This window comes from Dehalococcoidia bacterium (assembly GCA_025054935.1).
Lineage (GTDB): Bacteria > Chloroflexota > Dehalococcoidia > SpSt-223 > SpSt-223 > JANWZD01.
In genome coordinates, this window is record JANWZD010000006.1 from 1 (window position 1) to 115,343 (window position 115,343).

Annotated in this window: 92 protein-coding genes, 1 tRNA gene and 1 pseudogene; 42 read left to right on the plus strand and 52 right to left on the minus strand. The window is 67.0% G+C overall.

Annotated features, from left to right (window positions below):
- Window positions 1-522 (minus strand): hypothetical protein (locus NZ773_08250; GenBank protein ID MCS6801915.1); only part of this gene is annotated, 522 nt, incomplete at its 3' end.
- 88 nt (window positions 523-610) lie between these two features.
- Between NZ773_08250 and NZ773_08255 the strand changes: the two genes are divergently transcribed.
- The 3 genes from NZ773_08255 to NZ773_08265 all read left to right on the plus strand — a co-directional run bounded on the left by NZ773_08255 (window position 611) and on the right by NZ773_08265 (window position 5,238).
- Window positions 611-2,722 carry a UvrD-helicase domain-containing protein gene (locus NZ773_08255; protein MCS6801916.1) on the plus strand — a complete coding sequence of 704 codons (2,112 nt, stop codon included), beginning with the start codon at window positions 611-613 and terminating at the stop codon, window positions 2,720-2,722.
- A 114-nt stretch (window positions 2,723-2,836) separates the two neighbouring features.
- The gene (locus NZ773_08260) at window positions 2,837-3,514 is read left to right on the plus strand and encodes an enoyl-CoA hydratase/isomerase family protein (protein ID MCS6801917.1); all 678 of its coding nucleotides are present in this window, start codon (window positions 2,837-2,839) and stop codon (window positions 3,512-3,514) included.
- Between the two features lie 29 nt (window positions 3,515-3,543).
- Window positions 3,544-5,238 carry a cation:proton antiporter gene (locus NZ773_08265; GenBank protein ID MCS6801918.1) on the plus strand — a complete coding sequence of 565 codons (1,695 nt, stop codon included), beginning with the start codon at window positions 3,544-3,546 and terminating at the stop codon, window positions 5,236-5,238.
- A 7-nt stretch (window positions 5,239-5,245) separates the two neighbouring features.
- On the opposite strand, the gene NZ773_08270 is transcribed toward NZ773_08265, so the two are convergent.
- Together NZ773_08270 and NZ773_08275 are read right to left on the minus strand one after the other, a co-directional pair.
- Window positions 5,246-6,442 (minus strand): beta-galactosidase, encoded by a 1,197-nt coding sequence (locus tag NZ773_08270; protein MCS6801919.1) that lies wholly within the window; start codon window positions 6,440-6,442, stop codon window positions 5,246-5,248.
- On the minus strand, window positions 6,439-7,557 hold the full coding sequence (locus NZ773_08275) for a hypothetical protein (protein ID MCS6801920.1): 1,119 nt from the start codon (window positions 7,555-7,557) through the stop codon (window positions 6,439-6,441). Before NZ773_08275 ends, NZ773_08270 begins: the two co-directional genes overlap by 4 nt.
- A gap of 89 nt (window positions 7,558-7,646) precedes the next feature.
- On the opposite strand from NZ773_08275, the gene NZ773_08280 reads away from it, so the two are divergent.
- From NZ773_08280 to NZ773_08290, 3 genes are read left to right on the plus strand one after another with little or no spacing between them, the layout of a single operon-like run.
- Window positions 7,647-8,411, plus strand: a complete 765-nt coding sequence (locus NZ773_08280; protein ID MCS6801921.1) for an rRNA pseudouridine synthase — start codon at window positions 7,647-7,649, stop codon at window positions 8,409-8,411.
- Complete coding sequence (cmk, locus tag NZ773_08285; protein ID MCS6801922.1) at window positions 8,408-9,109, plus strand: (d)CMP kinase; 702 nt, start codon at window positions 8,408-8,410, stop codon at window positions 9,107-9,109. The genes NZ773_08280 and cmk overlap by 4 nt, the downstream gene beginning before the upstream one ends.
- A gap of 26 nt (window positions 9,110-9,135) precedes the next feature.
- Window positions 9,136-9,747 carry a 1-acyl-sn-glycerol-3-phosphate acyltransferase gene (locus NZ773_08290; protein MCS6801923.1) on the plus strand — a complete coding sequence of 204 codons (612 nt, stop codon included), beginning with the start codon at window positions 9,136-9,138 and terminating at the stop codon, window positions 9,745-9,747.
- On the opposite strand, the gene NZ773_08295 is transcribed toward NZ773_08290, so the two are convergent.
- Window positions 9,693-10,055 (minus strand): hypothetical protein, encoded by a 363-nt coding sequence (locus tag NZ773_08295; GenBank protein ID MCS6801924.1) that lies wholly within the window; start codon window positions 10,053-10,055, stop codon window positions 9,693-9,695. The genes NZ773_08290 and NZ773_08295 overlap by 55 nt on opposite strands.
- Window positions 10,052-10,642, minus strand: a complete 591-nt coding sequence (locus NZ773_08300) for a TetR/AcrR family transcriptional regulator (GenBank protein MCS6801925.1) — start codon at window positions 10,640-10,642, stop codon at window positions 10,052-10,054. The genes NZ773_08295 and NZ773_08300 overlap by 4 nt, the downstream gene beginning before the upstream one ends.
- 358 nt (window positions 10,643-11,000) lie before the next feature.
- Here NZ773_08300 and NZ773_08305 point away from each other — a divergent pair, with 358 nt between their 5' ends.
- The 7 genes from NZ773_08305 (at window position 11,001) to NZ773_08335 (ending at window position 19,320) form a co-directional block, all read left to right on the plus strand.
- Window positions 11,001-12,608, plus strand: a complete 1,608-nt coding sequence (locus NZ773_08305) for an ABC transporter substrate-binding protein (protein MCS6801926.1) — start codon at window positions 11,001-11,003, stop codon at window positions 12,606-12,608.
- A 403-nt stretch (window positions 12,609-13,011) separates the two neighbouring features.
- Window positions 13,012-14,034, plus strand: coding sequence for a putative sulfate exporter family transporter (locus tag NZ773_08310; GenBank protein MCS6801927.1), 1,023 nt, complete (start codon window positions 13,012-13,014; stop codon window positions 14,032-14,034).
- A 1,744-nt stretch (window positions 14,035-15,778) separates the two neighbouring features.
- Window positions 15,779-16,105 carry a 50S ribosomal protein L21 gene (rplU, locus tag NZ773_08315; protein ID MCS6801928.1) on the plus strand — a complete coding sequence of 109 codons (327 nt, stop codon included), beginning with the start codon at window positions 15,779-15,781 and terminating at the stop codon, window positions 16,103-16,105.
- On the plus strand, window positions 16,095-16,358 hold the full coding sequence (rpmA, locus tag NZ773_08320) for a 50S ribosomal protein L27 (GenBank protein ID MCS6801929.1): 264 nt from the start codon (window positions 16,095-16,097) through the stop codon (window positions 16,356-16,358). The genes rplU and rpmA overlap by 11 nt, the downstream gene beginning before the upstream one ends.
- A complete protein-coding gene (gene rpmE, locus NZ773_08325; protein MCS6801930.1) occupies window positions 16,355-16,558 on the plus strand; it encodes a 50S ribosomal protein L31 in 204 nt (67 codons plus the stop codon). Before rpmA ends, rpmE begins: the two co-directional genes overlap by 4 nt.
- Window positions 16,559-17,035: 477 nt before the next feature.
- Complete coding sequence (locus NZ773_08330; protein MCS6801931.1) at window positions 17,036-18,202, plus strand: acyl-CoA dehydrogenase family protein; 1,167 nt, start codon at window positions 17,036-17,038, stop codon at window positions 18,200-18,202.
- Window positions 18,199-19,320 (plus strand): acyl-CoA/acyl-ACP dehydrogenase, encoded by a 1,122-nt coding sequence (locus NZ773_08335; GenBank protein MCS6801932.1) that lies wholly within the window; start codon window positions 18,199-18,201, stop codon window positions 19,318-19,320. The genes NZ773_08330 and NZ773_08335 overlap by 4 nt, the downstream gene beginning before the upstream one ends.
- 141 nt (window positions 19,321-19,461) lie before the next feature.
- On the opposite strand, the gene NZ773_08340 is transcribed toward NZ773_08335, so the two are convergent.
- From NZ773_08340 to NZ773_08350, 3 genes are all read right to left on the minus strand, one after another.
- Window positions 19,462-20,232, minus strand: a complete 771-nt coding sequence (locus NZ773_08340; GenBank protein MCS6801933.1) for a hypothetical protein — start codon at window positions 20,230-20,232, stop codon at window positions 19,462-19,464.
- A gap of 988 nt (window positions 20,233-21,220) precedes the next feature.
- Entirely contained in the window at window positions 21,221-22,420 is a 1,200-nt protein-coding gene (locus NZ773_08345) for an FAD-dependent monooxygenase (protein MCS6801934.1), read from the minus strand.
- Window positions 22,421-22,857: 437 nt separating this feature from the next.
- The gene (locus tag NZ773_08350) at window positions 22,858-23,478 is read right to left on the minus strand and encodes a response regulator (protein MCS6801935.1); all 621 of its coding nucleotides are present in this window, start codon (window positions 23,476-23,478) and stop codon (window positions 22,858-22,860) included.
- Window positions 23,479-24,023: 545 nt separating this feature from the next.
- On the opposite strand from NZ773_08350, the gene fabF reads away from it, so the two are divergent.
- From fabF to ligD, 3 genes are all read left to right on the plus strand, one after another.
- On the plus strand, window positions 24,024-25,256 hold the full coding sequence (gene fabF, locus NZ773_08355) for a beta-ketoacyl-ACP synthase II (GenBank protein MCS6801936.1): 1,233 nt from the start codon (window positions 24,024-24,026) through the stop codon (window positions 25,254-25,256).
- Window positions 25,257-25,320: 64 nt separating this feature from the next.
- Window positions 25,321-26,391 (plus strand): glycosyl hydrolase, encoded by a 1,071-nt coding sequence (locus tag NZ773_08360; protein MCS6801937.1) that lies wholly within the window; start codon window positions 25,321-25,323, stop codon window positions 26,389-26,391.
- The gene (ligD, locus tag NZ773_08365; GenBank protein ID MCS6801938.1) at window positions 26,351-27,301 is read left to right on the plus strand and encodes a non-homologous end-joining DNA ligase; all 951 of its coding nucleotides are present in this window, start codon (window positions 26,351-26,353) and stop codon (window positions 27,299-27,301) included. The genes NZ773_08360 and ligD overlap by 41 nt, the downstream gene beginning before the upstream one ends.
- Here ligD and NZ773_08370 read toward each other — a convergent pair.
- Complete coding sequence (locus NZ773_08370) at window positions 27,258-29,273, minus strand: FAD-dependent oxidoreductase (protein ID MCS6801939.1); 2,016 nt, start codon at window positions 29,271-29,273, stop codon at window positions 27,258-27,260. The two genes, ligD and NZ773_08370, sit on opposite strands and share 44 nt — an antisense overlap.
- A 74-nt stretch (window positions 29,274-29,347) precedes the next feature.
- Here NZ773_08370 and NZ773_08375 point away from each other — a divergent pair, with 74 nt between their 5' ends.
- Both NZ773_08375 and NZ773_08380 read left to right on the plus strand, forming a co-directional pair.
- Complete coding sequence (locus tag NZ773_08375; protein MCS6801940.1) at window positions 29,348-30,370, plus strand: LLM class flavin-dependent oxidoreductase; 1,023 nt, start codon at window positions 29,348-29,350, stop codon at window positions 30,368-30,370.
- Between the two features lie 57 nt (window positions 30,371-30,427).
- Window positions 30,428-32,089: an aldehyde dehydrogenase family protein gene (locus tag NZ773_08380; protein MCS6801941.1), complete on the plus strand. Its 1,662-nt coding sequence runs from the start codon at window positions 30,428-30,430 to the stop codon at window positions 32,087-32,089.
- A 34-nt stretch (window positions 32,090-32,123) separates the two neighbouring features.
- Here NZ773_08380 and NZ773_08385 read toward each other — a convergent pair whose 3' ends face one another.
- Together NZ773_08385 and NZ773_08390 are read right to left on the minus strand one after the other, a co-directional pair.
- Window positions 32,124-33,512: an MmgE/PrpD family protein gene (locus NZ773_08385; protein MCS6801942.1), complete on the minus strand. Its 1,389-nt coding sequence runs from the start codon at window positions 33,510-33,512 to the stop codon at window positions 32,124-32,126.
- A 35-nt stretch (window positions 33,513-33,547) separates the two neighbouring features.
- Window positions 33,548-33,802, minus strand: coding sequence for a hypothetical protein (locus NZ773_08390; protein MCS6801943.1), 255 nt, complete (start codon window positions 33,800-33,802; stop codon window positions 33,548-33,550).
- 325 nt (window positions 33,803-34,127) lie between these two features.
- Between NZ773_08390 and NZ773_08395 the strand changes: the two genes are divergently transcribed.
- The gene (locus NZ773_08395; protein MCS6801944.1) at window positions 34,128-34,640 is read left to right on the plus strand and encodes a MaoC family dehydratase; all 513 of its coding nucleotides are present in this window, start codon (window positions 34,128-34,130) and stop codon (window positions 34,638-34,640) included.
- Window positions 34,637-35,677: an LLM class flavin-dependent oxidoreductase gene (locus NZ773_08400; protein ID MCS6801945.1), complete on the plus strand. Its 1,041-nt coding sequence runs from the start codon at window positions 34,637-34,639 to the stop codon at window positions 35,675-35,677. Before NZ773_08395 ends, NZ773_08400 begins: the two co-directional genes overlap by 4 nt.
- Before the next feature lie 118 nt (window positions 35,678-35,795).
- On the opposite strand, the gene NZ773_08405 is transcribed toward NZ773_08400, so the two are convergent.
- From NZ773_08405 to miaA, 11 genes are all read right to left on the minus strand, one after another.
- Window positions 35,796-37,475, minus strand: coding sequence for a CTP synthase (locus NZ773_08405; protein ID MCS6801946.1), 1,680 nt, complete (start codon window positions 37,473-37,475; stop codon window positions 35,796-35,798).
- Between the two features lie 191 nt (window positions 37,476-37,666).
- Entirely contained in the window at window positions 37,667-38,608 is a 942-nt protein-coding gene (locus tag NZ773_08410; GenBank protein ID MCS6801947.1) for a glycosyltransferase family 2 protein, read from the minus strand.
- A complete protein-coding gene (locus tag NZ773_08415) occupies window positions 38,605-40,767 on the minus strand; it encodes a hypothetical protein (protein ID MCS6801948.1) in 2,163 nt (720 codons plus the stop codon). Before NZ773_08415 ends, NZ773_08410 begins: the two co-directional genes overlap by 4 nt.
- Complete coding sequence (locus NZ773_08420) at window positions 40,764-42,587, minus strand: hypothetical protein (protein ID MCS6801949.1); 1,824 nt, start codon at window positions 42,585-42,587, stop codon at window positions 40,764-40,766. Before NZ773_08420 ends, NZ773_08415 begins: the two co-directional genes overlap by 4 nt.
- Complete coding sequence (locus tag NZ773_08425; protein ID MCS6801950.1) at window positions 42,584-43,600, minus strand: LLM class flavin-dependent oxidoreductase; 1,017 nt, start codon at window positions 43,598-43,600, stop codon at window positions 42,584-42,586. The genes NZ773_08420 and NZ773_08425 overlap by 4 nt, the downstream gene beginning before the upstream one ends.
- Before the next feature lie 29 nt (window positions 43,601-43,629).
- Window positions 43,630-45,762 (minus strand): hypothetical protein, encoded by a 2,133-nt coding sequence (locus tag NZ773_08430; GenBank protein MCS6801951.1) that lies wholly within the window; start codon window positions 45,760-45,762, stop codon window positions 43,630-43,632.
- Window positions 45,763-46,597: 835 nt separating this feature from the next.
- Window positions 46,598-48,610 carry a hypothetical protein gene (locus NZ773_08435; protein ID MCS6801952.1) on the minus strand — a complete coding sequence of 671 codons (2,013 nt, stop codon included), beginning with the start codon at window positions 48,608-48,610 and terminating at the stop codon, window positions 46,598-46,600.
- 140 nt (window positions 48,611-48,750) lie between these two features.
- The gene (hflX, locus tag NZ773_08440; GenBank protein ID MCS6801953.1) at window positions 48,751-50,040 is read right to left on the minus strand and encodes a GTPase HflX; all 1,290 of its coding nucleotides are present in this window, start codon (window positions 50,038-50,040) and stop codon (window positions 48,751-48,753) included.
- 21 nt (window positions 50,041-50,061) lie between these two features.
- Window positions 50,062-51,243, minus strand: coding sequence for an LL-diaminopimelate aminotransferase (locus NZ773_08445; GenBank protein ID MCS6801954.1), 1,182 nt, complete (start codon window positions 51,241-51,243; stop codon window positions 50,062-50,064).
- A 42-nt stretch (window positions 51,244-51,285) separates the two neighbouring features.
- Window positions 51,286-52,131, minus strand: coding sequence for a diaminopimelate epimerase (gene dapF / locus NZ773_08450; GenBank protein MCS6801955.1), 846 nt, complete (start codon window positions 52,129-52,131; stop codon window positions 51,286-51,288).
- On the minus strand, window positions 52,089-53,063 hold the full coding sequence (gene miaA / locus NZ773_08455) for a tRNA (adenosine(37)-N6)-dimethylallyltransferase MiaA (GenBank protein ID MCS6801956.1): 975 nt from the start codon (window positions 53,061-53,063) through the stop codon (window positions 52,089-52,091). Before miaA ends, dapF begins: the two co-directional genes overlap by 43 nt.
- 41 nt (window positions 53,064-53,104) lie before the next feature.
- Here miaA and NZ773_08460 point away from each other — a divergent pair, with 41 nt between their 5' ends.
- A complete protein-coding gene (locus NZ773_08460) occupies window positions 53,105-53,968 on the plus strand; it encodes a sulfurtransferase (GenBank protein ID MCS6801957.1) in 864 nt (287 codons plus the stop codon).
- 94 nt (window positions 53,969-54,062) lie between these two features.
- On the opposite strand, the gene NZ773_08465 is transcribed toward NZ773_08460, so the two are convergent.
- On the minus strand, window positions 54,063-55,133 hold the full coding sequence (locus NZ773_08465; protein MCS6801958.1) for a class I SAM-dependent methyltransferase: 1,071 nt from the start codon (window positions 55,131-55,133) through the stop codon (window positions 54,063-54,065).
- A 183-nt stretch (window positions 55,134-55,316) separates the two neighbouring features.
- Here NZ773_08465 and NZ773_08470 point away from each other — a divergent pair, with 183 nt between their 5' ends.
- Entirely contained in the window at window positions 55,317-57,704 is a 2,388-nt protein-coding gene (locus tag NZ773_08470; protein ID MCS6801959.1) for a CoA transferase, read from the plus strand.
- 15 nt (window positions 57,705-57,719) lie between these two features.
- Here the strand turns inward: NZ773_08470 and NZ773_08475 are convergent, their stop codons facing one another.
- Window positions 57,720-59,495 (minus strand): hypothetical protein, encoded by a 1,776-nt coding sequence (locus NZ773_08475; protein MCS6801960.1) that lies wholly within the window; start codon window positions 59,493-59,495, stop codon window positions 57,720-57,722.
- 84 nt (window positions 59,496-59,579) lie between these two features.
- Between NZ773_08475 and NZ773_08480 the strand changes: the two genes are divergently transcribed.
- The 4 genes from NZ773_08480 (at window position 59,580) to NZ773_08495 (ending at window position 62,092) form a co-directional block, all read left to right on the plus strand.
- Window positions 59,580-60,347, plus strand: a complete 768-nt coding sequence (locus tag NZ773_08480) for a DUF4437 domain-containing protein (GenBank protein MCS6801961.1) — start codon at window positions 59,580-59,582, stop codon at window positions 60,345-60,347.
- Complete coding sequence (locus NZ773_08485; GenBank protein MCS6801962.1) at window positions 60,347-61,291, plus strand: LLM class flavin-dependent oxidoreductase; 945 nt, start codon at window positions 60,347-60,349, stop codon at window positions 61,289-61,291. Before NZ773_08480 ends, NZ773_08485 begins: the two co-directional genes overlap by 1 nt.
- 71 nt (window positions 61,292-61,362) lie before the next feature.
- Entirely contained in the window at window positions 61,363-61,767 is a 405-nt protein-coding gene (locus NZ773_08490; GenBank protein ID MCS6801963.1) for a hypothetical protein, read from the plus strand.
- 97 nt (window positions 61,768-61,864) lie between these two features.
- Window positions 61,865-62,092 carry a hypothetical protein gene (locus NZ773_08495; protein ID MCS6801964.1) on the plus strand — a complete coding sequence of 76 codons (228 nt, stop codon included), beginning with the start codon at window positions 61,865-61,867 and terminating at the stop codon, window positions 62,090-62,092.
- Window positions 62,093-62,155: 63 nt separating this feature from the next.
- On the opposite strand, the gene NZ773_08500 is transcribed toward NZ773_08495, so the two are convergent.
- Both NZ773_08500 and NZ773_08505 read right to left on the minus strand, forming a co-directional pair.
- Window positions 62,156-63,415, minus strand: a complete 1,260-nt coding sequence (locus tag NZ773_08500) for an exonuclease SbcCD subunit D (protein MCS6801965.1) — start codon at window positions 63,413-63,415, stop codon at window positions 62,156-62,158.
- Window positions 63,403-64,764, minus strand: a complete 1,362-nt coding sequence (locus NZ773_08505; protein MCS6801966.1) for a glycine--tRNA ligase — start codon at window positions 64,762-64,764, stop codon at window positions 63,403-63,405. The genes NZ773_08500 and NZ773_08505 overlap by 13 nt, the downstream gene beginning before the upstream one ends.
- 375 nt (window positions 64,765-65,139) lie before the next feature.
- Here NZ773_08505 and NZ773_08510 point away from each other — a divergent pair, with 375 nt between their 5' ends.
- Complete coding sequence (locus NZ773_08510) at window positions 65,140-66,600, plus strand: ABC transporter substrate-binding protein (GenBank protein MCS6801967.1); 1,461 nt, start codon at window positions 65,140-65,142, stop codon at window positions 66,598-66,600.
- On the opposite strand, the gene NZ773_08515 is transcribed toward NZ773_08510, so the two are convergent.
- Window positions 66,601-67,212, minus strand: coding sequence for a hypothetical protein (locus NZ773_08515; GenBank protein ID MCS6801968.1), 612 nt, complete (start codon window positions 67,210-67,212; stop codon window positions 66,601-66,603).
- A 284-nt stretch (window positions 67,213-67,496) separates the two neighbouring features.
- Between NZ773_08515 and NZ773_08520 the strand changes: the two genes are divergently transcribed.
- Window positions 67,497-68,180, plus strand: coding sequence for a rhomboid family intramembrane serine protease (locus NZ773_08520; protein ID MCS6801969.1), 684 nt, complete (start codon window positions 67,497-67,499; stop codon window positions 68,178-68,180).
- A gap of 293 nt (window positions 68,181-68,473) precedes the next feature.
- Here NZ773_08520 and NZ773_08525 read toward each other — a convergent pair whose 3' ends face one another.
- Window positions 68,474-68,917, minus strand: coding sequence for a DUF2269 family protein (locus NZ773_08525; protein MCS6801970.1), 444 nt, complete (start codon window positions 68,915-68,917; stop codon window positions 68,474-68,476).
- A 1,505-nt stretch (window positions 68,918-70,422) separates the two neighbouring features.
- On the opposite strand from NZ773_08525, the gene NZ773_08530 reads away from it, so the two are divergent.
- Entirely contained in the window at window positions 70,423-71,943 is a 1,521-nt protein-coding gene (locus NZ773_08530) for a GTP-binding protein (GenBank protein ID MCS6801971.1), read from the plus strand.
- Window positions 71,944-73,076: 1,133 nt separating this feature from the next.
- Here the strand turns inward: NZ773_08530 and NZ773_08535 are convergent.
- The 4 genes and pseudogenes from NZ773_08535 to NZ773_08550 all read right to left on the minus strand — a co-directional run bounded on the left by NZ773_08535 (window position 73,077) and on the right by NZ773_08550 (window position 78,295).
- Window positions 73,077-74,648 (minus strand): annotated as a pseudogene (locus NZ773_08535) (S8 family serine peptidase).
- A 266-nt stretch (window positions 74,649-74,914) separates the two neighbouring features.
- Entirely contained in the window at window positions 74,915-75,625 is a 711-nt protein-coding gene (locus NZ773_08540; protein MCS6801972.1) for a PIG-L family deacetylase, read from the minus strand.
- A gap of 72 nt (window positions 75,626-75,697) precedes the next feature.
- Window positions 75,698-76,168, minus strand: a complete 471-nt coding sequence (locus tag NZ773_08545) for a MaoC/PaaZ C-terminal domain-containing protein (protein ID MCS6801973.1) — start codon at window positions 76,166-76,168, stop codon at window positions 75,698-75,700.
- Between the two features lie 33 nt (window positions 76,169-76,201).
- Entirely contained in the window at window positions 76,202-78,295 is a 2,094-nt protein-coding gene (locus NZ773_08550) for a hypothetical protein (protein ID MCS6801974.1), read from the minus strand.
- 443 nt (window positions 78,296-78,738) lie between these two features.
- Here NZ773_08550 and dnaA point away from each other — a divergent pair, with 443 nt between their 5' ends.
- Entirely contained in the window at window positions 78,739-80,133 is a 1,395-nt protein-coding gene (gene dnaA / locus NZ773_08555; protein MCS6801975.1) for a chromosomal replication initiator protein DnaA, read from the plus strand.
- On the opposite strand, the gene NZ773_08560 is transcribed toward dnaA, so the two are convergent.
- From NZ773_08560 to NZ773_08590, 7 genes are all read right to left on the minus strand, one after another.
- Window positions 80,126-81,538: an MmgE/PrpD family protein gene (locus NZ773_08560; protein ID MCS6801976.1), complete on the minus strand. Its 1,413-nt coding sequence runs from the start codon at window positions 81,536-81,538 to the stop codon at window positions 80,126-80,128. The two genes, dnaA and NZ773_08560, sit on opposite strands and share 8 nt — an antisense overlap.
- The gene (locus NZ773_08565) at window positions 81,535-82,347 is read right to left on the minus strand and encodes a cyclase family protein (GenBank protein MCS6801977.1); all 813 of its coding nucleotides are present in this window, start codon (window positions 82,345-82,347) and stop codon (window positions 81,535-81,537) included. Before NZ773_08565 ends, NZ773_08560 begins: the two co-directional genes overlap by 4 nt.
- Window positions 82,348-82,457: 110 nt before the next feature.
- The gene (locus tag NZ773_08570; protein MCS6801978.1) at window positions 82,458-83,354 is read right to left on the minus strand and encodes a CoA ester lyase; all 897 of its coding nucleotides are present in this window, start codon (window positions 83,352-83,354) and stop codon (window positions 82,458-82,460) included.
- Window positions 83,354-84,556 (minus strand): CoA transferase, encoded by a 1,203-nt coding sequence (locus tag NZ773_08575; GenBank protein ID MCS6801979.1) that lies wholly within the window; start codon window positions 84,554-84,556, stop codon window positions 83,354-83,356. Before NZ773_08575 ends, NZ773_08570 begins: the two co-directional genes overlap by 1 nt.
- A gap of 91 nt (window positions 84,557-84,647) precedes the next feature.
- The gene (locus NZ773_08580) at window positions 84,648-85,424 is read right to left on the minus strand and encodes a MerR family transcriptional regulator (GenBank protein ID MCS6801980.1); all 777 of its coding nucleotides are present in this window, start codon (window positions 85,422-85,424) and stop codon (window positions 84,648-84,650) included.
- Window positions 85,425-85,634: 210 nt separating this feature from the next.
- Window positions 85,635-86,246: a hypothetical protein gene (locus tag NZ773_08585; GenBank protein ID MCS6801981.1), complete on the minus strand. Its 612-nt coding sequence runs from the start codon at window positions 86,244-86,246 to the stop codon at window positions 85,635-85,637.
- 113 nt (window positions 86,247-86,359) lie between these two features.
- Window positions 86,360-86,863 carry a DUF3090 domain-containing protein gene (locus tag NZ773_08590; protein MCS6801982.1) on the minus strand — a complete coding sequence of 168 codons (504 nt, stop codon included), beginning with the start codon at window positions 86,861-86,863 and terminating at the stop codon, window positions 86,360-86,362.
- Between the two features lie 107 nt (window positions 86,864-86,970).
- Between NZ773_08590 and NZ773_08595 the strand changes: the two genes are divergently transcribed.
- On the plus strand, window positions 86,971-87,729 hold the full coding sequence (locus NZ773_08595) for an alpha/beta fold hydrolase (GenBank protein MCS6801983.1): 759 nt from the start codon (window positions 86,971-86,973) through the stop codon (window positions 87,727-87,729).
- Between the two features lie 26 nt (window positions 87,730-87,755).
- Complete coding sequence (locus NZ773_08600; GenBank protein ID MCS6801984.1) at window positions 87,756-88,040, plus strand: ester cyclase; 285 nt, start codon at window positions 87,756-87,758, stop codon at window positions 88,038-88,040.
- 119 nt (window positions 88,041-88,159) lie between these two features.
- Here NZ773_08600 and NZ773_08605 read toward each other — a convergent pair whose 3' ends face one another.
- Genes NZ773_08605 through NZ773_08615 form a run of 3 tightly spaced genes read right to left on the minus strand, consistent with a single transcriptional unit; the run spans window position 88,160 to window position 91,529 of the window.
- Window positions 88,160-88,951, minus strand: a complete 792-nt coding sequence (locus NZ773_08605) for a hypothetical protein (protein ID MCS6801985.1) — start codon at window positions 88,949-88,951, stop codon at window positions 88,160-88,162.
- Between the two features lie 11 nt (window positions 88,952-88,962).
- Complete coding sequence (locus NZ773_08610; protein ID MCS6801986.1) at window positions 88,963-90,171, minus strand: HAMP domain-containing protein; 1,209 nt, start codon at window positions 90,169-90,171, stop codon at window positions 88,963-88,965.
- Between the two features lie 35 nt (window positions 90,172-90,206).
- A complete protein-coding gene (locus tag NZ773_08615; protein MCS6801987.1) occupies window positions 90,207-91,529 on the minus strand; it encodes a hypothetical protein in 1,323 nt (440 codons plus the stop codon).
- A gap of 105 nt (window positions 91,530-91,634) precedes the next feature.
- On the opposite strand from NZ773_08615, the gene NZ773_08620 reads away from it, so the two are divergent.
- A complete protein-coding gene (locus NZ773_08620; protein ID MCS6801988.1) occupies window positions 91,635-92,189 on the plus strand; it encodes a GNAT family N-acetyltransferase in 555 nt (184 codons plus the stop codon).
- Window positions 92,190-92,227: 38 nt separating this feature from the next.
- Window positions 92,228-92,302, plus strand: a tRNA-Met gene (locus NZ773_08625).
- Between the two features lie 221 nt (window positions 92,303-92,523).
- On the opposite strand, the gene NZ773_08630 is transcribed toward NZ773_08625, so the two are convergent.
- A complete protein-coding gene (locus NZ773_08630) occupies window positions 92,524-92,826 on the minus strand; it encodes a hypothetical protein (protein MCS6801989.1) in 303 nt (100 codons plus the stop codon).
- 251 nt (window positions 92,827-93,077) lie between these two features.
- Here NZ773_08630 and NZ773_08635 point away from each other — a divergent pair, with 251 nt between their 5' ends.
- The 5 genes from NZ773_08635 to NZ773_08655 all read left to right on the plus strand — a co-directional run bounded on the left by NZ773_08635 (window position 93,078) and on the right by NZ773_08655 (window position 98,785).
- Window positions 93,078-93,614: an NAD(P)H-dependent oxidoreductase subunit E gene (locus NZ773_08635; GenBank protein ID MCS6801990.1), complete on the plus strand. Its 537-nt coding sequence runs from the start codon at window positions 93,078-93,080 to the stop codon at window positions 93,612-93,614.
- Window positions 93,611-95,254: an NADH-quinone oxidoreductase subunit F gene (locus NZ773_08640; protein ID MCS6801991.1), complete on the plus strand. Its 1,644-nt coding sequence runs from the start codon at window positions 93,611-93,613 to the stop codon at window positions 95,252-95,254. The genes NZ773_08635 and NZ773_08640 overlap by 4 nt, the downstream gene beginning before the upstream one ends.
- Before the next feature lie 27 nt (window positions 95,255-95,281).
- A complete protein-coding gene (locus NZ773_08645; GenBank protein ID MCS6801992.1) occupies window positions 95,282-98,104 on the plus strand; it encodes a molybdopterin-dependent oxidoreductase in 2,823 nt (940 codons plus the stop codon).
- 119 nt (window positions 98,105-98,223) lie between these two features.
- Entirely contained in the window at window positions 98,224-98,595 is a 372-nt protein-coding gene (gene rsfS, locus NZ773_08650) for a ribosome silencing factor (GenBank protein MCS6801993.1), read from the plus strand.
- Window positions 98,596-98,608: 13 nt separating this feature from the next.
- On the plus strand, window positions 98,609-98,785 hold the full coding sequence (locus tag NZ773_08655) for a hypothetical protein (protein MCS6801994.1): 177 nt from the start codon (window positions 98,609-98,611) through the stop codon (window positions 98,783-98,785).
- Between the two features lie 3 nt (window positions 98,786-98,788).
- Here NZ773_08655 and ndk read toward each other — a convergent pair whose 3' ends face one another.
- Window positions 98,789-99,265 (minus strand): nucleoside-diphosphate kinase, encoded by a 477-nt coding sequence (gene ndk / locus NZ773_08660; GenBank protein MCS6801995.1) that lies wholly within the window; start codon window positions 99,263-99,265, stop codon window positions 98,789-98,791.
- A gap of 214 nt (window positions 99,266-99,479) precedes the next feature.
- Between ndk and NZ773_08665 the strand changes: the two genes are divergently transcribed.
- From NZ773_08665 to NZ773_08675, 3 genes are all read left to right on the plus strand, one after another.
- Complete coding sequence (locus NZ773_08665) at window positions 99,480-100,313, plus strand: PIG-L family deacetylase (GenBank protein ID MCS6801996.1); 834 nt, start codon at window positions 99,480-99,482, stop codon at window positions 100,311-100,313.
- A 25-nt stretch (window positions 100,314-100,338) separates the two neighbouring features.
- Window positions 100,339-102,714 carry a hypothetical protein gene (locus NZ773_08670; GenBank protein MCS6801997.1) on the plus strand — a complete coding sequence of 792 codons (2,376 nt, stop codon included), beginning with the start codon at window positions 100,339-100,341 and terminating at the stop codon, window positions 102,712-102,714.
- A 64-nt stretch (window positions 102,715-102,778) separates the two neighbouring features.
- Window positions 102,779-103,807 (plus strand): amidohydrolase family protein, encoded by a 1,029-nt coding sequence (locus NZ773_08675; protein ID MCS6801998.1) that lies wholly within the window; start codon window positions 102,779-102,781, stop codon window positions 103,805-103,807.
- On the opposite strand, the gene NZ773_08680 is transcribed toward NZ773_08675, so the two are convergent.
- From NZ773_08680 to NZ773_08715, 8 genes are all read right to left on the minus strand, one after another.
- The gene (locus tag NZ773_08680) at window positions 103,781-105,688 is read right to left on the minus strand and encodes a DUF2079 domain-containing protein (GenBank protein ID MCS6801999.1); all 1,908 of its coding nucleotides are present in this window, start codon (window positions 105,686-105,688) and stop codon (window positions 103,781-103,783) included. The genes NZ773_08675 and NZ773_08680 overlap by 27 nt on opposite strands.
- Complete coding sequence (locus NZ773_08685) at window positions 105,685-107,841, minus strand: glycosyltransferase family 39 protein (GenBank protein ID MCS6802000.1); 2,157 nt, start codon at window positions 107,839-107,841, stop codon at window positions 105,685-105,687. Before NZ773_08685 ends, NZ773_08680 begins: the two co-directional genes overlap by 4 nt.
- Window positions 107,838-109,133 carry a 3-phosphoshikimate 1-carboxyvinyltransferase gene (gene aroA / locus NZ773_08690; GenBank protein MCS6802001.1) on the minus strand — a complete coding sequence of 432 codons (1,296 nt, stop codon included), beginning with the start codon at window positions 109,131-109,133 and terminating at the stop codon, window positions 107,838-107,840. The genes NZ773_08685 and aroA overlap by 4 nt, the downstream gene beginning before the upstream one ends.
- 35 nt (window positions 109,134-109,168) lie before the next feature.
- Window positions 109,169-111,493 (minus strand): glycosyltransferase family 39 protein, encoded by a 2,325-nt coding sequence (locus NZ773_08695; protein ID MCS6802002.1) that lies wholly within the window; start codon window positions 111,491-111,493, stop codon window positions 109,169-109,171.
- 142 nt (window positions 111,494-111,635) lie between these two features.
- Window positions 111,636-112,145, minus strand: a complete 510-nt coding sequence (locus tag NZ773_08700) for a hypothetical protein (protein MCS6802003.1) — start codon at window positions 112,143-112,145, stop codon at window positions 111,636-111,638.
- A complete protein-coding gene (locus NZ773_08705; GenBank protein ID MCS6802004.1) occupies window positions 112,142-112,939 on the minus strand; it encodes an enoyl-CoA hydratase in 798 nt (265 codons plus the stop codon). The genes NZ773_08700 and NZ773_08705 overlap by 4 nt, the downstream gene beginning before the upstream one ends.
- Window positions 112,936-114,312 (minus strand): glycosyltransferase 87 family protein, encoded by a 1,377-nt coding sequence (locus tag NZ773_08710; GenBank protein ID MCS6802005.1) that lies wholly within the window; start codon window positions 114,310-114,312, stop codon window positions 112,936-112,938. Before NZ773_08710 ends, NZ773_08705 begins: the two co-directional genes overlap by 4 nt.
- A 106-nt stretch (window positions 114,313-114,418) precedes the next feature.
- Complete coding sequence (locus tag NZ773_08715) at window positions 114,419-115,246, minus strand: alpha/beta hydrolase (GenBank protein ID MCS6802006.1); 828 nt, start codon at window positions 115,244-115,246, stop codon at window positions 114,419-114,421.
- Window positions 115,247-115,343: the final 97 nt, after the last annotated feature.

Genomic DNA, 115,343 nt, shown 5'->3' on the forward strand with positions numbered 1-115,343 from the left:
CATCCGCGGCAACTGCAAGCACGTGCGCGCCGTCGCGAACCGCCTGGCCGCCTGAGCCTGCGCGCGCCGGGCGGCCGGTCCGTTCGAAGAGCCTCGCTGAATGCGCTCCGGCGCGACTGCGTCATCAGGAGCGCGACTGCCGCCGCGCTCATCCACAAGAACGAAGCCGAGGCGCGAGCTGTCCTCCAGCGCCTCGTCGAGCGCGGCCTTGCTGAGGCGCGCGGTGAGCGGAAAGGTCGGTCGTACCACCTTTCCGCGGCTCTCTACCCGCGGTTGGGGCACCCTGCCGGCTATGTCCGTCAGCGCGGCTTTGCGCCGATCCAGCAGGAGCAGATGCTGATGCAGGACGTCGAACGATACGGACAGATTACCCGCGGGCAGGCGGCAGAGTTGTGCCGGATCAGCCCAGACCAGGCGTCGCGTCTGCTTGCCCGTCTCGTTAGGAAGGGAGTCTTGCTGCGCCACGGTACCCGAAAGGGCGCGTTCTATACGCGACGCGTATAAATAGACGCGCGCGTTCATGGGGGATCGCGCTCGCGTATATACTGCGCATAACGCGCGTCTCTCCGGCCGTCTCGCGGCGCCGCAGCGGAGGTGAGGAGCCGAGCGTATGCCGGTCAAGTTCGACGCCAAGCCCGCCTTTCTTCGCGACCTCCTCACCCTCCCGAAGAAGGTGCAGCAGCGCGCCCTCCGCGCCATCGAGGTGATCGAACAGGACCCGCTCTTCGGCAACGGGCACGCCAAGAAGATCTTCAGCCACCGCTACACGAACGTCTACCGCTACCGCCTCGGCGACTACCGCTTGATCTACTGCCTCGGCGAGGGCTGCGCCGCCGGCCTCGCGATCGGCCACCGCGCCGACATCTACGACCGCTTCTCCGTCTTGCCGGGCGACCTCGCCGCTGGCGCAGTGCCGGACGCCCAGCCGATCGCGATCGCCCCCGCGCCCGGCATCCCGCCGGCCGTCGCCGAGGAGCCGGAGCAGCCGGCGCTCCCATTGGATGACCCGGAGGATGACCAGCTGCCCCCGCCCGACCGCACGCCGGGGTTTTTCCGTGAACTGCTCGCCGAATGGGGGGTGCCCGCAGAGCACCACGACCGCATCCTCGCCTGCCAGCGGCTCGAGGACCTGCTCGACCTCGGCCTCGACGACGAGATCGTCGAGCGCATCCTCCACTGGCAGCGCCCGCCAACGCCCCAGCAGATCGCCGAGCAGCCGACCCTCGACGTGCCGAGCCTCGCCGACCTCGAGCGCTACCTCGAAGGAACGCTGCGCGGCTTCCTCCTCAAGCTCGACCCTGAGCAGGAGAAGGTCGCCTATCGCATCCAGAAGGGCGCCCAGCTCGTGAAGGGCGGTCCCGGCTCGGGCAAATCGCTCGTCGCCCTCTATCACATCCGCCACCGCATCGCTTCGGCGCCGACGACCCCGCCCCGCATTCTCTTCGTCACCTTCACTCGAGCGCTCACCCGGGCCAGCAGCCAGCTGCTAGACAGCCTCCTTGGCGAGCAGCGGAGGCACGTCACCGTCAGCACGCTCGACGCCGTCGTCCGCGAGGTCCTCGCCAACGCCGGCGCGCCGTTCGCGGTCGCCGACGAGGGCCAGCAGGAGGCAGCGCTCAAGGCCGCGCGGCAAGCCGTTCGCCCCACGCTTGATGAGCTGACCGGCAGGGCGCTCGACGCCGTCCCCGACAGCTACCTGCGCGAAGAAATCGAGTGGGTGATCGAGGGCCGCGCCGTGCCGGACCTCGCCGCCTACCTTGCGGAGCCGCGCGCCGGCCGCCGGGTCCGCTTCGACGGCCGGCTCCGCCGCGCCGTCTGGGAGATCGCCCGCCGCTTCCGCGACCGGCTTGCCAGCCAAGGCGTCGCCACCTACAACACGCTCCGCGCCCGCGCTGCCGACGCGCTCCGGGACGGCCGCTGCAGCCTCCAATACGATGTCGTGGTCGTCGACGAGGGCCAAGACCTGCCGCCAGTCGCCCTCGCCGTCTGCGCCGAACTGTGCGCCTCGCCGGACGGACTGTATGTCACCGCCGACGCCAACCAGTCGATCTACGGGCGAGGCTACAGCTGGCTGCGCGCGCACAGCAGCCTCAACTTTCAGGGCCGGACAACCATCCTCCGCCGCAACTACCGCAGCACGCGCGCTATCGCCGCCGCCGCCGCGAGCCTCATGGGCGGCTCGGACGCCGACGCCGACAGCCTCGCCGCAACCGCCGTCCGCGAGGGACCGCCGCCCGTTCTCGCCGCCGTTCGCAATGAGAATGAGGAGGCGCGCCTCATCGCCGACTATCTGACTGCCTCGGCCGATGAGCTCCGCCTGCCGCTCAGCAGCGCCGCCATCCTCGTCCGCTTCGAGCGCATCGGGCAGGATATCGCGAAGCGGCTCCGGGAGCTCAACGTCGACGCGCGCGTCGTTCACGGCGACCAGCTCGACCTCGACGCGCCTTTCGTCAAGGTGCTGACGATGCATTCGGCGAAGGGGCTCGAATTCCCAATCGTCGTTGTTCCCCGCATCGACCGCGGCGTCATGCCCTTCCTCCAAGGGGCGGTCGGGCCCGACGCGCGAGCCGAGCGCGCTGCCGACGAGCGGCGCCTCCTGTTCGTTGCGCTCACCCGCGCCATGCGCCGCCTGCTCGTCACGCATACGCAGAACGCGCCATCCCCCTTCCTCAACGACCTTGACCGCGCGCTCTGGACGTCAGTCGCCGCCGGTTCCCGCTAGAGCGCTCCGCAGCCAGCGCTTGCCGATGGGAAGAGTATGCGTTTCGGCCGCTCCCGGGGACGCCGGCACGGCGGAGCGTCTATCATGGCACGTCGAACGTCACCTGGAGGATGCATGAGCGACGAGCCTGTTCTGGTCGAACGACGCGGTCCGAAGCTGTATCTCACTCTCAACCGGCCGCAGGTCATCAACGCCCTGACCCTCGACATGCTGCGCATCATCGACCGCGCTCTCGATGAGGCGGAGCGGGATGAGGAGATCCGGGTCGTTCTCCTGCGCGGCGCCGGCGAACGGGGCTTCTGCTCAGGGCTTGACACGAAGGTGCTCGCCGAGCTGCGCGAACGGGGCGCCGAGGAGGGGCCGCTCACCTTTGTCCGCCTCTACGCCGTCGCCAAGCGCCTCGATTCGTTTCCCAAGCCGGTGATCACGCTTGTCCACGGCCACTGCATCGCCGCCGGCGCTCAGCTGGCGACCGCAGGCGACATCGTCATCGCCGGCGAGAGCCTGAAAATGCTCGAGAACGAAATGCGATCGAGCGGCTTCAACGACGAAAGCTGGGCGATCCGGCTCGGGCGCAATCTCGGCAAGCTGCGCGCTCATCGGTTCTTGCTGCTGATGGAGCGTCTCGACGCGCTGACCGCTCAACAGCTTGGCCTCGTCACCCTCGTCGTGCCCGACGACCAGCTCGCCGCAAAGGGCGACGAGATCGCCGACCAAGTCGCTACCTATCTGCCGCAGGTGGTCTCGCGTACCCTCGAACTCGTCGAGCGAGGCGCCTACGGACGCGACTAAACGCGCCCAAAACCGGCGATACTGACGCCGTGGATCACGCGAGCGAAGGGTCGGCGCTCCTCGTCAACCTCGCCATTGCCTTAGCGTTCGCCTGGCTTGGCGCCGTGGTGAGCGCACGGCTGCGCATCTCGCCGATCCTCGGCTATATCCTCGCCGGCATCGCCCTCGGGCCGTATACGCCGGGCTTCCGGGGCGATCTCGAGACGGTGAGCGCCATCGCCGACCTCGGGGTCATCCTGCTGATGTTCACTGTCGGCGTCGACGTCTCGCTCCGCCGCTTGGTCGAACTCGGCTGGACAGCCTTTCTCGCCGGCGGCGTGCAGGTCGCAGCGACACTCGCGGTCGCCTTCGGCGTGGGCGCGCTTTTCGGCTGGCCCTTCGCCGAGGCGTTCTGCTTCGGCACCGCCATCGCGATCTCCTCGAGCGTTGTCACCGGCAAGCTGCTGAACGAGCGCGGCGAGACCGGCTCAACCCACGGCCAGATCGCCTTTGCCATCTCTACCGTCCAAGATCTCGCCACGATCGGGCTGGTGATCGTCCTCCGCTCGCTCAGCGGCGACCATGGAACCACGCCGGGCGACGTCGCGCTCGCTATCGGCAAGGCGTTTCTCTTTTTTATCATTCTCGTTCCGATCGGCGTGCGGCTCTTTCCTTGGCTGTTCGAGCGCGTCGCGCGGCTGCGCAACCGCGAAGTGTTCGCGCTCACCGTCGCCGCGGTAGCGCTCGCGGTCGCTTCGAGCGCCACGCTCTTTGGCCTGTCGCTCGCGCTCGGCGCCTTTATCGCCGGCATCGTCGTCAGCGAGTCGGAGCTGTCGCACCGCATCCTCGCTACCGCCGGCCCCTTGCGCGACATCTTCGCCGGCATCTTCTTCGTCTCGGTCGGCATGCTGCTCAACCCGTCGGCTGTTGTGGCGGACTGGCGCCTCGCGCTGACCGTTCTTCTCCTCATCATGGTTGTCAAGCCCGCAATCATCGCGGCGATCGTGCGCGCCATCGGCCACCCCTGGCGAACCGGCGCGCTCGTGGCCGGCGTGATGGCGCACTCGGGGGAGTTTTCGTTCTTGCTCGCCTCCACCGGACTGACGCTCGGCATCCTCTCGTCCGACGTCTTCGCGCTCATCCTCTCCGGCTCGCTCGTCTCGATGATCGCCGCGCCCGGCTCCTACCGCCTCGCCCGCGCTGTCGGCGAACGCCTGCGCCGTCCTCTTCCGCCGACCGAGATCGCCTCCTTGATCGAGGCGTCGCCGCGTCCTCCAGCCGTGATCCTCGGCTACGGCCGCGTCGGCCAAGTGATCGGCAGCGCGCTCGCCCGGCGGGGCCTCTCGTTTGTCGCCGTTGATGAAGACCCAGAGGTTGTCCGGCGGCTGTGGGCGCAGGGACGGCCGGCCATCCTCGGCGAGGCCGACAATCCCTTCCTGCTTGACCAGCTTGGACTCGAGCATGCCCGATTGCTGATCATCGCCCTGCCCGACGCGCTCGCGACGCGGATCGTCGTCGAGCATGTCCGCTCCACCTATCCCCGCCTCCCGATCATCGCGCGCTGTCATTCCCTCGCCGAGCAGGAGCATCTCCTCAAACTCGGCGTCCAGGAAGCCGTCGTCGGCGAGATCGAACTGGCGATCGAGATGACCCGCTTTGCCCTCCGCCGCTTCGGGATCAGTGCCGCCGAGATCCAAGGAATGCTGCAGCGGCTTCGCTCACACCACGAGCCCTCAGAGTGGTGACCGCCGCTCACCGGACCGAGCGGTCGGGATCCGATCCGGCCGCTGCCGGCAGTTCGCGCCGCTCGAGGAGACGCTGCCCCTCGCGCCACCACCTCGGGTCGCCATGGTCACGATGCCACAGCCAATGCTCAACGCCCCAGAGCGCGATATCGGAGAAGCCGAAACTCGCAAGCCTCGCGACGAGCGGAGCAATATCGTGCGGCCGAAAGCTGGGCGTCTCGAAATGACGATACACCTTGTCTCCCGGCTCCCACGGCTTGGCCTGACATTCGGCGATCATCACGCGCTTGCCCGCCGCGAGGACAGCATCGCGCCAGGCAAGAAGCGCGCCGTAATCGTCGGGGTCGATCGCCCGCAAGTAGGACGGCAGCCCGAAAAACTTCCACCCGATGTTCGGGTAGACATCGAGACCGACGATATCCGCAAGCGCGATCAGCGCCCGCTCTGACCGCATGCCGAAGAGCGGCACCGTGACCGGCTGGGCGGCGAGCCGCCACTGCAGGCTCTGCAGGCCGGTCACAAGGCGGTGCGTCCCCACATAGGCAGTCAGCAGAATCGGCCGCCCGAGCCGATCCGCGCTCCGCACAATCGCCACCTGCTGGCGAAGATACGGCTCATCAAGCGTCCAGCCGTGCTCCGTCAGCACCGGCTCGAACGGCTCATTCTCAACTTGCAGCACCGTGATCTCCGGCGCTGCGGCATAGCGCTCGGCCACAGCGCGCGTAAACGCGTGCGCAAGCGCAGCAAGGCGCGGGTCGCGCGTGATCAGGCCAGTCGGCGGCAGCCAGACCGACTCGTGCACCCACCACGGCAGGTGGTATTCCGGCCACACTGGCGCTTTCATGCCGAGAGTCAGGATGACGGGAATGCCGCGCCGCGCCGCCTTTTCGAGATAGCGCTCAAGACGTCCCCAGTCGAATTTCCCTTCCCGCTGCTCGAGTTCGTTCCAGTAGGCGCCCAGCCGGATGAAATCAAGATTGAGCGAGAGGATCTCGTCGAACGCCGCGGGCGCGTCGAGGTCCATATAGCTGGCCTCAAGCGGGCTGAAATTCGCGCCGAGACGGAGCGTTTCGGTCGGCGCCGGCAGCGCGGGGGCGGCCGAGGCTGGCTGCCAGATGAACGGCGCGGCGAGGTCGAGCGCTGCCACGCCGCCGACGACGGCCCCAATCCGCGCAAGCAGCGTTCGGCGGGTCAGCCGGCTCATCCTCGCCGCTCCGCTAGGATCACCTCGGCAGCCCGGCGAGCAGCATCCGGCCGCCCCAGCCGGCGCGCGCCCTCGGTCAGCCGAGCCAGCTCGGCCGGCTGCTGCGTCAGCTTGCGCAGTGCCTGCACCACCTGCGCCGGGGTGCGCGTGCGGTAGCCGGCGCCGTGGCGCTCCACCCATTCGTCGTTGCCCTCCTCCTGCCCGGGCAGGACGTGGGTGATGAGAAGCGGCCGCCCCGCCGCGAGGCACTCGACGATCGACTGCGGGCCGCCTTTCGAGACGACGATATCGCTTGCCTTGATCAGGTCGGGCATATTGTGCGCGAAGCCGAACACTTTGGCGGGGGTGAACAGCGGCAAAGAGTCGATCGCCGCCTTGGCACGCTGATTGCGACCAGTGACGACAAGCAGCTGGATCGGCAGCCCTGCTTGGTCGATGACATTGACGAGCGCCGGCAAATTGCCTGTCCCCTCTCCGCCGCCGATGACCAGAACTGTCAGCCGCGTGGGGTCGAGCCCGAGCGCGACCCGCAATTGCCGGGGGTCGCTCGGGGTAGCGAACGCTCGCCCCACCGGGATCCCCGTCAGCACAATCCGGTCGCGAGGAACGCCGTACGTGACGAGCAGGTCGGCGCCCTCTGGGGTCGGCGCGGTATAGCGCTCGACCTCCCCGCGCACCCAGCTGCAATGGAAGCGGACAAGGTCTGGAATGACGACGACCATCGGCGTCGCTACCCCTTCCGCCTGCGCCGCTTTCACCATCGGCCGGATGACGAGGGCATGGACCGAAACTATGACATCGGGCTGGTAGCGGCGAAGCAGTACCCGCCCTCGCCGAACGAGAACGGCCTCGTTCGCTGTCGCAATCCTCTCGAAGAGAGCTGGCCGGTTGGTCAGGTGATAGGCAAGCCCGTACAGCCAAGGCGCGGCGCGGATGACGGTGCCGTAGCTATGGATGAGCCGGTCGACGAAACGGCGGCGCTTGCCGAGGGCGAAGAGGTCGACAATCGGGGCGTCGATCGCCGGGTCGATCGCCTCAAACGCTTCGACGAGAGCGCGACAGACCGCGCGGTGGCCGCCACCCGTGTCCGACATCATCAGGAGGATGGTGGTCATCTGACAGGGGTGGAGTATACCGCGCCTTTCGCGCCGCGCTCAGATATGCTACGGTCAAGAAGCGATCGCGCACATCGGGAGATGTCCGCATGACCGGAGAACGGCTGCACAAAGTTCTCGCCGCCGCAGGCGTCGCCTCTCGACGCCGCGCCGAGCGGATGATCCTCGAAGGGCGGGTCTCGGTCAATGGGCGGGTGGTCCGCTCGCTCGGCAACAAGGTCGAGCCGACCCGCGACCGCATCGTCGTCGATGGGAAGGTGATCCGGCTGCCCGAGACTCATCGGTATCTGCTCGTCAATAAGCCTGCCGGTGTCCTGACCACGGTCTCCGACCCCTTCAACCGTCCGACGGTGATCGACCTCGTTCGCCATTCGGTCACCGACGCCGAGGGCAACCGCCAGCGGCTCTACCCAATCGGCCGCCTCGATCTCGACAGCGAGGGGCTGCTGCTCCTGACCAACGATGGCCAACTTGCGCATCGGGTCAGCCATCCGAGCACCGGTCTGGAGAAAGAGTACCGCGTTCGCGTGCGCGGCACGGTGACGGAGGAGAAGCTGGAACGGCTGCGCACCGGTATCATGCTCGACGGGAGGCCGACCGCCCCCGCAGTGGTCGAGCTGGAGCGGCAGGAGGGGCCAAGCGGCGCGGTCCTGCGGTTCGTGCTCCATGAAGGACGGAAGCGTCAAGTCCGGCGGATGTGCGAGGCGGTTGAGCTGCGCGTTGTGCGGCTCGTCCGCACGCGCATCGGTCCCATCGAACTTGGCAGCCTGCGGCCCGGCCAGTGCCGCGACCTGACCGAGCGGGAAGTTGCGCTCCTGCGCCAAGCCGTCGGTCTTGGAGATGCCGCCGCGTGAAGGCACTGACGATCGCCATCGACGGCCCGAGCGGCGCCGGCAAGAGCGCTCTCGCCGAGGCGCTTGCGCGCCGGCTGGGATACCGCTACCTCGACACGGGGGTGTGGTATCGGGCAGTCGCGCTCGCCGCGCTCCGCGCCGGGATCGCCGTCGACGATACGGCGGCGCTGACCGCGCTCGCGCAACGGCTCGATATCCGCATTGAGCCGACTGGCCCCGCCGATGGCCGGCAATACACCGCCCTGCTGAACGGCGAGGATGTCACCTGGGCAATCCGAGAGCGGCCGGTCGAGCAGATCGTCTCGGAAGTTGCCGCGGTTCCCGGCGTTCGCACGGCGGTCGTCGCCCAGCAGCAGCGGCAGGCGGGGGCAGGCGGCGCAATCCTCGCCGGCAGAGATATCGGCACCGTGGTCCTTCCCAACGCTGACCTGAAAATCTATCTCAACGCCTCGCCGGAAGTGCGCGCGCGGCGCCGGCTGGAGCAGCTGCGCGCCCGCGGAGTTGCGGCTGACTACGACACGGTGCTCGCCGATATCTATCACCGCGATCAGATCGACTCATCGCGCGAGATGTCGCCGTTGCGCCGCGCCCCGGACGCGATCGAAGTGCGCAATGACGAGGTGTCGCTCGACGAACTGGTCGATCAGGTGTTTCAGCTTGTGGAGGAGAGAAGACGTCACGTCTGCAGCGCCCGATAGACCTCGGGCTTCGCCTGATTGTTGCGCTGGTCGCTCGCGCGCAGGTCGAAGGGCGGGAACGCGTGCCGCGCGAGGGAGCGCTGCTGCTTGTCGCAAACCATCTCAGCTGGGCTGACCCGCCGCTGCTTGTCGCGACCTCGCCGCGGCTCCTGAACTTCATGGCCAAGGCAGAGCTGTGGGAAAATCCGATCCTCGCCTTTCTCGGCCGGCACCACGGCGAACTGCGCGTCCGGCGCGGCGAGGCCGATCGCCACGCGATCCGCGATGCAGAAGCGCTGCTCCGGCGCGGGGGTTTCCTCGGGCTGATGCCGGAAGGAACGCGCAGCAAAACAGGGGGGCTGCAGCCGGGAAAGCCCGGAGCGGCGTACCTCGCCCTGCGCTGCAATGTGCCGATCCTTCCCGCCGCTGTCTGGGGCACTGAGGCAATCAAGAAGCCGACGGACCTGCTTCGGCGCCCGCGCGTCCATGTCGTCTTCGGCGAGCCGTTCACGCTCGACCCGAGCTTGCGCAAGCATCTCGAGGTCGCCACCGACCAGATCATGCGCGCCATCGCCGCGCTGCTGCCCGAGCGCTACCGGGGCGTTTATCGGGACCCCTCGCCGAGGTCGGCGGCGCCATCTCCCGCCGGAAGCAGCTGACCGCGCAGCGCCGCCTGCACTCGGCGCAGCGCCTCGACCAGCGGCCGCGGTTCGTCGCCGTCGATAGCCCAGCGTCCTGGCAGGTCGGGCAGACTGTCCCACGCCTCAAACGAGAGAAAGCCCGCCACCTCGATGCCCGCCAGCTCCTCGGTCGGCAGTTCGCGCTCATCGAGGGCGCGGAGCAGCGCGACCCGCCCGTGCTGGTCAACGGGCTCGATCGACCAGAACTCCGGCAGCGGATCGATTAGCAGCCAGAGGACATCCTCGGCCGGGCCGTCCCACAGCGCGCTCGCACGGCGAATGCTCATCGGCTGGAGCTCGGAAAGAGGGTGGAGACGAGGAATTCGGCAACCTCGTGCTCCGCGCACTGGGGCGACAGGCCCTGCTCCTCAACGAGGGTCTGCCAGGCAGAGAATGAGGTCAAGCTGTACGTTATGGTGATTGCGCGGGCGAGGGGGAGACAGAGCGCGCCGCGGCTTTCTGCGTTGCGCAAAATCTCCGCAATGATCGCTCGTCGGCGGGCGCGGACCCGAGCGACAGCTTCCTCGAGATCGCGCGAGCCGCGGAGGCGAAGAATGACGCGGAGCAGCGGCGCATTTTGCGCGTAATCCCTGAAACAGGAGCGAATGAGGCTCCGGAGCTGCGCGGCCGGCGCTGTCTCCGTCGTCTCCCACTGTTTCTGTTCTTCCCACTCAAGCCGCAGCATATCGTACGCAGCGGCAAACAGCTGGTCACGCGAGTTGAAGTGGTAATAAATCGTTCCCGGCGCGACATCGGCGCGCTCGGCAACTGCCTGCAAGGTGACCGCATCGGGACCGACCTCGACGATCAGGTCAAGCGCAGCGCGCAGCACGCGTTCGCGCGTCGCAGCCGTCAATTGGGCCCGTCGGGCCATAGAATATGGTCGTGGCACTGTCCTCTCCGCACTCGCTCCCGCGCACCAATCGGCAGGACGAGCGATGGCAGATATACGATGCGCCTAGCGCCGCCTTATGGGGCGCGCACCGGATAGTAGCGGAATGGCGCCACGCGGAGAGGCCCATCACCCCGGCGCCAGCACCAGCAAGCAGATGCTGCTGTTCGTCGTGACACCGGCGAGCGAGACGACGTGCGCCGCTCTCTCAACCGACGACGGCACAGTTCGGCACGCGGTTCACGGAAAGAGCCGATACAAAACATCCCCTTCTTTGCACTTTAATTGTATGATGCACTTTGGTCAAATCGGCTAGTCCCATCGATCGGAGAGGTTCGTTATGGCCCGACACTCCTCGCGCCTCAGCCGACGCCGTTTCCTCGGCTACACCGCAGTCTTCAGCGGCGCGACCCTCCTCGCGGCGTGCGCGCCGGCGCAAGCGCCGCAGACGACAACCCAAGCGCCGACCGGCGGCGTCGCTCCCGGCACTCCGGCTGCGCCGACGCCGCGCGGCTCAATCACCTACGCTGCCGCCGGCCTCGCAATTGCGACCCTCGACCCTCACCACCTGACCCCTCCTGCCGACTTTGCCGTTCGGCTCGCCTTCGACTCGCTTCTCGCGCCCGATGAACGCGGCCAGATCAAGGAAGTGCTCGCGACGTCTTACCGAGCGCTTGACCAAACGACGTGGGAATTCAAGCTCCGGCCGAACGTCCGCTTCGCGTCCGGCAACCCCCTCACCGCCCAGGCGGTGAAGTGGAACTACGACCGGGTGAGCAATCCGGAGAACAAGCTCGGTCTCGCCGCTCGCATCCCCACCTATGACTCGTCGGAAGTGGTCGACGAACTGACCATCCGCTTCCGGACCAAAACGCCAGACCCGATCTGGCCGCGGCGCACCTTCTCAATCCTGATCGCCGACCCCGCGGAAGGGCAGAAGCCCGGCTTCGCCAGCAACCCCGGACCGAACGCCGGCAGCGGCTTGTTCCGGATCACCGCTTTCGACCCCGGCCGTTCGGCAACGCTCGAAGCCGTCACTAACAGCTGGCGGGGCGCGCCGCGGCTCGCCAAAATCGAGATCCGTTCGGTGCCAGAGCTCGGCACCGTGATCGCTGGCCTCCGCACCGGCGATATCGACCTAACGCTGCTCGCCGCCGACCGGGTCGAAGACATGGTTCGCGCCGGCCTGCGCAACGCCCAAATCGCCCAGGCGAACATCTACCAGCTCTGGTTCACGACAAACCGCGGCGGACCGATCGCCGACCGGCGCGTTCGCCAAGCGATCGCCTATGCCATCGACAAGGAGGCGATCATCAAGGAGCTGTACGCTGGAGCGGGCAGGGTCGCCTCGCAATGGGTCGGCGAGGACGGCTTCGGCTACAACCCCAATCTGCGGCCCTACCCCTACGACCCCAACCGAGCGAGGCAGCTGCTCGCCGAAGCAGGCTATGCCGGCGGCCTGACCCTCAACGCCGACTTCCTCGGCACCTCGCTTGTCTTCGCCGGCTTCCAGAACGCCACCGAAGGCTATCTGAACGAGGTCGGGATCAAGCTGAACATCAACCCGCTGGAGACGAATGTCTTTGTCCAGCGCGTGTTCAGCGGCCCGCGCGCGCCGATCATGTCGAACGGCGTCCAATATGGCCCTGCCTTCGACGCCGACTTCTCGCTCAACTGGTTCAGCAATAAGATCCAGCCGCCCGACGCCGTCATGTTCGACAACCCGCGCTTCCAGCAGCTGTTCGACCAGAGCCGGGCCGAGTTCGACATGAACAAGCGCCGAGAGCTGCTGCAGCAGGCCCAAGCGATTCTCCACGAAGAATTCGCCGGCGTCCCCATCATGCAGCCACTCGATAACTGGGTGCACAACCCCCGTCTCGAGAACTTCCGGCCGCACCCCGTCGGCCTCGGCTATATCGACTGGCAAAATATCTCCGTCTCGCGCTGAGAATATCCCGCCGTTCCGAGAGGGAGCGGCCCGCACGAACGGCCTCGACAGGGCGGTCGTGCACGGGCCGCTTCCTCGTCGTTGCCGAAAAGTGTTCTCTCAGCTGCTCGACACCCCTCCCTTTTCCGTCCCGCATCCGCGGAGACCGGCACCGTACCGCTGAGCGCCGCTGGAGCAGCCGTTTTCGCCCGAGCAACGGCCGTACACGCAGCCTACAATTCCTTGCGATGCACGGGACGGCAGCCCGGCCAGAGCTGAGCGCAGGCCGAGCCGCATTCCCAAAGGCAGCTTCGCCCGCATTCCGCCTCGCGGCCGCTCCTCCAAGCAGCAGCACGCTCGTCACCGCGAGCGCTGAACAGGGCTGGCAGCCCACGTTCCCCTCGACAAGGAGAGGGCAGGGCAGATGACTGTGTGGCATCCGGCGATGAAGAACGCGGCGTCGTGGCTGCACGGCGTCGCGCCGGGATTGGCGGTCGTCTTAGCAGTGGCGATCACCGCTCGCCTCATCGGCCGCTTCGTGCCGGCCACGATCAGCGAGGTGCTGGTCGCCGTCGTGCTCGGCCTGCTCATCGCCAACACCCTCCGTCTTCCCGCTGCTGCTGCCCTCGGCATTCGGCTTGCCGTCCAACGGGTGCTTCGCCTCGGCATCATCCTGCTCGGAGCGCGGCTGTCGCTCGGCGACGTGGTCGCGATCGGCAGTCAAGCGATCCTCCTGATCGCCGTCTTAATGGCGGTCGCCCTCGTCTTCGCCTACAGCGTCGGCCGGCTGCTCGGACTGCCGCGGCGGCTGGCACTGCTGATCGGTGTCGGCACGGCCGTCTGCGGCAACTCGGCGATCATCGCTACCGCTCCGGTCGTCGAAGCGAAGGAGAGCGAGGTCAGCTTCGCCGTCGCGACGATCACCCTATTCGGCACCCTCGCCGTCTTCGTCTACCCGCTCATCGGAGCCGCCCTTCAACTTTCCCAGACGGTCTTCGGGCTGTGGTCCGGCACGGCGATCAATGACACCAGCCAGGTGGTAGCCGCCGCCGCCGCCTACGGGACGGCGGCGCTCGGCACAGCCACAGTGGTGAAGCTGACGCGCAACGCGCTGATGGCGCCGCTTCTGCTCGGCATTGCCTGGTGGTGGGGACGGGGCGCAGCGGCAGCGCGCCGCGGCGCAGCGGGCGCAGTCCCCCTGTTTGTGCTCGGCTTTCTTGCCGTCGTCGCGCTGCGGACAGTCGGGCTGATCCAGCCGCCGCTGACGCTCTGGCTCGACGAAGGAGCGCGCTTCTGCATCCTGCTCGCGCTCGCCGGCGTCGGCCTGAACACCTCGCTCGCTACGCTGCGCGCGATTGGGCTCGCTCCCTTCCTGCTCGGGCTCGGCGCAGCGCTGATCGTCGCCGCCCTCAGCCTGAGCCTAATCACCGCCTTCGGCCTCGGCTGAGCACGGTGCTTCCTCGCTGGACGAAGCAGCCGCCGACTGCGTACGAGGGCAAGGCACAGCGCGCCGGCGGGGTCTCGGCGAACGGCGGTCGGCACGCGCCGCCCTTCTGGGCCGGACTGCCCGTCTCCCTCCTGCTCGGCCTCATGCCGGCGGCCGACGAGGAGAGGCCGAACGCGTGCCCGCCGGCCGCGGTGCGGTCGACTATCCTCCTGAACCGCACCGTCCTCCTCCGGCGCATTTCAAGCACGAGCGAGGGTGGAGGAGAGCGATGCTGAGGCAACGACAGTTCCTCGGGCTGACAGACGCCCCGCTGAGGGCGGAGGCGTTGCGAGCAGCGCTCCTTGCGCGATCGAGGCGGCGGGCAGACCTATCCTCTTCGGGATCGGTATTTCCATCGAGCCGTTCCGCTCGTCGGACCGGCGACGCCGTCGGCGCGCAGCGGCCTCAGCGCCTTCAACGCCCGGCTGCAGCAGCGCCATCGCGACGATCGCTGGCTGCTCGCCGCAATCGCGGAACGCCCCGGCGGCCGGCTGACGGTCCAGACACACCACCCCATTCACTGCCGTTGCCCTCTCGCGCGGCGAAACCGTCTTCACCGACCTTGAAGCGCGGGGACATGGGATCGCGCTGCACTTCCACAAGGATGCCCCCTCGGGCGCGATCCGGAGCGACTGCCGGTCGACCTCTGGGCAGCGGCGAAGGCCGCCCAGATCGCCGTCATCCGGGCGCTCGGCGCGCGGTCGATCCGCTCTTGGAGCGGTGGCAATCTCTATCCCGGCCTCCTCGAGGCAGCTGCGCGCGCCGAGCGCAAGGTGTTCGGCGACTATACGCCCCGACGACGCCGGCTCGCGCCGCTTGCCGATGCCGGACAGCGCGAGTGCCTATTTCGCGGTCCTCCGCCGAAGCGTCGCCGCCTCAATCGCGGCCGCGGGCGCCGACCAGGTCAACGCCCTCGCAAGGCATCCCGTGAATTCCGGCGCGGTCCGGCCGACCGCACGCCGTGCTGCAGCAGCTCCTGAGGGCATGATCGCCCCGCCGTCCGCGGGGAAGCAGTGCAGTAGGCAACGTTCTCCGAGATGGCCGATGCTGACCGTGCGTGGGAAGCCGCGAAGTCCAGCCAAGCGCTGCACGCCGGCGACGGGACCGCCGGCCAGCTCGTTTTCCCCACCATCCCGCGAGGGGCGCCGATTGGCGGCCGCCTTAGAAGACGGTGACACCTCCCGTCACCCGAGCCCGCTGCTTGCCGCTCGGCGGCGGCACGATGCGCCGCCTCTCCCGCCGCTCTGCTGTCCCCGCTGCGCCCTTCACCTTCGCGATCACCGCGCACGACTGCCGCAAAGCTGGATGCACGCGCCGGAACAGGGAGGAGCATCCAGCATCCGCTGACGCCGCGCGGTTACGCTGCGTCGGAGCGAGTGCCCGCCCTCGGGAGAGAAGAGCGGCACTCGACCACCCTTCGCGCAAGACGAAGGACTTTCCTCCCGCCGCGGGGGACCGCGTCTCGGCGGTCCGCGCGCTGCGGGCCGACAGGCGATCGGGCCGGCAGCATGCCGCCGCAGCAGTGGGTCACCCGGCCGCCCGAGCGAGAACGCGGCGACGCTCGCCGCCGCCGCAGTTCGGCTGTCGACTGCCGTTGACGCCGAGGCGCTGCCGTTGCTACACTAGTAAGGCGCGGCGCTCCGCCCGGAGCGCCCTTTTCGTGTGTCGATCGTCGCCGGCGCGAGGCCGGCCGAGGTGTGTAAAGGTGTACGCGATCGTCGACGCCGGCGGGCATCAGCTGAAGGTGCGCGCAGGACAGGTTCTGGATATTGACCGGCGCGAGCTTGCGCCGGGAGCAGCCATCGAGTTCGACCGGGTGCTGCTCCTCGCAGACGGCGCGTCGGTCACCGTTGGCCAGCCGACAATCCCTGGCGCGAAAGTGCGGGCAACTGTGCTTCGTGAGGTGAAAGGCGAAAAGATCGTCGTCTTCAAGTACCGAGCGAAGGTGCGGTATCGCCGCCGCCTCGGTCATCGCCAGCGCTACACTCGGGTGCGGATCGACAGCATCGAGGGAGGCAGTCATGGCGCATAAGAAAGGGGTCGGCAGCTCACGCAACGGCCGCGACAGCAACTCCAAGCGGCTTGGCGTAAAGCTGTATGACGGGCAGTTCGTGCGCGCTGGCGGCATTATTGTCCGCCAACGCGGCACGCCGATCAAGCCCGGCCGGAACGTTGGCGTCGGCCGCGACCACACCCTGTTCGCTCTGGTCGACGGCATCGTCAAGTTTGAACGCGCTGGGCAAGAGCACCGCAAGGCGTCCGTCATTCCGGTGGCGGCAGAATGAAACCGAAGATCCATCCTCCTTACACTAAGGCGGTGATCACCTGCTCCTGCGGCGAGACGTTTGAGACCGGCTCGGTGAAGGCAGTCATGCGGGTCGATGTCTGCAGCAAGTGTCACCCCTACTTCACGGGCGAGCAGCGCATTGTCGACACAGCCGGCCGCGTCGAGCGGTTCAAGCGCCGCTTCGGCATCACCGACTAGCGCCCGCTCTCCCCGGTCGCTTGCCGCCTCCGTTCGCCTCTCATCCCGCCGCGGTAACTAGGCGATCGGTGTTCTCTGCCGCAGGCGCGCCGCGGCAAGCAGCCGCGGCCTGAGCCTGCCCCGCGAGAGGAAGGCCGGGCGGGAGCGGAGACTTCCTTCGACGCGATTCGCTGGCGCGTCGGGGCGCGGAGACGACACCGCCCCGCTGCCGCCTGCCCTCTGCCAGCCGCGCTGCCGTCCCCGCGCAACGGCCGCCGGAGCGACCTACCGCTGCAACTCGCTCGCTGGCGATGCGGCGCTCCTCACCGGCGCTGCAGGACCGTGCCCTCTCCGCCCTGGCCGCCGGTTGTGCGCTTGCGGGACTGTGGATACAATAGCCCGGCGCGGGCGAAGGGGCCTGCAGAAGCAGCGAAAACGCAGCAAGCGAACGCAGTCGCCTGCTCGCGCTGGTGATTGTGCCGAGGCGGAGGAGCGGCCATGAATTTTGAGCTCACTCCCGAACAGCGTGCCTTCCAGCGCGAGGTCGCGGAATTCCTCGCCGCCGAGCTCCCTCCCGGCCGATTTTACGAGGAGAGCCGTCAGTCCCCAGAGCAGAAACGCGAACTCGACCGCTTTCTCAAGGCCCTCGCTCAGAAGCGGTGGCTGGCGATCAGCTGGCCCGTCGAATACGGCGGCGCCGGACTCAGCATTGTCCATCACGCCATCTTCAACGAGCAGATGGGCTATCACAAAGCGCCGAACGAGGCGCTGGTCCCGGTCACTATCATCGGACCGGCCATTCTGCAGTTCGGCACTGAGGAACAGAAGCGGGAGCATCTCCCTCGGATCACGAGCGGTGAAGGCGTCTATTGGCAGCTGTTCACCGAGCCCGAGGCAGGGTCCGACCTTGCATCGCTTCAGACGCGGGCGATCCGGGATGGGGATGAGTTCGTCGTCAACGGGCAGAAGATCTTTGTGGGAGACGGACGCGAGCCCGACTACTTCTATCTCGCCGCCCGGACCGACCCAGAGGCGCCGAAGCATCGAGGGATCAGCATCTTCCTCGTCGACGCGCGAACGCCCGGCATCACCGTCCACAAACTGGATCCGGTCGCCGGCTGGGCAAAAAACCAAGTCTTCTTTGATGACGTGCGCATTCCCGCCAGCGCGCTGATGGGACAGCTGAACAACGGCTGGAGCCACATGCGCGACACCCTCTCGGTGGAGCGCTCGGGGATCGCCTCCAATGGTGAACTGCGCCGCTCGCTCGAAGACCTGATCGAGGCCTGCCGGCGGCTGCGGCGCGACGGCCGGCCGGTGCTTGAGTACGAATGGGCCCAGGACATGCTCGCCGACCTGCTCATCGAACTCGAGGCGTGGCGGCTGCTCTGCTGGCGCATCGTCCACCTCCAATCGATCGGCGCGCCGATTAACGCCGAGGCGTCGATTGTCGCCATCCACCGCAAGGCGTTCTTCCCGCTCTTTCAGAACGCTGTCTACCGCCTCACCGGGAGCTATGCGCTCTTCCACCGCACCTCTCCGCTCGCACTCGCGGGGGGCGATTTTGAGATGTGGCAGCGCGAAGCGATCCACACTCACAGCGCCGGCACGCCGGAAATCCAGCGCAACATCGTCGCTCTTCGCGGCCTCGGGTTGCCGCGATGAACTTGAGCTTCACCGAGGAGCAAGAGCTCCTCCGCCGCGCAGCGCGCGAGTTTCTTGAGGCGCACTCCCCTCCCGCTGTCGCGCGCGAGGTGGAAGACCGCCGCGAAGCGATGTCGTCCCTCCTCTGGCGCTCACTCGCCGAGCTTGGCTGGCTTGGGCTCGGCCTGCCGGAGGAGGTGGGCGGCAGCGGGGGCGGAGCGCTCGAGGTCGCGCTCTTCGCCGAAGAACTGGGGCGGGCGATCGCGCCAGTCCCGTGGATCCCGTCGGTCGTCTGGAGCGGCGCCCTGCTCGCCGCTTTTCGCTCGCCGCCGCTCGACGACCTCCTGCGCCGCATCATCGCCGGCAGCGCTATCGTCGTTCCCGCTCTTCGCGAGCACGATCTTGGCTACGGTCCGGAGCAGCTGCGCTGCCGCGCCGAGCGGCGGGAGGACGGCTGGCGGCTGACCGGCGAAAAGCGCTTCGTCGTCGACGGCGCGGCCGCTTCGCATTTTGTCGTCCTTGCCCGCGACGGCGCCGGGAGACTGACCGCCTTTCTGGTCGAGGCAGGGGGCGAGGGCGTCACGGTAACTGCGCATCCGACGACGGCCGGCGACGGCTTGGCGAGCGTGCAGCTGGCGGAGGTCCGGCCGCTCGACGTGATCGGACCAGTCGGCAACGGCTGGGCCGCCATCCAAAACGCCGAGCAGCGCGCAACGAACGCGCTGACAGCGTGGATGCTGGGCGGCACCGAGAAACAGCTCGAGGCTGCGGTCGACTACGCGAAGGTTCGGATACAGTTCGGCCGCCCCATCGGCTCGTTCCAAGCGATCCAGCATAAGCTGGCCGAAGTGCGGTGGCGGCTGGATGCGCTCCGGCTGCTGACCTATAAAGCCGCCTCCTCCCTCGCCGCCGGCCGCGACGCCGCGATCGAGGTGTCGGAGGCGAAAGCGTACGCCAACCGCTGGATCAGCTGGTCGATGCACCGCATCCACGAAGTCTTTGCCGGCATCGGCTTCATGCGCGTCCACGACACCCAGCTGTACTACCGCCGGCTGAAAGTTGCCGAGTCGATCTGGGGCGATGAGCAGCATCACCGCCGGGAGGTCGTCCGCGGCCGGCTGCTCCAGCCGCCCCCCTAAGCTCCTCCCGAAACGAGACAGCCATCGCTCGGCGCTGCTCGGCGCGCCCCCGGAAGGCAGACCGTTCCCGCAAGATGCCGGCAGCGCGCCAGCCAGAGGATGCCCCTCTCTCCGCAGCGCTCCCTGCTGCGCCCGCCGCTACTAGATTCGGATCGGCGGCAGGCGCCACGTTTCACCGCGCGTCCAGCGAATGGCCGTGAAGCCGCGCTCGCTCACGCTATCATCGCGCAGCACCTCGGGCTCGTAGTAGTAGCCGCGCTCGACGAGGCGGACGCCATCGATCGTGAGATCTCCCTCCAGGAGATACAGTTCGTCGCCGCCCGGCCGAACCGCGCCGCTGCCGCGCCAGCCAGCCGGCGCGCGCATCAGCCATGTCGTCCACCCCGTCTCGACATCGTCCCAGAGATGCTTCGCCTCGAACCCGGCGGGCCGGCCATTCTCGAGCAGGACAGGCTCCCAGGGCACGGCGTTCAGATTGGCATTGGAGACCGCGCGGTTCCTGCACCAGTGAGGCGCATGCGGCGCGATCCATTCGCGGCCGTCCCAGTTGGGCGGGATCTCGGTGAAGGTGAAGTCGGCCGGCGCATCGATCTTGATCAGGATTTCTGCCCCCGAGGGGAACCGGTAGCCCGCGGGATGCCACCAATAGGGCGGGTGCATCAGGTAGCCGAGGCTGTGCCAGTCGTACCAGCCGGCGAAGTCGCACGTCCCCGTCAGCAGAAAATTCTCTTCATGACAGGTGTGGTATTCGAGCAGGTGCCCGCGGTCGTTGCGGCGCGCGCTGTCAATAAAAATGACGAATGTCTCGGCGCCGCTCTGCGGGTCATAGGCGAGCCGCTCGCGCCAGCCGCCGTCGCGCTCGACCACCTCGCGATCGGCGCGGTTCGACGGCGCAACCCGGATACGCTTCATCAGCGACCTCCGCGAGAAGGAGTTCCGCTAGGGGGGTTGGGACAAGCCGCCTCGCCGCCAGGCACGGGAACGCCGGCTCGTTGAGGAGAGCCGTCCACCACCGAAGAGCGGGCACGCTCGCCCAGCGGTCCAGTGAGGAGAAGCGCACTGCCCGCCGCTTCCAGCAGCGCGTTGTCCGCTGGCGTCACGTTTCCCGGCCTGAGCGCCTCTCGGGACTGCAGCCGGCCCGCCCCGACGCTGGCGCGGCAGCGGGCACCGCGCGTCGCCGCCGGGCCGCAGCCGACTCTGAGTGCGAGGGAGACAGCGGCACGCTTCTCACCCTGCCGGCCCACCCAGCGAGCCTCCGCGAGCACAGCGGGCATCAGCCGGCCAGCAGCAGAGCGGACGCGAGGCTGGGAGAGCGCGCCGTCTGCCCCCTGGCCGGCAGCGGGCCCGTTCAGCGGCGCTGGGACGCCGAGCAGGGTCGGCAGCCCCTGAGTCGCGGGAAGGCGCGAAGACCGGCGCCGCTGCGGCAGGAAAGCACGCCCTCGAAGATAGCCGGCCGGCCCGGACCACCGAGCAGCGCAGAAACCTTGAACGTCTTCGGCCATCCGCGCCGCTGGGTTCGAGGCCGTGCCGAGCGCGGTTCCAGCCGTCTGAGCCGACGCCGAGCCTGAGAAGGATGCGGCTGTCCGACGACGAGCAGGGGTGAACCGTTCGCGGCAGCGTGCAGAGCAGCACGGTGACGCAGCTGCCGGCGGGTGCCCGCCGCGCCACCGCCGGGCAGGCCGTTGCCGAGACAATGGCTCATCGCCCTCGACCACTGCTTCCAGCAGCGCAGGGCCGAGTTTCTCGCGCTGCCGGATGCGGTTTCGTGTCATCCGACCCCTCAAGAATGCGCGCCCCGCTCCGCTCTTCCGGCCGCCGCTGCCGCCTCCGCGAGCCACCGACCAAGGCGGGCGCGTCGGCAGAAGCTGGCCGCCGCGCCGAGAGCAGGAGGAGCAACGCCTCACAGGTCGACCGTCGCCGCGTCATAGTAGCGGAGCGCTTGTTCCTGCTCCGCGGCGCGCTGCGCTGAGCCGTCAGCATAACGCCGCTCGGGGTCGGGCTCGAAGAAGCGGTCGCCGTTCGCCCGCGATTCGAGCTGGACGAAATGGCAGCGCGGCATCCGCGCCCGCTCGTACCGCCGGAGGGCGGTCGGAACATCCTCTTCCATCGTCAGGCAGCGCGCCAGCACCATGCCGTCCTCGATCGCCATCCCCGCCCCTTGGCCGAGAAACGGCAGCGCAGGATGCGCCGCGTCGCCAAGCAAGGTCACGCGGCCGCGCCCCCATTCGGGCAGCGGGTCGCGGTCGAAGAGCGCCCACTTGAAGCACAGCTCCGGCGGGGTGGCGCGAATGACGTCGAGCACCGCCGGGTCCCAGCCGGCGAATTCATCCAGCACCTCCGCGACAGGGGTGTGCAGCTTCCAGCTTTCCTCGGCCCACGCGCCCTGCGCCGAGTGAGCGACATAGTTCATCAGCGATCCGCCGCGCACGGGATACCGGAGGAAGGCATGGTCCGGCCCCGTCCAAAGGCACGAGGTCGGAAAGCGATGCTCCGCGCCGAGCCGCTCCATTGGCACGAGACCGCGCCACGCGACTTTCCCCGTGAAGCGCGGCGCGTCCGGACCGAACAGGCAGGCGCGCACTTGCGATCGGATGCCATCTGCGCCAATAAGCGCCGACCCCAGCGCGCGGACGCCGTTCTCGAACTCGGCGACAACCCCTTCGGCCGTCTCCTCGAAGCGACGAACGGTGTGGCCAAGCTGGATGACCACGCCTGCCGCGCGCGCGGCGTCGACAAGGATCGCATGGAGATCAGCGCGGTGGATGAAGTACTGCGGCGCGCCGTAGCGTTCCCGGCTCGCAGCGCCGTTCGGCGTCAGCCGAAGCAGTTCGCCGGTCTTCCAATGGCGCGCTCCCGCCGACTCAGGGAGCACTCCTTTCGCTTCAAGCGCTGCGCCGAGGCCAAGGTGCTCGAGGACCCGGGTCGCGTTGGGATACATCGTAATGCCGGCGCCGACATCGCCCAGTTCGGCAGCCTGCTCGAACAGCATGACCGCGTGTCCCCGACGAGCGAGGGCAAGCGCCGCCGTCAGGCCTCCCAGCCCTGCTCCGATAACTATCACCGGCAAGCGTCCCCACGGCATGGTCTCATCGTCTGACACCTGCCGCGCCCTGTCAAGTAAGGGGCCGCCAAGGAGGCAGCGCGCCGGCGGCGGAGGGCCAAAATGATGAGCGCCGCGGCGGCGCGAAAGCGTGGGGAACTAGAGGGAGCCCTTCAGCGCCGCGCCGGCGAGCTGAGCAGCGTGCGGACCGCTCGTACGGCTAGCCGCCGCGCGAGCGGTGGAGCACCCGAACAAGCCCAGGTCGACATGCAGAGCGCCGCGGCGAGAGAGAGGGCCGTCTTCGCGGCAATGAACGCCGGCGCTCCCCGCCGCCTCGCTATCGATCGGCGCGACGAGACAGCTCGGCTGCTGCCGGATCACTCGGCCAGACCGCGGGAGGGGAGGCTGGCCTCTGCGTGAACGAACTCGCCGACGCTCTGCGCGAAGCCGTCTGCTGCGCCGGATGGCCGCGGGGTCGGCGCGCCCCGCCTCCCGCGCTACAGCATCTTATCCGCCATGATGATGGCGCGAGCGATATCAACGAGCTTGCGGTTTTCGTTCTGGCTTTGGATCTGCATCCGACGAAACGCTTCCTGCTCGGTCAGGTTGCGCCGGTTCATCAGGATGCCCTTGGCCTGTTCGATCAGCTTGCGCGCCTCGAGCGCTTCGCGCAGATCGTCGATATCCTTGCGCAGCTCGCGAAACTCCTCAAAGCGCGAGGTGGCAAGGATGATCGCGGGCAGGAGGTCCGCCTCCGAAACCGGCTTCATCAGATAGGCGAAGATGCCGGCGTCGGCAGCCCGTTCGGCAAGCGATTTCTCGCTGTACGCTGTCACCAGCACGATCGGCACCGGGCGCTCGGCGGTGATCTGCTTCGCCGCGTCGATACCGTCCATGCCCGGCATCCGGATGTCCATGATCAGCAAGTCCGGCTTCAGTTCGCGGGCGAGGGCGACCGCCTCTTCTCCCGTCGTTGCCTCGCCGACAACCTGATGCCCCATTCCCTCCAGCTGCTGGCGGAGCGACAAGAGACGCAGCGCCTCATCGTCAGCGATCAGCACGCGCAGGCTACGGCGCTGGAGCGTGGCGCTTGCATCGCGGCGTTGGCGTGTGGTCATGGCGCACCTCGATGGCGTAGGCGTTGTGATTGAGAAGCGCGCAGTTCGCGGGCGTGGTCGTGCGGCGCCGGAGCGACCGGGCGCGAAGCAGGGAGGTGCCGCTGGCAGAGCGGAACTGTCTCCGCTCAAAGCGGCGCCCGACGAAGCCAGGCTCCCAGCACTCGGGTCGGCCTCGCGGTCCGCAGGCAGGCCGCTGCGGCGATGCCGCGCGATCGGTGCTGCCGCGCTCCCCAGCCGGACGCATCACGAGCGCTGGCTTCGGCTGCTGCCGCGCTGGGACCAGCCCGGGCGCGGCTGCGCAAGGGCACGGCTGGAGCGGGAGCGCTGTCAGCGAGGATGGGGAGAGCACCATCGCCGGCGCAGGGCCGCCAAGGAGAGCGAGGCGCGCTCGCACGATGCGGTCATCATTGACCCATCTCCGTCACAACCGTCTATGAAATTGTACCGTCTTTCACAAACCTCCTCGCGCGCAAGGAGGAGCGGATAGAATCCGCCCGCCTGCCGCGCGAGCGGAGGGAACGCCGGCGTGAGGAGGGAGCGTGACGATGCAGCGTGTTGTGGTCACCGGCCTCGGCGCGGTGACGCCGGTTGGGCTGTCGGTTGAAGAGAGCTGGCGCAATCTGCTCGCCGGCTGCTCGGGCGTAGGGCGGATTACCGCCTTTGACACCACAGGGTTCGAAGTGCAGATCGCGGCTGAGGTGCGCGGGTTCGACCCGCTCGCCTATCTCGACCGGAAAGAGGTTCGCCGGACGGACCGCTTCGTTCAACTTGCAATTGCGGCGGCGCGCCAAGCCGTCGACGATGCTGGCATCGAGGTGCGCGACCAGCCCGACATCGGCGCAATCGTCGGCAGCGGCATCGGCGGAATCGCTACCCTCGCTGAGCAGATCCGCGTCCTCCACGAGCGCGGGCCAAGCCGCGTCAGTCCCTTCCTCGTACCGATGATGATCGTCGATATGGCGTCGGGGCAGGTCTCGATCCAGCTGGGATGCAAAGGCCCGAACTATGCCGTTGTTTCCGCCTGCGCAACGGGCGCGGATGCAATCGGCGCCGCCTTTGAGACAATCCGGCGGGGCGATGCGCGGGCGATGATCGCCGGCGGCACCGAAGCGGCCATAACCCCTATCGGCATTGCGGGGTTCGCGGCCGCCCGGGCACTGTCGACGCGCAACGACGACCCTCCCCGCGCCTCGCGCCCCTTCGACGCCGAACGTGACGGCTTCGTCATGGGAGAAGGAGCGGCCGTGCTCGTCCTCGAGTCGCTCGAGTCTGCGCTGGCACGGGGGGCGAAGATCTACTGCGAACTCGCAGGCTACGCCGCAACTGCCGATGCCTACCATATCACCCAGCCCTCCGAAGGAGGCGAGGGCGGCGTGCGAGCGATGCGCCAAGCTCTCCGTTCAGCTGGGCTGACCGCCGATGAGGTCGATTACATCAACGCCCACGGCACCTCCACCGAACTGAACGACAAGCTGGAGACCGTGGCGATTAAGACCGTGTTTGGGGAACGCGCCTACCAGATCCCCATCAGTTCCACGAAGTCGATGACTGGACATCTGCTGGGGGCTGCGGGGGCGTTTGAGGCCGTCGTCTGTGCCAAGACGATCGAGACCGGGTGGATCCATCCGACCATCAACCGGACAACGCCTGACCCGGAGTGCGACCTCGATTATGTCGTGGAAGGAGCGCGTCAGGCGCGGGTGCGGGTGGCGCTCTCAAACTCGCTCGGTTTCGGCGGCCACAACGCAACGCTTGTTTTCCGGGCGTTCGAGCAATAGCGCCGAGGGGTGGTACAATCGCCGCGCCGACCTGCAAGTAATCATCGGCGGAGGGTAGGACCGTATGACGACCGAACCAACCGTGAGCCAACCCGGACTGGTGCTCGGTCCCGGCCCTGAAGGGTGGTGGGATTCGGAGCGCGTCTCCTCCCCTCAAGTGCTGCGCGATGACGACGGCCTCTGGAAGATGTGGTACTACGGCCGCGACCCCGCTTTTGACCGGATGATCAATCTTCCTACCGGACGATGCGGCCTTGCGGTCTCCCGTGACGGCGTCCACTGGGAGCGGGTCAAGGGCCCCCTGACGATGGGCGCAGTCTTCGAGCCGACCTCCGACCCGAACCGGTTCGACAACGCGCATGTGGGCGTCTCCGATATCCGCCGCGAGAACGGTCTCTACTGGATGTGGTACTTCGGCGGCGACCAGAGCACGATCGAACTGAAAATGGGGGAGCAGACGATCAAGGCGAAAGGGGTGCAGATGCGTCCCGGCTGCGCGATCTCGCGCGACGGGATCCATTGGGTGCGCCTCGACGGCCCTTACCGCGGCGCCTTCCTTGAGCCGGGCGCGCCTGGTGAGTTCGACGCGATGTTCTGCGCGTGGCCGCGCGTCATTCAGGTCGAGGATGGCAGCTACCTGATGTACTACCACACTCTCGACCGCGAGAAGGGATTTGTCGTCTGCCTCGCTTCGTCGCCCGACGGCTTCCGGTGGGAGAAGCGCGGTCCTATCCTTGGTCCCGGCGCACCCGGCTCGTTCGACGAGCGCGGCATCTCTTGCCGTCACGTTATCAAGCACGACGGCCAATACCTGATGTTCTACGAAGGCACCAACAACAGCAGCTATTACTGCATCGGCCTCGCCCTTTCTGACGACGGAATTCATTGGAGAAAGGACACCGAGGGCGAGCAGCCGGGCGGACCGGTCTTCTGCCATGCGCCGAAGGGCTCAGGGCGCTGGGATGCGCGCGCCGTCGGCACGCCCTGCGTCGTGAAGATGGACGACGGCAGTTTCCGGATGTACTACATCGGCGCGAATGAAGGCGGCTACGACGAGCTGTCCACCCAGCACCAGATCGGGCTTGCCGTGAGCGATGGGCCGAACTACCGCCGCTGGCGACGCTGGGGGGAGTAACCACGCTGCTGGCGATGGGCCGGCGACAGCACCGCCCACCGTGACGATCACTCACGCCGACCGGCTGCTCTGGCCAGCAGAGGCGATTACCAAGGGTGACCTCGCCGACTACTACCGCGAGGTGGCGCCGCTCCTGCTCCGCTATGCCGCCGGCCGCCCGGCAACGTTGGTCGTCTTTCCGCGCGGCCGGGACGGCCCTTCCTACTACCGACGGGATCGCCCGAGCGACGCCCCAGCGTGGATCGGCAGTGTCTCCTATTCCCGGCGCTCTGCGCCGACCTCATCCACCCTCATCCTCCTCGCGCACCCCAATGACCTCCTCTGGTTCGTCAATCGGGGCGCGATCGAGGTGCATCTTTGGATGGCGCGGCTTCCTGACCTTGAGCATCCGGATCAGCTGGTGTTCGACCTTGACCCTGGAGACGATGCGCCCTGGGAAGCCGTGCTCGAATGCGGACGGCTGCTTCACGCCCTGCTCTCAGCGGCTGGCATCGAAAGCGTCGCAAAGACCAGCGGCGGCCGCGGCCTGCACGTCTATGTGCCGATTGCGCCGGGCCCCTCGTTCGAGGAGGTTCGCCAGTGGGCGAAGGCAGTCGCCGATCATCTCGCCGCGGCGCGGCCCGACCTTGTCTCCGTCAGCGGAGGCGCGACCCACCGCGGGCAGCGTGTCACCATCGATTATGCGCAGAACAGCATCGGCAAGAATATGGCCGCGCCCTACACCGTACGCGCTCGGCCGGGGGCGCCGGTCTCAACCCCCCTTACTTGGGAGGAGGTGCACGCCGGAGCGGTGCACCCCAGCCAATTTACCGTGCGGACGATCCGCGACCGACTTGCGCAGGTCGGCGACGTGTTCGCCGCTGCGCTCAGCGCGCACCAGCGCCTGCCGGCGCCACCGCCTCCACCGTGAAGCCCGCCATATATCCCTCGTAGATTGCAAGCTGCAAGCGGCGCGGCGCCACGCAATCGCCGGCGGCGAGAACGGGCAGACCATCGGCAGCGAGGGCACGCGCGAGAGAGTCGTTCGCCCGGTAGCCCGTGTTCAGCACCACGGTATCGACACCCGTCAGCACCCTCGTGCGTTTGCCAGACACCGACTCGAGGCGGACGGTGGTGCCCTCGATCGCGGTGACGAGCGTGAGCGGCATCAGCTCGACGCCGGCCTCTTCCAAGTCGGCAATGACATAGGGAAACTCGGCGGTGAAGAGCAGGTCAGGCACGCCAATGTGAGGCGCAGAAGTGACAAGGGTCACGGCGCGATTGAGGCGGGCGAGGAAGAGCGCGATGCTTGCGCCGGGAGCATAGGCTTCTTCGTCATAGACTAGGACCCGCTGCCCGATTTGCTGGGGAAAGAGCAAGGCGTCCCAGCTTGTCAGCACGTTCGGCTGGTCGACACCCGGGATCGCGCCGCCGTGGGGACGGAGGGGACTGACACCGTTCCTGAGCGGGAACGATCCCGTTGCGACGACAATCGCATCTGCCTCGCGCAGAACCGGGTCGCGCGGCACAATCGTCCGGTTGAGCCGCACCGTGACCCCGCATTGCCGCAGCTGCCGCTCCTGCCATGCCGTGAACGCGGCGAGCCGTTCCCGATGAGGCGCGAGGGCAGCGATTGCAACTTGGCCGCCCAGCCGGTCGGTCGCTTCGTAGAGCGTCACGTCATGGCCGCGCAGCGCTGCCACGCGCGCCGCCTCCATGCCCGCAGGCCCGCCCCCGACCACAACGACGCGGCGCCGCTGGCCGTGGGGAACGAGCTGCTCGACCCCAATCGCTGCTTCGTACCCGAACGCAGGATTGACAACGCACTGCGTCTCTTTCCGCTGGTTCAGCCGCGCAACGCAGTGATTGCAGAAGATGCATGGCCGAATGTCGTCGGCGCGGCCTTCGCGCGCTTTCCGCGTCCATTCGCCATCCGCGAGATGCTCGCGAGCAAGCGCCACGAGGTCGGCTTTTCCCTCGCGCACGATCCGCTCCGCGAGCGCGGGCGTGTCGATCTTGCCGGAGACATAGACGGGAAGGTCCACCGCCGCTTTGATCCGCGCTGCGGCCGCAATCGCGTTGCCATCCGGAACGCGCATCCCCGGGATAACCTGCATCAAGTCGTAGTAGGAGCCGACCATCACGCCGAGATAGTCGATGAGGCGGCTGCCGGCGACAAGCTGGCAGAACTCGACCGCTTCGTCAAGCGAGAACCCGTGCGGCATCTTGTGATCGGCGCTTGTCCGGATCCCGACCGTGAAGTCGGGGCCGACTTCGCGGCGGATCGCCGCCAAAATTTCCAAGATAATGCGGGCGCGATTCGTGAGTGGTCCGCCGTACTCATCCTCGCGGATATTGAGGGCCGGCGAGAGGAACGAGCCGAGGAGGTAGTCAACCGAGGTCTGGATGTCGACTGCGTCGAGCCCCGCCGCCTTGATATTGGCCGCCGTCCGCGCATAGTGCTCGACAAGGTCATCGATCTGCGCTTTGGTGATCGCGATCGGCATCTCGCGATAGCTGCTCTGGATCGCCGACGGCGCCCACGACGGCTTGTAGGTCTCGGTCGACCAGGCGTTGTGGCCGATGTGGAGGATGATCGCCGAGATCACGCCGCCGTGACGGTGGACCACCTCAGCCTGCTGCGCCAGCCACTCGTTCGCCGAGCCGTCCCAGCCCCGGCGGCCGATCGGCGCGCGGGGCGAAGTGGAGGGATGGACCGGGGGAGCGTTCGTCATGATCCAGCCGACGCCCGCCCGCGCCCGCTCCGCAAGGTAGTCGAGCATCCGTTTGCCCGGCTCCTCCCAATCGACCAGCCCGACAAAGCCGTGAGGGGTCATCATAATCCGGTTAGGGACACGCATCCGGCCCACCGTGATCGGCGTGAACAGCCGTTCGTAGAGCATTGTTCCCTCTCCCCTCTTTGCGAACGCCAGGCTCTGCTGCGCGATCGCGTGACGCCAGTCTACACTGTCCCCTGATGGAGAGCGCTCGGCTTGGTTTCATGGTGAACGGGCAGCAGCCGATGGCACTCCGGATCGCGGCGGCGCGCGATGCGGAAGCCGCAGGGTTCGGCAGCGTCTGGACCGCCGACGGCGCGGGCGACGTCCTGATCACCCTGACGGCGTTCGCGCTCGCCACCCGCCGCATTCGCCTCGGCTCGGGCGTCTTAGTCTGGAACCGGCCTCCGGTCATCACTGCAATCGCAGCGGGGCAGCTGGCAGAGCTGACGGAGGGGCGCTTCATTCTCGGCCTCGGCGCCGGGCCGCGGGAATGGAACGAACAGTGGTGGGGCATCCCCTTCGATCGGCCAATCGGGCGAATGCGCGAATACGTCGAGGTAATCCGAGGCGCGCTTGCTGCCAGCCCAAACGAGCCCTACAGCTACCACGGGCGTCATTTTCAAATCGAGGGCCTCGTTCGCGCCTTCCAGCGCACGGGGCGGAGCCTTCCGGCGGTGCCGCCGATCTGGCTGGGGACAACCGGGCCCCAGATGACGCGACTGGCCGGCCAGATCGCCGATGGCGTCCTTCTCAATCCAGCGCTCTCGGCGCGCTACCTCGCGACGGTCGCGGTGCCCGCCCTCCTCGCCGGCGCTCAGCGGGCTGGCCGCGATCGCCGCGCGCTGACCATCGGCGCTCTTGTTTCCTGCGTCGTTGACCCTGACGAGCGGACAGCGCTGCGGCGCGTCAAGGCGACCATTCTCGCCCAGATCACACGCGACTATTTCCTGCGCGCCTGGCAAGACGACGGCTTCGGCGCTGACATTGCCCGTGCCCAAGCGAGCTGGCACCGCGGCGATATCGCCGGCGCCTTCGACGCGATCTCGGATGAGTTCGCCGCAACGGTCTGCGTCGCCGGGACAGCCGACCGCTGCCGGCAGCGCGTGGCCGCGCTGCTGGAGATTGTTGACTGGGTCGTCCTCGTCGTCCCCACATTCCTCACCGACGAAGCGACGTGGCAAGCGAACTGCCGGGCGCTCTTTGAGACGTTTGGCAGCTAAAATAGAGCTCATCGTGCGTTCGGCCTGCGATCAATCGAAACCGCCCGGGAGAGTGCAATGGCAGTGCGGCGGCTAGCAGAGATCACCGATCTACCGGCAATCGAGACACGGATGTTCATTGGGCACGGACCGGCTGATTCGGCGTCGGGGCGGCGCTTCGAGACCATCTACCCGGCGACCAATGAGGTGATCGCCCGATTACCCGACGCGAGCCCCGAAGATGTCGACCGCGCGGTCACGGCGGCGCGGCAGGCCTTCGACCGCGGGCCGTGGCGCCAGATGCCCGTTGAAGCGCGGGTCGGGATCCTCAACCGGTTTGCCGGGATGCTGATGGCGGCCGCCGACGAAATCGGGCGCATCCATTGTCTCGACACCGGCAAGACCCTGCGCGAAGCGACGAGCGAAGTGCGGGCCGCCGCTTTCCGTCTGCTCGATTTCGCCAGCCTCGCCAACATGCTTCGCGGCGAGACAATGCCTGACCACCCCGATCTCGAGCGATCGAGCCGGCGCGAGCCGATCGGCGTGGTTGCCGGTCTGCTGCCCTTCAATGTGCCGATGATCTTTGCCGGCGGCAAGGCCGGCGCGGCGCTCGCTGCTGGCAACTGCATCATCCTCAAGCCCTCCCCCCTCGCCTCCCTCGCTGCCATCAAGTTTGTCGAGATCGGCAATCGGGCAGGGCTGCCGCCCGGCGTCCTCCAAGTGGTGACGGGAGGAAACGAGACCGCCGCCGCGCTTGCTCGCCACCCCGGCGTCGACCTGATCTCGCTCACCGGTTCCGTGGCCGCCGGGACAGCGATGATGCAGTACGCGGCGCCGACGATCAAAAAAGTGATCCTCGAACTCGGAGGAAAAGGGGCGAATATTGTCTTCGCCGACGCCGACCTCGACCTCGCTGTCCGAGGCGCCCTCGCGGCCATCTTCCCCGACGCCGGCCAGCGCTGCTTCGCCGGCTCCCGGCTGCTGATTGAGCGCTCCATCTTCGACCAGTTTCTCGAGAAGATGAGCGTGCGCGCCAAGCGGATCCGTCTCGGCGATCCTTTCGCGCCGGAAACGCAGATGGGCCCCCTGATCACCGAGGCAGCGTTCCAGCGGGTGGCGCGGCGGGTAGAAGACGCCTGCAGCGCCGGCGGGCACGTCGTGATCGGCGGCCGCCGCCCAGCGCATCTCGAGATCGGCAACTATTACGAGCCCACCATCCTTATCAATGTCCCGACCACCCACGAGGTGATGCGCGAGGAGATCTTCGGGCCGGTCGTCTGCGCTCTTCCCTTCGACAGCGAAGAGGAAGCGATCGCCATCGCCAACGACACCCCGTACGGATTAGCGAGTGGTGTCTGGACGACGAATGTCAACCGCGCCGCGCGCGTTGTCCGCGGCCTCCGCACGGGCTGGGTGTGGGTCAATACGTGGGCAGTTCAGCAGACAGGCACACCACTTGGAGGCTGGAAGCAGAGCGGGCTGCTCCAGGAGAATGGGCTCCGGGGGCTCGAAGAGTATACCGAGGTCAAGAGCGTCATCATGGATATCACCGGCAAGACAGTGCCGTGGCCGGAGTCAGACGACGAGCCGGCCGCTCCTGCCGGCCCGCCGCCGGGGGTGATGGGGGCGGGCGGTCCGCCGCCCGGCGTGATGGGCGCGGGCGGTCCGCCGCCCGGGGTGACAGGCGCAGGCGGTCCGCCTCCGTGGGTGACGGGGGGCGGAGCGCCGCGCGGCGGCTAGGCGGCCGCTCTGCTTTGCCGAGCCGTGGCTTTTCCTACTGCCCGCGCTGAATGAGGGTCAGGTCAACAAGCGAGTCGACCGAGGGCAGAACATCCAGGTCGGCAACTGCCGCGATCAGCGCCTCCACGCCGTCGGGAGAGAGCGGGAGTGCCCCTTCGAGAGCGCGAAGCCGCTCTCGCTCGGTCGCGAAATCCCACTTGAACTCCTCTCCGGTCATCTCATGCGTCAACGAGCGTCCATCGACCGTGCGAATAGTGATGCGGGGAGCATACTGGCGGCGGGCGGCAGCGATGACGCGGGTGCGCCGAGCGAGCTCGGCGACGAGCGCAGGCATATCGAGCGGAGGGTCGGCGCCGCCGTAGGAGAGCCGGCGTCCCGTGGCGGGATAGCCTTTGGCGGCTAGAGCGGCGGCAGCAAAGTAGGGCGTGCTTCCGAAATCCGCCGCAGCCGGCGGCAGGCGCGGAAAGCGGGGGCTCGGATAGACCGTCTCCCACGGGTTCATCTCGATTTCGATCGCCTCAACACGCTCGGGGACAAGCTCGTACTGCCGAGCGAGCCGCGCGACCGCTTCGATCACCGGCTGGTTGAAGCCTGCCGCCGAATAGATCTTCATCGTGACATCGAGGATCTCCCAGCGGCGGCCGAGATCGGCCGCAACGCTTGCCGGATCCCAGCGGGTCGCGCCCTCGAAACTGCCGCTCAACTCGCCGGCGGCGCTCCCCGTAAACGCGAAGAAGAACCCGGCCGGTCCCTCGAGGCAGGTGGGAGCGCCCGTCGCCCCCGCACGGGCGAGCCGAGCAGCAAGCAGGCCGCTCAGGCAGAAAAGCGGCTCTTGATACGTCATCTCGCGGCTGCCAGCACGGCTCGGCTCGAGAGGACCGCCGGCGTTCGCAACCGCAAGGGCGATCGCATGGGCCATCTCCTCGGGGCCAAGCTCAAGCATTCGCCCTGCCGCAACTGCCGCGCCGACGGCGCTGAAGACGGCGCTGGCGCGAAAGCCATGGTTTTGCACCGCCGGAACGATCTCGCGCGCGAGCCGGCATTGGACCTCGTATCCGGCGATGATGGCGGCGAGCAAGGCGCTGCCATCGCGCGGGCGGCGCTGCCCCTCGGCCAGAGCAGCCGGAAGGACAGCGGCACCCGGATGGGTCAGCATGCGATAGGAGTCATCCTGCCCGCGGGCATGAAAGAGGAGGCTGGCGTGAAAGGCTGCCATCATCCGGCTCGCCGGCCGCCCCAGCCCGAGGAGACGTGCTGGGCCACCGGTCTCCTCGTCTGCGATCACCGCCAGCGCACGGGCAACGTCGGTGTCGCGGAGGCTGGCTAAGCCGACAAAAAGGGCGTGAAGCAGGACCGCCTTAGCCTTATCGACCACCGCCGGCGGGCAGTCGTCGGGGCGGAGCGTCGCAGCAAAGGCGGCCAGTTGCTGACTGAGCGACGGGGCTGACGTAGCGACGCCTACTCGACAACCTGAAAGCGGACGCGATCGCTGGGTGTTCGCAAGTAGCGAATCCGCTTGTTCTCGACGCGTGCTGCGTGATTCAGCCGATTCTTGATCGTCGCCTTCTTTTCGTGAGGTTCGAGGGTGATTTCCCCTCCCTCGCCTACCTGAAGGTCAGCGAGAAAGCCGCGATACTCCTCGAGATACGAATTTCGCGGACGACCTTGGCTCTTCGTAAATGCTTCGCGAGGCAATCGCTCGAAATGGGCCACTCACTCCCTCCTTCACCGTTCTCCCTGCTTCTCGAACCGATCCAGCTGCAGACTGTGCACCTTGCCTGCACAGTTGCAGTGTATCACATAAGAAGGCGATAAGACGAGGGGAAGTTGCACACGATCCTGCGTCATTTCGACAGCAGGTGCCGCAGACGTTTTCTCAACAACCGAGGGCGATGCCATGAGCGTGATCGGTCTTGAAGGTGGACGACCGAACGCTCGACGTAATCTTCCGTTCCGCCGCACCTCCCCGCTTGACATGGCCGCTCCCTCTCTCGCACGATGCCGGTCGTACGTTCAGAGAGTGCGCGAGGAGGAGCTGATGACCGTCAAGCCCGGATGGCAGGGCCGCTTCTTCGAGGATTTCCAAGTCGGCGATGTCTACCGCCACAACCTTGGGCGTACCATCACCGAGGCCGACAACATCTGGTTTACCTTACTGACAATGAACACGAATCCATCACATTTCGACGCTGAATACGCAAAGGGCACCCCCTTCGGCAAGATGTTGGTCAATTCCTGTCTCACCTTGGCGATTGTCACTGGGCAGAGCGTCTCCGATGTCAGCGAAAACGCGCTCGCCAACCTCGGCTGGGATGAAGTCCGGCTTCCCAATCCGCTCTTCGTGGGAGATACGCTCTATGCCGAGAGCGAGGTGCTCGAAGTCCGCGAGTCGAAGTCGCGGCCGAATGCCGGGATCGTGACAATCCGAACCCGAGGCATGAAGCAGGATGGCACCGTGGTGATCGAGTTCAAGCGGACGATGATGATCTATAAGCGAGGGCACTCGCCGAAGCAGGCGCTTCACCCCGCCGAGCGGACCGTGACCTCGTGACCGCGGTCGATTTCGAGATCGATGCGGCTGGCACCCTGCCCGTCGAGGCGATCCCGCGATTGGCGCGTCGTGCCGAGGAGGCAGGGTTTGCAGGGATCTGGAAGGGGGAAACCAACAACCGCGACCCAGTCGCGCTGCTCGCGGCCTGCGCTACTGCCACCTCCTCTCCCCTGCTGGGAAGCGCCATCCTGCACCTGCTCGCCCGCTCCCCAGTCGCTGCCGGCATGGCCGCAGCAACGCTCAACGAACTGTCGGGCGGTCGGTTTGTCCTCGGGCTGGGGGTCGCCAACCCAACGCTCGCGCGGTGGCACGGTGTCCGCTTCCAGCGTCCCCTTGCCATGGCGCGCGATTATGTTGCGATCGTGCGCCAGGTGTATGCCGGCGAGCGCGTTACGTGGGCGGGTGAGGCGTTCTCAGCACACGACTTTCGTTTGGCGGGCGCGCGGCCTCGCTTTCCGCTGCGGATTGTGCTGGCAGCGCTCGGCCCCCGGATGAGCCGCCTGGCCGGCGAGATTGCCGACGGGGTTCTGATCAATATGGGAGTACCGTCAGCCGTCCGCGAGATCGCCGGCTGGGCGCGGGAGGGCGCGCTTGCCGCCGGAAAAGACCCCGCCACGCTCGACATCGTGGTCAAATTCCGGGTCGTGCTGACCGACAACCAAGCGGCTGGACGAGATGCCCTCCGCCCGACCGTCGCCGCCTACTGCCGCGCTCCCGGCTATCGCGAACTGCTTGCCCGGTCGGGGTTCGCCGCCGACCTGGAACGGATCGAAGCGGCGTGGCGCAGCGGCGGCTTCAGCGCCGCCATTCGCGCTGTCGATGATGCCATGCTCGAGCGCGTGCCCGCTGCTGTTGTCGCTGACCCGGCAGCCGTCCGTCCCCTGCTCGATGACTACCTTGACGCCGGAGCGACGCGCCTCCTCCTCCCCCTGATCCCCGTCAGCGACGATCCTGCTGCAGAGACCGAGCGCTTTCTCGCTGGCTGGCAGCGAGGAGAAGCGCAGGGCGATCAGCGAGAGACAACGCCCCCAGCATGAGCCCGTGCGCGCCGACGAGAGCACACCCCTGAGCATGCTGCGGACGCGGGCTGACCGGCTGCAGCCTTCCTCCGCGCAAAGGAGGTTCCGGAACGAGGGGACGGGAGAAAGGGACCGCCTACTCTGATGGAGCAGCGACGGGAGGGGCGGCAGGCGCTTCGGTCTCGCTCAGGGTGCCAAGCGGCAGCTGATCGCCCTCGTGCAGCACCCGGATTGCCGCCGCAATGAAATCGCGATAGAGGGGATGCGGCCGCGTCGGCCGCGACTTGAACTCAGGATGGAACTGGACGCCGAGCATCCACGGATGCCCGACGATCTCGCTGACCTCGACGAGCCGACCATCGGGCGAGGTGCCGCTGATGCAGAGCCCGGCGCGGGTGAGGAGGTCGCGGTAGTCGTTGTTGAACTCGAACCGATGACGATGCCGCTCATAGACGACCCGCTCCCCATAGGCTCGTGCCGCCAAGGTGTTGGGCACAAGATGGCAGGGATACTGGCCGAGACGCATGGTGCCGCCTTTCTCGGCCAGCCCTCGCTGCTCGGGAAGCAGGTCGAAGATCGGATGCGGCGTGGCGAAGTTCAGTTCGGTCGAATTGGCCTCCTCGCAGCCAAGGACCGCGCGCGCAAATTCAATCACCATGATCTGCATGCCGAGGCAGAGCCCGAGATAGGGGATCCGATGCGTGCGCGCATAACGCGCCGCCTTGATCATCCCTTCCGTTCCTCGGCTCCCGAAGCCGCCCGGCACAACGATCCCATCGTAGCCGCGCAAGATCGGCTCGGGGTCTTCCCGCTCGAGGCGTTCGCTGTCGATCCACGCCAACTCGAGCGTGCGGCCGTGGAAGACGGCGGCGTGCTGCAGTGCCTCTTTGACGGAGAGATAGGAGTCCTGCAGATCAACATATTTGCCCACAAGCGCGATCCGCACTGCCTCTTTGGGCGCCTTGATCCGGGCGACGAGATCGCGCCACTCCGCAAGATCGGGCTCGTGCGCCGGAAGGTTCAGCCGCTCGACGAGCCTATCGCCGAGGCCTTGATCTTCGAGAATAAGCGGGACTTCGTAGATCGAGGAGACGGTCGGAAGCGTGATCACCGCCTCGACATCGACGTCCGTGAAGAGCGCAATCTTCTCCTTGAGATCATTCGAGACCGGCACTTCAGAGCGGCAGATGATGACATCGGGCTGGATGCCCATGCTGCGCAGCTCCTTGACAGAGTGCTGGGTCGGCTTCGTTTTCAGCTCGCCGGTCGCCATGAGATACGGCAGCAGCGTGACATGGATGTAGAGAACGTTATCTCTTCCCGCATCTTTGCGCATCTGTCGGATCGCTTCGAGGAACGGCTGCCCCTCAATGTCGCCAACGGTGCCGCCCACTTCGACGATGATGACCTGCGCTCCGGTCTGCTTCGCGACGAGAGCGATCCGGTCTTTGATTTCGTTGGTGACATGCGGCACGACCTGGATCGTGCCCCCAAGGTAATCGCCGCGCCGCTCCTTGGCGATGACGCTGGTGTACACCTGCCCGGTCGTCACATTGCTCAGCCGGCTGAGCGAGACATCGATGAACCGCTCGTAGTGGCCGAGATCGAGGTCGGTCTCCGCTCCGTCATCGGTGACAAACACTTCGCCGTGCTGATAGGGCGACATCGTGCCCGGGTCGACATTCAGATAGGGGTCGAGTTTCTGCGCCGACACGGAAATGCCCCGGCTTTTCAAGACACGGCCGATCGAGGCGACGGTGATCCCCTTGCCGACCGAACTGGCAACGCCGCCCGTCACGAAGATGTACTTCGGCATGCTACTCCTCGCTCAAGCAGGCTGGCCACGGATTGTACGGTTCGAGGTCCTGCCGCTCTAGCAGCTCCGCTGAGCGAGGAAAGAGGAAAAAAGAGCCGGCCACGAACGGCAGCAGGAGAGGAGACAGCCCAGCGGTCAGAGAACAGGCGGGGGACCAGTGGGCATCGCGACACAGCGAAGTGTATCACGCCCTACCGCCGAACTAACAGGGGCTCGATATCGCGCCACGAGAGGATCGCGCGCCGCTGAATTCGCTGCCGCTGCTGAAGCACCACCGCCACTTCCCGGAGCACCGCCAGCCGGCCTCGAAGCGGGGCGGTCTCCCCCCGAAGCAGCCCCCGCGCCACCGCCGCCCCATCGAGCAGCGGCGCGGCGAGCAGCGCGAACGTCAGGCCGGGCTGGGGCATATTTTTCAGCACGCTCAGCAGCCGGTTGCGCCCGAGGAGAAATTGCTTCGTCGCGGGAAAGCGCCCGCCGGTTCCCGAATGGGCATGACGCACCACAGCGTTCGGAATGTAGCGCCCCGGCCAGCCGCGCAACTGCGCCCGCCACGCTAGGTCGACATCTTCGTAGTAGCTTCCGAAGCGCTCGTCGAACAGCCCCACGTCTTCGAGCATGCTGCGGCGATAGAGCGCCGCGCCGGCGCAGGCGCCGAACACCGGGCAGGGCGCCTCTCGCTCCGGCACCCGCTCACCGGCACGCAGGTTCCACGCAAAGCCGAAGCGGTCGGGCGCGATCCCCGCCGAGTCAAAGACCGTCGGGTCATCCAGCCGGACCATCCGTGAGGCCGCCATCGCGAGGTTGTTATCTGCCTCGCAGGCATCAACCAACGCGGCAAGCCAATCCGGCTCGGCGATCGCGTCGTTGTTGAGCGTGGCAAGATAGTGACCGCGCGCCGCGGCCATTCCTTGGTTTGTCGCCGCCGCAAAGCCGCGGTTGCGCCGGTTGCGAATCAGACGGACGCGCGGAAAGGCGCGCTCGATGAACTCGACGGTGCTGTCGGTGGAGCCGTTATCGACAACGATCGTCTCGAACCGGACACCGCGCTGCGCTTCTACCGCCGGCAGGCAGCGTTCGAGCCACTGCCGGCCGTTCCATGTCACGATGATCACCGAGGCAAGCGGTTCTGTCACGGAGCATCCAGCCGATAGAGGTCGACTGTAAACCGAAGCCGCTCCCACTGGCGCGGCAGCCGGTCGAGAGGACGTTCGAGCGCCGGGACATCGAACGCCACAGTGGCGATCGGCTCGCGGACCGTCGGAGCCGGCGGAAGGCTCCGCTCGCGCAAATACAGCACCGGCCGTCCCTCGGCGTGCCAGCGACGGACCGCCGCGGTAAGGCCAGGGTCGTGAAATGCCTTCTCTTCGATGGCGAAGACTGTCCGCCCGTAGGCGAAGTGGAGCGGCATCGCCAGCCGTTCGGCAGCAGGGCTCCAGGCGAGCAGCACCACGGCGTCCGCCGGGATCGCCTCGGCGAGCGCGTCGAGCTGACGGCGCGCGCCCCCATACTCTGTCTCGCCTAGGATCGGACGCGCCTGCCAGAGCAGCATCAGGGCGAGCACGCCGCCAAGCGCAATGCTGAGCAGGCGATCCCGCCGCGACCGAGCAGAGTGCGCAAGGGCAAACAGCAAATAGGCGATGCCGAGCGAGAAGACCGGCACCACGAGCGGAAGATAGCGACGAAACGCCCAGAAATGGGTGGGAGTGACAAGCGACTGCGTGAGCAAGATCAGCGCGGAGATCGCGCCTGCTCCCGCAAAGAGGAGCAGCACCGGATGCGGCCGCGCGATACCGATCGCGGTCACCCCCGCAACTGCGGCGGCAAGCCCGAGCGGGGTGAAGTACCAGCCAAGCTGGACAAAGCTCTCTCGGTTTGCGAGCACTACTGCGCGCACGGCAGGGTCGGCTGGGAGGTCGGTGTCTACCACGATCGGGCGGATGAAGAATGCCCAAAAGCTGAGCGCCGCGACACTCCCTGCAAGCGCGAGATTGAGCCGCGGCGATTCTGGGAGCCGCAGCCAAGGCGCTCGGCCGCGCAGCAGCAGCATAAGCGCAAGAACGAGGAGGAGGACGCCGGCAGGCCCGACAAAGACCCACCAGTTTGCGGCCGCCAGCCGTCCCAGCTGCTCGAGCGCGAACGGACGGTCGAGGTTCGCCGTGTCGAGCGCCCGCAGGTCGAGCGCGGAGCGCACGCCCGCAACCGCCGCGAGGTCGAGAGCAATGCGGAGGAGATAGAAGCGCGCAAAGAGTAGCGCGTGAGCAGCGGCCTGCGCCACAACCAGCAGATAGGCGACCAGCAGCGCGGTCTCGCACCGAGACCAGCGGCCGCGGACCCACTGCCATCCCAGCGCGGCCGCAAGCGCAGCCGGAAGCACGACGAGATCGATCTTGGCAAGATGGACCAGCCCGAAGCTCGCGCCCGCAAGCGCCGCGAACAGGGGCGAATGGCGGGTTGCGGCGAAGGCGAGCAGCGCGAAGCCGGTCAGCGCCATCGTCTGCGCCATCAGGTCTGCCATCGGGTAGCGTCCGAACCAGATCTCGCCCACATTGAGCCCGAGAAAGAGCGCGCCGCCAACCCCCACCGCCGGGTGAACGAGTAGCCGACCGATGAGATAGAGGGCGCCCAGCGCTCCAAGGTAGAGGGTTGGCGCGCCCCACAGCGGATTCCCGCCCAGCGCCCAGATCGCCATCCAAGCGGGAAAGAGGTGAAACCATTCCGGTTCGAGCAGCCCGCGCTCGGCATCATGCACCGTCACAAACGGCATGCCAGAGCGATGCCACGGCGCCGGGACGTTGCCGAACAGAGCGCGCCGCTCTTCGGCGGTCAGCCGCGGGAGCTCCGGGTCAGGCACGAGCAGCGCGCCCGTCCGCGCCATGGCAAGCGCCGTGTTGACATAGACGCCCGGGTCGTAGATGCCGAAGACATATTCCGCCGGGCGGTGCGCCAGCGCCGCCCCAAGCAGCAGCACGAGGCCCATCATCGCGCTCCACCGCCCGACCACGACGGTGCCGAACGGCAGCGCGCGCCCGCGTGCCGCGGCAATGCCGCCTGCGGCGCCGAGCGCCGCCCAGACGGCCACGAAGATGGGGAGACGCAACAGTCCCAGTTCGGCGAGCGTGAGCGCAAGCCACGAGTTGAATGCGATCGACAGGATCAGCGCAGTGAGAGCGACGTCGACAAGCTCAGTGCGGCAGCCTGCGCGCGCTAGAGGAAGACGGCAGAGGAGGAGCAGAGCAAAGCCCGGCAGCAGCAGCGCACAGGGTGAGAGGAGGAGAAGCGAGAGCAGGTTCACGGCGCCCGGTCAAGCAGCTGATAGACCACATCGTCGCCGAACCGCGCCACCTCGGCGAGCGGCAACGACGGCGCCGTCATGTCGAAACGTGCCCGCGCTTGCTCATCGAGCGACGCCCGATGGACCACGAGGTAGCGCACCCCGCGCTCGCGCAGCAGTGCGAGGGCAGCCGGGGTTGGTCCCTCCGCCAGTTCGCGAGAGAGCGCCACAAGATCCGCAGGCCGGTAGGCGCTCGTCCCATTGACAATCGGCCGGCCATGGCGAAGCGCCGCCAGCATCCGAACGCTCTCCAGCCATGCCCGCTCGGTGTGGAGCAGCATCGGCAGCACCGCCACCGCCCCGGGTTCCGGCGCCGTCGCCAGCCACTCCTCGGCCGCTGTCGAGGCAGGAGCGAGCGCGCGCGGATTGCGTCCGAGCGCGGGGTAGTCATCGGTGGAATGCGCGACGGCGCCTTCCCCAAGCCAGACCGGCACGGCATAGCTCGCTGGATAGGAAGCGCTTTCCGCGACAATCAGCAGGCCGAGTGCGGCAGCAAGCGCAGGGGGCAGCCAGCGATGCGGGAGCGAGCGCACTGCCGAGAACAGCGCCGCCAGCCCGAACCCCGCGGTCAGCGCCAGCGCTATCTGCACAATGCCGCCGGCGCGCGCCGGGACGCGCAGGCCCGCGAAACCAGGAACATGCTCATACAGCCAGCCATACCACTGCAACCCGAGCGGGAGGCTGGGATTGAGCCCGAACGAGAGGCCGAGATTAACCGCCGCAACAGCGAGCAGCGCAAGCGCAATGCTGCGCGACGGTCCTCGCCGCGCGAGCGCCGTGCCCGCTCCTGCCGCTGCGAATATGAGCACGACGAGGCCGGGGAACAACGACCGCTCCGACCACTGGTCCGGCCGCAGCGGCGCCACGAGCCGACCCAAGAGGAGATTGCTCGGCGGAACAACGAGGTAGTCAGTCAGCGAGGCACTGTAGGTGCGCACCTCGTCGGGAGCGCGCGTAAAGGCCATCCGCTCGCTCACAGCGAGATAGCGGAGCGCAAGCGGGAGATTGAGCGCGAGCGAGAGCGCGGCCACCGCCCCCAGCAGCAGCAAGCGCCTCGGCCACAGGGCCGACCGCACCATCTGGTCCGTCGCCGCCCGGACAAGGACCCACACCCCCAGCGTCACTGCAACGAGCGGCGCAAGGTTGTATGAGGAGAACAGCAGCACATTCACTCCGCCGGCGAGCAGGAGCGCGTCCCGCCCGCGGCTGCTGACCAAGAGCCGGTCGAGAAACAGCAGAACAAAGGGGAGCCAGTGCAGCCAGAGCAGGTTGAGATGGCTGACATGGGCGATGCGAAAGGGGCTGAAGGCGACCGCGAGCCCGACGAGGAAGGCAGCAAGAGGTGAGCCGGTGAATTGCCGCGTCAGCAGATAGCCGCCGAGCGCAGCGAGGGTGAAGGAGAGCAGTGTGAGCAGATTAGCGGCAAGAACAGGGTTGCCGGTGAGCTGGATAATGGGCCACGCAGCGAGCCCCTGCGCGAGCAGATGGTCGTGAAAAAGAAGAACGTCTCGGTGCGGGAAGAAGAACGGCGCATCCAGCACGCCGCCGAGGTTGCGCGGGATCGTCCGCGCATACCAGGCGAGGTACCAGACCATAACGAGCGGGTCGCCGAAGTCGGGCACCCCCTGCGTCAGATCGAGAGCGACGGGATAGGTGAGGATAAGCGTCCCAAGAGCGTAGGCGGCTGCCACGCCGAGGATGCCGGCATAGCGGCGAACAGACAGGCGGATGGAGGCGACCGCCAAAGACGCCCGCTTGTCACCCGCCAGCGTCACGCTCAATGTTTCCCGAACACCTCGAACATCAGCCGCTGTGCTTCTTCGCGGCGCGATTGATCCATCAAAATGCCGGGGACCTGAAAGGTCGGCAGATCGACAACATCTTTGTACGCCTCGAACTTTTTCCGGACTTCGTCGGGCGTGCCGGCGATGCTCATTGCGTCGATCATGTCGTCCGTCACGGCGTCGATCATCGCCGTCATATCATGCTTGACATGGAATGCCTCTTGGATCGCCATCCGCTGCTTGGTCCATCCTTGCGAATCGGGGATGTGGCTGTAACTGCGGGTGGTGAGATAGAAGGCGATCTGGGCAGCCGCTTCGCGCCGCGCTTGGGCGCGGTCATTCGAGATCGCCGTCAAGATCCAGGTCGAAAGGGTGAAGTCCTCCCGCTTTCGGCCAGCCCGGCGGAGCCCGATGGCGAGGTTCGGCTCGATGAACTCCTTGATAAACCGGATCGAGTTGACCGGGTGTCCCGCTAATCCTTCACACAGTTCACCCGTCAGCTGAAGCATCTTCTCGCGGACCGCTGCCATGTAGATCGGAATTGTCGGCTGGTAGACCTTTGCGCGCCGGAACTGCCGGAGATCGATCTGGTAAAACCGCCCCTCATACTTGATCCGCTGCGGCTCGTGCGCCGCCCAGCAGCGGCGCAGGATCTCAATCAGTTCGCGCATCTGCGGGACCGGATGCTCAACAGTCACCGAACTTTCGACTTGGTTTTGGCGCGGCGTCCCCCCGGCAAGGCCGAGGACAAACCGCCCCTCGGAGATTTCGTCAAGGTCGGCAGCGGCAACTGCAGTGACAGTACAGGCACGCACAAAGGCGCGCGCGATTCCGGAGCCGAGACCGATCTTCTTGGTGTTGAGCGCCATTGCGGTGAGGCCGATGAAGCCGTCGACCCCGGTATTGTCATTGAACCAGACGAGGTCAAAGCCGGCGTCTTCTGCCTGCTGCGCTGCTTTGACAGCGTCTGCGATCGTCCGTCCGCCGACGGACACCGCTCGTTTCTGCATGGACCCTCCTGCTGATTGCCGGAAGCATTCTACCGGAGCGAGAGTAGGTAATCCTGCTCAAGGCGCAGCCCGCTCCCCGCAAGCTCGCCCTGCGCCTCCAGCAGCAGCCGAACCGGCCCGGTCCAGCGGGGAACGTCGATCAGGATGGGAAGTTCGACGGCGTCGCCCGCAGGAACAAGAAGCGGTTGGTGCACGGCGACCGTCTGCTCGGCAATGCGGCGTCCTTCGGCGAGCCAGCGCACGGAAAGACGATACGGCTCCGCGATGCGCGGCACAAACGGCGCGTGGTCGGCGTTGGCGAGGATAAGCCACGCTTCGGCGCGCTCCCCAGCGCGCGCGTGCTGAGGCGCCTCAAGGGCGAGGGTTACCTTATCCCGCGCCGCCAGCGGCGCCTCCGGCACTCGGTAGACGAGGGCTGTGTCGAAGGTCGCCGCCGGCGCCATGCCGCGCGCCTCCGCCCGGCGGAGAAGCGCTTCAAACGACGTCGGCGGCATCTCGCCGCGATGAACGACGACAAATTCGACCCCAAGGCCATACAGGACTGCCAGCGTGTCATCATCGGGGAAGCCCGCCATTCGCCGCGAGAGGTCTTTTAGGGTCGGGGGAATGAACCCTCGGTAGCCGTTGAGCAGCGGCCGCCAGTGGAGCGTTCCCCGCAGCATCCGGGAGGTCTCGTACCATTGCTCCCTTGTGTGAAGCAGCATCGGCAACTCAACGATCGGCGCGCGGCCCGGCTGCTCGGCCAGCCATCGCGAGACGGCGGGAGGGTGGTCGTCGATCCGCTCCTCAGGGCGGAGAAACGGCAGCGAGAGCGACTCGGTGACCGCAAACCCCGTGATCAGCAGCGCGGCAACCGCAGCCCCTCCTATGCCGAGGGAATGGCCGGCCCGCTGCAGCGGCGGCCAAGCGGCGAGGCGGGGCAGCAGCCATGCGAGCGCGAACCCCGCAAGGAGAGCGAGCGCGAGCGTGACGAAGACTGCTGCTCGTGCCGGAACGCGGACGCCGCGGGTGACCGGCAGGAGATCGTAAAGAAGACCATAGACCCGAACATCGGGCAAGGGCGGGGGGAGCGGCGCAAGCCCCAGCGAGAAATTCCCCGTCACTCCCGCGACCGCCACAGCAGCGAGGAGAAGCCCCCGGCGGCCGCGGCTGACTGGCAGCGCGAGCGAGAGCGCGCCGATGGCGCCGAGCGTGAGCAGCGTGATCCCCGGGAAGAGCGAGTGCTCGGTCCATGCCGGATGACGCCACGGCGCCGTGAGCGATCCGTACAGCCAGCTGAACGGTGAGGCGACGAGATAGTCGAGCGGCGAGGCGCTGTACAGCGCAGTCTCAGCAGCATCGCGGGTGAAGCCGAGCTGCTCGCTCAGCCGAAGATAGAGGAGGCCGAGCGGCGCGTTGACGAGCGCAATCACGCCCGCCGCCGCGGCCAGCCCTCCAAGCGTCCGGCGGGTGATCAGGCGCGGAGCCGAGAGCAGGCGGACGAGGCACCACACGCCCACCGTGAGCGGGTAGACCAGAACGAAGTTGTAGGCGGAAAGCAGCTGCGCCGTTGCGGCGAGCGTGAACCCCGCAAGGTCGCGGAGGCGACCGACGGCGATCCAGCGGTCGAGCAGCCAGAGCGAGAACGGCACCCACTGCACCGACAAGATATGGAGATGGCCGGCATGCACAAGGCGGACGCCGCTGAACGAAAAGAGCGCGCCGGCCGCAAAGGCCGCCCAGCGGTTTCCTGTCCAGCGGCGGACGAGCAGATAGACCCCAACGGCGCTGAGCAAGAAGGTGGAGAGCAGCAGAAGGTTGTACGCGAGGACGGGGCTGCCTGTCAGCTTGATGATCGGCCACGCCTGAACCGCCTGCGCAAAGAAATGCTCGTCGTACAGCATCGTGAGCTGGTAGGGGTAAAAAATCGGACCCGTCAAGATCGTCTCAAGCCGGCTGGGAAAGGCCGCGGCGTACCACGCGAGCGCCCAAGCGGTCAACATCCCGTCGCCGGAGGGCACAAGCGTGGTCGGAAAGCGCAGCAGCGGATAGGTCACGACGAGAGTGAGGAGGAGGTAGCCGGCAGCGACAAGGCCCCACTCGCGGAGCGCCCAGCTCGATCGCACGCCCGAGGCAGACTGGGCTCCTGCCGCCTTCTCTGCCGCTGTCAGAACGCCGCTCATGACGCGCCGAGCATTCTAGCAACCGGAGCCGACAGTAGCTGGCTGTGCATGGACCTGCTTCCGCTAGGCCGCCGGCAAAGAGCAGCACAATGTCGGCGGCAGGACTGACCACTGTCTCTCCTCGTCAGCGTCCCCCAACTCGGAGTTCTCGCGGCAGGGAGCGTCCACGACATGCAGCCCATGAGCGCGCTCGATGCTGGACGAGGCGCGTGTCCGCCTCGATGAGTGCGATACGACCTCGGCGTGGGCAGGCAACGGCTGCCGCTCCAGTTCGGTGCGCAGCCAGCGCTTCGCGGCAGTCCGGCGCCTGCCCGCAAGGGAGCGCGGCGCAGTTCCGCGCCCCTGCAGACGGAACGCGGCTGGAGCGCCGGGCATCCGACAGCCTAGCAGGGGTCCGCGCTAGGGGAGGAGCATGCCGCGCGGAGGACATCTTGGCCGTTCGTCCGGCGGACCGACAATCGTCAGGGATCGAGATGCGGCGCCGCCCTGCAAGCCGTCGCGTGCGGCACTGCCCGAGGCCGAGAGCGCGCTTCGCCCGCAGCAGCGCCGCGACAGGCGGCTGCGCTGCCGCAACGCGCCGAGATGACGGGGAGGAAGTAGCGTCGCCGTCCTGCAGAGCCGAGGAGGAGGGCAAGCGCCAAGCGCGCTCGTTCGGACTGCTGCCGCTGAGAGCCGGTCCGCCTTTCGGCGCACGATGCGCGAGGAAGCAGGACGCAGCCCGCAATCGCGCGGGCCGCAGGGAGGCAGGGGAGCGTCAGCCGACGAGGCGCCGCGCTGCGCAGCAACGCGATCGCCTCACGCCGCTGCGAGGGAGACGCAGCCGCAAGGCGCTCGATCACCCTCGACTGCGCAGCAGCGCCGCCGGCACGAAGGAATGATGCATCGGACCAGGAGTGGGGAGATCGACCGAGTTCGGGATGATACGCGGCGGGGACACGCTCGCTGCGAGGGCGTCTGCCGGCTCGAAGATGATCGTGACCGGCGTCCCTGGCGGCACCGACGACGGAATGGCGCTCAAGTCGACCTCGATCTTCGCAATCGGCTGCATCGACGATGTGACGAACTCAACCAGCGGGGTCACGGTCACCCAGCGCCTGGGGTCGACATCCGGAATGCCGGGCGGCAAGACGAACCGGAACCGGAACCGGATCGGGCGCGGGGCGGTCGTTCGCGCGGAGAAGAAATACGGCGCGCCCAAGGCGATCGGAGGCACCCGCAGCGAGGTCGGCGGCAGATAGCCTGTTCGGCCGGCGTCGAGGTGGAACATCGGCCATTCGGTTGTCGGCGGCAGATGACGCAGGATCCACTTATATACCCAGCCATTGGTCGCGTCGGTCCCAGGGGTCTCGAAGAGGTTGCCCCCGACGACATACAGCTCCAATTGCCCATCGCCGTCGAGGTCGCCGATCGCCGGGCTCGCCTGAACGATAAAGTTCGTGTGATAGCTCGCGATCTGGTTGCCCGCTGCGTCGAACTCGGCAACACCCCAGTCGACAGCCTGAAAGATGTGCCCCCCTGCGATCACCGGCGAGGTGCGCAGCCCGTCGGTCTTGTTATCGCGGTCAACCGGCCGGCGCGACCAGAGCTCTCGCCCGTCCGAATCTACGAGCAGCAGCCGGCTGTTTTCGAACTGGGTGTGGCCAGTCCCATACGCAACCGCAATCTGGTAGGTCGGCAAGCCAAGGGCAGAGGTCCGGCCACGCAGGTTGGCAAGCGCCGGCGAGCTGTATCCTCCAAACCCCTCAAAGCGGACCCGCCACTTCTCGGCGCCGGTCGCTGCGCTGACGCAGATAAGATGATTGTCCGGCCGCGGGGTCTGCTGGCCGACGCGACGCGAGGCTCCCGTTTCGCGGTAGAACGGCCCGGTCGCGAAGACTACTTCAAGGTCCCCGTCGCCGTCAATGTCCGCAACGGCCGGCGCGGCGAAGATCGTATCTTCATAGAAGTTGCGCCAGAGCAGTGTTCCGTCCGGCCGAAAGGCGTTAAGAAAGCCGCCGCCAAGCTGCTCGACGCCCCCCGCTACCGAGGGGCCGATATCTTGGCCGATGAAGAAGTGATAGCGCCCCGGCACCGATGCGGCGCTCCACGTGCGATTGACGCTCAGGTCGCCGATGGCGGGCGTCGACCAGACGGAGTCGGCGGCGTGGAACTCCCACAGTTTCCGGCCGGCGGCGTCAACGAGGTAAATCCAGCGGTCCCACCCGCCGTACATGATATCGAGGGTCGGGCCTTGATAGCGGGATGCAAGCACCGCCGAGCCATAGACGGGGTCACGGATGCCGTCTCCTCGCCCTGCCGGCCAGTCATCATGACCGGTGTCGAAATTCCACAGCAGTTCGAAGCGGCGCGTCTGCCGGTTGAAGCGGTAGCAGTGCATGCCGTTGTCGGGAGCAATGTTATCGTCCACATCACCGCCGACCGGCACGAGCACGCACGGGTCGGCGCCCGGCTGGAGCGCTCCTACCGAGACAGCCCCGTTGATCGGCCCGATCGTCGGCTGCTCGGCGACAATCTCGAGGGTGTTCGCGCCGCTGCTTCGGACGACAAACACCTTCGCTTCGCCGCGCCGGTCGTAGGCGCCGCTGACCAAGCGAGCGCGCGTCGTCCCGAAGATCAACTCGGGGCGACCGTCGCCGTCGATGTCATACACCGCAGGAGAACTGCGGCCGACAAGACCGGCAGGAAGCCGCAGCGTTGCGTCCGGGCGGCTGTTGGAGACGGGCGCCGCCTCTGCCCGGCCTGCGCCTCGCAGCGCAGCCGCGCCTATGCCCGCTGCCGCTGCGGTCAATACCGTTCGCCGTGGAATCTGCTGGCGCCGGAAGGATGGTCCGTCGGTTCGTCGCGCCATCTTCGCTCCACTGCGCTCCGCTCGGGCAGCAAGCGCGCGCTGTCCCTACCCGAGCGACAGAAATGTGCAAAGCTGCTTAAAGATTCTATCGTCGAGCAGTGCAGCAGCCTCGATAGCGAAGTCGAGCTCGGCGAAGAGCGCTACGCCGCGAACGGCGCGAGGGCGCCCGCGAGGTCCGGGGGAACCCGCGCTTCGAGGCAGATGCCGCGGTCGGTGTAGTCTTCACGGTCGACTCGACCGCGCTGCCGGACCTGGCTGACAATGCCTTCCTGCCCATAGGGAATCGTAACGCGCACTCGCTGCCAGCCCGCGACGAGCGCCTGCTGTACTGCCGCAAGCAAGCGGTCGAGCCCCCATCCCCGCGCCGCCGCAATCGGGACGACGCCAGGACCGCCATACTCCCGCTCGGCGAGACGGAGCGCGCCTTCGCCGGCGTCGGGGTAGAGCAGATCGACTTTGTTGAGCACAAGAACGGTCGGCGTGCGGTCGACCCCGAGCTCACGCAGCACTTGCTCAACAGTCGCCCGATGCTGCTCCGCGTTGGGGTGAGAGATATCGAGCACATGCAGGAGGACATCAGCGTCTTCCAGTTCTTCAAGGGTGGCGCGGAAAGCCGCGACGAGGGTCGCCGGCAGTTTCTGGATGAAGCCGACTGTGTCAGAGAAGAGCACCGTCTGCTGGCCGGGCAGCGTCACCTGCCGCGTCGTCGGGTCAAGAGTGGCAAACAGCTTGTCTTCGGCCAGCACGCCGGCGTCGGTGAGGGCGTTGAGTAGGGTGCTCTTGCCGGCGTTGGTATAGCCGACGATCGCCACGACGGGAATGCCGTGCCGGCGGCGATTTTGGCGATACAGCTGACGATGCCGGCGCACCTCCTCGAGTTCGCGCTTCAGGTGCGCGATGCGGTCGCGCGCAAGGCGCCGGTCGGTCTCAATCTGGGTCTCGCCGGGCCCGCGGGTGCCGATGCCGCCGCCCAGCCGTTCGAGGTGAGACCACTGGCCCGCCAGGCGCGGCAAAAGGTACTCGGTCTGCGCGAGCTCGACTTGAAGCCGGCCTTCGCGCGTGCGGGCGCGGCGGGCGAAGATGTCGAGGATGAGGGCGGTCCGGTCTATCACCTTGATGCCGAGCGCCTTCTCCAGATTGCGCTGCTGGGTCGGCGACAGCTCATCGTCGAAAATGGCCACTGTCGCGCCCGTCTCCTCGCAGCGCGCCTTCACCTCCTCGACTTTTCCGGCGCCGAGATAGGTCGCCGCATCCGGCCGATGGCGGCGCTGGAACACCGCATCCACGACCTCCGCCCCGGCGGTGGCAGCGAGCTGCGCCAACTCTTCCAGCGAGTCCTCGACGCTGAAGAGCGTCGGCTTCTCCGTCTCAACGGCAATCAGCAGGGCGCGCTCGCGCGGCGGCTCAACAGGATGGACAGTGCGCGCGATAGGTTCCCTCCTTACTCTCGCTTATGACGCCGCGAGCGCCTCCTCCGGCTTCCAAGCGGCGAGGCGCCGCATCGCTTCCTCGATCCGCTCGGTCGGAGCGGTCAGCGAGATCCGGACATAGCCTTCGCCGCTCGGTCCGTAGCCGATCCCCGGCGTGACGAAGACCGCCGTTTCCTCGACGAGGCGAGCGGAAAAATCGATCGACTTCACGCCTGCCGGCAACGCCGCCCAGACGTAGAGGCTCGCCTTCGGCTTCGGCGCCCGCAGCCCAATCTTGTTCAGCACCTCGCAGACCAGGTCGCGACGATACTGGAGGATGGCGTTGTTGCGGAAGACCGCATCCATCGGCCCGTTCAGCGCCGCGATCGCCATCTCCTGAATGGCTTGGGGAATGCCGCTGTCGAGGTTCGACTTGACCCGCAGCAGCGCATCGATGATCCGCGCGTTGCCGACCGCCATGCCGACGCGCCAGCCGGTCATGTTGTAGGTTTTCGACAGCGAATGAAACTCGACGCCGACGTCGCGAGCACCGGGCACCTCGAGGAAGCTGTGGGGCCGGTAGCCGTCGTAGGCGACCTCGGTATACGGCGCGTCATGGAGGACGGCGACATCGTATTTCTTGGCAAAGTGAACGCAGCGCTCGAAGAAGTCGAGCTCAGCAACCGCGCCGGTCGGATTATTCGGGTAGTTGATCCAGAGCACCTTTGCCTTCCGCGCCACCTCCTCCGGAATGGCATCGAGGTCGGGCTTCCAGCCGCGCTCCTCCGTCAAGGGCAGCCAGTAGGTCTCGCCGCCGGCGAACATCGTGCCGACCGAATAGACCGGATAGCCGGGGTCGGTCACGAGGGCGAGGTCCCCGGGATCGATAAAACAGAGCGCGATATGGCCGATCCCCTCTTTGGAGCCGATCAGCGGCAGCACTTCCTTGTTCGGGTCGAGCCTCACCCCGAAGCGGCGCTCATACCATCCTGCGATCGCCTCGCGCAGCTGCGGGAGCCCGTCGCTCTCCGGGTAGCGATGATTGGCCGGCACGCGTGCCGCCTCCACAAGGCGGTCAATGATGTAGTCTGGAGTGGGGATGTCGGGGTCGCCGATGCCGAGGCTGATCACATCGCGGCCCTCGGCGCGCATGCGGTTGATCTTGCGGGTGACCTCGACGAAGAGGTACGGCGGCAGCTTCTCAATGCGCTGGGCAAATCGCATCCTTATCCTCTCTGCTGTGCTGTGAGGCGCCGGAAGAATAGCTCAGCGGTCGAGCGGCCACTCCCCGCGGAAGACGAACGCTGCTGGACCGCGCATCTGCACGGAGCCTCCGTCCCACCGAATAACGAGCGCGCCGCCCGGAAGTCGGACGTCGACCTCTTCGTCGACTAGGCCGTGGAGGCGCGCCGCCACGACAGCCGCGCACGCCCCGGTCCCGCAGGCGAGCGTCAGCCCTGCGCCGCGCTCCCACACGCGGACATCGAGGCGGCGGCGGTCGCGCACCCGCGCCACCTCGAAGTTCACCCGCTGCGGGAAAAAGGGGTGCCGCTCCACTTTTGGTCCGAGCGTCTCGAGGGGAACAGCCGAGAGATCCTGTTCAACGAAGGTGACAGCGTGCGGATTGCCCATCGAGACACAGGTGACCGGGAGGGTCTCGCCGTCGACGACGAGGGGGTAGTCGACAACGCGGGCATCGGCAAGACGCGTCGTGTCGACCGGGATCTCGGCGGGATCGAGCCGCGGCGGGCCCATGTCGACCGACACCGCTTCGACCACGCCGTCGCGGCGATGCGCCATGACCGTCAGCACGCCGGCGCCGGTTTCCACCGTGAGCTCATCGCGCGGCGGCACCAGCCCTTCTTCCAAAACAAACTTGGTGTAGCAGCGAATGCCGTTGCCGCACATCTCGGCTTCGGAGCCGTCGGGGTTGAAGATGCGCATCCGCAGATCCGCCCGCTCCGACGGCAGGACGAGGATCAGGCCGTCAGCACCGACGCCGTAGTGACGGTCGCAGATTGCCTTCGCCAAGGCAGGCCAATCGGCATCGACCGCGCGGGCATCGACCATTACGAAGTCGTTTCCGATGCCGTGCATCTTGGCAAAGCGCACCAACTCCTCCGCAGATGAGCGACGACCGCATCGACGAGGTCGGGGCGGTCAGCCGCGAACCATGTGATCGCCGGGTCGTCCAATCGGAACCAAGTATACTGCTGCCGCACGAGACGATGGGTTGCCCGCTTGATCCGCTCTTTCGCCTCCTCGAGGCTGAGCGTCCCCGCTACTACTGCCAGCAGCTCACGGTAGCCGTGGCTGCTCATCGCGGGGGCAGCGGGGGTCAGTCCGGCGTCACGGAGCCGCCGCACTTCGTCCAGCCAGCCGGCGGCGAGCATCGCCTCAACGCGCGCATCGACCCGCGCATACAGCGCCGACCGCTCGAGGGTCAAGCCGATCACGGCGGTCTGGTAGGGCGGGGGCTGCACCCGGCCCTGTTCGGAGAACGGCCGGCCCGTCTTGCGGATCACTTCGATCGCGCGGATCACGCGGCGCAGATTCCGAGGATCGATTTTCGCCGCTGCCGCAGGGTCCCGCTCTGCGAGCTCGCGCACCAGGAGGGCGGGGTCGCGGCGCGCGACCTCCTCGAGTTGAGAGCGCAGGGCAGGGTCAGGCGGCACCGGCGGCGGCGCCAGCCCCTGGATCACAGCGCGAACATACAGCCCGCTCCCGCCGACGAGGATAGGCCGCCGCCGGCGCGCGGCGATGCCGGCGATCGTCGCGCGGGCCGCCGCCAAATATTCTGCCAGCGAAAACGGCTCCGACGGGTCGCGGTAGGTATACAAATGATGGGGGACGCGCCGTCGCAGCTCGGCAGGGGGCGCCGCAGTCCCGATTTCCATCCCGCGGTAGACCTGGCGGCTGTCGGCGTTGACAATCTCTCCGTCCACCTGTTCTGCCAGCGCAACCGCAAGCGCCGACTTGCCGGTTGCCGTCGGCCCGACAATGGCCACAAGCGGGATCTGCGGGGGGGAAAGAACGGCACTCACATACGCAATTGTGCGCCATAATCGGGAGGCAAGGAGGAACGATGGAGCTGGCACACCCCGAGTATCTGGTCGACTGCGCCTGGCTGCGCGATCACCTGAATGACCCGGCGGTACGCATTCTCGAATCGACGGTGCACCTGCGCCGCGAAGGCGACCAGATGATCCGGATCAGCGGGCGCTCCGAGTTTGAGACAGGCCATATTCCAGGCGCCCAATTCGCCGACCTCATCGAAGCGCTCTCCGACACTTCCAACCCGCTGCCCTTCATGTTGCCCTCGCCCGAGCAGTTCGCCCGCGAGGTCGGCCGTCTCGGGGTGAGCAACCGCCACCGCGTGATCTGCTATGACCGCGCTCACGGCACGTGGGCGACACGCTTATGGTGGATGTTCCGCGCTTTCGGGCACGACAACGTGGCAGTCCTGAACGGCGGCTATCGCGCGTGGCTCGCCGGCGGACATCCGGTCGAGACGGGAACAGTCCCGCCGTCGCCGGCCGTCTTCACTCCCCGCCTGCGGCCAGAGCTCGTTGCCGGCAAGCGTGAGGTGCTCGCCGCAATCGAGGATGGCGCTGTCTGCACGATCAACGCCCTCGCTCCCGAAGTGCATCGAGGGGAGACCGGGACGTATGCCCGGCGCGGACGCATCCCGAACAGCGTCAATGTGCCGGCGATGAGCCTGGTCGACCCCGAAACTTGCCTGCTCCGCCCCCCCGAGGAACTGAAGGCGCTGTTTGACGCCGTCGGCGCGCTGTCGCGGGAGCGGGTGATCCTCTACTGCGGCGGCGGGATCGCGGCGACAATGGACGCCTTCGTCCTGACGCTCCTCGGGCATGACAATGTCGCAGTCTACGACGGCTCCCTCACCGAGTGGATGGCTGACGAATCGCTCCCGGTGGAGGTGGGCTGAGCGCGCCGGTCCGGCCGGCGCGCTCCTCTCCAAGGCGTGGGCGCGCCCTCTCTGCCGCTCGGAGGCGCGCGCCCGCAGCAGAGCGAAGCGCTGCTTACTTGACGGCGACCCGGTTCGGGATCCAGAACTCGGGCTTGTAGCTCTCGATCACCTGCCGGAAATAGCGGCGCAGCTCGCCGTGGAAGTCGGATTCGACGAACTCCTGAGCGTAGGGCTCGCCGTTGTCGCGGTTGTCGAACTCACGGAAGTAGCGGCTGATAAGCGAGGTCGGCTTCGGCTGATTCGAGGGGAAATCGAACACCGCGAAGACCCCGCCCGGACGCAGGATGCGGTGGACCTCAGCAACAACCTGCTTCGAGATCTCCCACGGAATTTCGTGGAAGAGCAGGTAGACGAGAACAATATCGAAATGATTGTCGGGGAAGCCGGTCCGTTCGGCAAGCCGCTGGGCGAAATGGACCTCGATCCCAAGGTCGACCGCCCGCTTGTGGGCATAGCGCACCATGGGCGCGCCCAAATCGATTCCCCACACCTCCGCCTGCGGAAACCGTTCCTTGAAGGCGGTCGTGGCTTGGCCGACCCCACACGCAAGATCGAGAACGCGCTCCACGCGCCCGTCCGCCGGAACGGGCACCGCCTCAACGATCTCACGGTGGATGCCGTCGTTGTTGTTTTTGCCCGTATAGAACACTCGGGTTGCGACATGATAGAGGTAACCCGTCAGCGGGTCAGCGAAGTAGCCGCCGGGCTGGATGTGAAATTCCACCCGCGAGAAATAGTCGGGATAGGGGAAGTTCGGGTCGTATTCGACTGTTCCCGGCCCCGAACGATCGGCGATCTCTAGTTCGCGCAGCAACTGCGGCTCCCGCTTGCGGAGCGCCTCGAGCGCGCCAGACCACATCATTTCTTGGTCCGACCGATGGAAGCGCGACCGGACCGCCATGATCGGCAATCGATCCAAGATCGCCTTGACTTCGAGAATATCCTCGAATTTCCGGCCGGCAAGACGTTCCGCCTCGGCGAGCGCCTCCTGCCCTTTCTGCCGCGCAACTGGATCGAGCTTTGCGAGGTTGAAGACCCGCAGCCCCTCCGCAAAATCGAGATACGCATCATCGTCTCGTTCTGCGCTGAGAGGAGTTGTTCCGAGAAAGCCCCGGTCGATCATTTGTCCCTCCGACGTCTCGCCGTCCCCCCGGAGACTGTACGATCCCTTGTCTTCGCCGGTCAATTGAACACATCGGAACATTTCGAGCGCGAACTGGATGATCTTCACCCGGATCAGGCCTGCGCCGGCAGAAGCGGGTCGCTACAATGAGGCGGCGGCACAGCGCTGCAGCAGGAGAGAAGGATGGATGAGGAACGAGCGCTCGCGCGGCTCCGCGTGCTCGACCTGACAGGACCAGCGGGGAGCTATGCGGGAAAGTTGTTCGCCGAGCTTGGGGCGGATGTTCTGAAAGTCGAGCCGCCCGGCGGGGATCCTGGCCGCACCTACGCGCCGCTCTCGGGCGAGCGGTCGCTCCACTGGTGGTATCACAACACCTCAAAGCGATCGGAGATCATCGACCTCACCACCCCAGCCGGCCGCCAGCGGCTGTGGCAGCTCGTCGAAACGGCCGACGTGCTCCTCGATACCGACCCGTGGGTCCTAGAGGCTGCGGGCTTCACGGAAGAAGCGGTCGCGCGCCGAAACCGGCGGCTGATTTGGGGCAGCCTCACCCCCTTCGGGTTGACGGGCCCGCGACGCCACTGGAAAGCAACCGACCTTATTGCCTCGGCGCTTGGGGGGCTGCTCTATCTCGGCGGCATGCCCGACCGTCCGCCATCGTGGCCGGGAGGGGAGCAGTCCTACCTGCTCGGAGCGAATGCGTTAGCGGTCGGGGTGATGCTCGCGCTCCTCGCCCGGATCAAAACTGGCGAAGGGCAGCGCGTTGACGTCTCGCTGCAGGAAGCAACCCTCGTCGCGACCGAGAATGCGATCGGCTTCTGGACCTTTCTCGGTCAGGTGCGCAGGCGCCTTGGAACGCGCAGCTTTGGCGGCCCGAAGATGATCTGGTCGACCGCCGACGGCTGGGTTGCCGCCCATATCGGCGGCCGCTGGGATGACCTGCTCGACTGGATGGAGACGCACGGCGTCGAGACACGCCGGTTCCGTTCTCCAGAATGGTACGACAACGACTACCGGCGCGCTCACTTCGACGAATTCGAACCCGTGCTCCAAGAGATGCTCAACCGGCTGCCCAAGGAGCAAGCGTACGCCGAGGGACAGCGGGCGCGGATCGTCTTCGGTCCCATTCGCACCATGGCCGAAGTGCGGCAGGATATCCAGCTGAACGCGCGCGACTTCTTTGTCGACCTGCCGACCCCCGAGGGGCCCGTCACGAGCGCCGGCGCTCCCTATCGGCTCTCTGTCACCCCGTGGCGGCTTGGCGGCCCCGCCCCTGCTCCCGGCGAGGGGGCTGGAGACTGGCGGGAACCTCCTGTCGACGAGCCCGTTCGCCCCAGCCCTCCCGATGCGTTCGGCCGGCTCCCCTTGAGCGGCATCCGCATCGTCGACTTCGGCACCAACGTCGTCGTTCCCCTCACCTGCAAGCTGCTTGCCTCATTCGGCGCCGAGGTGATCAAAGCCGAAGGACGCTCTCGGCCCGAAGGCCAGCGCAACACCCCGGTGCCCCGCTCGCCGCGCGCCGATACGCTGAATACGAACTGGCTGTTCCTCAATGTCAACACTGACAAGCGGTCGCTCGCCGTCAACATGACCGTGCCCGAGGCGCAGCAGCTGGTCAGGGAGATCATCGCCCAATCGGATATTGTGATCGACAACTTCGGCGTCGACCCTCTGCCGAAGTGGGGCATGAGCGCCGAGGAGCTTTTCCGCCTCCGGCCAGACCTGATCATCGTCCGCTGCTCGGTGCACGGGCGGACAGGACCGCTCTCGAACTACGTCGGGCTGGGCAACTCGATCATGGCAGTCGCCGGGCTGAACTCGATCACCGGCTTCGCGGGCGACCCGCCGGTCGGAACGTGCACCGCCCATCCCGACTACAGTTCAAACGCCCACCACGCCCTCTTCTCCATCCTCGCAGCGCTGTACTACCGCGAACGGACAGGCCGCGGACAGGTGATCGACCTCTCTCAGACCGAATCGACGGTCGCTTGGCTCGGGCCGGCGCTGCTCGAATACACGGTGAACCATCGCGTTCCGGGGCAGCCGAACAACCGCCATCCCCAGATGGCGCCCCATGGCGTCTATCCCGCTGCCGGCGACGACCGCTGGATCGCCATCGCCTGCCCCAGCGACGCAGAATGGCGCGCGCTTGCCGCTCAGATCGATCCCGCTCTGCTCGATGATCCGCGCTTCCGTACCCTCGCCGACCGCAAGGCAAACGAAGACCTGCTCGACGCCCTCATCCGGGATTGGACGGTCTCCCAGGAGCCGTTTGCGCTGATGGAGCGCCTGCAGGCAGCGGGGGTCCCTGCCGGCGTCGCCCAGACCGGCCAAGATCTCGTCGAGCGCGACGAGCACCTTGCGGCGCGAGGCGCTTTCACTCTCCTCGACCATGAAGAGGCGGGACCCGTGACGGTTATCTCGCCGCACTTCCGCCTGTCGCGGACTCCGGGGCGGATCGGCGCGCCGCCGCCGCTCCTCGGCGAGGATAACGACTGGGTCCTGACCGAACTGCTGGCGCTCGACGAGGAGCGGGTCGCCCAGCTCTACATCGCCGGCGCAGTCGAGTAGGAGAGGCGGCGGACACTATGCCGGCCGTCGGGGAAGACGAGGCAAGCGGAGCCGGCTGACCATCCTGCCGCTCCCCCGCTGGCGGTCCTCAGCCGCTCCCGAGCGCCGCCGGGCCGCTCTGACGATGAGGACGGCGAGCGCGACCGCAACGAGAAGTGCGCCGAGCTCTACGCGGGGGATGAAGAGGAAGACGCCGAGGAGGAGGAGCAGGAAGCGGCTGGCAGCGCCGAGCGGCGCGCGGGTTCCAAGCGCGAGGCCGACCGCCAGCGCCGCCGCGCCTTCGACGACGAGGATCAGGGCGGCATCGGGCCCCCGCTCGAGAAATGCCGCACGCGTCGCCACAAGCGCTGCGAGCAGCAGCGGTATCGCCCAGACAATGCGGCCGAAGAGGGCGCGCGCTTTCCATCGTCCGGCGAGGACACTCGCTCCGCCAATCCAGAAGAGCGCCGCCACGATTGCGCCCGGCGGGTCGGGGAGCGCACCCCAGCTGATGAGAATGACAACGCCGACCGCCGCTGCCGGCAGGAACAGCAGTCCCGCTATCAGCGCGAGGAGGCTGAAGAGCAGCGCTTCCATCATGGGCGCAACGCTGAACCAGCGCTGGCCAAGCGCAGCCAGCAGCCCGCTCACCTCGTTCAGCCGCTCGACCAGAGCGAGGAAGAGCAGAAGCGCGCCCGCAAGCGGCACGTGCCGAGCCGCCCAGCCGAGGCCGGCGAGCAGGTCGCGCACAGTCGCCCACCGCGGCCGGGCGATCAGCGCGCCGCCGGCAGCAATCGCCGCCGCTGTTCCGAAACTGACCGCGGGGGAAAGCAGAGCGAGCAGGCCGAGCAGCGCGGCCGGCGCGGCAAGGACCATCGCTATCCCGAGCGTGGCCGGCGCGAGCGGCGGAAGGGCCGGGAGCGGCGGCGGCCAAACCCAGCGCCAGCGATCGGCGCGCCGCCGCCCGACGACGATCAGGAGAGCGAGCGCTGCCGGCGGCACGAGGCGCCACGCGATCTCTCCGACCCCGCCGAGCGCCTGCCCTGCGAGCAGCGCGCCGAGCCCAAGCGCAGGCGGGGTGAGCGGAAGCAGCGCGTACAGGGTCGGAAGGGCACCCGCGCCGGCACGGCCGTCCGGCGCGACGAGGAACGGCGCGCTGAGCGCCGTCGCCGCCGGCGCGGCGCCGTAGGGACGAAGGAGGGCAGCCAAGCGTGGAACAAGCCGCGCCCCCACCATGCTGCCGGCAAAGAGGACGATGGGCGCGACCCACTCGCTGAGCAGAGCGAACGACGAGGCGAAAAGCCCGCCCGCGCCGTAGAACAGCGCGGATGCCTCAGCGACAAGATCGAGCGGGGCAGCGCGCAGCGGCTCGGGCAAGCGGTCGCGGAAGGCCAAGGCGGCGGTCCAGCCGACCACGCCAAGCAGCGCCGGCCAGCCTGCCGCGCGCCGCCCCGCTTCAGCAAGCGCAAGCAGGAACACAGCCGCCACCAGCGTGTCGGTCCAACTGGGCACGCCGCCGGCGCCGAGGCGGAGGAGCGCCTCATGCCGATAGGCGAGAGCGCCGACAACCAGCGCCGCAAGCAGCAGGTCGAGGGGGGCGATCGCTCCGCGCTGACCGGTCGGTGCCGCAGCAAGGAACGTCGCCACGAGCGCCCCGCCGATAAGCACCGTCGGATCCTGCTCGCCCGCGAGGATCAGCAGCAAGAACCCGACCGCGCCAAGCGCGGCGAGCCAGCGTCCTGCCTTCCCCACGAGGCTGCTCTCTGCCGGAGGAGGCGGCTGCAAAGCCGGGAACGGGCGAACGCGACCCATTGGCGGGATTATGCCGTTCCCCGCTCCCGCTCGTCGCCTGTTGACAGCGCGTGCCGCCGTCGGTAGCCTCCTCTCGGAGGCACGATGACCCGCCCGCTGATCGATTTCATCCACGTTGACTCGCTGCCGTGGCAGCAAGAGCGCTCGCCGAGCGCCAATCAGCCTCACCGCTATCGGCGTCTCAGCGAAGACGAGGAAACGGGAGAGCAGACGCTGCTCGTCGAGCTTCCGGCCGGCTGGCGCATGACGGACGATGGGTGGCTCGACGTCGATGACGAACTGTTTCTTCTCGGCGGCGACCTCACGCTGAACGGCGAGCGCCTAACGAAGTACAGCTATCTCTTCATCCCTGCCGGCCAGCTGCGGCGCGGTGTCCGGAGTGAGGGAGGAGCGCGCCTGCTTCAATTTCGACGCGCCGCCGCAGCCTTCCACCCGGCAGCGGCGGACAGCCCCCAAGCTGACCTGACGCGAGCGATTGGCCCGCTCAATCTCCGAACGATGCCGTACGAGCGGCCCCAGACGCCCAACTTCCCTGCCGGAGCAGGCCGCAAGACGCTCCGACGCGACCCCGTGATGGGCGACGGCTTCTGGGTCATCGCGCTGCTGCCGCATTGGATCAGCCCGTTGACGGAGAAGCACACCTTCAGCGAGGAGAACTACGTCCTCGAAGGCGAGATCGAGACGAGCGTCGGCGTGATGACGCCCGGCGCCTATCTCCATCACCCGCCGGGGGCCGTTCATGGACCGATGCGCTCGCGGCCCGGCTGTCTCATCATCACGCGGGCGGGCGGGCCGTTCCACACCGACTACGAGCCTGTTTCCGGCGACTACGCCTTTCCGGAAGAAGTGTGATGAACGCGGTCCGATTCGGGACGCGCCTCGAAATGGGGCTGCCGAACTACGAAGCGGTGCGCGACCATGCCCGGCTTGCCGAGCGGCTTGGCTACGAAGCGGTCTGGGCACGCGACCACGTCTCCCTAGAAGATGTCACCGGCGAAGCGACCTGTCTCGAGTGCTGGACCGTCCTCTCGGCGCTTGCCCGCGACACGACGTCGATCCTGCTCGGAAGCTTGGTCCTCTGCGTGCCCTTTCGGAATCCGGCGCTGCTCGCCAAGATGGCGTCGACCCTGCAGCTTGCGAGCAACGGACGGCTCATTCTCGGCCTCGGCGCTGGGCATGTCCGGTCTGAGTTCGACGAATACGGCTACGACTTTCCCTCGCCCGGCGACCGCGTGCGGATGCTCCAGGAGGCAGTCGAAATCATCCGGCTGATGTGGACGGAGCGGCGGCCGAGCTACAGAGGGCGGTTTTTTCGAATCGCCAACGCGCTGAACGAGCCGAAGCCGACCCCGATCCCGCCGCTCATGATCGGCGCGACCCGACCGCGCGCCCTGCGCGTTGTCGCCCGCCACGCCGACCTGTGGAACAGCCCCGACGATATCGAGGGTTTTCTCGCCGGCCGCGAAGAACTGCTGCGCGCTTGCGAGGAAGTCGGACGCGATCCTGCCGAGATCCGCATGGTCGCCCGCCTCTCCGTCATCGTCGACCGAGACGAGGCAGCCGCCAAACGCCGCCATGAGCGGGTGTGTGAGGCGCGCACAGGGCAGCCGTACTTGCGCCATCGCATTCTCGTTGGCACGCCGGAGCAGATTGCCGAGCGGGTGGCCCCCCTCGTCGCTGGCGGCGTGCGCGACTTCATCACCGCTTTCTGGGAGACCGACCGCCAAGCCGAGTGCCTCGAACAGTTCATGACCGAGGTTGCGCCCCTCATCCGCCAGCACGCTGCCGCCCGATAGCAGCTGCGAATACTTTACACCGCACGTTCCGCGGAGTAGAGTGAGCAGCAAAGAAGGGAAATGGGGGAACGATGAGAAGCATAGCACGGCTTCGGCTGGAAGCGCTGAGCGCATTTGCGCGCCTGCTGCGCTCGTTTAGCGACCACGGCCTCGGGGCGCTGGAACGAGCCGCGCGCGACGCTCGGCTGGTCCGGGGCGTCTGGTCCGCTGCGGACGCCGGGTGTCCGCTCTCCTGCGCCGATGGCGTGCTGGGACGGAGCGGCGCGCGGCGCTTCTTCTGGCAGGCTCACGACCGCAACCGTTTTGTCACCGCGTGGGACGCCGGGCTTGTCTCCGCTGCCGACGTGGCGGCGCTCGTCCAGCTCGAGCGCGAGCGGCGAGCGCGCGCTTGGCAGCGGCGAGCGCGCATCCGGTCCCTTGCCCGCCGCCTTGCTGAACGCTTCAGCCCTGCGCCCTCACCACCGGCACACGCCTAGAGCAGGTCGCGCCGCGCGCGTGACGTCGGCACCGCGGCAGGCGCACCTTCAGGCGTCATCGCGGACAACGCCCAAACGATCAACGGGCTCCGCTCCGGTGAGCTCGACCTTGCGCTCCTGCACACTCGACCCGGCCCTCGGCGAGCGCGACCCAGCGCGCCGGGCAGAGCTGTATCGACAGGCTGTCCGCCTCGAGCGCGACGCCGTCACGGTCATTTATACCGTGCTCGTCCATCAGTTCCACGTCCACCCGCCGTCGATCGCGGGGCTCCAGATCCCCCTTGGGGTCTACTTCCATCTCGACTCCGCCTACCGCACGCAATAGCCGCGATCGTGCTCCGGAGGCGCTTCTTCGCCGAGGGCGAGCGTCCGGCCCGAGCGGAGCGGCCTAGAACGCCGGCTGGTTGATGCCGGCAATCAGCCGCGCCGCATACTCCAGCAGCACGTTCCGCCGCGCTTCTTCCACTCCTCGTGCCTTGAGATACAGTTCCAGCGCCTCGAGGGGGGCGAGCTGCTCGGCGAGCACGTCGGGCAGAGCGTGTGCCGGCGCGGACTCGACGATGCGGGCGATCGCGGCGACATAGTGCGCCTCGCGGAGCGCGCGACGGACATCGGCGACGCGAAACTGGCGCTCGTTCTCACTCGACAACCGCACGCGGACGCGCACCACGGCTTCTTGGATCTGGTCAGCGTGCTGCTCGATCTGCTTGAGCACGAGGCGGGTCGGATCATCGGCCTGCGAGGCGTCGACGCTGAGGGTGAAAAACCGGCGCGCGGCCGCGCTCGGCACGAACCGCCAGCGCACGGTATAGGGACGGTCGCCCGCCGAGTGAGGCTCGAAGCTGAGGCGGAGGAACCCCTTCTCCTCGCCCTCCTCGCTGAAGTCGGCGCGCTGGAGCGACCCGGGGTAGATCGCCGGGGGATGGTCGTGCACCTGCTGCATCTTATGGATATGCCCGAGCGCAACATAGTCAAAATGGGTGAGGCAGAGATCGCCGAGGGAAAGGATGTAGTCGTGGCCGAGGGTCGTTGCGCGTTCGGAGCCGAAGGTCGCGCCGTAGACCTGAGCATGGATGGCGAGGATCGAGGGGAGGCGCGGATCGAGGTCGGCCACCCGGAGCCGAACGAACTCCGTCAGTTTCTGCACTAGGCGCTGGTTCAGTTCGTCAAGAGTAAGGTTCCTCGCCTCGTCCTGCCGGAGGAGACGGCTGCGCGGCGCCCACGGCAGGGCGAGGACCTGCACCGGGCCGGCCTTTGTTTCAATCCGGAGCAGGGTGGGGCGGCCCGCGACATAGACGCTCGTGAGCGGCAGCGCCTCGAACACTTCGATGGAATGGGCGCGCACGGGCGAATTGGGGAGATCATGATTGCCCACCAGCATGAACAGGGGCACGCCCTCGCGACAGAGCCGAGCGATCCGCTTGGCCAGCTCGCGCTGATGCGTTGGGCTGGGGTCGCGGCTCTTATACATATCGCCAGTGAAGAGCACAAGATCGACCTGCTCCTCCAGCGCCGTGTTGACGACTTCGTCGAGCGCTCTCAGGCAATCGACAAGACGGCTAGGAAGCCCGGTGTCAGTATCTATCCGGCTGTAGTTTTCGAGCCCAAGATGGACATCGGAAAAATGCAGGACCTCTAGCCGGCGCATGCTGCCGCCTTCTCTGCCAGAAGTCCTTCGAGGGTCGGGACAAGCTCGGCGATCGGGACGCGGATTTGCGCCATCGTATCGCGGTCGCGAATGGTCACCGCCTGGTCGTTTACGGTCTCGAAGTCGACGGTGACGCAGAACGGCGTCCCGATCTCGTCCTGGCGCCGATAGCGGCGGCCGATCGCCTGCGTGTCGTCATACTGGACCGTCCAATGGCGGGCGAGATCCCGCCGAATGCGCCGCGCGATGTCGGTCAGCGGCTCCTTTCTGCTCAAGGGCAAGACGGCAACTTTGACCGGCGCCAGCACCGGATGAAGCCGCAGCACAACGCGGACCCCTTCTTTGTCAGGCTCTTCATCGTAGGCATCCACTAGAGCCACGAGCACGCCACGGTCCACCCCAGCTGACGGTTCGATGACGTAGGGGAAGTAATGCTCGTTCGTCTCCTCATCGAAATAGGTGAGGTTCTTCCCGCTGAACTCGCTATGACGGCGCAGGTCGTAGTCTGTCCGATTCGCGATCCCCTCGATCTCACCCCATCCTTTTGAGAGCCAGCCATCGGGAAAGCGATATTCGATGTCGCTTGTCGCTTTGGAATAGTGGGAGAGCTCATTCGGTTCGTGAGCGCGAACGCGGAGATTTTCGCGGCGGATCCCGATCGAGTAGTACCAGGCAAGGCGATCTTCGATCCAGCGGCGGTGCCACTCTTCGTCGGTGCCCGGCTTGACGAAATACTCAACCTCCATCTGCTCAAACTCGCGCACCCGAAAGAACGACTTGCCGATCGTAATCTCGTTGCGGAACGCCTTGCCGTACTGACCGATGCCGAAGGGTAATTTGCGCCGCATCGCGCTGCGCACATTTTCGAAGTTGACGAAGATCCCTTGCGCTGTCTCAGGCCGAAGATAGACCTTATAGCCGCTCTCCTGGATCGGGCCGATCGTCGTCTCGAACATCAAGTTGAAGTTGCGCGCTTCGGTGAACTGGTTCGGGCAGGGAGGCTGGGGACAGACCCGCTCATCGAGCTGGTCAGCGCGGAACCGCTGGCGGCACTTGAGGCAATCGACAAGCGGGTCGGTGAAATTCTCAACGTGACCGCTCGCTTCCCAGACGCGCGGATGCATCAGAATGGCGGAGTCGAGGCCGACCACGTCGTCGCGCTCCTGGATGACGGCGCGCCACCACGCTTCCTTATAGTTGCGCTTCAGCTCGGCGCCGAGCGGCCCGAAATCCCAGACGCCACCTAGGCCGCCGTAAATCTCGCTACTCTGGAAGACAAACCCGCGGCGCTTACAGAGCGAAACAAATTTGTCGATATCAAGCGGCGTCGTGGATACGCGCGGGATCATGTTCTCCTCATCAGTCGGCGGGTGGGTCACCGCGAAGTATACCTGCTCTCCGTGCAGCCGAACTGCCCGCAGCGCTCGAGAATACTTCGGCCGAGGCGAAAAGGTAGACCCGGCTAGGCCGCACCCGCTACAGTTCCGGTGCAGGGCTCGCAGCGCAGTGCAGGCTGCGGCCGGTCCACCGTCAGGCACTCTCCATCGCGAGGAGGCGTAATGCCTTCGGCTCGAAAGCACTCTTTTTTCCTCATCGTTGCCGCGGCAGCCGTTGCCCTTGCTGGCTGCCTTCTCCCTCAAACCGGCGGGGGGCGCTCTCCAGAAAGTTCACCTCCTCCCCGTGGCGGCAGCTTTGTCCGCGTGAATCCTTCCGACGGCTCAACGATGAACCCCCTCTTGGCCTCCGACAGTTATTCGCGCGGCTACGCGGAGATGGTGTACAACGCTCCCTTGCTGCGCATGAACCCGGAGACGCTCGAGTGGGACACCAAGGATGGCGCTGCCGAGTCGTTCGAACTGTCGCCAGACGGCCTGATCATTCGCTATCGACTGAAGCCGAACCTGCAGTGGAGCGATGGCACGCCGATTACGTCGGCTGATTATCTCTTCACCTTCGAAAAGATGCTCGACCCCGCTGTGGACTATCCGTTTCGAGCAAACCTCGCCTTCATCGCCGGCGCGCGAGCGCCCGACCCGCGAACGATCGAGTTCACCTTCCGCGAGCCGTTCTGCCCCGCAATCGAATACACCAACATCAATCCGATCCCGAAGCATATTTTCGAGCATCTCAACATCAACGATAACCCCGAAAACCTGCGCCCGACAGTCGGTTCGGGGCCGTGGCTGCTGCGCGAGTGGGTGCGCGACAGCCATGCGACGTTTGTTGCGAATGAGAAGTTCTATCTCGGGCGGCCCTATCTCGACACCTACACCATCCGGATCGTACGAACGAGCGCCGTCGCCTTCTCTCTGCTTAAGAACGGAGAGGTCGACCAAGTCAGCTTGCGTCCTGACGAATGGGAAGAGGCGAAGCGGCTTCCCCACGTTACCACGATCAGCTTCTATCCCGCCGGATCGAGCTGGGTCTACATCGGCTTCAACCTCCGCAGCCCGCTGGTCAGCGACCTCCGGGTCCGCCAAGCGTTCGCGGCCGCAGTGCCGCGTCAGGAGATGATTGAGCGCATTCGCCTCGGGCGCGCCCGGCTGATTAACTCGATCTACGGCCCGAGCTCGTGGGCGCACGACCCGACGCTGCAGGGCATCGACTATGACCCGGAGCGCGCCCGCCGCCTCCTCGACGAGGCAGGGTGGCGCACCCCGCCGGGCAACCCGAGCGGCATCCGCCAGAAAGACGGCCGCGAACTGAAGCTCCGCCTCTTCTACAACGTCAGCAACCGCGATGCCGAACAGGTTGCGGTCATCACCCAGGCAGCGCTGCGCCAGATCGGCGTCGACCTGCAGGTGATCGGCGAAGAGCTGAGCACGCTGCTCAATCGGACAAACCGCACTCGCGACCTCGAAATGTGGGTGAATACGTGGATCTCGCCGATTGAGCCGCACAGCCGCTTCAATGCGTGGAAGAGCAGCGACAATGCCACCGGCTTCGCTGACCCGGTGGTCGACGAACTGTTCGCCCGCGCAGCTTCTGTTCCCGGGTGCAAGATCGCCGACCGCGCGCCGATCTACCATGAGATTCAGCGCCGCATTGCCGCCGAAGTGCCCTACATTTTCCTCTGGGAGATCGAACTGCTGTACGGGGTGAACAACCGGATCGTGACGAACCCGGTGACCAGCCTCGGTTTCTGGTATCGCGAGTGGGAGTGGTACTCGAAGACGGGGAAATAATCAGAGCGTGCCCGCCTTCAGGCGGTCAATCGCCTCGGACGCTTGCCGCTTCGTCATCTCTGCCGGCGGCCGGCCGTAGAGCGCGCGGATCCGCTCGTCGACCTCGCTCTCGCTCAAGCGATGCTCGTTGCGGCCGATGACGTAGATCGCTTTCACCTGCGCCGGCGTCGCCCGCTGCCTCTCATCGTCGGAGCGGGCGCGGCCGCGCAGCGGCGTCGGCGGGATCTCTTCCGCGAGCGGCTCAGCATCCTCGGGCGGCAGCTCCTCAAACGCGACCGTCGCTACGTTAATCGCGTCGCGCAGCGCGCGCGCTTTGGCGCGGGTCTCCGCCATCCGAACAAGACAGGTGCGCATCGGCGCCGCGACGTTGTTTGGGGCAGCATCTCCGATGCCGGAGTAGGTCCCCGTATCAAGCTCGACCGTCGCCCGCACGATCGCCGTCTGTCCGTTCTCCTCACGCGGCGCTTGGAGGAGCTCCGTGCGGATGCTGCGCAGACCTCGCTGGTGCGCTTCGTCAAGCAGCCCAGCGTAGAGAACGAAGGTTTTCCCCTGCCGCTCGATAATGTACTCCTTCTTCATCGCGCCCTCCCCTGCGCCCTCAGATATGAACATTTGTTCGAATTCTAGCCCGCTCCTGCGCTCTCGTCAAGCCAGCGCGTTCCGGCCGCGACCGTTGCCGCCCGACGCGGTCTTCTCCACCATCCACAGCACGCGGAAGCGCGAACCGAGTAGACTGGGAGTTGGAGGTTTGAGATGCGCATCCCTCTTCCGGTTCTCCTCTCCCCGGACGAGCGCGAGGCGCGGAAGGGGCACGGTCTGCGGTTTACAGCGGCCTCTCCGGCCGCAGCGCTCGTCATCAGGCGCGGGCGGGACGAAGACCTGCCGCGAGGCGAGGCATGATCCCGGTCGGCGACGAGAACGAGCATCACGGCCCCGCAGTCGTTACGCTGACCTTGATCGGGTTGAACCTTGCGGCGTTCTTCCTTCAGCTGCTGTTCGGCACGCCGTTTACCTATGCGTTCAGCTTCATTCCTGCCGAACTCACCCTCTTCCTTCTCGGGCGGGCCCCAAGCGAGGTGCTTATCACGCTCTTCACCGCAATGTTTCTTCACGCGAGCCTCGGCCATCTTTTGGGAAATCTCCTCTTTCTTTGGGTCTTCGGCGATAACGTCGAGCATCGTCTCGGGTCGTTCCTGTTCCTCGTCTTCTATGTTGTCTGCGGCCTCGCCGCCACCTTCACCCAGTACTTGACCGACCCGACATCCACCATTCCGAACCTCGGGGCGAGCGGCGCGATCTCGGGTGTCCTCGGCGCCTACTTCGTGCTCTTTCCCGCCAACCTAGTCCGGGTGTTCATCTGGCCGTTCTCACTCTTCCTCGGCACTGTCCCCATCCCGGCGCTCGTTATGCTCGGGCTCTGGTTCCTTCTTCAGCTGTGGGGCGGAGTGAGCGAGTTCGGCCAGCTGAGCACGGGGGGCGTCGCCTTCTGGGCGCATGTCGGCGGTTTTGTCGCTGGCATGGTGCTTGGCATGCCGTTCCGCGGCCGACGGCGACGCTCCCTCCCCTACCCGCCCTTCTGACCGGCCGCAGGCGAGGGGGCCGCCTTCCGCGCGCGGGCGCCACTGCTGCAGCGCGGCCGCCTCAGCGCTCTCAAAGAGGCGGGCAGCGCTCTTCCGCTGCTGGATACCGCAGCCTTGGCGTTCGAACCAGCCATCCCCACGTGGACCCAGCAGTGCGGAACGAGGGAGATGCTCCGCGCTGCGTTTGCAGTTGGTCGCAGGAGCGGGCAAGGATGCCGTGGAAGACGGCGCGAGTGACAAAGCGGCTCGCGGGCGACAGAGCGCCGCCGGCAACTCTGGACGCGTTTCGGGCGCTAGAACGGCTTCGCGACCATTAACCAGACAATCGCGAGAAAGCCGACCGTCTCATAGCCGGCGACAACGAGCGGGAGCGGCGAGCGGCGCAGGCGCTCAATGTCAGCGTGCCTCCCTGTGCGGATTGCCCGCCGGAGCCGCGCAAAGACGATGGCGAGCGGAACCGCGCCGACGAGCAAGAGCACCAAGAGCGCAAGCGAGAGCCAGATCCATCCCGTCTGCCACCATCCGCCGGCCCAGCCAGCGGCAATGCCCCCGATGAGCAAGAGCGCGAGGCCAGCATACTGCGCCGGCCGGGCGCCGGCGCCAAGTTCGAGCAGCCGCGCCAGCTGGAGCGGGTCCGGCTCATCGCGGATGGCCAGCGCGACGGCTCCCGGCACGCCGTGCGCCGCCGCAAACAAGAGCGCCCCAGCGATATGGAGGAACACGAACAGTTCGTACATCAGCTTCGCTCCAGCGTGTTCTTCGCGTCCTGCGCGCAGGCCGGGCTCCCTCCGCTGCAGAAGGGCGCGCGCACCGCCGCCCTCGCCCGATCGTACCAAGAGCGTAACGCCGCTCCGCCTCGGCGATAGCCAACGCGCCTAACGAGCCCGCCCCTCGCCCAGGAGTTCGCCCTCGCCTTTCACCCCCTCAATCGCCTGATGATGACGCTCCGACCTGTCCCGGGAACCGCCCCGGCACCGCTCCCGAAGCGCGGCCGCTCCCGGCCAGAGAGATGACCGCCCAGACCCGCTCGCCGGCGCGGCGGCCAGCTGCTCCCGCCGCCCGACACGAGGCGGCGTTCGTCTCGGTACGCCCCCTCGAGAGTTGCTGCTCGCCGCCCTAACGCGCGTCCCCCTCCCTTCCTGCGCCGAAGCCCGCTTGTTGAGAGCAGGTACGGCGAGCAAGGAGGACAGACCTCGTCGGGGAGGTGACCAGCGAAACGGCGACACCCCCTCCGCCCGGAGACACGTACCGCCTGGGCGAGCGCCGCAGCATTCTCGCCGGAGAAGACGGCGCTGCCCTCTCCTCGCTCGGCGAACGGCCTCGAGCGCGGCGCCACAGCGGCGCGACAACGATCGCGCCCGCAGCGGTCTGGCACAACGCTGAGACGACGAGCAGGGCGCCGAGCGGAGCATGTCTCACCGCGAGCGCCGCCTCGACAACCACCCGGACGATCAGCCCGCCATTGAGAAGGGCGTAGGCGAGAAAGGCGGCCGGCTCGGAGTAGGAGAGCGGATTGTCTGCCGAACGTCGCCGCGGAAGGAGCCAATAGGCAACTCGAAGCGCAAACTGGAGCAGCTACCCGACGAAGAGCCCAGGGGCGTACCCTCTTCCGAGCGGCGGCAGCCGCAAGGGAGCGCAAGACCAGCATGCGCCAGCATCAGCCCGCCAAGGCTGCTGCCAGCGAGAAGATGCAGGAAGCTCGTCCGCGCCATCCGAACCGAGAATCGGTCCGCCAGTACTCCGTTTTCCTCCTCGGCCAGACCGCCTTCAGCAAGGAGGTGCGCTCTTCCCGACGGGTGAGACGACGGCGCTGTCGGCGCTCGCCCGCTGCAGCGGCGTCCGCGATACTGCGCCCCAGCGTGGCGGAAGGAGCATAGCGCCGCCTCGCGCTCGCCGAACCTTCGCTCCGCTGGAGCGCGACCGCGCCTCGCTGCTCTCCGACCATCGCCGCGCGCCGGCCGCTTCGGCCCGCCGCTCACCCGCCAGCCCCTTGCGCCGACGACGGGCGCCGCCAGGGCGACACCGCTCCGACTGTCGCTTTCTCGTTCTTGCGGAAGGGGAGGGGGAACGGGCGTGCCGGCTTCCGCTCGTCGCTGCGCCGCGGGATGCGGCCGACGTGCGCCTGCGTTCCCCGCTCTCTTCGCGCTGATGAACTGAGCCTAATGTTTTTTTCCTGTTGACACGATGCGGTATAGTGCAGGTGGCCTCGCAGGGTCCTGGCCCGAACGGGGAATGAGCGATTATGCGACGACGACGACGACGCGGCCGCCTCTGGCTCTGGCCCCTCGTCTTCCTGACCTTCGGGGCGGTGGCGCTCCTCGTTCCACGCCTTGTCGACGCGCTTCCCCAGCCGTGGCAGCGCGGCCGCGTTGTCGATGAGTACAGCGGCCAGCCGATCGCGGGCGCGGTGATCCGTTCCGCGACCGGCTCCGCAACGAGCCGCGAGAACGGCGCGTTCTCCCCCCCACCCGGCGACCGGTTCACCATCGAAGCAGAGGGGTACCTCCCTCGCGAGGTTGCCGCCGACGAACTGACGAACGTCACCCTGCGTCCCGCCATTCTTGCCGGCGGGGTGGTCAATGCGAGCGACGGGCAGCCGATCGCCGGGGCAACGATCGCGATCGGCTCCACCGTGGTTCGCTCGAGTGCGGAGGGGATCTATCGTCTCCCCAACACCGATCCCGAGCCGGTCGTGGTGGTCAAAGCGCCGGGCTACGCGCGGAGCATTCTCCGCCCCTCACGCGTCTCGCGGCTCGATATCCAGCTCACCCGTCAGCCCGTGCGCGCGGTCTACATGAGCGCCGCGACCCTCGCCTACCCCCCAGGCCGGGAGCAGCTGCTCGCATCGCTCAGCCGCAACGGGCTCAATGCCATCGTCATTGATGTAAAGACGGACCGTGGGACCCTCTCCTATCCGAGCGCTGTGCCGCTCGCGCGGGCGATCGGAGCGTCGGGGAGCGGCGACCTCGCCGCGGTAGTGAAACGGCTGAAGGAACAGGACATCTATGTCATCGGCCGGGTCGTCGTCTTCCGAGACCGCGTCCTCGCTCAAGCGCGTCCGGAGTGGGCGATCAAAGACCGGCGGCGCGGCGATGCCATCTATACCGACCCCGAAGGGGGACAGTGGATCGACCCCTTCCGCCGCGAGGTGTGGGAGTATCACGCAGCGCTCGCCGAGGAGGCGGCTGCCCTCGGCTTCGATGAGATCCAGTTCGATTACCTCCGCTTCCCCATCGACGGGACGGGCGACCATTTCGTCTACTCCGCTGCGTCCACTGCCGAGAGCCGCTTAGCCGCGATCCAAGGTTTTCTGACCCTTGTCCACGAGCGGGTTCGACCGACCGGGCTCTATATCTCGGTCAATGTCTTCGGCTACCTGATCTGGAACGGCGGCGAACTCGGCTACGGACACGATCTCGAGCATCTCGCCGCGCACGTCGATTACCTGTCGCCCACGCTCTATCCGTCGACCTTCGGCGGCGGCATCCCCGGCCTCGGGGATCGGAACGGCGCCATCGCCAACCCCTATGAACTGGTCCGCCGCAGCCTCGAGGAAGCAAAACGGCGGCTGAAGGGCGATGCGGCGCGGCTGCGGCCGTGGCTGCAATATTTCGACGATTACCCGTACCAAACCGGCAAGCGCTTCGACGCCCCCGAGATCACGGCCCAGCTGCGCGCTGCCGTCGATGCCGGCGCTTCAGGCTGGATGTTCTGGGACCCGACAAACCTTTACGCCCGCGGGGGGTTCGAGCGTCGGCCCTGAGCGCGCTCTTTCCCCTACTCGCGCAGCAGCCAATTGAGGATGCCGCCGAGCAGCGCCGCCCTGTCTCCTTCTGCAACCTGTTCGAGACCGAACGCCAGCACCGCCGAGCGGTACGCGAATTTGGGCCGCCCCTCGGGCCCCTCGGGATCGGAACGCCGCACCAGCGCGACCGGACGATCATCGGCGAGCAGCGCGGCTTGAACGGTTTCCGGCGCGAGATAGGTGTCGGAGTCCTCGCGGTAGGCATCGAGCACCGCGAGGTCACCGCTCCCGCTCAGCGAGAACTGGCGGCCGGCAAGCGGCGACCCTGCCGGACCGCGGACAGTCGCGGGGAAGGGAACAGTGGCCCGCACAACCGCGCCAAGGTAGCCATGAAACAGCCGGGAACGGCCATAGAGCGCATCCTGCATAGCGAAGTTGACGTCGAGCGCCTCCGCCACCCGGTTGCCGGCAACGAGGATCGCCCCTCCCTCGTTGAGATATTCGTTCAAGATGTCTTGGTCCTGCTCGGTGAGCGAGATCCGGCCGCGCTCGACCGGCGAGTCGCGGCTTCCCGTGAACAGGATGACCACGCGGTAGCGCTGAAGCGCGCTCAAAGGCGGCACGCCGCGCTGGCCCGGCCGGCGCGCCTCGTCGGCATCGAAGAGGTCATAGGGGATTTTCAGCTGATCCAAGGCTGCGCGATACGCTGCCGCCGTGTTCGGGCGCCCTCCATCTTCTGACCCATCGTTGTCGAGCAGCAAGACGAAGCGGTCGCGCGGAGGAACGACCCGCAGCCAGATAGGGATGCGCGCCTCGGCTGCCCCCTCAAGCACGAGGTCGCCGCCGTAGTCGCCTGCCGGCAGCCCCGCGGCAGACAGCCGGAGGGTCAGTTCGACCGTCTCACCGCGGCCGACCGACAGCACCGCAGGCTCGACCGCTACCGGGAGCGGAGCGCCGACACTGGAGAAGCGGAGCCGATAGGTCCCGGCGGCCAGCGCCGTCACGCGGACCGTGCGCGTCACCTCCTGTCCGGCGCTGACCCCGCCGAAGGCGAGGCTTGGCGGGTCCGCCAGCAGCGGAGCGGCCGCCGCCTTCGCCACGTCGATCCGTCCTGCTCCTCGCGCGAGGGGCGGCAGGAGCGCGCCTTCGGCGTCGCGAACCTCCGGCGAGGCCGTCGCCATCAACGCCGCGCGGACCTGGGCCGGCGACCACTCAGGACGAGCTTGCCGCAGGAGGGCCGCTGCGCCCGCGACGTGCGGAGCAGCCATACTGGTGCCGGACACCTGACCAAACCCTGCCAACGGGTTCGGCGCGGGCCCGTAGCCCGCCGCGACGATATTGACGCCGGGCGCCACCACGTCTGGCGTGAGGGTGCGGTCTGCAGACGGGCCCCGGCTGCTGAACTCAGCAAGGAGATTTGGGGTCGAAGAAACCGCTGTTGGGCGCGGGTCGATCCGCAGCTGCGCCGCCTCGCCTACCATCTCGACCCAGCGTTGCAGGCGCTCGCCGGCGCTCCGCCCGATCATTCCGACAGGAATGCGGATCTCTTCGGCCTGTCCGCCGAACCCCTCGATCGGCTGCTCCCCGCTATTGACAATCAGCACCGCGGCAGCGCCGGCCTCTTGCGCATGACGCGCTTTCTCGACAAAGGGGCAGATACCGCGCGCGATGATCGCGACCCGGCCGGCGAGCGAGCCAGCCGGCAGGGGGTCGCAGGCTGCGCGCGGCTCAGACGGCTGCACGAGCGCAATCGGCAGCGGCCCGATCGGTGCGGTCAGGCGCGGCCCGAAGGCCGCCCGGCTGGAACGGACCCTCGCTTGGTCGGCCGGCTCATAGCCAACGAGTTCAACCGACTGGCGAGCGATTTCTCGGCTCGTTGTCACTGCGCCGACCGAGATCACGCCGCGAGCGTTTGAGGGGCTGTTTGTGGTCGCCACCCCTGGGCCGCTGTTGCCCGCGGCATTGACAACGACCACCCCTGCCCGGACAGCCGCTTCGACAGCACGCACCATCGGGTCGGCCCAGCCGTAGGTCGCGGCGTACGACGAGCCCCAAGAGTTGTTGATGACATCTGCTCCATCCCGCACGGCATCCTCGAGCGCCGCCACCAACTCGACAGTGAACGCATTGCCGTTGACGAAATCGCTCTCACTCCGCGAGGGATAGAAGACCCGGTAGTTCATCAGATAGGCGCCGGGCGCCACGCCGCTGATCTCAACGCGGACCCCGTCGACGGTGGCAACGACGCCGGCATTGCCGGCGACGATGCTCGCGACATGGGTGCCGTGGCTATCGCCGTTGGGACCAGGAAGCGGGGTGTCCTCACCGGGACGCGGGGGATCATCGGGTCGAAAGTAGGCGCGCGCGGCGATCACCTTGGGTGTTGTAAAGCGGGTATCGCCTTTCGGGAAGCCCGGGGGATAGGCATAGCCCGTCGGATCGAAAGACGGGTGCGTCGTGGCGATCCCGCTATCGATGATGGCGACTTTAACCCCGCGGCCAGCATCGCGCGGGCTGCCGCCGACCTGGCGCCACAGCTCCGGGGCACCGATTTGCACGATATCCGGCGCGTTCGCCAGCCGATACGGGCGGTCCGGCGTGACCGCGCGCACTCCGGGCACTCGGGAGAGCGGGCCTGCCGCGGCGACCGGCGCGCGGACGGCCAGCGCGTTGAGAAGGACGCCATAGTGGCGCTCGACCGTCGTTCCCGGCACCGCCGCCATCGCCCGGCGCGCTACCTGCTGCTGCTGCGCGGCGATCTGCTCGAAGACAGCGCGGGCCGGCGGCGAGTCGAAATCGGGCCGGGCGACCGGCGCGGGCCGGCCAAGTCCGGCGCGCCCCTCAGCGGCGAGCAGGAGGTCGACCGCGGCCGGCGCATCCAGTTCGACCAGAAAGCGAGCGAGCGGTGACGCCGCAGCATGGCCGGGCGGCAGGAAAGCAGCGAGAAGAAGGAACGCCAGCAGGGGTGCGAGGGCGCGCCAGGTCATCGCTACCGACGGTATTTCAGCCGCTTGAAGGCCTCCGCGTACGCGAAGCCGGGCACCTCGCCGATATTCGCGGCGCCCTCGCGGATACGCTCGGCAAGCCCTTCCCCTGACCCGACTTGGCTGACGTGGCAGCGCAGCGCCGCGATCTTCTTCTCGATAAAGTCGGTGATATCGACATAGACATCCGGATGCTCGGCGCCCATCACCCACGCCTCGGCCGTCTTGTGCGGTTCCAGCCCTTCAGCGATCTGCTCGGGAAAATACAGGTGATCGCGCGCGGCAGGAAAGACCGAGTCGAGCGCAACCGACCCCGCCACGCGGTGGTCGCGATGCTGCGCAAAGAGGCTGAGCCGACGCACCGGGTCTTGGCAGACGACAACATCGGGCCGGTACGTCCGGATCGCCCGGACGATGTCGCTTTGGAATTGGGGAGTGTCAGCCAGAAAGCCGTCGGGATAGCCGAGGATTTTGAACTCCTTGATCCCGAGCACCTTGCAGGCCTCCGCCTGCTCTGCTGCCCGAATCTTGGCCAGGCGCTCGCTGGTCATCGAACGGTCGCTGCTCCCTTTGTCGCCGTTGGTCGCGATCACGAGAAAGACATCGCGGCCTTCCGCGCACCATTTCGCGACCGACCCGCCGCAGCCAAACTCCATATCGTCCGGATGAGCCGTGATCACCAGGATCGACCGGTATTCCTCGGGCATTTCGGACATCAACCCTTTCTCCGCTCGTGGTGGTTCAGCAAAAACGGCGGCCAGCTGGGGCTGCCATCCCTCTAGTCTACGTCACGTTGGCCGCTTCCTGACCAGCAGCGTATGCTGAAACGTAAGCACAGTCTCGCCACGTTGGTTAACAATGCGGTTGTCAAGCCGGATCACCCCCCGGTCTGCCCGGCTCGTCTCGCGGGTCTCAGTGATCGTCACTTCATTGTGAATGGTGTCCCCCGGGCGCACCGGGCCGTGATAGCGCACGCTCTCGACGCCGAGCAAGGCGAGCAAGGTGCCGGTCACCAACGGCTCTGTCGACGCGAGGCCGATCGAGAGCGCGAGCGGACCAGGCGCGATGCGCCCCCCAAAGGGCGACGCGGCAGCGTATTCCTCATCGAGGAACTGCGGATTGTTGGCGCCGATAAGGCCGGCGAAGAGCACGATATCCGCCTCGGTGATGGTGCGGCCGTCGGTTCGAAAGCGCTCGCCGACGGCAAACTGGTCGAACCAGCGACCGAAGCGCACTGGCTGTGCAGCCGGATGGTCCATCGCGCTCAGTGTAGCGAAAGCGCGGCGCCTCCGTCAGTGAAGCGCGCGCCACGTCAGCCAGTCGCGGAGCGCGTCGAGCCGGCGCGTGGGGATGGGGTCGTGCCAGTCAAGGTCGTAGCGGTTTTCACTGATCAGGATGCCCTGCCGGCTGACGCGGAGCACCATCTCTCCGGTGCTGGGAAGCCGGACGGCCACCTCGCCAAGGCACGTCGCCGCGTTCGGAGCGGCGACAGCCGTTCGCCGGAAGAGCTGATGCCCGTTCAGTTCGGCGACAACCTCCAGCCTGTCGAGCGCGGCAAGCGTGTCGTTCACGATCCAGAGCGTTCCCCGCAGTTCGTCGCCGGCCCGGTAGGGGCGCAGCGGATATTCGACTGAGGCGAGGACTGGCGCGTACCATCCCTTGAGACAGCGGAACGCGCGCTTCGGCCGCCCGAAGTAGTCGATGACCGACCAGCTGATCGCGGGCCAGGGCTCATTCAGCTGCCAGAAGATCGTGCCGGTCGCGGCGCCCGCGCATCGACGCATATGCTCGATCGCGACCTGCAGTCCATTCGCTTGCGCTCGCTGGGTAGCAGCGGCAAAGGCCGTGAGATCATCGAGGCGAGCCTGCGCATAGCGCTGGAGCTTGTCGAGCTGCGCAGAATGCCGTTCCCACTCCGGCCCCGGGGCAGGGTCGTCGGGTAAGGCTGCCCAGAGCGTCTCCACCGCGGGTGCTGCCTGCAGGCCGAATTCCGAGAGGAGCGGCGCGCGCTCGAGCCGGTAGTCGGCCACGTTCGCCTTGGCGTGCCAGACCCGCCAGTTGTGCCGTTCCCCCGCGCTCGGCGAGGCAGCGCGAAAGGGCCGGCTGCCGTCCTCACGCGCGACCGCATTGGCGATGGCGGCGACGACCGGACGGTTCCGGTTCGGATTGAACTCGTTGCCCCCGCACCAGATCACTACCGACGGATGGTTCCGGAGAGCGCGGACGATCCCGCGGCACTCCTCTTCGACAAACGCCGCATACGCGCGGTCACGCGGAAAGTGGTCGAAGAAAGCGACCGAAAACGGAAACTCTTGCCAGACCAGCATCCCCAGTTCGTCGCAGATGCGATAAAACGCCTCGCGCTCCCGTAGGCCGCCGCCCCACACCCGCAGCAGATTGACGCCCGCCGCTTTCGCCTCTTCGATACGGGCGCGGTACTCCTCCTCGCCTAGTCGGCTAAGGAGCGAGTCGTTCGGCACCCAGTTGGCGCCCCGGATAAAGAGCGTGCGGCCATTGACGACGAGCCGAACGCAGTCATCGGCAGGTGCGCCGCGCCCGCGGTGGCTTGGCGCTCCCATCTCAACCGTTCGAATGCCGACACGCTCGCTCCACCGGTCAGAGAGCGCCCCGTCAGCGGCAAGCCGCACCTCGAGCCGGTAGAGCGCCGGCCGGCCGCGCTCCCACGGTTCCCAGCGTCTCGCTTCCGCGAGGGAGAGGCGCAAGCGCCGCAGCGAGCTGCCGGCAGGAGCAGCCCACTGCGCCTCCGTCTCCGCCACGTTCGCGCCAGCATCATCGGTGAGGCAGGCGACAGCAGTCAGGGTGGCGGGACGCTCGAGGTCGAGTTCGAGGTCGAGCGTGACGAGGGCGCTTGCGGCGCAGGGACGCGAGCGCACCGCAAGAGCCACGATCGCCGCCGGCCCCGTCGTCTGGAGCAGAATGTCATCCCAGAGCCCGATCGTCGGGAGGGGCGGCGCAAAATCCCAGCCGTATGTCATCTGACACTTGAGCGTGGCGAGGCGAGGAGGAAAGAGGGTGCTGCCGAAAACGTGGCGGAACGCCCATGCCATCAGGCGTTCGCGTCTCCCAAGGCGCGGCGTCGGCAGGGTCAGGGGCGCAGCGCAGCGGACGGTGAGCGTGCCTCCCGCCGCGGGGAGCGCGACCCTGCGCTCACTGAACATGCCTCGGAACCGCGCAACCACCTGCGTATCGATCGCGATCTCGCCCTGATAGTCGATCCCCTTGAAGCGCAGAAAGCGCCGGTGCGGAGCGGGCGGGATCGAGCGGCGAAAAATCCAGTCCCGCTCTGCGACCCACTGCGACTCGCTGGCTTGGCGGCCGACGAGCGGGTCCGGAATGCGGCCGGCAGCGAGAAGGGAGAGACGCACATCCCCCGGGAGCACTGCCGGAAGCCATTCTTCTGGAGGGCCACCTGGGCGCGCCGGAGCGCACTCCCAGCCATCGTGCAGCGGAACGATCTCGCCCAGTTGCGAACTTGCAGGAGCCAATCGTCGCCCGAAACGGAGGAGGTCTTGGACGATAGGAAATCGTAATACGTTTTGTCTTGCCGGGCGAGTGAGGGGGTGATAGAGTTGCGGTCGCTTCGGACGGGACGACCGGGCGTCGGCCGCAGCCTCCACCGACCTCGCCGTTCCTCACCACCAAGTCGTGGCACGCGGCCACGATGGCGTGGCCGCCCGAAGCGAGGCGCTCCCACTGCTCTCGCGAGCGATGAGGAGCGCTTCGCCGCTATTCCGGATGCTTCGGAAACGCCAGAGCGTGGTGGGTTCGCGCCTTTTGGAAATCTGAACGCGTGGTTCTCCCACGCCGCGTGGAGGGTCGTGCGATGGTGAACGGCGTCGGGCCAGCGCGGACAGCGCGCGAGATCTGGCAAACCGCGCTGGGGCAACTCGAACTCCAAGTCAACCGGACCAGCTACCTCACCTATCTGAAAGACACGACCGGGTACAGCTTCGACGGACAGTGCTTCACGATCGTCGCCCCGAACACTTTTGCCCGAGATTGGCTTGACGGCCGCCTCGCCTCGACCGTGAAGCGGACGCTCATCGACATCGTGGGCGCTCCGGTTGATGTCCGCTTTGTCGTGCGGCCAGAGGAGACAACCTCGCGCGCCCCCTCCACCCCCCTCGAAGAGTGGGCGGACTCTCAGCCGCTTGCCGTGCGCAAAGCGCGGCTGAACCCTCGCTACACCTTCGACTCCTTCATCGTCGGCGCGAGCAACCGCCTCGCTCATGCCGCTGCCGAAGCTGTCGCCGCCCAACCGGGGAGCGCCTACAACCCCCTCTTCATCTGGGGGGGCGTCGGGCTGGGCAAAACGCATCTCCTCCACGCGATCGGGCACCGCGTCGAAGCGCGGGGGCTATCGGTGATCTATGTCACCTCCGAAACGTTCACGAACGAGTTCATCCGAGCGATCCGCGACCGGCAGAACGACGCCTTTCGAGAAAAATACCGCAGCGTCGACTTGCTTCTCATCGACGACATTCAGTTCCTCGCCACCAAAGAGCAGACGCAGGAAGAGTTTTTCCATACCTTCAACGACCTGCATAGCAATGGCAAGCAAATCGTCATCACCTCAGACCGCTCGCCGAAGGTGATGCCGTCTCTCGAAGATCGGCTGCGATCGCGGTTCGAATGGGGACTGATCGCCGATATCGAAGCGCCCGACTTCGAGACAAGAGTGGCAATCCTCGAAAAGAAGGCGCGCGACTGCAACGCCCAAGTACCTCGCGAAGTGCTCGAGCTGATCGCGCACAAGTTCCAGAACAACATCCGCGAACTGGAAGGCTCGCTTAACAAGGCGCTGATGTTCGCGCGCACCCACGGCGTCCCGCTCACGCTCGAGGTCGCGCATCAAGCGCTCTTGGGGGGCACCCAGACAATCAACCGCCGGCGGGTCATCACGCCGCGGCTCGTCATTGAAACTGTCGCCGCCTATTACCGTGTCGACCCGAGCGACCTCCGCGGCAAGCGCCGGGATCAGCACATCACTCATCCGCGCCACGTCGCGATGTACATCATCCGCGAAGAGACGCAGTGCACCTATCAGGAGATCGGGGCTGAGCTCGGCAAGCGCGACCACTCCACCGTTATGCACGGCTGCGAGCGGATTGCCTCAGAGCTGAAAACAAACCAGCAGCTTGTGCGCGAGGTGAACGAGATCCGCACGCTGCTCTATCAGCAAGGGAGCGGGGGGATCAAATAGCCGGGCGCGCAAGGGCGACAATGTCGACCGGCAGACCCCGCTCGTCAAGCGCGAGGATCGCCTCCGCGAGCTGTTCGGCGCGTTCCGCAGTGACAAGCCGCGTCGCGTTGATCATGAATTTCAGGCGCAATTCTTCGGGGGAGAGCGGGTTGTCTGGCCCGCCGCGGTTTGCCATCACTCGTTCCTCAACCACCCGGCCATCGCGGAAGTGGACCCGCACGATCGCGGGAAACTGGTACGGATAGATCGCGTCTGCCTCCGGGTCGGCATACGGCTCGACCTTCGCGGCAAGCGCAAGCACCCGGGGGTCGCGCGCCTTTTCATCGGTGAAATCGTCGAACGAAACCCCAAGCCCGCTCCCGCCGAGGAGGGCGGTTGCGACTGTGAACGGTCCGCTGAACTGCGCATGGTAGCCGCTCTGGGGGCGGATCTTCTCCTCGCGCGGCTGACCGATCGTCCGGAGGGTCGGGCCGGCAACGCCAAGCTCGATCCGCTCGACTTGGTCGGGGTCGAGCGGACCATACTTTCGCCGGATTGCGATGGCGGCGTCGATCCCGCCGTGGGTGTAGTGGTTGGCAGGATAGGGCTTGTAGAAGATCTTCGGGATTGACCACTCCTCGCCCAGCCCGCCGACGACATTCGCCGGGTCGAACCGAGCATCGATGAACGCGTTATAGAGGCCGAACCGGCCTTCTAGGACGGTCGGCGGCCCGGTATAGCCCGCTTTGGCCAAGAAGGCAGCGAGGAGCCCGCTGTGCGCCGCCCAGCCGCAGTGCAGCCGCTTGACCGACCCGCCAGTGCGGTTCGCCTCGATCACGCCGCTCGCGAAGCTGGCAGCGATCCCAAGCGCGTTTCGAATGCCATCCACGCCGAGCCCAAGCAGCTTCGCCCCAAGGGCAGCCGCGCCCATCGTTCCGCAGATCGCGGTGGTATGCCATCCTCTGTCGAACCAGACATTCCCCTCCGGCAGCTGCCCGCCCATTCCGATGCGAACGCAGACCTCGATCCCCACTGCGGCGGCAGCGATCGCGTCGCGCCCGCTCGCCCCAACCGCTTCTGCCAAGGCGAGCGTTGCCGGAACAATCGACGCGCTCGGATGGAGAATCGACGGGAGATGGGTATCGTCGAAATCGAGGCTGTGAGCGAGCGTGCCGTTCACCTGCGCCGCGACCGGCGCGGGGAAGCGGCCGGCCCGCCCGACTATCCCCGCCTCCTCCCGTCCCCCCCACGCCTCCGCGAGAGCGATCACGCCGTCGGCCAGCCCTTCAGCGGCAGCGGCAAGACAGATGCCGATGGTGTCGAGGATCCGATCTTTGACACTGCTCACCACTGGCGGGGGCAGCGTTTCAAAGGTGACGGAGGCAGCAAATTCGGCGAGCTGGTGGCTGAGCGTCCGGTCGGTCATGCCGCCACCGCCAGCGGCCGCACCGGGCAGCCTGTCGCGCCGACAAGGCGAAGCGGAATGCAGATGAAGAGAAACTCGTAGACGCCCGCTGCCGCCAGTGCCTCGAGGTTCACGTTTTCGAGGATATAAATGCCGGCGTCGACGAGGAGCACTTTATGAGCAGGCAGCAGGCTATGCCCTGCTCCTGGCGCCAGCCATTCGTAGGCCATCGAGTCATGGCCGGTCGCGCGCACCCGGCGCTCGGCCAGCCATTCGGCCGCCGAGACATCTGGCCCCGGCACGCCGCTCTCGTGGCCGAGATAGGTCTCCGGCTCGCTCCAGTGCCGCGCCCAGCCCGACCGGATCAGCACCACATCCCCGGGCTGGGGCTCCCCGATCCCTTGCCGACGCGCCACCGCGCGCAGCTCCTCGGCCGTGATTTTCTCCGCCGGCGGGAGCGTGGCGACGCCGCGCGCCCCCGCGACATCGAGCAGGAGGCCGCGGCAGAGCATCGGCGCGATCGTCTCGACCCCGAGCTGCTTGAACCGCCCCCCAGTCTGCGCCTCCGCCGCATCAACGCCGCCATGCAGCATGCCCCTAAAGCCGACGTGGGCCAGGGCATCGATGTGCGTGCCGGTATGACCACCAAGCACCATCATCTCGTTCGCGGCGGTCACCCCGTCGGCGCGCACCGAGTCGCCATGACGCCGAAGCAACGCCATTCGGAAGCCGGGATGGTTCGGCGAGACCGGGATCGTCGGCTCGAGCGGGTGACTGAGGTCGAACACCCGACTGGATTGCAGAAGCGTTTGCCAGGAGGCTCCTGTCATCGTCCACTCCGTTCACGCGAAGTCGTGGTCGGATTGTACGGGCGGTGCGCGTACACTCACGCCGACGCCTCGGTTCAGCGCTCTCGCGGCGCAGGGCAGCGCGAGCGCAATTACGTGCGGTCAGCCGCGCCGAGGCGGGCAGCAAGCGCAAGGAGCGCGCGGGCGCGCTCGACAACGGGCAGGTCGACAAACTCACCGCTCGGAAGCCGGAGCGCGCCGATGCCGTGGTCTTCCGCCTGCTCGGCAGCCTCAACGATCGCATGAGCCGCTTCCAGTTCAGCGTCGCTCGGCGTGTAGACCCGGTTGATAATCGGAAGCTGACGAGGGTGGATGGCGCTCTTGCCGAAGAAGCCGAGCGCCCGTCCGGCGCGGGTGTCGCGCTCGAGGCCCGCTTCGTCGTCAAGCCGCGGGTAGACGCTATCCACCGGAGCGCGGACCCCCGCGACGCGCGAGGCGAGGACAAGCCGAGATTTGGCATAGAGCAGCTCTCGCCCGTCGGGCGACTCCGGGCGAGCGTCGATATCGGCGGCAAAATCGACAGCGCCGAAGGCGAGCGCTAAGACCCGCGAGTCGGCCTCGGCGATCTCAGCTGCGCGCCAGACGCCGACCGCGCTTTCAATGCCGAGGACAAGCTTGACCGAGCCAGCGGGGAGCCCCGCCGCTGCTTCGGCATCGCTCACCCAGTCCGCGACGAGCCGAACCGAACGCGCGCTCTCCATCTTCGGAACGCGGATCCCCGCCAGCCCCGGCCGCACGACGGCGCGCACTTCCGCCTCGGTCAAGCCCGTCTCGGGGTGGTTCACCCGCACAAAGACGAGCGGTCCGCCAGAACCTGCCCGTGCCGCGACCGCCTCCGCGACCATCGCGCGCGCCCGCTCTTTCTCGCCGCGCGGCACCGAGTCCTCGAGGTCGAAGATGACTGCGTCTGCCTCCGACTGCGGCGCCCGTTCAAGAAGCTTGGCGTTGTTGCCCGGGGCGTAGAGCCAGCTCCGAATTGGAGGGATCACTAGATGACCCCCTTCGCTTTCAGCTCGGCGAGGCGCTCCGGTCCGATCCCGAGTTCTCCGTAAACCGCCTCGTTATCCTGCCCGAGGCGACGCCCCGCCCAGCGAATCCGTCCTGGGGTCTCCGACATGCGGAACATGACGTTCTGCATTTTGATCGGGCCAAGATCTTCATCTTGAACGGTGACGATCGAGTTGAGCGCCTGATACTGCGGGTCATTGAAGATATCGGCGATGTCGTAAATCGGCGCGACTGCTGCCTCCGCCGCCTCAAACTTCTCCATGACCTCTTTCAGATCATGCTGGGCGATCCAGCCGCCCACATATTCATCGAGAAGATCCGCATGCTTGGCGCGCTCCGCGCCGCTCTTAAACCACGGCTCATCGATCACCTCCGGATGGCCCACAAGGCGCATAACGCGCTCCGCGATGTTCTGGGCGCTTGTGCTGATCGCCACCCATTTGCCATCGCGCGTCCGGTAGATATTGCGCGGCGCGTTGTTCACGGAGCGGTTGCCCGAGCGCTGCTGGATGATTCCAAGCTGGTCGTAGACGATCGGCTGAGGGCCAAGGATGCTGAAGATCGGCTCGATGATCGCCAAGTCGATCACTTGGCCTTTGCCGCCGCGAGCATCGCGATAGTAGAGCGCCATCAGGATCGCATTCGCGCCCGCCAACCCAGCGATCCCGTCCGCCAAGCCAAACGGCGGCAGGGTGGGCGGTCCATCGGGTTCGCCAGTGATCGCCGCAAACCCGCTCATCGCCTCGGCGAGCGTCCCGAAGCCCGGCCGCTGGGCATAGGGACCGAATTGGCCGAAACCGGTTGCCCGCATCACTATCAAGCGCGGGTTGACAGCGAGCAGCCGGTCCGGCCCGAGGTTCCACTTTTCGAGGGTGCCGGGGCGGAAGTTCTCGATAAAGACATCCGCCGTTTCCACCAACTTGAGCAGGATCTCCTGCCCTTCCGGATGACTGAAGTTCAGCGTGATCGCGCGCTTATTCCGGCTGACGATCTTCCACCAAAGACCGTGCCCCTGCTTGGTGTAGCCATGCGTGCGGAGACTGTCGCCGCGCGGGTGCTCTATTTTGATGACATCGGCGCCGAAATCCCCGAGATACATCGCCATCAGCGGGCCCGCGAGGATCGTGGCGGCGTCCAAGACGCGAATGCCCTCTAAGGGCAGTGGACGCCCGTTGGTCGTCATCAGTTCTGTCCCCCGTGCGAAGTGGATACGAACCGGCGCGTTCCAGTGCTAGAAGTAGGATACTGCACCGGTGCCCGCTCTTCATGGTCGCCTACCGGCTGCCGAGCCGCTCCCGCAGCCGCGCTGCCGCAGCGACCGGGTCGCTCGGCAGATGCAGCGCCCACGGCGGCGCGCTCTCCCCGATCACGCCGACGAGAGGCGCGGCGCCGCGCAGACGGTCGAGCGCGCCTGCCCCTTCCACGAGGAGCGCGGGCGCGTCGAGCCGCTGCGCGAGCCGCGCCACAATTGCGAGGGGAACGCATTCGCCGAGGGAGAGCACCGGCACGCCGTCGCGCGCGAGCAGCACCCCAACGGCGAGCGCCCCGATATCCGTGCCCATCAGCCCGGCGAGGATCACGGGCGCCCCTTCGCGCTCGAAGGCACCGAGCAGCCGAATGAGACGGGCACGCAGCACCTGGCCGGCAAGGTGGGCCGCCTCGGCGGGCACGTCGTCGCGCTGCAGGATGATCGCGCGCGCCGCCCTCGCCACCCACTCCTCGAGCGAAAGAAGCGCCCCCAGTTCCTCGAGGCGGCGGAGCAGCATGGCGTAATCCGCCTGCCGCAGCGCGGTCGCAAGCGCCGCCTCCGTCTCCGGCGGCGCCGCGCGCGTGGCGACCGCCGCCGCCGCCTGCGCGGCGCTCGTTCCACGCTCGCGAAGCTGGCGGATGATCGCCAAGTCTGCCTCAGAATAGAGCCGGCGGCCGCTGGCGGTCCGCTGCGGTCGCGGCACGCCGTAGCGACGTTCCCAGGCGCGGATCGTATCGGCGGGGACCCCCGTCCGCTTCACGACTGCGCCGATCGTCAGCAGCGGCGTCGATGATTCGCTCATACGCCCGCCTCGCCGACCGGCAGCCCAACGCGCCGCATTAAGCGGAGGGCGTTGGTCGAGGGAGCAAGGCCGTGCCGCAGCCGATAGTCGAAGCGCCTCACCGCCTCTTCACCGCTCTACTCAACCTGCTCGCGGAAGTGCACGCGCCGCCCCACCCCCGCAAGCTGAGATGCGGACGCGACTGTCACGTCGTCGAGCGCTCCAATCGCTCTACCGGCGACAAGATACGCCATGACCCGGCGCACCGCGAACTGCCGCTCGGCCATGTTCGTCTCCAACCAGCGGCGCCGGGAGCGCCGCGGCGTTCCCCCGCCCACGCGACGAGCGCTCGAGACTTCCTCTCAACTCGGCAGCAAGACGAGCGAGCAGAACCAGCGGCTTCTGGAGCTCGACCTTCGGCGCGAGTTCGCGGACCGCCGCTTGCCGGCGGCGCGCCTCCTCAAGCGGTGCCGGAGGGAGCAGCCAGCGCGCAAGCACCGGCTCGGCAGGCGTCCCCCCGACGCAGTCGAGGAGATAGAACTGCGGCGCGCGTCCGACCAGGCCGAGGTTGGCGGCAGCGGGGTGCCCCTCCGGCGGGCGGGGTCGATGGCGGACCGGAACCTCCTCCCCTCGGCGCAAGAAGCGCAACTCCGCCTCTGCGTTCAGCTGCTCGAGCAGGCGCAGGCGTCGCCGCCGGCCTTCAAGGCGGCCGCGGACCAGAACGAGCGCCGCTGGTCCGCCCGCTGCCGCCGCACGGGAGACGTTCTGGACGAGAACCCCGCCGACGACGAGAACCGCCGCGCCCAGCCGGCCGTTCGCGACGAGGCTCCAACGCCGTTCCACCCTCAGCTGCTCGGCCCGATAGCGGGCGCTCCGTCCGCAGTAGAAGGAAGCTGCCGGGAACGCAGCCGCCGCCGAGGGGGTGGCTGTCTGGAGGAGCGACATTCTTGTGCGCGCTACTCCATCGCGAAGTGCCCATTCGCTCGAACGCAGACATGACCGTCCGGGTTGATCGGCGCGCCGCAGAGGGGACAGCGCGGGCGACCGGCCGCGACGATCTCCTCAATCTGGCGGCTCAAATTTTTCAGCATTGCGCGGTTCGCACGGCAGACGAAATCTGGTGCTTCGTTCTCGCTGGTTTCGGGAAGATAGACAACAACGACGAAAAGGTCGCTCGATTCATCGAAGCCGAGCCCCAGCCGCCCGACCGGCGCGTCGATCGTTTCGAACGTGGAAGCGCTTCCCGTCGGCACCATGCCTTCGCCCGCATGTTCATCCATCTGGGCGAGGAGCTGCTCAATGGCCAAGCCGAGCGCTTGGAGCTGCTCCTTTTCGATCCAGAGGGAAGCCAATTCCTGCTCGTTCGCGATCAGCAGCCGGAAGGTGCGACGGCCCGGCGGGCCATAGGACTCGGCGTCTAAGCGGACGACCGGCCCAAAATCGCGTGGTGTGCTCGCCATCGGTCGCGAGTTGTCCCTTCGCCAAAATTCCGCCGCGCCCGAGGATGCAGTCGTCCCCGGCTGTCGGCAATTATACGGAACCATCTTGGATCTCCTGGGAGGGCGGCATGGCGGGCATCCGGCGAGGCTACCTGCGCCTTGAACACGGCCTCGTGCACCTTCGCTATGGAGGACGCGGCGCGCCGCTCATCGTCCTCCACGACGCTGGGCAGTCCTCGGCGACCGCAGAGCGCCACAATCTGCTCGCCCAGCTGGGAGACCGGTTCCGCGTCTACGCCCCTGACCTCCCCGGCCACGGCAGAACTGACCCTTGGCCAGTTCCACCGACGCTGGCCGACCTCGCCGACTTCGTGCGCGCTGTCGCCCACGAGATGGGCGACCCGTCGGTGCGCGTTCTCGGCATCGGGCTCGGCGCCCTGATCGGCGCGCAGCTTGCTGGGAGCGCTCCTCATGCTGTAGAAGCGCTGGTCTGCGCCTTCCCCCCGGCCTTCCCCCGCGAGCAGTGGTCGATCGACAGCGACGGGGAGCGCCTTAGGAGGAATTTTGCGCATTGGCACGCGCGCTTAGCCGACCAGCCGAACGGGCTCGCCGAAGCGACCTCCCTGACCGTCGAAGAGGCCGAGGCAGGAGCGCACGGCGCTCAGGCCGCTGAGCTCAGCCGCGCAGCCGACCGTCGGCGGCTGTTTGGGAAGCTCGAACGATCGACACTGCTGATGGCAACGCTCGGCGACCCCCAGTTTGACCTTCTGAACGACCTTGCAGACGGCAACCCGCGCCTTGAACTCGCTCTTGCCCCCCCGGGACCGCTGTTCGGCGCCTTCGAGCCGGCAACGTTCCGGGCAACGGTTGAAGATGTCCTCTGGTAACATCGACACCACCGCAAGGAGGCGCGATGGCAACTCTCCCCGCCACAGCGATCGTCGCCGCATTCAGCGACGCGGTCTGGCGCAAGCGCGATCTCGACGCTATCGACCGGTATTTCGGGGACGACTACGAGGACCCCGAGATCACCGGCGAGCCCCGGGCAGGATTGAAACAGTTTTTCTCCGCCTACTTCGCGGCCCGCCCAGACTTCCAGCTGACCGCCGAGGACTACATTACCGAAGGCGACCGCGTCGTGCAGGTGATCAGCGGAGAGTTCACGAACACGGATGAGCCCGCGCCCCCGTCGGCGTGAAGATGATGATGCGCGAGATCAACATCTTCACCGTTCGAGACGGCAAGATTGTCAGCCGGTTCGGCATCGGTCGCTCGCTGCCGGCAGAGGGCGCTGCGTAGGGAGGCTAGGCGATCCTCCTAGCCTGGGGCGGCGCGTTGCGAGGACCGCTCTGCCCTCCCGAGAAGCGCGGCGAGCTCTCGAACTGCGACGCTCCACGGGTGGTCAGGCTGGGTGAGCGCGAGCAATTCATTCCCCTGCGGATGCGCCAGCTCCGGCGCCAGGGGCAGCACCGTGGCAACCGGCAGGCGATAGGCTGCTTCAAATTCGCGCCGCAGCTGGAGCGGGCTCGCCGTTGCTGGAGCTTGGCTTACTACCAGCAGAATCCGGCGCGCCCCGAGCCGTTCGGCGAGCCCCACCATCACTGCGGTCGCCTGCAGGTCTTGGGCATCCCGGCGCGCCAGCTCGATCAGGAGGTCAGCGGAAGCGACGGACAGCAGTGTCTCCTCTCGGAGCCCCGCGCCGACCTCAATCAGCAGCCAGTCGAGCTCGAGACGCTCAGTCATGTGACGAAGCGCATCCTTGAACACCCCTTGGTCCAGCGCAGTTGGAGCGGGCGGCGCCAGCCACTCACGCCAGAGCACGCGCGGCGCGACGACCAGCCGGCCCGCGCCCGAGAGCGGGAAGAGCCGGCCGGTCACATCGATCGCAATCTCCTCGATGGGAATGCGTCCCCAGAAGTAGTCTGCTACCCGTTGCGCGAAGCGTGCCGCCTCAATGCCGAAGAGAGCAGGGATCCCCCCCGCTTCATCGCCAAAATCCACGGCGCCGACCCGCTTGCCGTTGAGCGCGAGGAGCGCGGCGACATTCGCGGCGAGCGACGACCGCCCGACACCGGGACGGAACGAATGGAAGGCAACGAGGGTTGTCACTGCCGACACGCCTACTCGCTCGGGGCAGGGGAAGGCGCCTCACCGGCAGGAGCGCGCTGTATCCCCCGACGCAGTTCCCGCGCGCGCGCCTGCAGTGTCTGGAAGTAGTCGGTGCCGGTAATCTCCTCAACCTCGCGCGCTTTTTTCGCCTCGTCGATCTCAATCCGCAGTTCGACAATCTGCTGGCGCAAGCGCGCTTCGCGCTGGAGCACTTCCTCGGCCATCCGGCCAAACACCTTGGCCAGCTGCCCGATCTCGTCAGCGCCCTCCGTCGCTCTCAGCTGACGCGCCTCTGTCTCGCTCAGCTGCCCATTTTCCATCTGCTCGGCTGCCGCGGTGAGACGGAGCAACGGCCGCGAGAAGGCCTGAGCAACCAGCATCGCGTTTGCGATGGCGAACAGGAGCGAAACGAGCACGGTGAGCACAATCTGGGCAGTCAAGGTGTTCGTCGAGAGTGAGGGAGCACCCGACGCCGACGCGGCCAACTGCTGGTTGAGCGAAAACTGCTGCGCCAAAAAATAGCCGAGCAGCAAGGTAGGCAGCGCCGCAGAGATCGTGATCGCAATGAGTAAGCGGCGCAGCAGCCCAGAACGCAGCCAGTTTCGATCGCGCAGATCAATACGCTCGGCGTTGTACATCACGATCGGAACGAGAATGAGGGTATTGATCGTGTTCGAGAGAAAAAGCGGAACGAAGCGGGCCGTCATCACGAATTCGAAGCTGGGACCAACTGCCCGACACCACGGTTGCGGCGCTTCGGCGCGGCAGAGCCAGAAGTCAAAAGCCGACAGGGTAAACATTCCCGCGGCGACGCCAAGCGCTGCAACCATGAGCGCGGCAACAACTTGCCCAACCGTACGATAGCGAGGCTTCAGCAGCCACGCATAGAGGCCGGGAATGAAGCCGAGAAGCCCATTGCCGAGATGAGCATGCCAGAAGGTGAACGCTCGCGGGATGAGTGCCGGGTTCGCCGCATTGAAAATCAGCCAGTCGCCGAACGCATTGCCGAAGAAGCCCACCCCAATTCCGACGAGCGGTCCGTAGAAAAATCCCATCAGGATCGGCACAATGACGGCAGGACGAAGAACAAGACTGACATTGATCGCATTGATCGATAAGTTGATGAACGATGTTAACCAGGAAAAGACGCCATACAGGACAATTCCAACAAGGAGCGCAATCGCCTCACGCCGCCCAAATAACCGGACTTGCCGCTTCATCGCTCTTCCTCCTCGATCGCTGCAACCTCTTCGGCTCAGAGGTCGATCTTCCTCAACATTTCGCCGCGATTGCGCTGTCGCTGCAGTCTCCAGCTGAGCATGCTCGAGTCATAACTTCGGCGGAAATTCAAAACTGCCCAGAGCGCAGACGCCATCGTCACAATCCCGACGAGGAGAGCGAGCGCGCGCGCTTGTGCTGCGGTCACGGTGCCCGCCGCGGCAAGAGCGACACAGCCGCCCAGCACCCCCATCCCGAGAACGGCGCCGAAGGGATACAAGATCCCGTCGAGAAAGGCGCTCACCCGGCCCCGCCGCTCATCCGGCACCAGCCCCTGAAACGACTTGCGCGCCGGCAGCTCGACGCGCTGGAGGACGACACGGCAGAGGAAATTGCCGACGACCACCGGCCACAGCCCCGGCAGAAGCAGCGCCAGCAGCATTGCCAGCAGCAGGGTCGCCGGCATGATCGCGAACACCCCCTTAAACCCCAGCCGAGCGAGATAGGGGGTTGCAACCAACTGGAGCAGAACAATCGTGACGAGGGTAACGACCTTGAACAGCCCATAAAACGACTGCAGAGCGCTTGGATCGGAAAACGCGGTCTGCACATCGTTCAGGAACACGTATTCGATCGTGGTATAGCCTGCTGAGATCCCGAGCACGATCAGGCCGAGGAAGCGGAAGGCCGGCACCTCACGCAGAAAGGCGATCCCCTCCCGGAGCGTGTCGACCACCCCACCGAGGTTGCCCGCTTGGCGCGAGCGGACGCCGACCGCCCGAAACCACGGGGGCAACGCAAGCCCGAGCAGTAGGCCGAGCGCGACATTGAGCAGCAGCGTAGGCGCGGGACCGGCGAGGCCGACAACGGCCAGTCCGGCGGCAGCGAAATTGCCGGCCATCCCGCCGACTAACCCGACAATGACCAGCACCGGGAAGAGCCGCCGCGACTCGTTCACTGCGAAAGCATCGTTGCCGAAGGTCCAGAGCGCGAGCGGCAGCAACGCCATGTGCTGGACGATGACGACGTAGTAGACGAGAAAGCTGAGCAGCGGGGGCGCATCGACCGCGAACAGCAGCCAGACCACGCCATAGCAGGCCGCCCCTAGGAACGCCGCCGCCACGATCAACTGGCTGCGCTGCACCCGGTCGACGATGAGCGAGTAGGCGGTGGAGGTAAGCAGCACCGACAGCATGCCCCCCGCCCAAACCCAGAGAAGATTGGTCATTCCGACTTGGCTGAGCAGCCCGGAGGTCGCCGCCACTTCGTTCGACTGGAGCATGAAGGTGAAGGCGAAGAGGAGAAAGGCAAGGAGCAAGAACGGACCGCGCTCTTCCCGCGCCATCTGCGTTCCGATCATCGCGTAACCTGCAGACTGCGGGCCGCCGCCGCTCCTATACTGGCGACCGAGGCAATTCTCCGAGCAAGCAGTTCCGTCATCTCTATCCTGCGTTCAGGAGGCGAATTGTTCGGGCCCACCCTTCTCGGGCGGCGCGTCGTGCTCGGACAGCCGAGACACGAGTTCATCCCCGTCTACCTCCGCTGGCTTGCCGATATGCAGGTGACCCAATTTCTCCCCTATCGTCATCCACCGTCGGCCAAAATGGAAGAGGAATGGATCGAGTCCATGGCAAAAAGCCAACACGATGTTGTCTGGACGGTCCTGCTCGAAGAGCGGCTGGTTGGAATGGTGGGGCTGCATCAAATCGACTGGATGAACCGCAACTGCATCCAAGGCGTGATGCTCGGCGAGCGCGAAACCTGGAATGGCGGCATCGGGAGCGATGCGGTGCTGCTCACCTTGCGCTACGCCTTTCTTGAGCTCGGGCTGGAAAAAGTCAAAGGGTATGTCGCGCTTCCGAACCGCGCCAGTTTGAAGATGGCGATGCGATGCGGCTATCGGGAAGTCGGGGTTTACCGCCGAGAGTGGTATCGCGGCGGGCAATGGATGGACCGCTGGGTGGGCGAAGTGCTGCGCGATGAGTGGATCGCCGAGTTCTGCGGCGGCGAGGGACAGTAGCCTCCAGCACGAGTCGTGCGGTACGATTACAAGAGAACGCCAGCGTAGCTCAGCGGTAGAGCAGGGGACTCATAAGCCCTTGGCCGGGGGTTCGAATCCCTCCGCTGGCACCATTTCTCCCGCCGCCCCCGCGCGAACTGGCCCCGCTGACTGCTGCCAGTAATGACGCTCAGACTGCGGGGTCCTCCGCTCCCGTGCCTTGCTATCCGACCCGGTAGGCGTTGCCGCAGGTGCAGCTGTTGCGCGTCGCCCACTTATCGCCCTTGATTTTGGGACTGTCTGCGGCGCGCATTCGATCCTGAGAGGCAGCCGAAAGCTGTTCGGATAGCCTGCCTCAGCGAGCAGCCGCCGCGCCAGCAGCGGGTCGTAAGGAGTCGGCTCGGTGTCTGGGTTCAAAACCGAACTCGCCGACTGGCTGGGCGTAGCTCCTGCATAGGTCGTTGGCCACCACCTCCTTGTTGAGGGCATAGTTCAGCGCTCGCTGCACCCGCCGGTCGGTCAGCAGCGAGTTGCGCCCCCGCTCCTCCCACTGCGAGATCGGGGCGAAGTTGTTCTCCGTCATCAGGGGAAGAATGACCAGCCCTGCCCGCTTCAGCTGCTCAGCTTGATCCGAGTTGAGACGGAGCGCGCGCGGCAAGCGCCAGCGCAGCAGCTAGAGAAGCTGCTCGCGACCTCGGGTGCTCCAGAAAGAGCGAGAGCGTGCCCATCGGCAGGCGCCTGCTTGGAGAGCGGTGCTCGCATTTCCGCTCGGCGCGCAGCGGGGACGCCGCAGCCTGAGAGCGCGCGGATCGCTTCCCGCTATTGCTGGCCCTTTCGCAGCGGGCGTATACTCGAAGCGCGCTTGTTCCATGCTTCACAAAGCGCGACGCGCCCAACCGGAGGATGCAGATGTCAGGCGCCGACGCGGCCGAACTGGCTGCCTTGCTCGAGCCATTCGAAGGACAAAAAGGGGCGACGCTCGACGCCCTCAAGCAGGTGCAAGCCCACTTCGGCTACATCCCGAACGAAGCGATCGACGCCGTCGCCAAAACGCTTGGCGTCTCGCGCAACACCGTTTTCGGGGTGATCACCTACTACGAGTTCCTGAAACGAGAGCCGCCCGCCCAGCATACGATCCGCTTCTGCATGGGGACAACGTGCGATGCTCTCGGCGGCCGGGATGTCCTGCGTGAGATCTCTCGGATCCTCGGCATTCGTCCTTTCGAGACGACCCCGGACGGCGCTTGGCATCTCGAGCGGCTTCCCTGCTTCGGGACCTGCTCGCTTGCCCCGATGATGCAGATCGATGGCGAAGCGCATACGTTCCTGACCGTCGAGAAGGTGCGCCAGATCTTCGCGGACCATCTATCCGGCGAGCCTGCGCCGATCGCGGGTGACGGCAAGCCTGCTCCCACGGAGCAGCTCATCAAGGAGCTTGGATCATGACCCTATCTTTTGCTGAGATGGTTGAGCGCGCCAAGCGGCGCTGGGAGCAGCGGCAAAACCCAGGCAAGCCGGTGGTCCTTGTCAACATGGGAACGAGCGCCCTCTACGCCGGCGCCCGGCGGGTCAAAGCGGCGTTCGCTGAGGCATGCCGCGAGGCCGGAGTTGAGGTCGAGTTTCGGACCGTCGGCGGCTACGGCTTCTCCTTCCTCGAGCCCCAGCTTGACATCATCAAGCCGGGCCGGCCGCGGATCATGTACGGTCCCCTCACTCCCGAGACAGCGCGCGCGCTCGCCCAGAGCTACCTTGTCGACGACGACCCACGCCCCGACCTCGCATTTGTCGCCTTCGCCGACGCCCCCTATCGCGGCATCCCCTGCACCGCGCAGCATCCGCTCTTCACAAAGCAGAAGCGCCTGACGATGGCACTCGCTGGGACCGTCACGCCCGACGACATCGATGACTACCTCGCCAACGGCGGCTACGCTGGGCTCGCCAAGGCGCTGACAATGGACCCTGACGAGATCATTGACTGGGTCACCAAGGCCGGCTTGCGCGGCTGCGGCGGGGCTGCCTTTCCCACAGGCGTCAAATGGCGCTTCAACCGCGCCCCCGCCGAGGAGAAATACTTCCTCTGCAACGCTGACGAGGGGAACGCGGGCACCTTCAAAGACCGCCTCCTTATGGAAGGCGTCCCCCATCAGCTCATCGAAGGGATGATCATCGGCGCCTACGCCCAGCGCATTCCCTACGGCTATATCTACATCCGCGACGAGTACCCGCTGGCAGCGCATCTCCTCTCGGAGGCGATCAAGCAGGCCTACGAGTATGGCCTGCTTGGCGACAATATTCTCGGCTCCGGCTATTCGTTCCATCTCGGCATCAAGGAAGGCGCGGGCGCCTATCTCTGCGGTGAAGAGAGCGCCATGATCGCTTCGGTCGAGGGCTCCCGCGGGATGCCGCGCGCCCGCCCTCCTTTCCCCGCCCAGGCCGGGGTGTGGCTGAAGCCGACGACAGTCAACAACGTCGAGACGATCGCGAACGTTCCGAACATCATCCGCAACGGCTGGGAAGCGTATGCGGCGATCGGGACGGAGAAGAGCAAAGGGGTCCGCGTCTTGACCCTCTCGGGCGCCTGCGAGCGGCCGGGCGGCTACGAGGTGCCGTTCGGGATGACGTTCCGCGAGCTGATCGTCGACCTCGCCGGCGGCGACCCGGCCAAGATCAAGGCCGTTCAGATGGGCGGCCCCGCGACCGACATTCGGCCGATCGACTACATTCTCGACTTGCCGATCGCGCTCGACGAACTGCGGCCGCACGATACCGGCATCGGCTCAGGAGGGCTCGTCCTCATCCCGCACTCGACGTCGATCCCGGAGCTGGTGAAGTATCTCGCCGAGTTCCTGCGCGATGAGTCGTGCGGCAAATGTTTCCCGTGCCGCTACGGCACTCAACGCCAGTACGAGTTGATGGAGTGGATCTGCGCCGGCGCCGGCAGCCCGCTCGATATCCGCGAGCTCGAAAAGCTGATGCCGACCCTACAATACGGGTCGCTCTGCGGCCATGGCCAAGTGGCGCACCAGCCTGTCAAATACGCCTTGCTCCATTTCCGCAACGAGTTCGATGCGCTGCTCGCGCGCTAAGACCGGCCCAGCCGGCGGAGGACGACGATGCCCAAGGTTCGGGCAGATGCCAAGCCAATCACGCTAACGATCGATGGCTACGAGGTCACTGTCCCCGAAGGGACAACCGTGCTCGACGCCGCAAAAGCGGCCGGCATCTTTATCCCCTACCTCTGCGCCCATCCGGCGCTTCGCCCTTGGGGCGCCTGCCGAATGTGCATGGTCGAGATTGAGAACATGCGGGGCGTCCCCACAGCCTGCAATACGCCGGTCGCGCCGAACATGGTCGTTCACACCAACACGCCGCAGGTGCTCACGCTCCGCCGCAACGTGATGGAGCTGATCCTGACCGAGCACCCCATCGGCTGCCTCTCCTGCCACAAGCGCGACCAGTGCGGCCCGCAGGAGACTTGTCTCCGCTCGGTTGCGGTCGACTTCCGCTGCGTCACCTGCCCGGCGAACTACCGCTGCGAGCTGCAGATGAACTGCGATTACGTCGGGCTGGATGAGATCGCGATGCCAGTGCGGACGAAGAATATCCCCCTCCGCACCGACCCGCTCATTGCGCTCGACTGGAACCTCTGCATTGTCTGCGGACGCTGCGTGCGCGTCTGCGACGAAGTGCGCGCCCAGTCGGTCTACGCGATCATCGACCGCGCCGGCAAAACGATGATCGACACCGCCGAAGGCGCCTCGCTCGAAGAGGCAGGCTGCATCTTCTGCGGCGCGTGCATCGATGTCTGTCCGGTCGGCGCAATCGAGGAGCGGCGCAACCGCTTCGCCGGCGTCGCCGACAGCACGACCGAATCGGTCTGCCACTACTGCTCGGACGGCTGTGTCTTCCGGCTCGAGCAGAAGCGCGGCACGCTGATCCGAGTTGGCCCCGTCTGGGAGGCCGAGGTCAACGGCGGCCAATACTGCATCAAGGGCCGCTTTGCCACCGCCGAGCCGATCGCCAGTCCCGCCCGCCTCGTAACACCCCTCATCCGCAAGAACGGCCGGCTGGTCGACGCCTCATGGAGTGAAGCGCTCGACCTCGTCGCCCGCGAGTTCGGCGCGCGCATCGGCGGGCAGATCGGAGTCATCGGCTCGGTGCGGACGACGAACGAGGCGAGCTACCTCCTCCAGAAGCTCGCCCGCCTCGTGCTCCGCACCCCCCACATCGATACTCCCGCCCGGCTCAGTGACGCCGCCGGCCTGCTCGGCATGTACCGCGTGCTCGGCGCCGGCGCGTCCACCACCCTCCACGACGCGATCAACGAAACGCGCTGCATTCTGCTCGTCGGCAACAACCTGAGCCATACCAGCCCGATCACGGCGATGAAACTGCTGCAGGCAATCCGGCCCCAAGTGCAGGTGCCGCAGAACACGGGCTATTTCAGCTATCTGCCGGACACGAGTGTCCGCGAAGCTCCTCGGCCGAAAGTGATCGTGATCGACCCGCGCGCCATTGAGCCGACGCGCTATGCCGACCTTTGGCTCCGGCCGAAGCCGGGCACCGACCGTGTCGTGCTCGGCGCGATGCTGAAACTGATCCTCGACGAAGGTCTTGCCGCTCTCGGCGCGAGCACCGCGAGCGTGCGCGGGGTCGATGACCTACGGGAGTCGCTCGCGCCGTTCACGCTGGCGGAAGCCGAGCGGCTGAGCGGGGTGCCGGCTGAACAGATCGCCCAGGCGGCACGGCTCTATGCCACGAGCGGGCCGGCGCTCGCGATCTTCGGCCGCGGTCTCACCCAGCAGCGCGACGGCGTCGCAGCGGTCGCAGCGCTCTGCGCGCTCGCCGTCCTCACCGGCAACATCGGCAAGCCGAACGCCGGGATCCTTTTCCCGGTCGGCGCGAACAACACCCGCGGGGCCTTCGACCTCGGTCTGCTTCCGGAATTCCTCCCCGGCTATGCCCCGGCCGACGACGAGGCAGCGCGCCAACGCCTCGAAGCGATGTGGGGAGGCCCCATCGCCGCCAGCGGCGGGCTCACCCTGCAGGAGCAGTTGGACGCCGCCCGCGAGAAGCGGCTGACCGCGATGTATATTGTGGGCGCAAACCCCGCGCAGTCCGCCGCCGAAGGACCCCGGGTGCGCGAGGCGCTCGACGCGCTCGAGTTCCTCGTTGTTCAGGACCTCTATCTGACGGAGACGGCGAAACTGGCCGACGTTGTGCTGCCGGCCGCCTCATTCGCCGAACAGGACGGCACCTTTACCAACGCCGAGCGGCGCGTCCAGCGCATCCGCAAGGCGATCGCGCCCCTCGGCAGCAGCCGGCCAGACTGGGAGATCATCGCCGAACTCGCCGCCCGCCTCGGCTCGCCCGCCTTCCCGTACGTCCATCCGACCGAGATCTTTGACGAGATCGCCCGCGTCTCTCCCCTCCACGCCGGCATGAGCTACGACCGGCTGGACGATGGTCCTCTTCCTTGGCCGTGTCCGAGCGCCGATGCCCCGGGCGCAGAGGTGCTGTTCACCGCGGAATCGAGCTTCACGCTGCACCCGCTCGATCCGCCCCAGGCAGTCGATGCTCCCGCCGGGTATCCGCTCCTGCTGGGGCTGACAAGCAGCTTCCAGCATTTCGGGACCGGCGTCCAAACTCGCCTTGTCAAGCAGTTCGCCCATTTCCAGAACGAGGAGCGGCTTGAACTGAATCCAGACGATGCTGCCGCTGCCGGCATCGTCGACGGCGCGGCCGTTCTCATCACGACACCGTACGGTGTCGCCCGGGCGCGAGCGACGGTCACGTCGCTTCAGCCGCCCGGCACGGCGGCGGTGACGATCAACTTCCCTGAGAGCGGCGTTAACGGCCTCTTCGGGCCTGAGCGTGACCCCGCGGCCAAGAGCCCGGTGTTCAAGGCGGTTCCGGCGCGCATCAGCGCCGCCTAACCGCTCCTACGAAGGTCCTATCAGGCCGGTCGCTTTCGGGCCGCATCGTGCCGGATGCTGCTCCTTGACGGGTCAAGGAGCAGAAAGGCAGCCTGCTCCCATGGTATACTGTGGCGAAATTGCCATCACCGCTGGAGCACGAAGCGCTGGATAGCCTGGAAATTGGCCGCCTCGCCGTTGAGGCTGCCGTCGATAAGCACGCAAGCAATATTGTCATGCTCGATGTCCGCAAGGTCGTCAACATTGCGGACTACTTCGTGATCTGTACCGCCGAGACGGCCCGCCAAATCAACGCCGTTGTTGAAGGAATTGAAGAAGCCTTTGTCCGTGCTGGCATTGGCCGACGGCGGCGCGAAGGAGAAACGGAGTCGGGGTGGGTGCTGCTTGACTACGGCGACGTGATCGTCCACGTCTTCGCTCCCGCCGAGCGCGATTACTATCGGCTTGAGCGGCTGTGGCGCGACGCGCCTCCGGTCGTGCAGATTCAGTAAGAAAGGAGAACGCGTGGAGGCCAAAGACGTCACCCGCGCATTCGCGATCGGCATCCTCGTTGGGGCGTTCGGCGGCCTCGTCCTCGGCTCGATTGCAGCGCTTGGGGTTGGGCCGCATCTTGCCAACCTGATCAGCCAGCTCTTCTTCCGCCGGCAGCGCCAATTGCGATTTGACCTCTTCCTGCAGTAGCCCTCACCACGCTGGGGCGACGCCGTCCGGCAGCCGCAGGATCCACGGGTCGGTCGCCCGGCGGTAGTCGAGGATCTCGCTCTCCGAGAAGAAGAGCGCGATCTCCCGTGCTGCGCTTTCTGGGCCGTCGGAGGCATGAACCAGATTGCGCTCCGTCTCCACCCCGAAGTCGCCGCGGATCGTGCCCGGCGCAGCCTCCAAGGGGTTGGTTTTGCCGAGCATGGCGCGCACTGTCGCGATGGCGCCGGGTCCCTCCAGCACCGCGGCGACAACAGGACCAGCCGTAATGTAGGCGATGAGGGTCGGATAAAACGGCTTGCCGACATGCTCGGCATAATGCCGCTCGGCGAGGTCACGGCTCACCCGCAGCAGCTTCAGGCCGACGATTTTGAACCCCCGCCGCTCGAAGCGTTCCAAGATTGGGCCGATCAACCCGCGCTGCACGCCATCGGGCTTGACAAGAACGAGAGTACGTTCCACTCGCGATCCTTTCGTATCGTACTCGGGTTCAGTTGTGGGGCACGCTGCAGCTGCCCGAAGAGGCGTTGCGCCGGCGCTCCTCTGCTTCGGGACAGCGGCCCAATCATATCGGCCCGCCGCCGCTGCGGCGACCGGGCTCCCCTCCCGCGCCAGTGGCCAGCAGAGCGCCCCTGCGCTACGATCGCGCTCAGACGCGATTGTCCCCGGAGGCGCTGTGCCCGGTCTCACTATTCTCGCTGTTCTTGCTCATCCGGATGACGAAGGCGTGTGCGCGGGAACGCTCGTTAAGAACGTCCGCCTCGGCGGCCGGTCGATCCTGATTTGCGCCACGCGCGGCGAGGTCGGCGAGATCAGCGACCCTGCGCTCGCCACCCCAGAGACCCTCGGCGAAGTGCGTGAGCGTGAACTGCGCGAAGCGTGCGCAATCCTCGGGATCGACCCGCCGATTTTCCTCGGCTACCGCGACTCCGGCATGGAAGGCACTGAGCCCAACCACGACCCGCGCGCCTTCATCAACGGCGACCGGAGCGAGATGCTGCAGCGGTTGGTGCGCGAGGTGCGGCGCCTCCGTCCCGACCTCATCATCACGTTCGAGCCGTTCGGCATTTACGGTCATCCCGACCACCGGCTCGTCTCCCAGCTTGCGACGGATGCCTTCGCCGAAGCCGGAACGCCGGAGCTGTTTCCTGAGGAAGGCGACCCCTGGCAGCCCGCGAAGCTGTATTACGCTACCTTCGTGCGGGAATGGTTTCAGCGGTGGATCGAGTCGCGCCGGCGCGACGGCGAAGACGCGCCGCCATCTCGCCGCGCACTCGGCACGCCCGAAGCGGAGATCACGACCTTTGTCGACATTAGTGACGTGCTCGAGATCAAACGCCGGGCACTACAGGCCCACCGCACCCAGCTCCGCCCGGACGGCGCGTGGAATCGCGAGTGGAGCGAGGAGCAGAAGCGGCTGTTTGGTATCGAGGCGTTCATTCGCGCCGCGCCGCCGCTCGCTCCGGGCGAGCGGGACGAGATCTTCGCTCCTGTCTCCTCAGCGGCGTGAGCCCGGTCGCTGACCGCGGGAGCGAGTGACCACGCTCTCCTTCCGGTCGCTCCTCGGCGCTGTTGCTCTTCTCCTTGCGGGCGGGTTCGTCTTCTGGGCGGCCGTCACTGCGGAGCGCCCACTCTGGCCGGAGCCTGCCAGTCCGACCAGCTATCCTCGCGGCGTGTGGATGCTCCAGCCGGGGATGTCCTTCGACACGCCGCTGGACCCTCGCGGCGAACGCTGGCACGGGCTTGAGATCCGGCTCGGCGACGGCGCGAGCGGCACCCTCGACTACACGATCCTCGACGGCGAGACGCCGCGCGCTGCCGGCCGCCTCGTAGCGGACGGCGCGTCTGCGCTCTTTCTCCCCGTTGAGGTTGCGCCGGAGGACGGCGCGCTCCGTCTTCGCCTGAGCCGGCCGGCAGACAGCCCTCCCCTCGCGGTCCGAGTTCAGCACCGAGATGACCCCCCTCTCGCTGTCTACCAGTGGTTTCGGCGGTGGACATGGCGCGAGATCGCGGCCGCCGCGCTGAGCGGGCTCGGTCGGCACGCTCTGCTCGCCGGCGCCACCATCGTCTGGCTGCTCGCGCCCGGCTGGCTCCTCTGGCGCTGGATCGGCTGCCCGCTCAGCGGCCGATCCAGCGTCAATGGGGTCGCTGTGCTCGCGCTCTGGACCGCGCTCTCCGCCGCCCTGCTGACTGTCCTTGGCGCCCTCTGGAGCTTCGGTCCGTGGCGTCTCCCCACCGACCTCGCTACTCTTGCGCTGCGCGGCGTCGCCTTCGCTCTGGCAGCGCTTGGCGCGGTCGCGCTCGCGCGGTGGGCGTGGGAGCGCATTCCCCGCCGCCGACCGGTCGGCTGGGGACGCCGCCGGCTGCGCGATGGCTCCTTCGCGCTTGTCATTGTGGCAGCGGCCGTCGTTACCACGCGTCTCGGCGCGCTCGTCGGCATCGGCGGCGCGCCTGGGGTCGATTCGACCTCGATCACCGATTTCGCGCGCACGATCCAGCAGCGGGGCGCCCTTCTCGACATCTCCCCCGCCGCGATCGCCAACCGCGCCGATTTCTATCACCTGGGGCTCTCGGGACTGGTGGCGCTCGTGAGCGGGACCGCCGCTGCGCCGCTCGACTGGAGCTTGCTCGCGGTCGGGCAAGCGCTGCAGGTTGCCGCGCTGTTCGGCGTCGTTCTCCTTGTGCGCCAGTGGGGTGGCGGCGCATGGCCGGCAGCAGCGGCCCTTTTTGTCACAGGGCTCGTTCTGCCGCTTCCAGGCTTTGTGCTCGCTTGGTCACGCTTCACCCAGATCGCGGGGCTGGCCATCCTTCCTGCTCTCTTCGCGGTCGCGACATGGACGCTCGCAGCAGCACGACCGGCTCGCTTCGCAATCGCGCTCGCGCTGCTCGGGGGCGGGCTTGCGCTGACGCACTACCGCGCTCTTGCCTTCGCCGTCAGCGCCGCGCCGGCGCTGCTGCTCTTCCCGCCGCCGCGCTTGCCGGTCCGACGGCGCAACATCGGGGTCGCGCTGCTCGCCGGGGGAGGCGCAGTGCTCCTCCTCGCGCCGTGGCTGGTTGGCGTGGTTGCAACGTTCTGGATCCCCGCGGTTGCCGAGGGTCCCGCCGGACCGCAGGAGTTCCCCGCCTGGACCCTTCAGTACGACGGCACGGATTGGGTCTTGGCCGCCCTCTGTTTCGCCAGCGGCGCGGCGCTCCTGCTCGGCCGGAACCTCACGGTCGCTCGGCCGCTGCTGCCGATCGGCTGGGCAGCGGGAGTGCTCGCCCTTTTTACCTGGTTCGGCGTCGCCGGCCTTCGGCTCGGGCTCGCGGTCAACCCCCTCTCAGCAGCGATCGCCTACTACCTTCCGGTCGGGCTTTGGGCAGCGTGGACGGTCGCTGCGCTCGGCGCGCTCCGTCTCGGCACCGCGGTCCTCGCCCCGGCAGCGACACTCGCACTCCTCGGCCTCACATTTCTGACGGCAGCCCGGCCCGGGACGCTGGGAGCGCGGCTTGGCGACCTCCTCTTCTACAACGACGCCGACCGGCGTGCCCTAGCGTGGGCAGCGCAGCATCTCCCTCCCGGGGCGCGGATCGCCAACAACGGGGAGCCCTGGGCCTATTCGCTCTACGTCGGCGTCGACGGCGGCTATTGGATTCGTATTGTCACCGGCCGCGAGTCGCTTGTGCCGCCGCTCAGCTACTCGTTTCGGTCCTCGGCCGAGGTACTCGCCCGCAATGCGACGATTGCAGAGGCGCTTCGGCTGGCGAGCCAGCCAGAAGCGCTTGTGGCCTTCCTTCGCCAGGACGGCTGGACGCATCTCTACCTCGGCAGACGCGGCGGCGCGATCGATCCCGCGGCGATCGCCCGCCAGCCCGGGGTCCTCCTTCTCTATGAGCGCGAGGGGGTAACGATTTGGGCGCTTGGTCCGTAGACAAGCGCCCAGCGCGCGGCGTATCCTGAGCCCATTCGTAAGACCGCAGAAACCGGAAGGGCTGATGACGACGAAGATAGTCGATGTCCACCGTCACCTTTGGGATGTAGGCTGGTTCCCGCCGACGCACCTGCGCCAAACTGCCGAGGCGAATGCCTACTCGGTCTACCCCCCCAAGAACGTTGACGAGGTGTTGGAACGGATCAAGCGCGCCCCGACGATGGACCCTACCTGCGACGGCGCAATGCGGGAGCAGGAGCAGTACGGGATCGACGTGGGAATTATCCAGACGCTGGACTGGGGCCTTGCCTACGGACCGGAAGAAGACGCGCCGGTGCCCGTGGAGGAGATCAACCGCATTACCCTCCGAAATGCCGCCAAGTACAAGGGGCGCCTCTACGCCATGGCAGGGATCGATCCTCGCCGGCCGCGGGCAGTGAAGCTGTTCGAAGAGATGGTCGTTGAGCACGGCGCGGTGGGCCTGAAGGTGTACCCGCCGTGCGGCTTCCAGCCGAACGACGAGATCTGCTGGCCGATGTACAAGAAGGCGATCGAGCTCGATGTTCCGGTGCTGATCCACACCGGCGGGGCTGGGAAGTCGAGCCGGACGCGCTGGACTTGGCCTGAGTGGGTGGAAGAGGTGGCCGTTATGTTCCCCGAACTGCGGGTGATCATGGGCCACACTAATTTGCAGGGCCCCTTCGAGACCGGCGCCTATTGGCGGGGGCTGACAGCGGCGCGCAACAAACCGAACATCTATCTCGATCTCTGCGACTGGCAGGTGCTGGGCGCGGTGAAGGATGAGAACATCCCGGAACTGCTGCGGGTCATCCGTGTCTTCCTCGACACCGTCGGGCCGTACCGCATCGTGTGGGGCACCGACCTGCCGCAAACGGGCGTCGGCCGGCGCCGCCAGCAGGAGACCCAGCGGTGGACCGACATCTTCAAGAACCTGCCCGAGTGGGGCGAGCGCTACGGCATCCGCTTCACGGAGGAGGAGCGCGACGGCATCTGTCACCTCGCCGCGATGCGCTGCTTCTCGAACATCGACTGGTCGGAGACCCCGCTAGCGGACGTGCAGCGGCGCTGGTAGGTCGACGCTGTTCCCTCCGCCGACGATTCCGAGGCGCCGCTGGCTGTTGACGTCGTAGAGGCCGACAACGATGCGGTAGTCGCCCGGCGGCGCAGTCGTTGGGAGTGTAAGCTCATACGGCACGCGGAACCGGCGTCCCGCCTTCCACCGAGATGTCCCGAACCAATCTTCGGTCGGCTGCTTGTCCAGCTGAGTCCAGCGCTCTCCATCTGGACCGATCAGGTGGATGAACAGCACGACATCCTGCGGGACGTCGATCAGCGCTCGCCACCAGAGCGTCACCGTGACGGTCTCGCCGGCACGGAGCGTCGTCGGCGTCACGTCTGCCCCATCGAGCGCGATCCGGCGCGCGAAATTGACCTCCAGCGGGAATGTCGGCGCGATTGGGACGACGCGGCGGCGCAAGACGAGGATATTGTCGCGGTCGAAGATCGTCTCGAAATCCGGGTTCAAAAGAAACTGCTGCAGTTCGCGGTCGTAGTCGTCCTCAGGATTAGAGAGCGGATACTTATTCCCCTCGAGGTCGAGCAGGACGTAGTCCGCCCCGGCAAACACCGGCGCGTCCGGGAACATATAAATCTGGCGCCGCTGCGAGACATGAGGCACAAGGTCGGTCTGGGCGAGCAGGCTGGCATCGCGCGGAATAAGCGCGATCGCCTCGCGGATAACCGGCGCGCGCGGGTTGGGCGCGAACCGCTCCGGGTCGTAGCTGCGCGCCGGCGGCCCCGGCGCGATCAGGTAGTAGGCCGCTCCAGACGCGCCAAGAAGCGCCGTGACCCCGCCTGCGAGGAGCCGGGGCGAGCGCATCCCAAGCCGATGCAGCGCCTGAGCCGCGCCAAATGCGAGAAACGGCAGGAGCAGGACGCTGTAATGCTTCTCGATGAAGGCAAAGGGGAATTCAGGACTGAGCAGATGATAGCCGAGCGTCGGCAGCGCCATCAGGCTGGCGAGGCCAGCGAAGGGCAGCAGCGCAAACGGCACCGTCAGGTGACCGACATAAGCGGCCTTCTCTGCCGTGAAGAGCCCCGGGATAAGCTGAAGGAAGCGCTCAACTGACACTGCCGCCTCGCCGCCCGGCGCGCCGGTATCAAAGTAGCGGCGGAGGTAGTAGTACTGCCCCTCTGGATTGAAGAGCGGCACGAGCAGAAAGATAACGACGACAAAGGTGACCGCTCCTGTTGTCGCGACGAGAAGGCCAGTTCGCTTGAAGCGCGTGAACAGCAGGGTCCACGCCCCCACCGCCGCAACAACCAGCCCCATCTCCTCTTTGATCAGCAGGATTGGGAGCAGGGAAGCAGTGAAGGCGCCCGGCCGGCCGAGCAGCAGGAAGCGCAGGGCAAGCGCGATCAGCGGCGGCGCGAAGACGATGTCGTGAAAGTCGAAGAGTGCCGTAAACGCATTGCCCGGATGCAGGAGATAGGCGACGCCGAGCGCAAGACCGGCCGCTGCGCACTTCAGCAGCCGCGCCGCGAGATAGCCCAGCGGAAGAGCTGCCGCCGGCAGCGCGAACGCCTGGAGAATGAGCAGCGCTCGCGGGTCGGGCCAGACCCAGTAGATCGGCGCGAGCAGCAGCAAGCCGAGTGAGAAATGGTCCCCGAGAAAGTGGGGGAGAAAATGCATGATCGAGTTCTCGAACAGCCGCCCTTGGCTCGTGTTCCAGATCACTTGGTCGTAGATCCCAAGGTCATAGGCGTGGGTCCGAAAGGCGTCGTGCTTGGCGACCGACAGCCAGGCGTAGAGAGCGCCCCAGCCCGCAGCAAGCACCGGCAGGAGATGGATCGACCAGGTGGGCAGCCGCAGCCACGGGGCGAGCAGCCAGCCAGCGACGCCAAGCCCCCCCGCGACGGCCAGCGCCAGCGCGAAATCAGCAAAGACGCTCATCGCCGCACCACTCCTACACTCCCTGCGGCCGACTTCCCATCGACGGTCGCCATCAGGCGCACGTGATAGTCGCCATCCTCCAGCCAAGGAGGAAGATCAAGGTCAAGCTCATCGACGAATCGGTCGCCCGCCCGCCACTGCTCGACGAGATGCCAGCTCCCAAGTCCGCGGTCTGCAGCGACGACGACCCGTCCCGCAGGGTCGAGCAGTTCGATGCGCGCCGCCGCCGTCCGCGCCCGCGCCTCTGCCGTCCACGCAAGCAGCAGCGCGAGCGACCCCCCGCTCGCCGCCTGCTCGGGAGGATACTGCTCGATGCGGACCCCATCGAGGCGCAACGCGCCGGGGATGGCAAGCTCCGCCTGCGTCATCCCCTTCGGCGGCCACACTCCGCCCGTCACGCGAAGTGGTCCGACAGTGACCATGCCTCGCTCGCTCACGATCGCCGCTCTACTGCGACGCTCCAGCAGCGCGATTTCGACTCGAAGATAATCGGGCGCGTCGAGCGTATGCGGGACACGGAAATAATGGTGGTCGGCGAGCACGGTGCCGGCCGCGTGCTGGTCGAACGTGGTGCTGCCGGCTGCAGGATAGCTGCGCACCTCCGCCACCGGACGAAAGTCGCGGGCGAGCACGCGCAGCTGCACGGCGAGATCGCTGTCGACCGGCCGGTCGACACGCCACCACAGCCAGAGCGTCGCGACCTCGCCCGGCACGACGCGCTCCGGCGCGAAGCGGTAGCCGACCAGCTCAAGGCCGGGAGAGAACGGTGCGCGGATGTTCTCGGGAACCGGCCCCGGCGGCGGGAGAGGAGCGGCGTAGGCAGGACGGATAACTGCCCACGGGGCAGCGGCGGCAAGAGCGCCGAGGCTTGCGACAACGAGCAAGGGGAGGGCAAGCCGGCGGCGCGGCAGGAGACCGGCAAGCCCGCTGACGAGCAGGATCGCGAACGGCACAAGCGCAGGAAACCAGAGCCGGCCTTGGCCGCCGTGCTCAAACGCCGCAATCCAGCGTCCCAGCGCGACGGCGAATGCGGCACACCAGCTGAGGAGAAGCAGCGCCGCACGCGGCTGCGGCGTCACCCCGTCGTTCTGCAGAGCAGGGCGACGCCGCAGCCGGAGGAGCCAGCCGGCAAGCCCCAGCAGCACCACGGCGTCGAAGACGAGGTACGCCCAATCGGGCAGGCCGACGTTTCCCCAGCCGAACAGGGCCCAGCTTGAGTGGCGCAGCGTCAGCAGTTCCGCGGCGATCGCCGCCGGCGAGAGGTCGCGCCGGACAATCGCGTCAGCGAGAACGACAAGCTCTCGCCATGCCAGCGGGTCGCCGTAGAGCGCGAGGTTGCGGACAAACCACCAGCCGCTCAGCGCTGCCGCCGGCACGGCGAGGAGCAGGAGGTCGCGAGCGAGCGAGCGCCCGCGGGCGCGACCTCCCCAGTGCGCCAGCAGCAGCCCTGCCAGCGCCAGCGCCGCGACGATCGCCCCCGACATCTTCGCGAGCGTCGCCAGCCCGCCGGCGATGCCGAGCGCGACCACTCCCGCCGTCGTCACCCCGCGGCGGAGCAGCCGCAGCGACACGTAGACGGCTGCGGCGGCCGCAGCGATGACGGCGTTGTCGCTGTTAGTTACGGCGGAGAGGAAGACGAATTGCGGAAGCGTCGCGATAAATCCGGCGACGAGCAGTGCGGCGCCATCAGCGAGGCCAGCCTCTCGCGCCGCCAGCCCGCCCAAGACGACGGTCACTACGCCGCAGAGCACCGAGGCGAGCCGCGCAAGGTGAACGGCGAGCGTCGGCCCGCGGAACGGCAGCAGCCCGCTCTGTTCATGGATGACGACATTCTTGTTGCCGGGCAGCGAACGGTCGAACTGCTGGAACCAGTTGATCCGCTGCGCCTCGCGGTAGCCGCTCGGGTCGGCAGGGAGCGTGAGCAGGGCCGCGAGCGCGTAGTAGAGCGGCGGATGAAACGCTTGTTGACCGCCCACGGTCGTCGCCGGGTCGCCCGTCATCACCGGCAGAGCAGCGCGCAGGCGGAGATGAAAGACATAGTCGAGATGGATCGTCTCATCCGGCGCTTCGTACGGGGGGATAGCGATGCTGGTCAGCGCGGCGAGGGCGGCAAAGGCGGCCGCCACGAGCGCGAGGCGCAGGTGAACCCTCATCCGGCAATCAGCCGTCCGAAGCGCTCAAAGAAGTCGGGGAACGTTTTGGCGACGCAACGCGGGTCACGGATGACGACGCCGGGCGTCCGGAGGCTGAGGACGGCAAAACTCATCGCCATCCGGTGGTCATCGTAGGTGTCCACCTCGCCGCCGCGCGGCTGCGCCGGCGCGATTGTCCATCCGTCCGGGTGCTCCTCCACCGGCACGCCGAGCTTGCGCAGCTCCGTTGCCATCGCCGCAACTCGGTCGCTCTCTTGCAAGCGCGCGTGGGCAATCCCTCGCACCCGCACCGGCGAGTCGGCAAACGGTGCGATTGCTGCCAGCGTCAGCGCAGTGTCGGAGATTGCCCCGAAATCGGCATCGACCCCGCGAAGTCGTTCCGGGCCGCGCACTGTCACCCCCGCTGCGCCTCGCTCAACGCGGCAGCCCATCCGCTCCAGCACCTCGACAAAGCGAAGGTCGCCCTGAGCCGACGCCTCGCTCAGCCCGGCGACCGTGACCGTGCCGCCCGTCAGCGCGGCGGCGGCGAAGAAGTAGGAGGCGGCCGTGGCGTCGGGCTCGACCCGGAAGTGCCGCCCGCGATAGCGTTGGCCGCCCGGAACAACGATGCGACGATACGCCTCATGCTCGCCGGCAGCGCCGAAGGCGGCCATCACCGCAAGCGTCAGGTCGAGAAACGGCCGGCTGACCAGCTCACCTTCAACCTCGATGACCACTCCGTTCTCGGTCAGCGGCGCCGCCATCATCAACGCCGAGAAATACTGGCTCGAGCGGTTCCCGGGCATGCGGACAGCGCCGCCGCGCAGCCCATTCGCCTCGATCAGGACGGGCGGACAGCCGTTGTCGAACTCGGCGCGCACCGATGCACCCAACTGGCGGAGGCCATCGAGCAGCGGGCCGATCGGCCGTTGACGCATCCGCGGCACGCCATCGACCCGAAAGCGGCCATGGCCGAGCGGCAGGGCGCCGACGAGGAACCGCATCGCTGTCCCGGCGTTGCCGACGAACAGGTCGGCCGCCCGCGCCGGAAACGGTCCCCCCGCGCCGGTGACTACAAACCGCTCGGAAGCAGGGTCCTCGCTGACGGCGCAGCCGAGCGCGCGCAGGGCCGCGCTCAGATAGTGGGTGTCGTCGCTGAAAAGCGCGCCCTCAATCGTCGACTGTCCGTCAGCAAGGCCGGCGATCAGCAGCGCGCGGTTCGTAATGCTCTTCGACCCGGGCAGGTGGACCGTCCCCGAGACCGGCCGCTCCGCCGGCGGGATTGCGATAGCTGCAGGATACGCGGCTGTCACATCCGGATTATCGCCCACCGCGGCGACCGCTGCCGCTACGGGAGAACGGCGAGGGCCGCAAGCGTCGCCGAGCGGTCGGGATTGCCGGGCTCGGCCAGCAGGCGCTCGCCATCGCCGCGGTAGAGGCCGACCCGAATTTGATAGCGTCCTGGCGCGAGCGTCGGCGGCAAGTCCAAGTCGTAGAAGTCGCGGAGATATTCGCCGGGCTGCCAGCGATCAGTCGGGTAGCCGCCAGCCGCCGGCTCGCTATCCTTCTGCGCCGCCAAGGCGCCCTCGGCGTCGACCAGGTGGACAAAGACGGTCAGCCCGGGCGCGGGCGTCCGCGCCCGCCAGTGGAGCGTGAGGCGGAGGCGGCTGCCGGGTCGGGCCGTGCCGGCGAGGTCGTAACCGAGGAGGTCGGCCACGTCGCCAAAGCGGACCGCCACGGGATGCTCGGGATTGGGAAGGCCGCCGCTCCGCGCAATCCGCACTGGACCGAGGAGGAGGTCGGTTCGGTCGCCGCCATCGACACGGAGCCGCTGACCGGTCGCCTCGTCATAGACGCCGATCGACAGCTGGTATTCGCCTGGCGGCGTGCCGGAGAGCAGGACAAGACGGTACTCGTCGATAACGGCCGTGCCGACTGGCCAGCTGGTCGTTGGGAAGCGGTCGTCGACCGGGCGGTTATCCTTGGCAGCGTAGACGTGATAGACCGGATTGACGAGCTGGACAACGACGCGGTAGCTCGCCGCGAGCGGGCGCAGCGCCTCCCAGAACAGCCGAACGCGCACGACCCCGGCCCGGCGCGCCGGATTGTCGGGCGGGTCGGCGACGAGGTCATAGCCGAGCAGCCGGATCTCGCCCCCGAACTCAGCGCGGCGGACGACGCTCGGCGCCGCGCCCGGAGGGAACGGGCGGAGCAGCAGGTAGCGAGCGACGTTGACGCCGTGGAACGCCCTCCCATCGATTTGGATGCCGTCGCGCTCGAGGGTGCGCTGCACAACCCCTCTCGGATCGCTGTAGTAATCCTGCCAGAGCACCAGCCACGCTCGCGGCGCGCCTGCTCCTGCCCGCGTCGTCGCCTCCTCAAGGCGGGGGTCGTCCGGCGGGTGGGGAGCCGGCAGCGCGATCACGGGAGCGTCACCCACGAAGTAGTGCTCGAACGCCTTGAAAGCGTAGCCGGCGTTCAGCAGCACGATGTCGCCGGGCTCGAGGTGGGCTGAGACGTACGCCGCTGCAGCGCGGAAATCGTCGCGAGCGTACGCCGGCTCGTGATAGCGCGCGAGCGCCACCACTGCCGGCCCGGCAACGGCGACTACACCCACGATCCCAAGGGGACGCCACCATCGCGCCAGCCGCGTGACGCCGACCCCGAGCAGGAGCCAGAGTGGCGGAGCGACGACCATCAGGTAGCGCGAGACAAAATCGCGTCCAGTCAGCAGCGGGACGGCGATACCAACGATCGGAACGAGCAGAGCTGGCGCCAGCACCGGCCAGCCGTCGCGCCGCGAGGGGATCAGTCCAACCAGCAGCACAAGGAGCAGCGGCAGCAGCAGGTAGAGGCTGAGGAGATGGTCGGCGGTCGCCAGCCCGTCGCGCACCACTGCCGTCACGCGCTCGAGATGATGGCCGAGCAGCAGCCCAACGGCGCCACGCCAGACAGCCGCGACGAGCGTGAGGTCCCCCGCCGAAGCCGACTGATAGGCGCTCGCCGCGCTGAGACGAACTAGGACGAGCGGGAGGGTGAGAGCTGCCACCGCGGCTTGCGCCGCAGCCCACCCCGCTCGCCATCGTCCTCCGCCGCTCAGCGCTGCGCGGCCAAGCGCCAGCGCCCAGCTGACCGGGATGAAGAGCGCCCCGAAAAAGTGGAGGTGCGCCAGCGCCGTCAGCGAGGCAGCATGGACGATCCACCACCTCCGCCTCCCGTTTGCTGCCTCGAGGAAGCTGCCAAGAGCGAGGATGGCAAGCGGCGGCAGCAGCGCGTACATGCGGATCTCTTGGCCGTAGTAAAGCGCGGCGGGAGAGAGCGCCGCCACGAGCGCGGCAGTTCCCGCGGCGACCGCACTGACAAGCCGCCGGCCCAGCCACCAGATGAGCGGCACCGTCAGCACGCTCGGCAGCAGGCTCGAGAACCGCGCCGCGAAATCGCTCGCGCCGGCAAGGGCGACCCAGCCTTTCAGCAAGAGAAAGTACAGCGGGAGGTGATCTGGCTCCACGCCGGCGACAATCGCGGCAACAGGCTGGCGCGCGTGCCAGAGGCTCCCCGCCTCATCGTTCCAGACACTTTGCGCGGTGAGGGTGGTAACCCGAAGGGCAAAGGCGAGCAGCGTCAGTCCGCAAGGCACAAGCAGGGCGAGCGCCTGCGCCGCGCGCCCCGGCACCGACCGGCCAGGGGGCGGCCGAGAGGCCGGGTCCTCGCGCTGGCCGTCTCCGCTTTGGCGCCGCGCTGCTGGCCGTGCGGAGGGGATGCGTGCGGCGGCGGAGGAAAGCCGGGGGAAGAAAAGCGGAGAACGAGGGGAAGGCTCAGCCACGCGTCCAGCGCGCGACGACTTGGCCGGTCGGCACGCGGAGATGCTCCTGCTCCCGCGTGATGCGGATCTCGTCGTAGAAGCCGGGCTCGCCGAGATCAAGCGCCACCCGCGCGCTCCCCTCGGCGTCCGGGCGGACGCGCTGGCTCTCGTAATAGCGGCCGTTCTTCATGAACCACATCATATAGCGCTCATCGCCCGTCAAGGGCGGCAGCCCGGTGACCGCCACGAGGATTGTCGGCGCGCTTGGACGCTCATAGACTGCCCCGACAATCGCGCCGTCGCCGCTGAAGCGCGAGATGCGGATATCGGGCGCGGTGGCGAACCGAAGCAGCCGGGCGTTTCGATCGGACACCGACTGCGCACTGAAGGCGAACGCGAGCGCGACGAACAGGAGCGCGGAGAGGAGAGCGAGGGAAGCGATGACAATTGCCTGCGAGAGCGGACGGCCAAACACTGTCCGCGCCGGCGCTCCCGTCCTCTCCGGAGCAACAGAGTAGGTCATCGGCCTGTCCAGACGGGACGGCGCTTTTCGAGAAAAGCCCGAACTCCTTCACGAAAATCTTCGCTCAGATAGCAGAAGAAGAGCAAGTCACGGCCGTCGACCGCCCGACGCGCCGCCGCAAGCCGGCGGATTCCTTCTTTGGTCGCCTGCAAGGTGCGGGGCGCATGCCCGGCAAGCTCCCGCGCAAGCGCATCAACGCGGCGGTCAAGGTCATCGGGCCGGGTCACTTCCGTCAAAAAACCGGCGGCGAGCGCCTCTTGGGCGGAGAGCAGCCGTCCGGTGAAGAGGAGCGCCTTGGCATGGGCTGGCCCGATAAGGTCAACCAGCCGCGAGAGGTTGCCCAAGGGGAGGCAGTTGCCGAGCGTGCGGGCGATTGGAATGCCGACCTGGGCATCATCAGCAGCGATGCGCAGGTCGCAGGCAGCGGCCAACGAACAGCCCCCGCCGGTCGCGACGCCGCGGATCTTGGCGATCACCGGCTTGGCGAGCCGCTCCAGCGCATCGAGCATGCCTTCTACCTCCTGCTCATAGGCGAGGACATCCGCCTCGGTGCGCAGGGAAGCGAACTCGGCGATATCCGCCCCCGCCGCAAACGCTTTGTCGCCCGCGCCAGTGAGAACGACGACCCGAATATCAGCGCGCTCATTGAGCGCCTCGAACAGCGCACGCAAGAGCCGATACATCGCGCGGTTCATGGCATTCCGCGCTGCCGGGCGGTTCAGCGTGATTGTGGCAATAGGGCCATCCTCGGCGAGGAGAACCTCGTCGGTCGCCGCGAGCGCATCTGCATTCACTGGTCGTACTCATCCTCGGCCGCCTCTTCAGCGGCGCCGTTCGCTCGAGCAGTATAGCCGGCCCGGCCGACAAACTCGTAGAGCACGTAGCGCCCTGCCTGGTCGACCTTTCGATAGTTCGCCCGGAGCGCTTCCCAGACCGGCGGCGGCATGCAGAGACAGTCGCCGGCGAGCGGGTCGTCATCGCCGAGCAGGATGAGGCGCGGGTAGCGTCCCGCGTCGAGGTCGGCGACCAGCTCGTCCTCCCGCCAGCGCCCTTCGTTCCACAGGATCGAGAAGATGACATACTCAAAGGCGAGGGGCTTGCCGGCGAGCGCCGTGATCGCGAGGTCCTCGCTCAAAACATCCCCTGGCGCTTCGCGGGCCGCTTGGATTGCCCATTCGACCGCGGGACGGTCCGCCGCCGCGAGCGCAGGACCGCGCCGCACTGTTTCAGCGGCCGACGTCGCCGACGGAGCGATGACGAGGAAGACCGCCGCCGCGCCGGCGAGCGCGAACCGCGGCCGAGTTGCGAAGAGCAGCGCGAGGGTCCCGCCCGCGAGCAGGGACGCCGCTGCCAGCGGCTCGAGCCAGTAGTTGAACGAAGCACCGTCTTTGCCAAGCGCCACCACGTTCGGTGTGGTGAAAACGAAGTACAGCTTCCAGAGCAGCCACGAGCGCGGCAGGACGAGGAGCCCGACAAGTCCAGTGATGAAGAGCGGCCCGGCGACGGTCGTCGCCCAGCCGATCCAGTCGAGAACGAGGCTTGCGGAGTAGGGATTCAGGTTCGCCCAGACAATATGGCGGAGAAAATTGCCGCCCGTTGTCCAGTCGAGGGTGAGCACAATCGTCGCGAGCGGGGAAATGAACGCGCCAAAGAAGAGCGCGGCGTCGCGCCAGCGCCGTTCCAGCATCAGCCAAGCAACGATCGCCGCCGGAGCAGCAAGATAGGTCTGTTTCGTCATCACGGAGAGCAGCAGGAGCGCCGCCGCGGGAAGGAGGCGGCCCCGGGCCCCGACGACGAGCCCGGCGAGCGAGAGAGCAAGGGCGAGGCTATCTACCCGATGCAGCCCGATCCACTCGGTCGCGGCAGGCTGCGCGAGGAAGGCGAAGGCTGCCAGCATCCCCCACGCCCACGTCGTTTGGCGCCGCACCGCGAGAGCAATGCAGAACGCTGCAAGCGCGAAGGCCGCCAACGAGAGCAGCCGACCAGGGACGAGCGAAGGACCGGTAAGAGCGGAGAGCAGGGCGACGATCAGGTAGTACAGCGGGGTATAGGCGGTCACGGCATACGGCGGCTGCCCGAGCGGGGGATAGAGGGGCTGGCCGGCGGCAACGGCGAGCGCTTGGGAGAGGACAATCCCTTCGCCGTACAGCGCCTCAGTGGGGCGCATCGCGACAACGACCCCAAGCGCGAGAGTTGCGAGAGCGGGAACCGCTGCGAGCGCAAGCCCCGCCGCGAGAAGAAAGGACCGCCAAGGAGCCGCGACGCCCGTCAGATCAGCGCACCCCTCGGAAGCCGAGGAAATCCTCGAGAGCGGTTTGAACCGCCTCGGGATTGTCCTCGTGCAGCGTGTGGAATGACTCGGGGATCTCAACGTACCGGCCGTCGCGCAGCTCCGCCGCCATCCGCTCCGCGACCTCGGCGTCGAGCACCGGGCTGAATGCGCCGCGCAGGATGAGGGTCGGCGCTTGAATGTCGCGCACGATCTGCCACCAGTCGATCTCGGCGCCGATGCCAGAGCGCTGACGGATCGTCGGGCTCCACTTCCAGACAAGCGCGCCGTCTTCGCGCCGCTTCAAGCTGTGGGAGACAACCCAGCGGAAATAATGGATGCCCGGATAGGGATTGCTCCGATGGAGATGACGAGCAGCATGCTCAATGCTCTCCCACGTCTCCGGCTCGGGCGGTCCCGCCATTTCGCTCGCTCGGCGGCTCACTTCCGGACCGATATCGATCACCACAAGCCGCGTCACTCGATGAGGCCGGGTCGCAGCGTAATACATCGCATTGCGTCCGCCCATTGACAGCCCGATCAGGATCAGCCGCTCGATCCCGAGCTGGTCGAGAATGCCATCAATGTCGCTCGCCGTGAATGTCGGACCGTACTGATCGGCCGGGTCGCTGTCCCCATGGCCGCGCTGATCCAGCGCCAGAACACGAAAATGCGGCTGAAGCGCGATCGCTAAGGTATCCCACGCATGGGCATGGGAAGCGAACCCGTGAAGGAGAAGGAGCGGCTCCCGCTCCTCTCCTCCCCAATCAAGGAGGTGGAGCTTCAGGCCGTTGACGAAAAAATCGCGCTCAATCGGCGCGAGGAGGTTCACCTCTTCCTCCGCACGTAGGCACTCCCACCAATGGTACCAGACCGAGCGGAGGAGCGGCGCTCACCTCCGGCCGACGCTCGGCCGCGGCCGGCGAGGT

What these genes read in the sequence shown, in the direction of transcription:
- NZ773_08560 (MCS6801976.1), bottom strand. Translation starts at nt 81,538, where the DNA reads ATGACCGACCGGACGCTCAGCCACCAGCTCGCCGAATTTGCTGCCTCC.
- NZ773_08510 (MCS6801967.1), top strand. Translation starts at nt 65,140, where the DNA reads ATGAACCCCCTCTTGGCCTCCGACAGTTATTCGCGCGGCTACGCGGAG.
- NZ773_08680 (MCS6801999.1), bottom strand. Translation starts at nt 105,688, where the DNA reads ATGAGCGTCTTTGCTGATTTCGCGCTGGCGCTGGCCGTCGCGGGGGGG.
- NZ773_08430 (MCS6801951.1), bottom strand. Translation starts at nt 45,762, where the DNA reads ATGAGCGGCGTTCTGACAGCGGCAGAGAAGGCGGCAGGAGCCCAGTCT.
- NZ773_08685 (MCS6802000.1), bottom strand. Translation starts at nt 107,841, where the DNA reads ATGAGGGTTCACCTGCGCCTCGCGCTCGTGGCGGCCGCCTTTGCCGCC.
- NZ773_08270 (MCS6801919.1), bottom strand. Translation starts at nt 6,442, where the DNA reads ATGAGCCGGCTGACCCGCCGAACGCTGCTTGCGCGGATTGGGGCCGTC.
- NZ773_08445 (MCS6801954.1), bottom strand. Translation starts at nt 51,243, where the DNA reads ATGCGATTTGCCCAGCGCATTGAGAAGCTGCCGCCGTACCTCTTCGTC.
- NZ773_08300 (MCS6801925.1), bottom strand. Translation starts at nt 10,642, where the DNA reads ATGGCCCGACGGGCCCAATTGACGGCTGCGACGCGCGAACGCGTGCTG.
- NZ773_08490 (MCS6801963.1), top strand. Translation starts at nt 61,363, where the DNA reads ATGAGAAGCATAGCACGGCTTCGGCTGGAAGCGCTGAGCGCATTTGCG.
- NZ773_08590 (MCS6801982.1), bottom strand. Translation starts at nt 86,863, where the DNA reads ATGGCGAGCACACCACGCGATTTTGGGCCGGTCGTCCGCTTAGACGCC.
- NZ773_08475 (MCS6801960.1), bottom strand. Translation starts at nt 59,495, where the DNA reads ATGGGTCGCGTTCGCCCGTTCCCGGCTTTGCAGCCGCCTCCTCCGGCA.
- NZ773_08525 (MCS6801970.1), bottom strand. Translation starts at nt 68,917, where the DNA reads ATGTACGAACTGTTCGTGTTCCTCCATATCGCTGGGGCGCTCTTGTTT.
- NZ773_08425 (MCS6801950.1), bottom strand. Translation starts at nt 43,600, where the DNA reads ATGCAGAAACGAGCGGTGTCCGTCGGCGGACGGACGATCGCAGACGCT.
- NZ773_08580 (MCS6801980.1), bottom strand. Translation starts at nt 85,424, where the DNA reads ATGAGCGAATCATCGACGCCGCTGCTGACGATCGGCGCAGTCGTGAAG.
- NZ773_08460 (MCS6801957.1), top strand. Translation starts at nt 53,105, where the DNA reads ATGGAGCTGGCACACCCCGAGTATCTGGTCGACTGCGCCTGGCTGCGC.
- NZ773_08575 (MCS6801979.1), bottom strand. Translation starts at nt 84,556, where the DNA reads ATGACGACCAACGGGCGTCCACTGCCCTTAGAGGGCATTCGCGTCTTG.
- NZ773_08610 (MCS6801986.1), bottom strand. Translation starts at nt 90,171, where the DNA reads ATGAAGCGGCAAGTCCGGTTATTTGGGCGGCGTGAGGCGATTGCGCTC.
- NZ773_08360 (MCS6801937.1), top strand. Translation starts at nt 25,321, where the DNA reads ATGACGACCGAACCAACCGTGAGCCAACCCGGACTGGTGCTCGGTCCC.
- NZ773_08710 (MCS6802005.1), bottom strand. Translation starts at nt 114,312, where the DNA reads ATGCGCCCCACTGAGGCGCTGTACGGCGAAGGGATTGTCCTCTCCCAA.
- fabF (MCS6801936.1), top strand. Translation starts at nt 24,024, where the DNA reads ATGCAGCGTGTTGTGGTCACCGGCCTCGGCGCGGTGACGCCGGTTGGG.
- NZ773_08375 (MCS6801940.1), top strand. Translation starts at nt 29,348, where the DNA reads ATGGAGAGCGCTCGGCTTGGTTTCATGGTGAACGGGCAGCAGCCGATG.
- NZ773_08505 (MCS6801966.1), bottom strand. Translation starts at nt 64,764, where the DNA reads ATGATCCCGCGCGTATCCACGACGCCGCTTGATATCGACAAATTTGTT.
- NZ773_08520 (MCS6801969.1), top strand. Translation starts at nt 67,497, where the DNA reads ATGATCCCGGTCGGCGACGAGAACGAGCATCACGGCCCCGCAGTCGTT.
- NZ773_08645 (MCS6801992.1), top strand. Translation starts at nt 95,282, where the DNA reads ATGCCCAAGGTTCGGGCAGATGCCAAGCCAATCACGCTAACGATCGAT.
- NZ773_08380 (MCS6801941.1), top strand. Translation starts at nt 30,428, where the DNA reads ATGGCAGTGCGGCGGCTAGCAGAGATCACCGATCTACCGGCAATCGAG.
- NZ773_08255 (MCS6801916.1), top strand. Translation starts at nt 611, where the DNA reads ATGCCGGTCAAGTTCGACGCCAAGCCCGCCTTTCTTCGCGACCTCCTC.
- rpmE (MCS6801930.1), top strand. Translation starts at nt 16,355, where the DNA reads ATGAAACCGAAGATCCATCCTCCTTACACTAAGGCGGTGATCACCTGC.
- rpmA (MCS6801929.1), top strand. Translation starts at nt 16,095, where the DNA reads ATGGCGCATAAGAAAGGGGTCGGCAGCTCACGCAACGGCCGCGACAGC.
- NZ773_08565 (MCS6801977.1), bottom strand. Translation starts at nt 82,347, where the DNA reads ATGACAGGAGCCTCCTGGCAAACGCTTCTGCAATCCAGTCGGGTGTTC.
- NZ773_08600 (MCS6801984.1), top strand. Translation starts at nt 87,756, where the DNA reads ATGGCAACTCTCCCCGCCACAGCGATCGTCGCCGCATTCAGCGACGCG.
- NZ773_08700 (MCS6802003.1), bottom strand. Translation starts at nt 112,145, where the DNA reads ATGACCTACTCTGTTGCTCCGGAGAGGACGGGAGCGCCGGCGCGGACA.
- NZ773_08500 (MCS6801965.1), bottom strand. Translation starts at nt 63,415, where the DNA reads ATGCGCCGGCTAGAGGTCCTGCATTTTTCCGATGTCCATCTTGGGCTC.
- NZ773_08260 (MCS6801917.1), top strand. Translation starts at nt 2,837, where the DNA reads ATGAGCGACGAGCCTGTTCTGGTCGAACGACGCGGTCCGAAGCTGTAT.
- NZ773_08635 (MCS6801990.1), top strand. Translation starts at nt 93,078, where the DNA reads ATGTCAGGCGCCGACGCGGCCGAACTGGCTGCCTTGCTCGAGCCATTC.
- NZ773_08335 (MCS6801932.1), top strand. Translation starts at nt 18,199, where the DNA reads ATGAACTTGAGCTTCACCGAGGAGCAAGAGCTCCTCCGCCGCGCAGCG.
- NZ773_08530 (MCS6801971.1), top strand. Translation starts at nt 70,423, where the DNA reads ATGCGACGACGACGACGACGCGGCCGCCTCTGGCTCTGGCCCCTCGTC.
- NZ773_08405 (MCS6801946.1), bottom strand. Translation starts at nt 37,475, where the DNA reads ATGCCGAAGTACATCTTCGTGACGGGCGGCGTTGCCAGTTCGGTCGGC.
- NZ773_08480 (MCS6801961.1), top strand. Translation starts at nt 59,580, where the DNA reads ATGACCCGCCCGCTGATCGATTTCATCCACGTTGACTCGCTGCCGTGG.
- NZ773_08615 (MCS6801987.1), bottom strand. Translation starts at nt 91,529, where the DNA reads ATGATCGGAACGCAGATGGCGCGGGAAGAGCGCGGTCCGTTCTTGCTC.
- NZ773_08540 (MCS6801972.1), bottom strand. Translation starts at nt 75,625, where the DNA reads ATGTCCGAAATGCCCGAGGAATACCGGTCGATCCTGGTGATCACGGCT.
- NZ773_08350 (MCS6801935.1), bottom strand. Translation starts at nt 23,478, where the DNA reads ATGACCACACGCCAACGCCGCGATGCAAGCGCCACGCTCCAGCGCCGT.
- NZ773_08465 (MCS6801958.1), bottom strand. Translation starts at nt 55,133, where the DNA reads ATGATCGACCGGGGCTTTCTCGGAACAACTCCTCTCAGCGCAGAACGA.
- NZ773_08330 (MCS6801931.1), top strand. Translation starts at nt 17,036, where the DNA reads ATGAATTTTGAGCTCACTCCCGAACAGCGTGCCTTCCAGCGCGAGGTC.
- NZ773_08485 (MCS6801962.1), top strand. Translation starts at nt 60,347, where the DNA reads ATGAACGCGGTCCGATTCGGGACGCGCCTCGAAATGGGGCTGCCGAAC.
- NZ773_08310 (MCS6801927.1), top strand. Translation starts at nt 13,012, where the DNA reads ATGACTGTGTGGCATCCGGCGATGAAGAACGCGGCGTCGTGGCTGCAC.
- NZ773_08675 (MCS6801998.1), top strand. Translation starts at nt 102,779, where the DNA reads ATGACGACGAAGATAGTCGATGTCCACCGTCACCTTTGGGATGTAGGC.
- NZ773_08545 (MCS6801973.1), bottom strand. Translation starts at nt 76,168, where the DNA reads ATGGACCATCCGGCTGCACAGCCAGTGCGCTTCGGTCGCTGGTTCGAC.
- NZ773_08295 (MCS6801924.1), bottom strand. Translation starts at nt 10,055, where the DNA reads ATGAGCATTCGCCGTGCGAGCGCGCTGTGGGACGGCCCGGCCGAGGAT.
- NZ773_08640 (MCS6801991.1), top strand. Translation starts at nt 93,611, where the DNA reads ATGACCCTATCTTTTGCTGAGATGGTTGAGCGCGCCAAGCGGCGCTGG.
- NZ773_08470 (MCS6801959.1), top strand. Translation starts at nt 55,317, where the DNA reads ATGGATGAGGAACGAGCGCTCGCGCGGCTCCGCGTGCTCGACCTGACA.
- NZ773_08515 (MCS6801968.1), bottom strand. Translation starts at nt 67,212, where the DNA reads ATGTTCATATCTGAGGGCGCAGGGGAGGGCGCGATGAAGAAGGAGTAC.
- NZ773_08280 (MCS6801921.1), top strand. Translation starts at nt 7,647, where the DNA reads ATGACCGGAGAACGGCTGCACAAAGTTCTCGCCGCCGCAGGCGTCGCC.
- NZ773_08275 (MCS6801920.1), bottom strand. Translation starts at nt 7,557, where the DNA reads ATGACCACCATCCTCCTGATGATGTCGGACACGGGTGGCGGCCACCGC.
- NZ773_08305 (MCS6801926.1), top strand. Translation starts at nt 11,001, where the DNA reads ATGGCCCGACACTCCTCGCGCCTCAGCCGACGCCGTTTCCTCGGCTAC.
- ligD (MCS6801938.1), top strand. Translation starts at nt 26,351, where the DNA reads ATGGGCCGAACTACCGCCGCTGGCGACGCTGGGGGGAGTAACCACGCT.
- NZ773_08370 (MCS6801939.1), bottom strand. Translation starts at nt 29,273, where the DNA reads ATGCTCTACGAACGGCTGTTCACGCCGATCACGGTGGGCCGGATGCGT.
- NZ773_08395 (MCS6801944.1), top strand. Translation starts at nt 34,128, where the DNA reads ATGACCGTCAAGCCCGGATGGCAGGGCCGCTTCTTCGAGGATTTCCAA.
- NZ773_08340 (MCS6801933.1), bottom strand. Translation starts at nt 20,232, where the DNA reads ATGAAGCGTATCCGGGTTGCGCCGTCGAACCGCGCCGATCGCGAGGTG.
- NZ773_08435 (MCS6801952.1), bottom strand. Translation starts at nt 48,610, where the DNA reads ATGGCGCGACGAACCGACGGACCATCCTTCCGGCGCCAGCAGATTCCA.
- NZ773_08595 (MCS6801983.1), top strand. Translation starts at nt 86,971, where the DNA reads ATGGCGGGCATCCGGCGAGGCTACCTGCGCCTTGAACACGGCCTCGTG.